This window comes from Streptomyces sp. NPDC048002, assembly GCF_040653275.1.
Taxonomy (GTDB): domain Bacteria; phylum Actinomycetota; class Actinomycetes; order Streptomycetales; family Streptomycetaceae; genus Streptomyces.
This window is the reverse complement of sequence record NZ_JBEZNL010000021.1, coordinates 56,900-140,747: the sequence shown is the minus strand read 5'-3', so window position 1 is coordinate 140,747 and position 83,848 is coordinate 56,900. Positions and strand designations below refer to the sequence as shown.

At 72.5% G+C, this 83,848-nt stretch carries 67 protein-coding genes (1 of these 67 only partly in view); 34 read left to right on the top strand and 33 right to left on the bottom strand.

Annotated features, from left to right (window positions below; genetic code table 11):
* Window positions 1-415: 415 nt before the first annotated feature.
* Window positions 416-3,025: a CHAT domain-containing tetratricopeptide repeat protein gene (locus tag AB0E07_RS24720; protein WP_362256093.1), complete on the bottom strand. Its 2,610-nt coding sequence runs from the start codon at window positions 3,023-3,025 to the stop codon at window positions 416-418.
* 106 nt (window positions 3,026-3,131) lie between these two features.
* Here AB0E07_RS24720 and AB0E07_RS24715 point away from each other — a divergent pair, with 106 nt between their 5' ends.
* From AB0E07_RS24715 to AB0E07_RS24705, 3 genes are read left to right on the top strand one after another with little or no spacing between them, the layout of a single operon-like run.
* Window positions 3,132-4,571, top strand: a complete 1,440-nt coding sequence (locus AB0E07_RS24715; protein ID WP_362256090.1) for a S8/S53 family peptidase — start codon at window positions 3,132-3,134, stop codon at window positions 4,569-4,571.
* The gene (locus tag AB0E07_RS24710) at window positions 4,568-5,206 is read left to right on the top strand and encodes a sigma-70 family RNA polymerase sigma factor (protein ID WP_362256088.1); all 639 of its coding nucleotides are present in this window, start codon (window positions 4,568-4,570) and stop codon (window positions 5,204-5,206) included. The genes AB0E07_RS24715 and AB0E07_RS24710 overlap by 4 nt, the downstream gene beginning before the upstream one ends.
* Entirely contained in the window at window positions 5,203-5,691 is a 489-nt protein-coding gene (locus AB0E07_RS24705) for a hypothetical protein (RefSeq protein ID WP_362256085.1), read from the top strand. The genes AB0E07_RS24710 and AB0E07_RS24705 overlap by 4 nt, the downstream gene beginning before the upstream one ends.
* A 1-nt stretch (window position 5,692) precedes the next feature.
* On the opposite strand, the gene AB0E07_RS24700 is transcribed toward AB0E07_RS24705, so the two are convergent.
* The 5 genes from AB0E07_RS24700 to AB0E07_RS24680 form a co-directional block, all read right to left on the bottom strand.
* The gene (locus tag AB0E07_RS24700; protein WP_362256082.1) at window positions 5,693-6,916 is read right to left on the bottom strand and encodes a cytochrome P450; all 1,224 of its coding nucleotides are present in this window, start codon (window positions 6,914-6,916) and stop codon (window positions 5,693-5,695) included.
* Between the two features lie 56 nt (window positions 6,917-6,972).
* On the bottom strand, window positions 6,973-7,779 hold the full coding sequence (locus AB0E07_RS24695; protein WP_362256079.1) for an N-formylglutamate amidohydrolase: 807 nt from the start codon (window positions 7,777-7,779) through the stop codon (window positions 6,973-6,975).
* Window positions 7,779-8,339: a DinB family protein gene (locus AB0E07_RS24690; RefSeq protein WP_362256078.1), complete on the bottom strand. Its 561-nt coding sequence runs from the start codon at window positions 8,337-8,339 to the stop codon at window positions 7,779-7,781. Before AB0E07_RS24690 ends, AB0E07_RS24695 begins: the two co-directional genes overlap by 1 nt.
* 82 nt (window positions 8,340-8,421) lie before the next feature.
* Window positions 8,422-8,817 carry a twin-arginine translocation signal domain-containing protein gene (locus AB0E07_RS24685; protein ID WP_362256076.1) on the bottom strand — a complete coding sequence of 132 codons (396 nt, stop codon included), beginning with the start codon at window positions 8,815-8,817 and terminating at the stop codon, window positions 8,422-8,424.
* 166 nt (window positions 8,818-8,983) lie between these two features.
* Window positions 8,984-11,203 carry an NADP-dependent isocitrate dehydrogenase gene (locus tag AB0E07_RS24680; protein ID WP_362256073.1) on the bottom strand — a complete coding sequence of 740 codons (2,220 nt, stop codon included), beginning with the start codon at window positions 11,201-11,203 and terminating at the stop codon, window positions 8,984-8,986.
* A 218-nt stretch (window positions 11,204-11,421) separates the two neighbouring features.
* Between AB0E07_RS24680 and AB0E07_RS24675 the strand changes: the two genes are divergently transcribed.
* Window positions 11,422-12,981: a M1 family metallopeptidase gene (locus AB0E07_RS24675; protein ID WP_362256071.1), complete on the top strand. Its 1,560-nt coding sequence runs from the start codon at window positions 11,422-11,424 to the stop codon at window positions 12,979-12,981.
* A 4-nt stretch (window positions 12,982-12,985) separates the two neighbouring features.
* Here the strand turns inward: AB0E07_RS24675 and AB0E07_RS24670 are convergent, their stop codons facing one another.
* The 3 genes from AB0E07_RS24670 to AB0E07_RS24660 form a co-directional block, all read right to left on the bottom strand.
* Window positions 12,986-14,083, bottom strand: coding sequence for a mechanosensitive ion channel family protein (locus AB0E07_RS24670; RefSeq protein ID WP_362256068.1), 1,098 nt, complete (start codon window positions 14,081-14,083; stop codon window positions 12,986-12,988).
* A 220-nt stretch (window positions 14,084-14,303) separates the two neighbouring features.
* Window positions 14,304-15,098, bottom strand: a complete 795-nt coding sequence (locus AB0E07_RS24665) for a crotonase/enoyl-CoA hydratase family protein (protein ID WP_362256065.1) — start codon at window positions 15,096-15,098, stop codon at window positions 14,304-14,306.
* A gap of 45 nt (window positions 15,099-15,143) precedes the next feature.
* Complete coding sequence (locus tag AB0E07_RS24660; protein ID WP_362256062.1) at window positions 15,144-16,076, bottom strand: lysylphosphatidylglycerol synthase domain-containing protein; 933 nt, start codon at window positions 16,074-16,076, stop codon at window positions 15,144-15,146.
* A gap of 114 nt (window positions 16,077-16,190) precedes the next feature.
* On the opposite strand from AB0E07_RS24660, the gene AB0E07_RS24655 reads away from it, so the two are divergent.
* Entirely contained in the window at window positions 16,191-18,083 is a 1,893-nt protein-coding gene (locus AB0E07_RS24655) for an ABC transporter ATP-binding protein (RefSeq protein ID WP_362256059.1), read from the top strand.
* A 73-nt stretch (window positions 18,084-18,156) separates the two neighbouring features.
* Complete coding sequence (locus AB0E07_RS24650) at window positions 18,157-22,002, top strand: glycoside hydrolase family 2 TIM barrel-domain containing protein (protein ID WP_362256057.1); 3,846 nt, start codon at window positions 18,157-18,159, stop codon at window positions 22,000-22,002.
* On the opposite strand, the gene AB0E07_RS24645 is transcribed toward AB0E07_RS24650, so the two are convergent.
* The 4 genes from AB0E07_RS24645 to AB0E07_RS24630 form a co-directional block, all read right to left on the bottom strand.
* Window positions 22,003-23,346 (bottom strand): diacylglycerol kinase family protein, encoded by a 1,344-nt coding sequence (locus AB0E07_RS24645; protein ID WP_362256054.1) that lies wholly within the window; start codon window positions 23,344-23,346, stop codon window positions 22,003-22,005. It abuts the gene before it with no gap.
* Window positions 23,347-23,504: 158 nt separating this feature from the next.
* Entirely contained in the window at window positions 23,505-24,362 is an 858-nt protein-coding gene (locus tag AB0E07_RS24640; protein WP_362256051.1) for a carbohydrate ABC transporter permease, read from the bottom strand.
* On the bottom strand, window positions 24,359-25,333 hold the full coding sequence (locus AB0E07_RS24635; protein WP_362256048.1) for a sugar ABC transporter permease: 975 nt from the start codon (window positions 25,331-25,333) through the stop codon (window positions 24,359-24,361). The genes AB0E07_RS24640 and AB0E07_RS24635 overlap by 4 nt, the downstream gene beginning before the upstream one ends.
* Window positions 25,334-25,432: 99 nt before the next feature.
* A complete protein-coding gene (locus AB0E07_RS24630; RefSeq protein WP_362256045.1) occupies window positions 25,433-26,761 on the bottom strand; it encodes an extracellular solute-binding protein in 1,329 nt (442 codons plus the stop codon).
* Window positions 26,762-27,030: 269 nt separating this feature from the next.
* On the opposite strand from AB0E07_RS24630, the gene AB0E07_RS24625 reads away from it, so the two are divergent.
* Both AB0E07_RS24625 and AB0E07_RS24620 read left to right on the top strand, forming a co-directional pair.
* Window positions 27,031-29,448 carry a glycoside hydrolase family 2 protein gene (locus AB0E07_RS24625; RefSeq protein ID WP_362256043.1) on the top strand — a complete coding sequence of 806 codons (2,418 nt, stop codon included), beginning with the start codon at window positions 27,031-27,033 and terminating at the stop codon, window positions 29,446-29,448.
* Complete coding sequence (locus tag AB0E07_RS24620) at window positions 29,445-30,473, top strand: LacI family DNA-binding transcriptional regulator (protein WP_362256040.1); 1,029 nt, start codon at window positions 29,445-29,447, stop codon at window positions 30,471-30,473. Before AB0E07_RS24625 ends, AB0E07_RS24620 begins: the two co-directional genes overlap by 4 nt.
* A gap of 282 nt (window positions 30,474-30,755) precedes the next feature.
* Here the strand turns inward: AB0E07_RS24620 and AB0E07_RS24615 are convergent, their stop codons facing one another.
* A complete protein-coding gene (locus tag AB0E07_RS24615) occupies window positions 30,756-31,712 on the bottom strand; it encodes an ROK family protein (RefSeq protein ID WP_362256037.1) in 957 nt (318 codons plus the stop codon).
* A gap of 157 nt (window positions 31,713-31,869) precedes the next feature.
* Window positions 31,870-33,075, bottom strand: a complete 1,206-nt coding sequence (gene manA, locus AB0E07_RS24610; protein ID WP_362256034.1) for a mannose-6-phosphate isomerase, class I — start codon at window positions 33,073-33,075, stop codon at window positions 31,870-31,872.
* A gap of 505 nt (window positions 33,076-33,580) precedes the next feature.
* Between manA and AB0E07_RS24605 the strand changes: the two genes are divergently transcribed.
* Entirely contained in the window at window positions 33,581-34,879 is a 1,299-nt protein-coding gene (locus AB0E07_RS24605; RefSeq protein ID WP_362256032.1) for a cellulase family glycosylhydrolase, read from the top strand.
* A 48-nt stretch (window positions 34,880-34,927) separates the two neighbouring features.
* On the opposite strand, the gene fusA is transcribed toward AB0E07_RS24605, so the two are convergent.
* From fusA to AB0E07_RS24590, 3 genes are all read right to left on the bottom strand, one after another.
* Window positions 34,928-37,003: an elongation factor G gene (gene fusA / locus AB0E07_RS24600; protein ID WP_362256029.1), complete on the bottom strand. Its 2,076-nt coding sequence runs from the start codon at window positions 37,001-37,003 to the stop codon at window positions 34,928-34,930.
* A 639-nt stretch (window positions 37,004-37,642) separates the two neighbouring features.
* On the bottom strand, window positions 37,643-38,569 hold the full coding sequence (locus AB0E07_RS24595) for an ornithine cyclodeaminase family protein (protein WP_362256027.1): 927 nt from the start codon (window positions 38,567-38,569) through the stop codon (window positions 37,643-37,645).
* Window positions 38,566-39,327, bottom strand: a complete 762-nt coding sequence (locus AB0E07_RS24590; RefSeq protein ID WP_362256024.1) for an IclR family transcriptional regulator — start codon at window positions 39,325-39,327, stop codon at window positions 38,566-38,568. The genes AB0E07_RS24595 and AB0E07_RS24590 overlap by 4 nt, the downstream gene beginning before the upstream one ends.
* 145 nt (window positions 39,328-39,472) lie before the next feature.
* Here AB0E07_RS24590 and AB0E07_RS24585 point away from each other — a divergent pair, with 145 nt between their 5' ends.
* The 3 genes from AB0E07_RS24585 to AB0E07_RS24575 all read left to right on the top strand — a co-directional run bounded on the left by AB0E07_RS24585 (window position 39,473) and on the right by AB0E07_RS24575 (window position 43,337).
* Window positions 39,473-40,792: an amidohydrolase family protein gene (locus tag AB0E07_RS24585; RefSeq protein WP_362256021.1), complete on the top strand. Its 1,320-nt coding sequence runs from the start codon at window positions 39,473-39,475 to the stop codon at window positions 40,790-40,792.
* Window positions 40,789-41,856 (top strand): membrane dipeptidase, encoded by a 1,068-nt coding sequence (locus tag AB0E07_RS24580; RefSeq protein WP_362256018.1) that lies wholly within the window; start codon window positions 40,789-40,791, stop codon window positions 41,854-41,856. The genes AB0E07_RS24585 and AB0E07_RS24580 overlap by 4 nt, the downstream gene beginning before the upstream one ends.
* Before the next feature lie 269 nt (window positions 41,857-42,125).
* Window positions 42,126-43,337 (top strand): MFS transporter, encoded by a 1,212-nt coding sequence (locus AB0E07_RS24575; RefSeq protein WP_362256016.1) that lies wholly within the window; start codon window positions 42,126-42,128, stop codon window positions 43,335-43,337.
* A 30-nt stretch (window positions 43,338-43,367) separates the two neighbouring features.
* Here AB0E07_RS24575 and AB0E07_RS24570 read toward each other — a convergent pair whose 3' ends face one another.
* The 5 genes from AB0E07_RS24570 to AB0E07_RS24550 all read right to left on the bottom strand — a co-directional run bounded on the left by AB0E07_RS24570 (window position 43,368) and on the right by AB0E07_RS24550 (window position 48,615).
* Window positions 43,368-43,847: a hypothetical protein gene (locus AB0E07_RS24570; RefSeq protein WP_362256013.1), complete on the bottom strand. Its 480-nt coding sequence runs from the start codon at window positions 43,845-43,847 to the stop codon at window positions 43,368-43,370.
* Window positions 43,848-44,095: 248 nt separating this feature from the next.
* Complete coding sequence (locus AB0E07_RS24565) at window positions 44,096-44,875, bottom strand: alpha/beta fold hydrolase (RefSeq protein WP_362256010.1); 780 nt, start codon at window positions 44,873-44,875, stop codon at window positions 44,096-44,098.
* 107 nt (window positions 44,876-44,982) lie between these two features.
* Window positions 44,983-45,729 carry an alpha/beta fold hydrolase gene (locus AB0E07_RS24560; RefSeq protein ID WP_362256007.1) on the bottom strand — a complete coding sequence of 249 codons (747 nt, stop codon included), beginning with the start codon at window positions 45,727-45,729 and terminating at the stop codon, window positions 44,983-44,985.
* Between the two features lie 189 nt (window positions 45,730-45,918).
* Window positions 45,919-47,565, bottom strand: a complete 1,647-nt coding sequence (locus AB0E07_RS24555) for an FAD-dependent oxidoreductase (RefSeq protein ID WP_362256004.1) — start codon at window positions 47,563-47,565, stop codon at window positions 45,919-45,921.
* 135 nt (window positions 47,566-47,700) lie between these two features.
* A complete protein-coding gene (locus tag AB0E07_RS24550; RefSeq protein ID WP_362256002.1) occupies window positions 47,701-48,615 on the bottom strand; it encodes a diiron oxygenase in 915 nt (304 codons plus the stop codon).
* 232 nt (window positions 48,616-48,847) lie between these two features.
* On the opposite strand from AB0E07_RS24550, the gene AB0E07_RS24545 reads away from it, so the two are divergent.
* Window positions 48,848-49,141, top strand: coding sequence for a hypothetical protein (locus tag AB0E07_RS24545; protein WP_362255999.1), 294 nt, complete (start codon window positions 48,848-48,850; stop codon window positions 49,139-49,141).
* 50 nt (window positions 49,142-49,191) lie between these two features.
* Here the strand turns inward: AB0E07_RS24545 and AB0E07_RS24540 are convergent, their stop codons facing one another.
* Entirely contained in the window at window positions 49,192-49,707 is a 516-nt protein-coding gene (locus tag AB0E07_RS24540; protein WP_362255996.1) for an SRPBCC family protein, read from the bottom strand.
* 699 nt (window positions 49,708-50,406) lie between these two features.
* Between AB0E07_RS24540 and AB0E07_RS24535 the strand changes: the two genes are divergently transcribed.
* From AB0E07_RS24535 to AB0E07_RS24520, 4 genes are all read left to right on the top strand, one after another.
* Window positions 50,407-50,769 carry a hypothetical protein gene (locus AB0E07_RS24535; protein WP_362255992.1) on the top strand — a complete coding sequence of 121 codons (363 nt, stop codon included), beginning with the start codon at window positions 50,407-50,409 and terminating at the stop codon, window positions 50,767-50,769.
* Window positions 50,766-51,425 carry a nucleotidyl transferase AbiEii/AbiGii toxin family protein gene (locus AB0E07_RS24530; RefSeq protein ID WP_362255988.1) on the top strand — a complete coding sequence of 220 codons (660 nt, stop codon included), beginning with the start codon at window positions 50,766-50,768 and terminating at the stop codon, window positions 51,423-51,425. Before AB0E07_RS24535 ends, AB0E07_RS24530 begins: the two co-directional genes overlap by 4 nt.
* Window positions 51,426-51,980: 555 nt before the next feature.
* Complete coding sequence (gene panD, locus AB0E07_RS24525) at window positions 51,981-52,400, top strand: aspartate 1-decarboxylase (protein ID WP_362255984.1); 420 nt, start codon at window positions 51,981-51,983, stop codon at window positions 52,398-52,400.
* Window positions 52,401-52,429: 29 nt separating this feature from the next.
* Window positions 52,430-52,774, top strand: a complete 345-nt coding sequence (locus AB0E07_RS24520) for a GNAT family N-acetyltransferase (protein WP_362255981.1) — start codon at window positions 52,430-52,432, stop codon at window positions 52,772-52,774.
* Between the two features lie 461 nt (window positions 52,775-53,235).
* On the opposite strand, the gene gndA is transcribed toward AB0E07_RS24520, so the two are convergent.
* On the bottom strand, window positions 53,236-54,675 hold the full coding sequence (gene gndA, locus AB0E07_RS24515; protein ID WP_362255979.1) for an NADP-dependent phosphogluconate dehydrogenase: 1,440 nt from the start codon (window positions 54,673-54,675) through the stop codon (window positions 53,236-53,238).
* A gap of 277 nt (window positions 54,676-54,952) precedes the next feature.
* Here gndA and AB0E07_RS24510 point away from each other — a divergent pair, with 277 nt between their 5' ends.
* Complete coding sequence (locus AB0E07_RS24510) at window positions 54,953-56,134, top strand: transglycosylase family protein (protein ID WP_362255976.1); 1,182 nt, start codon at window positions 54,953-54,955, stop codon at window positions 56,132-56,134.
* Here the strand turns inward: AB0E07_RS24510 and AB0E07_RS24505 are convergent.
* A complete protein-coding gene (locus AB0E07_RS24505) occupies window positions 56,124-57,191 on the bottom strand; it encodes a DMT family transporter (protein WP_362255973.1) in 1,068 nt (355 codons plus the stop codon). The genes AB0E07_RS24510 and AB0E07_RS24505 overlap by 11 nt on opposite strands.
* Before the next feature lie 198 nt (window positions 57,192-57,389).
* Here AB0E07_RS24505 and AB0E07_RS24500 point away from each other — a divergent pair, with 198 nt between their 5' ends.
* From AB0E07_RS24500 to AB0E07_RS24480, 5 genes are all read left to right on the top strand, one after another.
* On the top strand, window positions 57,390-58,136 hold the full coding sequence (locus AB0E07_RS24500) for a ferric iron reductase (RefSeq protein ID WP_362255970.1): 747 nt from the start codon (window positions 57,390-57,392) through the stop codon (window positions 58,134-58,136).
* A gap of 33 nt (window positions 58,137-58,169) precedes the next feature.
* Window positions 58,170-59,330, top strand: coding sequence for a glycogen synthase (gene glgA / locus AB0E07_RS24495; protein WP_362255967.1), 1,161 nt, complete (start codon window positions 58,170-58,172; stop codon window positions 59,328-59,330).
* A 52-nt stretch (window positions 59,331-59,382) separates the two neighbouring features.
* Window positions 59,383-60,603 (top strand): glucose-1-phosphate adenylyltransferase, encoded by a 1,221-nt coding sequence (gene glgC / locus AB0E07_RS24490; RefSeq protein WP_362255964.1) that lies wholly within the window; start codon window positions 59,383-59,385, stop codon window positions 60,601-60,603.
* A gap of 169 nt (window positions 60,604-60,772) precedes the next feature.
* Window positions 60,773-62,110: a wax ester/triacylglycerol synthase family O-acyltransferase gene (locus tag AB0E07_RS24485; RefSeq protein ID WP_362255961.1), complete on the top strand. Its 1,338-nt coding sequence runs from the start codon at window positions 60,773-60,775 to the stop codon at window positions 62,108-62,110.
* 104 nt (window positions 62,111-62,214) lie between these two features.
* Window positions 62,215-63,708, top strand: coding sequence for an SDR family NAD(P)-dependent oxidoreductase (locus AB0E07_RS24480; RefSeq protein ID WP_362255959.1), 1,494 nt, complete (start codon window positions 62,215-62,217; stop codon window positions 63,706-63,708).
* Between the two features lie 30 nt (window positions 63,709-63,738).
* Here AB0E07_RS24480 and AB0E07_RS24475 read toward each other — a convergent pair whose 3' ends face one another.
* Complete coding sequence (locus AB0E07_RS24475) at window positions 63,739-64,170, bottom strand: hypothetical protein (RefSeq protein WP_362255956.1); 432 nt, start codon at window positions 64,168-64,170, stop codon at window positions 63,739-63,741.
* 390 nt (window positions 64,171-64,560) lie between these two features.
* On the opposite strand from AB0E07_RS24475, the gene AB0E07_RS24470 reads away from it, so the two are divergent.
* Window positions 64,561-64,734, top strand: a complete 174-nt coding sequence (locus tag AB0E07_RS24470; RefSeq protein ID WP_362255953.1) for a hypothetical protein — start codon at window positions 64,561-64,563, stop codon at window positions 64,732-64,734.
* A 58-nt stretch (window positions 64,735-64,792) separates the two neighbouring features.
* Window positions 64,793-65,275, top strand: coding sequence for an N-acetyltransferase (locus tag AB0E07_RS24465; protein ID WP_362255950.1), 483 nt, complete (start codon window positions 64,793-64,795; stop codon window positions 65,273-65,275).
* A gap of 30 nt (window positions 65,276-65,305) precedes the next feature.
* On the opposite strand, the gene AB0E07_RS24460 is transcribed toward AB0E07_RS24465, so the two are convergent.
* On the bottom strand, window positions 65,306-66,655 hold the full coding sequence (locus AB0E07_RS24460; protein WP_362255948.1) for an amidase family protein: 1,350 nt from the start codon (window positions 66,653-66,655) through the stop codon (window positions 65,306-65,308).
* A gap of 74 nt (window positions 66,656-66,729) precedes the next feature.
* Window positions 66,730-67,755 (bottom strand): prolyl oligopeptidase family serine peptidase, encoded by a 1,026-nt coding sequence (locus AB0E07_RS24455; RefSeq protein WP_362255945.1) that lies wholly within the window; start codon window positions 67,753-67,755, stop codon window positions 66,730-66,732.
* Window positions 67,756-67,909: 154 nt separating this feature from the next.
* Between AB0E07_RS24455 and AB0E07_RS24450 the strand changes: the two genes are divergently transcribed.
* The gene (locus tag AB0E07_RS24450; RefSeq protein WP_362255943.1) at window positions 67,910-70,924 is read left to right on the top strand and encodes a glycoside hydrolase family 38 C-terminal domain-containing protein; all 3,015 of its coding nucleotides are present in this window, start codon (window positions 67,910-67,912) and stop codon (window positions 70,922-70,924) included.
* A 14-nt stretch (window positions 70,925-70,938) separates the two neighbouring features.
* Complete coding sequence (locus AB0E07_RS24445; protein WP_362255940.1) at window positions 70,939-72,069, top strand: winged helix DNA-binding domain-containing protein; 1,131 nt, start codon at window positions 70,939-70,941, stop codon at window positions 72,067-72,069.
* A 10-nt stretch (window positions 72,070-72,079) separates the two neighbouring features.
* Here AB0E07_RS24445 and AB0E07_RS24440 read toward each other — a convergent pair whose 3' ends face one another.
* Complete coding sequence (locus AB0E07_RS24440) at window positions 72,080-72,784, bottom strand: FCD domain-containing protein (RefSeq protein ID WP_362255937.1); 705 nt, start codon at window positions 72,782-72,784, stop codon at window positions 72,080-72,082.
* Window positions 72,785-72,995: 211 nt separating this feature from the next.
* On the opposite strand from AB0E07_RS24440, the gene AB0E07_RS24435 reads away from it, so the two are divergent.
* Genes AB0E07_RS24435 through AB0E07_RS24420 form a run of 4 tightly spaced genes read left to right on the top strand, consistent with a single transcriptional unit; the run spans window position 72,996 to window position 76,856 of the window.
* On the top strand, window positions 72,996-74,336 hold the full coding sequence (locus AB0E07_RS24435) for an enolase C-terminal domain-like protein (protein WP_362255934.1): 1,341 nt from the start codon (window positions 72,996-72,998) through the stop codon (window positions 74,334-74,336).
* On the top strand, window positions 74,333-75,088 hold the full coding sequence (locus AB0E07_RS24430; RefSeq protein ID WP_362255931.1) for an SDR family oxidoreductase: 756 nt from the start codon (window positions 74,333-74,335) through the stop codon (window positions 75,086-75,088). The genes AB0E07_RS24435 and AB0E07_RS24430 overlap by 4 nt, the downstream gene beginning before the upstream one ends.
* Window positions 75,085-76,047, top strand: coding sequence for an aldo/keto reductase (locus AB0E07_RS24425; protein ID WP_362255928.1), 963 nt, complete (start codon window positions 75,085-75,087; stop codon window positions 76,045-76,047). The genes AB0E07_RS24430 and AB0E07_RS24425 overlap by 4 nt, the downstream gene beginning before the upstream one ends.
* Window positions 76,044-76,856 carry an amidohydrolase family protein gene (locus AB0E07_RS24420; protein ID WP_362255925.1) on the top strand — a complete coding sequence of 271 codons (813 nt, stop codon included), beginning with the start codon at window positions 76,044-76,046 and terminating at the stop codon, window positions 76,854-76,856. Before AB0E07_RS24425 ends, AB0E07_RS24420 begins: the two co-directional genes overlap by 4 nt.
* On the opposite strand, the gene AB0E07_RS24415 is transcribed toward AB0E07_RS24420, so the two are convergent.
* On the bottom strand, window positions 76,844-78,265 hold the full coding sequence (locus AB0E07_RS24415; protein WP_362255922.1) for a lipase maturation factor family protein: 1,422 nt from the start codon (window positions 78,263-78,265) through the stop codon (window positions 76,844-76,846). The genes AB0E07_RS24420 and AB0E07_RS24415 overlap by 13 nt on opposite strands.
* Window positions 78,266-78,408: 143 nt before the next feature.
* Here AB0E07_RS24415 and AB0E07_RS24410 point away from each other — a divergent pair, with 143 nt between their 5' ends.
* The 3 genes from AB0E07_RS24410 to AB0E07_RS24400 all read left to right on the top strand — a co-directional run bounded on the left by AB0E07_RS24410 (window position 78,409) and on the right by AB0E07_RS24400 (window position 82,732).
* Window positions 78,409-79,686, top strand: coding sequence for a DUF6777 domain-containing protein (locus tag AB0E07_RS24410; RefSeq protein ID WP_362255919.1), 1,278 nt, complete (start codon window positions 78,409-78,411; stop codon window positions 79,684-79,686).
* Between the two features lie 68 nt (window positions 79,687-79,754).
* Window positions 79,755-81,842, top strand: a complete 2,088-nt coding sequence (locus tag AB0E07_RS24405; RefSeq protein WP_362255916.1) for a SpoIIE family protein phosphatase — start codon at window positions 79,755-79,757, stop codon at window positions 81,840-81,842.
* Window positions 81,843-81,868: 26 nt separating this feature from the next.
* A complete protein-coding gene (locus AB0E07_RS24400) occupies window positions 81,869-82,732 on the top strand; it encodes a DNA-formamidopyrimidine glycosylase family protein (RefSeq protein ID WP_362255913.1) in 864 nt (287 codons plus the stop codon).
* An 18-nt stretch (window positions 82,733-82,750) separates the two neighbouring features.
* On the opposite strand, the gene AB0E07_RS24395 is transcribed toward AB0E07_RS24400, so the two are convergent.
* Both AB0E07_RS24395 and AB0E07_RS24390 read right to left on the bottom strand, forming a co-directional pair.
* The gene (locus AB0E07_RS24395) at window positions 82,751-83,404 is read right to left on the bottom strand and encodes a zf-HC2 domain-containing protein (RefSeq protein ID WP_362255910.1); all 654 of its coding nucleotides are present in this window, start codon (window positions 83,402-83,404) and stop codon (window positions 82,751-82,753) included.
* 164 nt (window positions 83,405-83,568) lie between these two features.
* A protein-coding gene (locus tag AB0E07_RS24390; protein ID WP_362255908.1) for a hypothetical protein crosses the window boundary here: on the bottom strand, window positions 83,569-83,848 show its 3' portion. Its footprint extends 236 nt past the window's final position; only the last 280 of its 516 coding nucleotides appear in the window; the start codon falls outside the window, past its right edge; its stop codon occupies window positions 83,569-83,571.

Below are 83,848 nucleotides of genomic sequence, written 5' to 3'. Positions count from 1 at the left end.
GTGACGGGCCCCCGTGCCGTGACGGGCCCCCGTGCCGTGACGGGCCCCCGTGCCGTGACGGGCCCCCGTGCCGTGACGGGCCCCCGTGCCGTGACGGGCCCCCGTGCCGTGACCGGCCCGTGCCGTGACCGGCCCGTCCCGTGACCGGCCCGTCCCGTGACCGGCCCGTCCCGTGACCGGCCCCGGACCCGGGGTGCGTGGCCTCCGTGTCTCCCACTGCGTCGGGGCGTCGCACGAGACGGGCGGCCCCGGCGCGCCTGCGTCAGCACCCTGCGCGCGGGCGTGCCGCGGTGAGGTCGGGCCGGGACGGGTAGCCCCGGGCCCGTCCGCGTCGCCACCCTGGGTGGACCCGCGTCGCCGACAAGACGGCCCACCAGGCGGGCCCGGTGTAGAGATAGCCGGCCCCCGTGGGGGCCTACGCCGCTCCGAAGGCTGAGAAGGCCCAGCCCGTGGCCTGGTGGACCGTGTCGCCGGGCAGGGCCGCGCGGGCGTCGCGCAGGGCCTCCGCCAGGGACAGGCCCGCGCCCAGGCCCTTGTGCAGGGCGAGCATCAGCGGCACCACGGCCGCGTCGTTCACCGGCGCGCTGCACGCCACCACGCCCGCGGTGCCCAGCGGCAGCAACGCGGTGACCAGGCCCAGGAGTTCGTCCGCGCCGACCGAGGCGAAGCGGGCGGTGTCGCAGCAGGAGAGGATGATCCGGTACGGGCTGCGGGCCAGCCGCTCGAAGTCGTGCACGATCAGCGGCCCGTCGGACATCCGCAGCGCCGAGAAGAGCGGGCTGTCCGCCCGGAACGTGCCGTGCGCCGCGATGTGCGCCAGCGCGGCCCCGTCCAGCTCCCGCAGCACCCGCTCCACGCCCGCGGAGTCCTGCTCCAGCAGGGTCGGCGCGCCGTACCGGTCGGCGAGTTCGGGCACCTCCGCGCCCCCGCTGGCCAGACCGGGACCGCGCACCAGCACCTGACGCCCGCCCGGCGGCGCCTTCGTCTCCCGCGCGCGCAGCCAACTGCTGGCCGAGGGGGACACGTTGACCACGCGCTCGCGCAGCGAGGGCAACAGCGCCCACGGCACCCGGTGCAGCCGTCCCGGCGGTACGACCACGAGGGGCCCGCCGCCGAGATGCGCCGCCGCAGGCCCCAGCAGCAGCTCCTCCAGTCGCCGGCCCGCCGCCTCCACCACGGGAAGCCGCGCCTCGGCACCGGGATGCGCCAGCCGCCGCAGACCGGCCTGTACGTGCTCCGCCTCGACCTCCGCGTCCGCCAGCAGCCCCGCCTCGAACCGCCGTACCCGCCCCTGCGCGCACAGCAGCACCTGCACCCGCCCGTCCACCACGGCCAGTTCGACCAGCCGGGTGTCGTCGCCGAGGGCCCGCAGCAGCCGGGCCGGGTCGAAGCGGTCGCCGCCGCCGGGCGACGCCCCCCGCATGTGCAGCGTCCGGGAACGTATCTCCCGCTCCAGGCGCCGCTGTTCGCGCTCCAGGGCCGGCACCGGCCGCCCCTCCATCCGGGCGGCCTCCGCCCGCGCGGCGATCTCCCGGAACGCGGTGAGCCCGGTCTGGAGCGCGGGATCGGCCGGCGGCCGGGTCGGTGGGGCGGCCAGCACCGTGGCCCGCCAGCGCTCGCTCCACACCAGCAACCGCCGCGGCCCCCCGGAGTCCAGACTCACCCGCTGGGCCAGCGCCGCGAGTTCGGCGCCCTGCGCGGTCGCCCGCGCCCGCAGCTCCGAGGCGCCCAGCGTCGTACGGTGGTCGTCGAGGACGTCCAGGCCGCGCCGGCACGCCTCCAGCACACCGCGCCCCGACCCGGCGGCCCGCGCCCGCAGCGCCTGCGCGGCCCAGCCCGTCATCCGCGCCAGCGGCGGTCCCGCGCGCCGGCTGCGGGCCGCGACGCCCAAGTGCCGTTCGGCGTCCGCCCGCCAGCCCAGCGCGAGCGCGATCCGGCCCGCGAGGAGGGACGCCTCGGGCGCCGCCGGGGCACCGAAGGCGGCCAGCCGGTCGGCGACCGAGGCGGCGTCCGCGACCAGCCGCCCCGAGGCGCGCCCCGCCGCCAGCCGCGCCTCGATCAGCACCAGCCGGGCATGCGTCTCCCACCAGGTCCGCCGCTGCCCGGCGAACAGCCGTACCGCCAGCGCGGCACGGGCCACGGCGGTGTGCGGATCGCCCGTCAGCCGGGCCGCCCGCGCGGCGACCAGCAGCAACTCCGCCTTGCGCGTGGACTGCCCGCCGATCCCGTCGAGCACGGCGATCGCGGCGTCCGCCGCGGTCAGCGCCTCAGGGGCGAGCCCGGCGGCCATCAGCACCTCGCAGCGGCGGATGTCGAGCATGAACGTCGGTGTGCCGAGCTTGGCGTACCGCTCCTCCGCCTCGTCCAGCAGACCCAGCGCGGCCGGGATGTCCCCGGACCGGTACGCGGCGAGCCCCCGGCTCTCCACCGCGTCCGCCTTGTCGTGCTCCTGGCCGGTGGTGTCCCACAGCGCCTCGGCCGCCGTGAAGTCCGCGTCCGCCCGGTCCACCGTGCCCAGCGCCAGATGCACCGTGGCCCGCAGGGTCAGCGCCCGCGCCGTCCAGATCACGTCGTCCGCCTGCCGCAGCACCGGGATCGCCCGCCGGACGTCCTCCAACGCCTCCCGGTGATGACCGAGCACCCACCACACGTAGGCCCGCCGGTACAGCACCCGCGCCCGGGTGTGCCCGGTACCGCGCGCGACCCCCCGCTCGAAGGCGGCCAGGCCCTGCCGGGTCCGGCCCGCGTGCACCAGGGCCACACCCAGGGTGCCCAGGACGTCCGCCTCGCGCGCCGCGTCGTCCGCGCGCGCCGCGAGGTCACGGGCCCGCCGCAGATGGTCCAGCGCCACCCGCAGATCGCCGAAGTCCCGTTGCCAGATGCCGATCACCTGGTGGGCGACGGAGGCGTGCAGGGGTGAGGGGTCGCCGCCCAGCACCTGCTCCGCCTCGGCGAGCGCCTCCCCGGGTGCGGCGAACACCTTCGGCAGCAGTTCGAGAACCGAGTCGCTTCCCGCGGTCACCATACGGATGGTAGTGCTCACTCCTGCCTGCCACACAGGTTTGACGCTGTATCAATCGACGGCTCCGAGGCTCTGACTGACGACCGTCGCACCAACGGGAGGACACGCCATGGCACCACAGCGATTCCACGAGCAGTTCGACCAGATCCAGCGCTCCATGCCCGACGTCCCGTTGGCGATGGGTCCCGACGACTCCGCCGAGTTCTTCTACGAGAAGGGCGTCGTGCTGGCCCGGGACGGTGAGGAGGCCCGCGTCGTCGAGGACACCGTGCGCGAGCACTTCACGACGTTCGCCGGCGTCACCTCGGACCAGGTGCGCCGCGCGGGCCCGGAGACCAACCGCTCCGGGATCACCCGGATCCAGGTCGGCGACCCCGGCCAGGGCGACCGCTCCGCCGACCCGGCCGTCGCCGGAGCGCTGCGCGCCCTGCGCTCCGCCGAGGGCCGGGCCGGACGCCGGCTGGTCAGCCGCAACCATGTGGTGTCCATCGCCGTCAACGCCTGCCCGGGTGACGAGCCCGTCCCGGCCCCGCTCACCGAGCAGCCCAACCCGGCCGCGGCGGAAGGCGTCCACAACGCCGACACCGCCGTCGGCGTCCTGGTCGTCGACACCGGTCTGATGGCGGACTACCGCGCCTACCCGCTGCTGGCCCACACCGACGGCGACCTCCAGATCAGGGAGTGCGACGACGACGGGATCCTCCAGCAGTACGTCGGACACGGCACGTTCATCGCCGGCCTCGTCGCCGCCGTCGCCCCCAACACCACGATCACCGTCCGCAACACCCTCAACGACGCCGGTGCGATCCTGGAGTCCGAGTTCGGCGACAAGCTCTTCGAGGCCGTCGAGCAGGGCGGCTGGCCGGACATCCTCAGCCTCTCCGCCGGGACCTCCAACGGCCGCACCGACGGGCTGCTCGGTCTCGACGCCTTCATGCGGGAACTGCGCACCCAGCGCACCCTGTTGATCGCCGCCGCCGGGAACAACGCCAGCGCCACCCCGTTCTGGCCGGCCGCCTACGCCGAACTCCCCGAGTACGCCGGCTCGGTGCTGTCGGTCGGCGCGCTGCGCGGGGACGGCGACTTCGGGGCCTGCTTCAGCAACCACGGCTCCTGGGTGAAGGTGTACGCCCCCGGCGAGCGCCTCACCAGTTCCCTCACCGGCTTCGACCGGCCCGTCCCGTACGTGTACCAGCACTCCACCTACGACGCCTGCCGGTACGGGTTCACCTACCTGTGCACCTGTCAGACCCCGGCGCACACCGGCCTGTTGAGCGAGGCGCAGGCCGCGGCCGACACCGCGCAGCCGGACCAGGTGATGTTCGAGGGGTTCGCGCAGTGGAGCGGCACCTCCTTCGCGACCCCCGTGGTGGCCGGCCTGGTCGCCGCGCACATGACCGCGCACAAGGAGACCGACCCGCGTGCCGCCCGCGGCCAACTGATCTCCTCGAACACCGAGTTCGCCGAGGTGCGCGGGGCGCACGTACCGGCCCTGCTCCCGCCGACCTGGCGCGCGGTTCCCGTCACCGCTCCCGCTCCTCCGGCATGAGGGCCGGAACCGCCCCCTCCACGGCGTACGATGTCTTGCCGTACACGAGGGGTGGGGCAGTGGATCGTGCGGATGTCGGCGCGCTCGTCCAGTCCGCCGTCGACGGTGAGGCGGCGGCCTGGAAAGCGCTCGTGGAAGGACTGAGCCCGCTGGTGTGGTCGGTGGTGCGTGCCCACCGGCTCTCCGACGCCGACGCGCACGAGGTGTACCAGACCGTCTGGTTCCGCTTCGCCCAGCACCTGGGGCGCATCCGTGAACCGGAGAAGGCCGGCTCCTGGCTGGCGAGCACCGCACGGAACGAGTGCCTGAAGGTCCTCAAGAGCCTTCGGCGGCTGACGCCGACGGACGACCCGCTGCTGCTGGACCGCGTCAGCGACGACCGGACGCCCGAGGAGTCCCTGCTGGACTCCGAGGAGGCGGCCGCCCAGAGCGAACGCGTCCGCAGGCTGTGGCAGGAGTTCGACGAACTCGGCGAACGCTGCCGCCAGTTGCTGCGGGTGCTGATGGCCTCGCCGCCACCCAGCTACCAGGAGGTGTCCGGCGCCCTCGGGATCGCCGTGGGCAGCATCGGCCCGCTCCGCCAGCGCTGTCTGCGCCGGCTCAGGGCCCGACTCGACGCACGGGGGGCGCTGTGAACGACGACGACCGCAACGACGACTCCCTCGACGGGTTCGAGGGGCCGGACTTCGACGACGCCCTGCTGGAGGAGGAGCTGCGGCGGGCGGCCGCCATCCTGGACCCGGTACCGGCGGAGCTGAGCCGGATCGCCGTCGACGCCTACGCGCTGTACGAACTCGACGCGCGGATCGCCGAGTTGACCTTCGACTCGGTGGTGGACGCCATCCCGGTGCGGGGCGCCGTGGACGTGCCGCGGATGCTGACGTTCCAGGCCGGCGCGGTCACCGTGGACGTCGAGGTGACCAGTGACGGTCTGATGGGGCAGGTGCTGCCGCCCCAGCCGGCCCGGATCGAGGTGCTCGGCGGTCCTCAGTCGGCGGCGGCGCCGCTCACGGCGGACGCCATGGGCCGCTTCAGCAGCGACGACCCGCCCGCCGGCCCGTTCGCCCTGCGCCTGCGGACCGGTGCGGAGGTGGTCGTCACGGAATGGCTGCGCGCCTGAGTCACCAGGCGCAGGGCAGGGACCGCGGACCGCGGATCATGGTCCGCCGGCGCCAGGGCACCTCGTCGGGCGCCACCGCGAGCCGCAGTCCCGGCAGCCGCTCCAGCAGCGTGGCCATCAGCAGCTCGCTCTGGAGCCGGGCGAGCACCGCGCCCGTGCAGTAGTGCGGTCCGCTGCCGAACGCCAGATGCGGCGGGCCCACCCGGTCGGGGTCGATCCGGTCCGGCTCCGCGTAGACCTCCGGGTCGCGGTTGGCGGCCAGATAGGACACGTACACCGGGTCACCGGCCCTGATCCGCACGCCGTGCAGGTCGACGTCCTCCAGGGCGATCCGGGCCAGCCCCACACTGCTGCGGTGCGGGATGTGCCGCAGCAGTTCGTCCAGGACGGTGCCGCGCTCCTCGGGCCGGTCCCGCATCCGCTCCATCAGCTCGGGCCGGGTCAGCAGCAGGTACAGCATCTGCCCGCAGTTGTGCGTGACGGCCTCGCCGCCGATCTGGAGCGGCCCGGCCAGGCCGACCGCCTCGGTCTCGCTGATCTCGCCGTGGTGCACGGCCGCCCCGAGCAGCGAGTAGACATCGTCGCCGAGGCTGTGGGCGCGGCCCCGGACGGTGTCCGTGATCCACCCGTACAGGCCCTCCTTGGCCCGCTCCGCGGCTTCGGCACCCCCGGAGGTGGAGATGATCTGCCGGGTCCAGGCGTGCACCTGCTCCCGTTCGGGGACCGGCACCCCCATCACCTCGCTGACCACGGCGATGGGGAACGGCTCCAGCACCCGCTCGACGAGGTCGGCGGGCGGCCCGTCCTTGACAACCCCGTCCATCAGCTCGTCCAGCAGCCGCTGGGCGCGCGGACGGAGCCGCTTCATCGCGCCGACCGTGAAGGCACCCGACACCGGGTGCCGCAGCCGGTTGTGGTCGGGCTGGTCGGCGAAGGCCAGGGAGCCGGGACGGGGCTTGAAGTGCGGTGCCATCCGCGTCACTTGACGGGTCGTCACCTCGGCCCGGCTGAACCGGGGGTCGTTGGTCACGGCCTTGACGTCCTCGTACCGGGTCACCAGCCACGCCCAGCCCTCGCCGTGCGGCAGCCGGATGCGGGTGAGGGGTCCCTCGCGCATCAGCTCGGCGAGGACCGGGTCGAAGTCCGTGCCGTTCAGATCGCGCGCGGGCCAGTCCCGGACCGCGGGCCCGTCGCGGCCGGTGAGCGTGGTGGTGTCGTCGGTCATGCCCCCACCCTCACCGCCGCCCGCCCGGCTGTCGCCCGGGAGTGCTCCAGCCGAGGTCAACCGGGCAGCGCGTCGACCAGCCGGGCCAGGGCCGAGGCGAGCGGCGTCAGGCCGGGACCGGCCGGTCCGCCCGGTTCGCTCATGTAGAGGTCCCGCCGGATCTCCACCATCAGCGCGCTCACCCGGGGATCGCTCCCGTAGAACTCCAGTGGCACGTACGTCCCGGCGAACGGACTGTCCAGCCCGACCTCGCCGCACCCGGCGAACGCCTCCCGGGCCGCCGCGAGCAGCGCGGGCGGGGTGTGGAAGGCGTCGGTGCCGAGGCAGACGGCCGGCCGCTGCCCGTCCCCGTGCAGCTCGTAGGGGAGCGCGCGGCTCGGGTAGGAGTGCACGTCGATGATCACGGCTCGCCCGGTGGCCGCGAGCCGTCCCGCGACGGCCTCGGTCATGGCCCGCGCGTACGGCCGGAAGTACCGTTCGAGCAACGGCTCGGTGTCCCCGCCCGCCTCGCGCAGTACCTCCTTGTGCGTGGTCCGCGTGTAGACGGCCCCCATGCCGACGGCGAGCATCTCCTCCCGCTCGTCGGGGAACCGCTCGGGGTCGACGACCAGGCGGGAGAGCCGGTTGGTGAGGACCCACGGCGTCAGCGCGCACGCCTCGGCGGCGGTCTCCGCGATCCGCGCGGTGTGCGCGTCGGTGATGTGGTCGAGTTCCCGCTCCAGCGCCGGGTCGTCCAGCACGATGCCGGCCCGTACGTCCCCGGGGATCTCCCGTGCGGAGTGCGGGACATGGAGCAGCACGGGGGAGTGGTGCGCGCCCGCGTCCAGGGTGAACGACCGGGCCGGTGGCGGTGTGTGCGGCACTACTGGCCCACCCGGCCGTCGACGCGCTCGCGCAGGAGATCGGCGTGGCCGCAGTGGCGGGCGTACTCCTCGATGCGGTGGATCCACAGCTCACGTACGGAGTTGCGGTCCTCGCCCACCCGGGTGCCCAGGTCGGAGAACCCCTCCAGCACCGCGTCCGTGGCCGCCTGTTCGCGGGCGAGGTCGGCGAACGCCCCGTCGACCAGGGCCCGGGAGCCCTCGGCGCCGTCGAAGTCCGCGTCCCGCGCGCCGTACAGCCTGGCTTCCGGCTCCCCGGGCACCACCCAGTTGCGCCAGTCCCGCTCCACCTCGGCGAGATGACGGACCAGGCCGAGCAGGGACATCGTCGACGGCGGCACCGACCGCAGCGCCAGCTGCTCCGGGTCCAGGCCCTGGCACTTCATCTCCAGGGTCAGCCGGAAGTCGCGCAGCACGCTCCGCAGCGTCTCCAGCTCGCCGTCCGGACCGGGCCCCTCGTTGTCCCGGGGGTCCTCACCGGGATCGGCCCACATGTCGGGATACACACTCGCCTGGGTCCACCGCTCGGGTACGTCGTTCATCCGCCCCACCCTGCTGACCCCGGCCCCGGCCCGCAACCGGATTTCCGGCGGGTGCCCGGGGCCGGGCCGGCGGCGCGCCGCCTCAGTTCAGCGCGACCGGAGCCGGGTCGCCGTAGAAGGTGATCGCGGGCCAGCCCCGGGACTGGGCGAACTCGCTGAGCAGCTCGGCGAGTTCGAGAGGGCTGATGCGAAGGGCGGCCGGTGTCTCCGAGTTGGTCACGCGGAACTCGATCTGCACCTCGGCGTTGGTCTCGCCGCCGGTGTTGGTCCAGGTCCGGCCGGTGAAGAACGTGTCGTGCGCGAACTGGGTGGCCGCGGGCGCCCCGGCCTCCGCCGCCGGGGCCGCGTCCGCCGCTTGGGCCGCCTCAGCCGTTTCGGCGGCCTGCGCCGGCTGTGCCGAGGCCGCGGTGCCGAGGACCGCGCCGGCCGCGGTCGTACCGGAGTAGCCGAGCAGGGATCTTCTGGACAGGCTGGACAAGGTTCCCCTCCTTCGGCGGCCGTGCGGGGGTGTCCCGGAGGCCGTGGGCCGATCGTAGGCATGATCGAAGCCCACGCAGGGCTGAACGAGATCGTCCGGTACGTCCGCGGACATGCCGGAGGGCCGGCACCGTGACGGTGCCGGCCCTCCGCGGGGGGTCCGAGCGTCAGCTCAGGGAGGCCAGGGCCTCGTTCCAGGTCGCCGACGGACGCATGACCTCGGCCGCCTTCGCCGGGTCGGGCTGGTAGTAGCCGCCGATCTCGGCCGGGGAACCCTGCGCCGCGATCAGCTCGTCCACGATCTTCTGCTCGTTGGCGGCGAGCGTCTCCGCCAGCGGCGCGAAGGCCTTGGCCAGCTCGGCGTCGTCGGTCTGCGCGGCCAGCTCCTGCGCCCAGTACAGGGACAGGAAGAAGTGGCTGCCGCGGTTGTCGATGCCGCCGACGCGACGGGTCGGGGACTTGTCCTCGTTGAGGAAGGTCGCCGTCGCGCGGTCGAGGGTGTCGGCGAGGACCTGCGCGCGGGCGTTGCCCGTGGTCTTCGCGTACTGCTCCAGGGACGGCACCAGCGCGAAGAACTCACCGAGCGAGTCCCAGCGCAGGTAGTTCTCCTTGACCAGCTGCTGGACGTGCTTCGGCGCGCTGCCGCCGGCGCCCGTCTCGAACAGGCCGCCGCCCGCCATCAGCGGGACCACCGACAGCATCTTGGCGCTGGTGCCCAGCTCCAGGATCGGGAAGAGGTCGGTGAGGTAGTCACGCAGCACGTTGCCGGTCACCGAGATGGTGTTCTCGCCGCGGCGGATGCGCTCCACCGACAGCTTGGTGGCGTCGACCGGGGCCAGGACACGGATGTCCAGGCCCTCGGTGTCGTGCTCCGGCAGGTAGGCGTTGACCTTGGCGATCAGGTTGGCGTCGTGCGCGCGGGTCTCGTCCAGCCAGAACACGGCCGGGTCGCCGGTGGCGCGGGCGCGGGTGACGGCCAGCTTCACCCAGTCCTTGATCGGCGCGTCCTTGGTCTGGCAGGCGCGGAAGATGTCCCCCTCGGCGACCGGCTGCTCGATGACGACGTTGCCGTCCCCGTCGACCAGGCGGACCGTGCCGGCCGCGGCGATCTCGAAGGTCTTGTCGTGGGAGCCGTACTCCTCGGCCTTCTGCGCCATGAGGCCGACGTTCGGGACGGAGCCCATGGTCGACGGGTCGTAGGCGCCGTTGGCGCGGCAGTCCTCGATCACGGCCTGGTAGACACCGGCGTACGACGAGTCCGGCAGCACCGCGAGGGTGTCGGCCTCGGCGCCGTCCGGGCCCCACATGTGGCCGGAGGTGCGGATCATGGCCGGCATCGAGGCGTCGACGATCACGTCGGACGGCACGTGCAGGTTGGTGATGCCCTTGTCGGAGTCGACCATCGCCAGGGCCGGGCCCTCGGCCAGCTCGGCGTCGAAGGACGCCTTGATCTCGGCACCGTTCGCGAGGGCCTCCAGGCCCTTGTAGATGCCGCCCAGGCCGTCGTTCGGGCTGAGACCGGCGGCGGTCAGCGCAGCACCGTGCGCGGCGAACGTCTTCGGGAAGAACGCGCGCACCACGTGACCGAAGATGATCGGGTCGGAGACCTTCATCATCGTGGCCTTGAGGTGCACCGAGAACAGCACGCCCTGCGCCTTGGCCTCGGCGATCTGCGCGGTGAGGAACTCGCGCAGCGCGGCCACGTGCAGCACGGAGGCGTCGACGACCTCGCCCGCGAGGACCGGTACCGACTCGCGCAGCACCGTGGTGGTGCCGTCGGCGGCGACGTGCTCGATCCTGAGCGCGCCGGCCTCGGCGATCACGACGGACTTCTCGGTGGAGCGGAAGTCGTTCTGCCCCATGGTCGCCACGTTGGTCTTGGACTCGCCGGTCCAGGCGCCCATGCGGTGCGGGTGGGTCTTGGCGTAGTTCTTGACCGACGCGGGGGCGCGGCGGTCGGAGTTGCCCTCGCGCAGGACCGGGTTCACGGCGGAGCCCTTGACCTTGTCGTAGCGGGCCTGGATCTCCCGCTCCTCGTCGGTCTTCGGGTCGTCCGGGTAGTTCGGCAGCGCGTAGCCCTGGCCCTGGAGCTCGGCCACGGCGGCCTTGAGCTGCGGGATCGACGCCGAGATGTTCGGCAGCTTGATGATGTTGGCCTCGGGCGTCTTGGCGAGCTCACCGAGCTCGGCGAGCGCGTCCGGGATGCGCTGGTCCTCGGCGAGGTACTCCGGGAACACCGCGATGATGCGGCCGGCCAGCGAGATGTCACGCGTCTTCACGTCGACACCCGCCTGCGAGGCGTACGCCTGGACCACCGGCAGGAAGGAATACGTCGCCAGGGCCGGGGCCTCGTCAGTGTGCGTATAGATGATGGTCGAGTCAGTCACCGGGTGCTCCGCTCCACGTCTGCAACATTGCTCGACATCAAGATATCTCGTGCTCGCCCCCGGCTCGACAGGGGTCGGCCCACAGTCGGGACGGGCGGGGCACGAGTTTCGGCCGGAAGTGCAACCTCCGCGGGCGTTCCGGTGGTCCTGTAGGTCGATCACTTCCTCAGAGGCGACGGCCGGACCTGACCACCCGGCCGCCCGAGCGAAAGCAGACCATGAGATATCGCACCAGAGTGACGGCCCCGGCTGCCCTGATCGGCACGGCGGCGGCCCTGTCCACGGCTCCCGCGGCGCAGGCGGCGCAGGCCGCTCAGGCGGCGACGGCGAAGAACGGCACCCCCGGCCCCGAGACCCTCGGCGACCCCGTCTTCCCGGCCCTGGGCAATGACGGCTACCGCGTGTCGTCGTACCACCTCGACTTCGCCTACGACGCCACGACCCGGCTCGTCGCCGCCACCGCGACCCTGCGCGTGCGCACCACCCAGGCCCTGACCCGGCTCTCCCTGGACTCTCTGGGCCTGGACGTCACCGCCGTCCGCGTCGGCCGACGGGCCGCGGCCTTCGAGCAGACCGGCGAGAAGCTGCGGATCACCCCGGCCGTCACCCTGCCCGCCAAGGCCGCCGTCACGATCTGTGTGACGTACACCGCCGACCCGCGCCGCACGCTCCCGCACACCGGCTGGGTGGCCACCCCGGACGGCTTCGCCGTGGCCTGCCAGCCGGACTCCGCGCACACCGTCTTCCCCTGCAACGACCACCCCGTCGACAAGGCCGACTTCACCTTCCGGCTCACCGTCCCCACCGCACTGCGCGGGGTCGCCACCGGGCAGCTCATACGCACCGAGACCCTCGACGGCGACCGGACCGCGTACACCTACCGCTCCCGTTCGCCGATCGCCACCGAGATGGTGCAGATCACCGTGGGCGACTACGTGATCAAGGACCGGCAGGGCCCGCACGGGCTGCCGCTGCGGGACGTGGTGCCGGTCGCGCGGGCGGCCGCGCTGGAGCCGGCGCTCGCGCTGACCCCGGCCCTGGTCGAGTGGGTCGAGCAGCGGCTCGGCGCCTACCCCTTCGAGACGTACGGCCTGCTGCCGTGCAACTCCGACGCCGCCGAGCCCTTCGGCTTCACCGGCCTGGAGACCCAGACCCTCACCATCTACCGGCCGAACTACCTCCTCCAGGAGGAGAAGAAGATCGGCTCGCACATGATGCACGAGCTGGTCCACTCCTACTTCGGCAACAGCGTCAGCCCCGCCACCTGGGCCGACCTCTGGCTCAACGAGGGTCACGCCGACTTCTACGGGCTGCTCTACCGCTACGAGCGCGGCTGGCCCGACTCCATCGGCCTGACCAGCATCGAAGCCCGGATGAAGGACACGTACGCCAAGGGCGACCTCTGGCGCAACAGCTCCGGGCCGGTGGCCTCCCCGACCGCCGCGAACCTCTTCGACAGCCAGCGCTACCTGGGCGGCGTCCTCGTCCTGTACGCCCTGAGGCAGGCCGTCGGCGAGGACGCCTTCAACGCGCTGGAGCGCGCCTTCCTCCAGCGTTTCCGGGACTCCTCGGCGTCGACGGAGGACTACATCGCCGTCGCCTCGGAGGTGTCCGGGCAGGACCTCTCGGGCTTCCTGCGCGAGTGGCTCTACGGGACGAAGACCCCGCGGATGCCCGGCCACCCGGACTGGACGGTCACCCCGGTGACGCCGTCGGCGTCCGCCGCCCCCCGCAAGCGGCGGGACGCGCGGCCGCACGACAACTCGGCCACCCTCTGACGGATCAGTCGAGCCGGGCGGAGGGAACTTCGTCCGGCTCGCTCTCCGCGCCGCGCTGCTGCGGGATCACCAGCGAGCCCTGCTGGATCGCCACCGTCCGGGTGGGTGCCGGGATGCGGATGCCCTCCTGGCGGTAGCGGCGGTGCAGGCGCTTGATGAACTCGTGCTTGATCCGGTACTGGTCGCTGAACTCGCCGACGCCGAGGATGACGGTGAACCCGATGCGGGAGTCGCCGAAGGTGTGGAAGCGGATGATCGGCTCGTGCTCGGGCACGGCGCCGTCGACCTCGGCCATCACCTCGGCGATCACCTCGTTGGTCACCCGCTCCACCTGGTCGAGGTCGCTGTCGTAGGCGACGCCGACCTGGAGCAGGATCGTCAACTGCTGGTCGGGACGCATGAAGTTGGTCATGTTCGTCTTCGCCAGCTGCCCGTTGGGGATCACGACGAGGTTGTTGGACAGGTTCCGCACCGTCGTCTGGCGCCAGTTGATGTCCTCGACATAGCCCTCCTCGTTGCTGCTCAGCCGGATGTAGTCGCCCGGCTGGACGGTCTTCGAGGCGAGGATGTGGATGCCCGCGAAGAGGTTGGCGAGCGTGTCCTGGAGCGCCAGGGCGACGGCGAGACCGCCGACGCCGAGGGCGGTGAGCATCGGCGCTATGGAGATGCCGAGCGTCTGGAGGACCACCAGGAAGCCGATGGCCAGGACCAGCACCCGGGTGATGTTGACGAAGATCGTGGCGGAGCCCGCGACACCGGGACGGGACTGGGTGACCGTCCGCATCAGACCGGCGATCCCGCGGGCCACGGCGAGCGTCACCACGAAGATCAGCAGGACCGTCAGGACCTGGTTGACATGCCGTTGAACCGTGCCGGTCAGCGGCAGAGCCGCGCCCGCGGAGGCAGCGCCGCCGAGGAACGCCGACCACGGGACCACGGTCCGCAGCACGTCCACGATCAGGTCGTCGCCGCTCCAGCGGGTCCGGTCGGCGTGCTTGCCCAGCCAGCGCATCAGCATCCGGAGCAGGAACGCCGCCAGCAGTCCGGCGGCCAGGGCGATACCCGCCACGACCATGTCGTCCATGGTGAGGTCGCGCTTCACCGGTCACCTCCGGGACACGAATCGGCGGCGCGTCGCAGCGTCGTCGGCCGGATGTGAAGTCTCGTCACGTTGTCCCCTGCTCGATGTCTGAACGGTAAAGGTCGTGCGCCGACCGGGCACGCGGGCTCATCCTCCCGCATTCCGCACAGCAGTTCGCACCAGGTGGCGTGCTGTTGCGGCGGGTGAGGGGCGGGCGCGTGCCGCAACGGGCGGAGCGCACTCAGGGCCGGTCCGGTGCGCCCCCGCCCTGCTCGCCCCGGCCGAAGCTCCCGTGCCGTCCCGCCCCCGCCGAGAACCGGGCCGCCCCCTCCAGGCTCTCCGCCAGAACCCCCGTGCCGTGGCGCAACTCCCCTTGCAGGGCCTCCTGTTCGCCCAGGCCCTCCTGGTCGAGGACGGAGGCGCGGTCGGAGCGCAGGCACGCCTGGGGGAAGGCGGCGATCGTCGCGGCCAGCGCCTCCGCCTCGGCGCGCGCCGTGCCGGTGGGGACGACGCGGTCGGCGAGCCCGATCCCGTGGGCCTCCCGCGCCGGGACCGGGCGGCCGGTGAGGATCAGGTCCAGGGCGCGCCCGGTGCCGATCAGCCGGGGCAGCCGTACCGTGCCGCCGTCGATGAGCGGAACGCCCCAGCGGCGGCAGAAGACCCCGAACACCGCGTCCTCCTCGGCGACCCGCAGATCGCACCAGAGCGCCAGTTCCAGACCGCCGGCCACGGCGTGCCCGGCGACCGCCGCGATCACCGGCTTGGACAGCCGCATCCGGGTCGGGCCCATCGGGCCGTCGCCGTCCTCCGCGACCCGGTTGGCGCGCTCGGTGCCGAGCGCCTTCAGATCGGCGCCCGCGCAGAAGGTGCCGCCCTCACCCCACAGCACCGCCACCCGGGCCTCCTCGTCCGCCTCGAACGCGCGGAAGGCGTCGGCGAGTTCGAGCGCGGTCGGTCCGTCGACCGCGTTGCGGGCCTCCGGGCGGGACAGGACGACCGTGGTGACATGTCCCCGGCGTTCGACACGAACCGGCATGGCAGGGGCCCCTTTCCGTGGGTCGGCCCGCACGTTACCGACCGGTCAGATCACCTTCCAGCGCACCAGCGCCCCCAGCGTCAGCGCCCCCGGCAGGATCGGCAGCCAGACCGTGATGATCCGGTACGCCAGCACCACCGCAGTCGCCACGGCCGCCGTGCCACCCGCCGCGACCAGCGCCACGATCAGCGCCGCCTCGACCGAGCCGAGCCCGCCCGGGGTGGGGACCAGGGCGACCGCGACCGTCGCGGCGAGATAGGCGACCGCCATGTGCAGGGGCGGCACGTCCAGACCCAGCGCCTCGCCCACCGCGACCAGCCCGGTCGCCTGGAGGGCGGGGAACGCGAAGGCGCCGCCCCACAGGGCCAGCGCGCGGGAGGCGCGGGTGTGCACCGAGCGGGCCTCGCCGAGCGCGGTGCGCAGGAAGGAGAGCACGGTCGTGCGCACCCGTCGGACCAGGGCGAGGGCGCCCACCGCCAGCAGCGCGGCGGCGACGACGGCGAGGAGCAGCGGCCCCACCGCCCCCTGCGGCAGCAGGGTGCCCAGCCGCAGCGCGTCGGGGAAGGCCAGCAGCAGCGCGGCCAGCAGGGCCAGCCGGCCCACCGACTCGGCCAGCAGATAGAGGGCTATGGCCGCCGAGGAACGCCCCAGCGGCAGCCCGCACACGGTCATGAACCGCAGGTTGACCGCGCTCGCGCCCAGACCCGTCGGCAGCAGGTGGTTGGCCGCGCCGGCCGCGAACTGGGTGGCGAGCAGCCGCGCGGAGGGCAGCCGTTCGACCACCGCGCCCTGGCGGCAGCAGGCCGCGGCCACCCAGGTCAGACAGGTGGCTCCGGCCGCGGCCAGCAGCCAGGGCCACTCGGCGGTGCCCAGATGCGCGAGGCCCTCGGCGAGCACGTCACGGTGGAGCACGGCCACCACGGCGACCAGCACCAGCGGCAGCAGGCAGAGGATCCGGCGGACCGGGACGCGTGTCACATTCGGAGAGGCTCTCCGCGCCGCCCCAACGGCGGGTTGCGGAAATGGGGCTTCCGGCTTACGTCCCGCCGACTCCTTGACCTCAAGGAAAGTTGAGGTTCTAGCTTCTCCTCCATGAGCATGGAGACCACAGCCTGGACGCAGCTGCAATCCGTCATGACCGCCGAACAGCAGCGCCGCCCCTTCGCCCGTGAAACCCTGCGCCGCATCGGCGCGTTCGCCCGCCCGCACCGCACGCGCATCGCCCGGTTCGTCGGCCTCGGCGTGGTCACCGCGCTGCTCGCCGTGGCGACGCCCGTCCTGGCCGGCGAGGTCGTCGACGCGATCGTGTCGGGCGGCGACGAGGACCGCGTCGTACGCCTGGCCCTGCTGATCGCCCTCATCGCGGTCCTGGAGGCGGCGCTCGGCATCCTCGCCCGCCGGCTCTCGGCGACGCTGGGGGAGGGACTCATCCTCGATCTGCGGACCGCCGTCTTCGACCATGTGCAGCGCATGCCGGTCGCGTTCTTCACCCGCACGCGCACGGGGGCACTCGTCTCCCGGCTCAACAACGACGTCATCGGCGCCCAGCGCGCCTTCAGCAACACGCTCTCCGGAGTGGTCAGCAACCTCGTCACCCTGCTCCTCACCCTCGTCGTGATGCTCACCCTGTCCTGGCAGATCACCCTGCTCGCGCTGGCCCTGCTGCCGGTGTTCGTGATCCCCGCCCGCCGCATGGGCCGCCGGATGGCCCGCATGACCAGGGAGGCGGCCACCCTCAACGCGGCGATGGGCACCCGCATGACCGAGCGCTTCTCCGCCCCCGGCGCCACCCTCGTCAAACTCTTCGGCCGCCCCGAGCAGGAGTCCGAGGAGTTCGCCGCCCGCGCCCGCCGCGTCGCCGACATCGGCGTCCGCACCGCCACCGCCCAGTCGGCGTTCATCACCGCCCTGACCCTGGTCTCCGCCCTCGCCCTCGCGCTGGTCTACGGCCTCGGCGGCTTCTTCGCCCTCAACGGCACCCTCGAACCCGGCGCCGTGGTCGCCCTCGCCCTGCTGCTGACCCGCCTCTACGCCCCGCTCACCTCGCTCGCCGGGGCCCGCGTCGAGGTGATGAGCGCCCTCGTCAGCTTCGAGCGGGTCTTCGAGGTGCTCGACCTGGAGCCCCTCATCCAGGACCGACCCGACGCCCGGGAGGTCCCCGACGGCCCGGTCTCCGTGGAGTTCACCGACGTCCGCTTCGGCTACCCGTCCGCCGACAAGGTCTCCCTCGCCTCCCTGGAGGAGGTCGCCTCGCTCGACACCCGCGGCGGCGCCGAGGTGCTGCGCGGCCTGTCCTTCCGCGCCGAACCCGGACAGACGGTCGCGCTCGTCGGCTCCTCCGGCGCCGGCAAGTCCACCATCGCCGCCCTGCTGCCGCGGCTCTACGACGTCGACGGCGGCACCGTACGCCTCGGCGGGGTCGACGTCCGCGAGGTCAGCGCCCGCTCCCTGCGCGAGACCCTCGGCATGGTCACCCAGGACGGCCACCTCTTCCACGACACCGTCCGCGCCAACCTGCTCCTGGCCCGCCCCGGCGCGAGCGACGACGACCTGTGGGACGCCCTGCGCCGCTCGCGCCTCGACGACCTCGTCCGGGCCCTGCCCGACGGCCTGGACACGGTGGTCGGGGAGCGCGGCTACCGCCTGTCCGGCGGCGAACGCCAGCGGATGACCATCGCCCGGCTGCTGCTGGCCCGGCAGCGCGTGGTCATCCTCGACGAGGCCACCGCCCACCTCGACAACACCTCCGAGGCCGCCGTCCAGGAAGCCCTCGCCGAAGCGCTGGAGGGCAGGACCGCGGTGGTCATCGCCCACCGGCTGTCCACCGTACGGGCGGCCGACCAGATCCTCGTGGTCGAGGACGGCCGGATCGTCGAACGCGGCACCCACGACGCGCTGCTGGCCGCCGAAGGACGGTACGCGGAGCTGCACCGGACCCAGTTCGAGGAGCGACCCGCCGACGCCACGGAGATCGCCGCGGCCTGACCCTCCGCGACCTAGGGTGACCCTCGACCCGGCAGTCACCCGCTGTGACCAGCGGCTGAGGAAGGCCACGCCCATGCCGCACCCGACCGTCAGCCGCCGCCGACTGCTGGAGGGCGGAGCCGCCCTCCTCGGCGCCCTCGCCCTCTCCTCCACGACCGCCGCCGCACGCCCCCGCGCGGCCGACGGCACCCAGGAATGGACCGGCTCCATCGACGTCTTCCGCCTGGGCACCGAGCCACCGCACACCACGCTCATGCCGTATGCCGACACCGCCCAGGCGCTCGCCGCCGACCGCACGACATCGCCGTACCGGCTCGACCTCGACGGCACCTGGAAGTTCGCGTACGCGGACCGCCCCGCCGACCGGGACCCGGACTTCCACCGCACCGACCTCGACGACAGCGGCTGGGACGGCATCCCGGTCCCCTCCGTCTGGCAACTGCACGGCCACGACCGCCCGATCTACCTCAACATCACCTACCCCTACTGGGGCGCCAACGGCCTCGGCGAGGAGCCGCAGCCGCCCGCCGCGCCGACCCGCTACAACCCGGTCGGCCAGTACCGGCGCACCTTCACCGTCCCCCGCGACTGGTCGGGACGCCGGGTGTTCCTGCACTTCGAGGGCGTGAAGTCGGCGCACTACGTGTGGATCAACGGCGAACTCGTGGGCTACGACGAGGACTCCTACACCCCGTCCGAGTACGACATCACCGACCGCCTGACGCCCGGCACCAACCACATCGCCGTCGAGGTCTACCGCTACTCCGACGGGGACTGGCTGGAGGACCAGGACATGATCCGGCTGAGCGGCATCTTCCGCTCGGTGTACCTGTACTCCACCCCCACCGTCCACCTGCGCGACTTCAAACTGGACACCCCGCTCGGCGACGACTTCACCACCGCGGAACTGTCGGTCACCGCGAGCGTGCGCGCCTACGCGGACGGGACACCGGGGCCGTACACCGTCGAGACCCAGCTCCACGACCCCGACGGACACCCCGTCTGGCCGCGGCCCCTGCAACAGAGCGCCGAGGTCGGCGCGCCCGGCACGGACACGACCGTACGCGCGGCCCGGGCGGTGCCCTCGCCCCGGCTGTGGTCCGCCGAACAGCCGGACCTCTACACCGCCGTCCTCACCCTGCGCGATCCCTCCGGCCAGGTGATCGAGACCCTCTCCCACCGGGTCGGCCTGCGCGAGTTCGCCCTGCGGGACGGCCTGATGCGCATCAACGGCCGACCGGTCTCGCTGCGCGGAGTCAACCGCCACGAGATGCACCCCGAGCGCGGCACGGCCCTCACCCGCGCCGACATGGTCCGCGACATCGAGGTCGTCAAGCGGCTGAACATCAACTCGGTGCGCACCGCGCACTACCCCAACAACCCGCTCTGGTACGAACTCGCCGACGCCTACGGCCTGTACCTGGTCGACGAGACCAACCTGGAGACCCACGGCATCCACAAGAACTACCCCGGCGACCACGCCGACTGGGCGAAGGCGTGCGTGGCCCGTGCGCAGAACATGGTCCACCGCGACAAGAACCACGCCTCGGTGGTCATCTGGTCCCTCGGCAACGAGGCGGGCACCGGCTCCACGTTCACCGCCATGCACGACTGGATCAAGTCCTACGACCCCACCCGCGTCGTCCAGTACGAGGGCGACGACCGGCCCGGCATCAGCGACATCCGCTCCGAGATGTACGACACCCCCGCCCGCGTCGAGGCCCGCGCGCGGGACACCGCCGACACCCGGCCGTACGTGATGATCGAGTACTCGCACGCGATGGGGAACTCCAACGGCAACTTCAAGAAGTACTGGGACCTGGTCCGCCGGTACGAGGTTCTCCAGGGCGGCTGGATCTGGGACTTCGCCGACCAGTCCCTCAACTGGCCCACCCCCGCGCGGACTCTGCTCACCGAGTCCGGACCCCTCGGCCTGAAGGGCGAGATCCTCGCGGCCGCCGGCACCCTCGACCGTGCCGAAGGCCTGTACGGCGGTGCCGTGTTCGCCCGCGACCGGCGCCTGGACCTCACCGGCTCGCTCACCCTGGAGGCGTGGATCACCCCGCGCTTCATCGGCTACCAGCAGCCGATCATCGCCAAGGGCGACACCCACTACACCCTGAAGCAGACCACCAAGAACCTGGAGTTCTTCATCCACTCCGAAGGCCAGTGGATCACCGCCACCTGGCCGCTCCCGGCGACGGGCTGGCGCGACACCGAGCACCATGTCGCGGGCGTCTTCGACGCCGACGCCGGCACCCTCACCCTGTACGTCGACGGCCAGGTCCGGGCCACCCGCACCACCGCACTCAGGCCGAGCGTCAACTGCGCACCCCTCGCCCTGGCCACCGACGCCGACCATCCGACCAGGGAGTTCACCGGCACCGTCCGCCGCGCCCGCGTCTACGCCCGCGCCCTGAGCGCAGCCGAACTGGCCTCCGGCGGCCGCGGTCCCGACGACGCCGGAGTGCGGTTCTGGTTCGACGCGGCCACCGTCGTGACCACCGAACTGCGGCCCCCGGAGCGGACCTTCCACGCCTACGGCGGCGACTGGGGCGACAACCCCAACGACGGCAACTTCGTCGCCGACGGCGTCGTCACCGCCGACCGACGGCACACCGGCAAGGCCGCCGAGATCAAGCGCGTCCACCAGGCCGTCGGCGCGGTCCCGCGCGACGACGGCACGTTCACCCTCACCAACGAATACCTCTTCACCGACCTCCGCGCCTTCGACGCGCGGTGGACCCTCCTCGCGGACGGCCTCCCGGCAGGCACCGGCACCCTCGGCCGGCTCGACGTGCCCCCGCTGTCGAGCAAGGACGTCACCGTCCCGGTGGAACTGCCCGCCGACCCGGCGCCCGGCACCGAGTACTTCCTCCAACTGTCCTTCACCACACGTGAGTCCACACCCTGGGCGGGGGCAGGCTTCGAGGTGGCCCGGCACCGGCTCGCCCTCGACGCGCAGGTCCCCGCCGTGACCCCGGTGCCCCTCGCCGGCGTCCCCGCCCTCACCCACCGCGAGGACGCCCGGACCGTCACCGTCACCGGCGAGGACTTCACCGTCACCGTCGACCGGACCAGCGGACTCATCACCACCTACGAGGCCGCCGGGGCCGCACTGCTGCTCTCCGGCGCCGCCCCCAACCACTGGCGGGCCCCCACCGACAACGACAAGGGCAACCGTCAGCACATCCGCAACGAGACCTGGCGCGACGCGGGCGCCCGCCGCACCGTCACCGGGGTCGCGGTACGGGCCGTCGGTGACCGCGCCGTCGAGATCGCGGTCACCGGCACCCTGCCCACCACCGTCCGCTCGACGTACACCACCACCTACACCGTCCTCGGCAACGGCGAGATCAAGGTCGACCAGACCCTCCACCCGGGCGCCGCCTCACTGCCGTACATCCCGGAGATCGGCACCCTCCTCTTCCTCCCCGGACGGCTGGACCGGCTGCACTGGTACGGGCGCGGCCCGGAGGAGAACCACTGGGACCGCAACAACGGCACCGACGTCGGGCTGTACTCCGGCACCGTCGCCGCACAGTGGACCCCCTACATCCGCCCGCAGGAGAACGGCAACAAGACCGACGTCCGCTGGGCCGCCCTCACCGACGCCACCGGCGTCGGACTCCTGATCAGCGGCGAACCCCTGCTGGAGATCAACGCCTCCCGGCACACCCCCGAGGACCTGTCGGTCGGCGTCCGCCACGACTACCAGCTCACCCCCCGGCAGGAGGTCGTCCTGCGGGTCAACCACCGGCAGATGGGCGTGGGCGGCGACAACAGCTGGGGCGCGCACACCCACGACGAGTACAAGCTCTTCGCCGACCGCGACTACGCCTACACCTACCGGCTGCGGCCGATCACCGACGTCTCCGAGGCCACCCGGATCTCCCGCCGTCCCACGGCGACCCGCTGATCAGGGCCGGGAGTACGGCCCGGCGGTGCGGCCGACGGTCGCCGCGAGCTTGCGCAGCCGGCGCCAGTCCAGCTTGGGCTCGCGCCGGATCACACCGGGCCGCTTGCGGGGCACCCGGACCCGCAGCGCGCCCGGCTCGACCCTGATGCGGACCGGAGCGGCCAGCACCAGCGCCTCGCCGTCCAGCCCCGCCTCGATCTCGGGGCGGTCGGCGTCGACGACCACCTCCCGCGCGGTGAGCACCGTCAGGCCGTGCGGATCCGGGCCGAGCAGCAGCCCGGCGGCCTCCGCCGCGTTCTCCACCTTGATCCCGACGACCCCGAGGACACCGCCGTCGAGCCGCTCGCGCCGGCCGAACACGAACGGGTCCGAGGTGAGATAGGGGTTGTTGCTGACCAGCACGGCCTGCGGGGCCTCCAGCGTGGTGCCCGCCGCCCGCGCCGTCAGCCGGGCGCCCTGCTGACCGGTGAGCAGATCAGGGAGCAGCTCCAGACTCGTACCGAGCTTGTCGTCGCGGTACGAGGGGCTCTGCACGATCGTCGCGTACGCCCCGAAGGAGGCGTTGTTGACGAACGGCCGGTCCGCGGCGAACCCCAGGTCGACCCGGAGTTCGACGCCGTCGGTCAGCGCGTCCAGACCCGTGGCGGGGTCGTCGCGGTCCAGGCCCAGGTCGAGCGCGAAGTGGTTGCGGGTCCCGGCGCTGATCACCAGGAACGGCAGCCCGTGCTCGGCGGCCACGGCGGCGACCAGGGCCTGCGTGCCGTCGCCACCGGCGGCCCCGAGCAGATCGGCGCCGTCCGCGACCGCGGCGCGCGCCAGCTCGGTCACGTCCTGCGGCTGCTCCGGGTCGAGCAGGACGACCCGCGCGCCGAGCTGCTCGGCCCGCTCGCGCAGACCGAACCGGCCGACCTTCCCGCCGCCCGAACGCGGGTTCATGATCAGGAAGGGGCGCCTCGGCGGGGGACTGCGGTACTCCTTCACCCGCACCCGGTGCCCGCCCGTCCCGCGCAGCGCGAACCGGCCGCACCAGACCGCCAGGCTCCACAGCGCCAGCGACACCGGCACCGCCCAGAAGAGCGTCACCGCGAACAGGGCGATCGCACAGGCCGGGACGGTCAGCGCCACCAGCGCCGCCAGCCAGCGCAGCGGCCCGCGCAGACTGAGCGTCCACCACACCGCGGCCGCGGTGACGATCAGCCCGACCGCGCCGCCCACGAGCAGCAGCACCCCGCCGAGACCGCCGTAGAAGAGCGGCACCAGAAGCGCGAGCGCCGCCGCCGTCAGCGCGCCCCGCGCCGCCCACCGCTGCGCGTGATAACCCCGCCGACTCGCATCCACGGCCATCGTTCCTCCACCCCTCAGTAGAACACTGACAGATCGATCACGAGTCCGTCGTACCTTTTGATCATCGTCGGCCGGTGTCGTCCGGCGGGCGCACGGACGACGCCGAGGGGGAGGACCGGGTCAGGTCGGTCCTCCCCCTCGGCGTCGTCCCCCGGCCGCTACTTGCTCGCCCCCTGGGCGAACCCGTTGTAGATGTAGCGCTGGAGGAAGAGGAACACCAGCAGGGTGGGGACGATCACCAGGATGGCCCCGGCGGAGATCGTCTCCCAGTGCGCGCCGTACGGTCCCTTGAACCGGAACAGCGCCGTGGACATTGTGCCCAGTTCCTCGGAAGGCATGTACAGGAACGGGATGTAGAAGTCGTTGTACGTGGTGATGCCCTTGATGATGACCACGGTCGCGACGGCCGGCTTCAGCATCGGGAAGATGATCTTGCGGTAGATGGTGAAGGCGTTCGCGCCGTCCAGCCGGGCCGCTTCGTCGACCGAGATCGGAATACCGCGGATGAACTGGAGGAAGATGTAGATGGACACGATGTCGGTGCCCATGTAGAGCAGGATCGGCGCCCACCGGGTGTCGAACAGACCGAAGCTGTTCACCACCTGGAAGGTGGCGACCTGGGTCGTGACGCTCGGGACCAGCGTGGCCACCAGGAACAGGGCCAGGATCAGGTTCTTGAAGCGGAAGCGGAAGCGGTCGATGGCGTACGCGGTCATCGAGCCGATGATCACCGTGCCGGTGATCGAGAACAGCAGGATGAAGGCCGTGTTCCCGAAGGCCGTCAGCATGTTGCCGTCGGAGAACGCGGTCGCGTAGTTGTCGAAGTTCAGCCAGTTGTCCGGCAGCGTCAGCGCGCCGCTGCCGTCGGCGACCTCGTCCGCCGACTTCAGCGAGGTCAGGAAGATCACGCTGAGCGGGATCAGGACCACGAGCGACGCGGCGATCAGGACCACATAGGTCAGCGGGGTGGCGAGGCCCGGACGCCTGCGGGGCCGGGCGGGTGCGTTGGCAGTCATACGATGTCCACCCTCTCGTCGGGCACGAGACGGCGCTGGATCCAGGTGATCAGCAGGATGATCGCCAGCAGAACCACGGCACAGGCCGAGGCGAGGCCCGTCTTGTTGAACTGGAAGGCCAGCTTCACGGTCTGGATCACGAAGGTCGAGGTCCCGCTCGCGCCGCCGGTCATGATGTACGGAATCTCGAAGACCGAGAGTGAGCCGGAGATCGCCAGGATGACGCTCAGACTGATCACCGGCCGGATGCCGGGGGCGATGATGTGCCGGAACTGCTGCCAGCGGCTCGCGCCGTCGAGCTGGGCGGCCTCGTACAGCTCACCGGGGATCGACTGGATCGCGCCGAGGAAGAGCACGAAGTTCAGGCCCGTGAACCGCCAGACGGAGACGCCGGCCAGCGAGGTGTTCGCGGACTCCGGGTCGCCGAGCCAGGCATGGTCGGGGTTCACGCCGAACAGGGACAGGACCGAGTCCAGCGTGCCGCCCTCCTGGAAGAAGTAGAGGAAGACGAACCCGATCGCCACGCCGTTGATCAGGTAGGGGAAGAACAGGATGCCCTTGAACAGGTTCCGGAAGCGCAGGTTGAAGCTGAGGACGGTGGCGAGGTACAGGGCGATCACGATCTGCACGACGGACGCCGCCAGGTAGTACAGGCTCACCGCGAAGACCCGGATCATGTCCGAGCGGGTGAAGACGTCGGTGTAGTTCTCCCCACCGACGTAGTTGCGCTCGGGGCTGACCCCGTCCCAGTCGGTGAAGCTGTAGTAGAGCATGTTGCCCACCGGGACGTAGGTGAACGTCACCAGCAGGATCAGCGGCACCAGCAGGAACAGCCAGGGGGTCAGACCGCGCAGTGGCAGGTCACGCCAGGAGCGTCCGCCCGGTCCGCCGCGGCCTGCGCGGTGCCGGGCCGCCCGGTCCGCTTTCGAGGCCGACGCGGGCGGTGAGGTAGTGAGTACGGTTCGGGGCATGTGAGGGCCAGGGCCTTTCATCATCCGCTGCGCGCCGCCGCGCGGGGTCCCCGGTCAGCGGGGAGGCCGAGGGGCCGGGGACCCCGCGCGGGTGGCAGGTCAGGAGCCGGCGTTCTGCCGGGCCTCGGACCAGCGCTCGTCGAGTTCGTCGAAGTAGTCCTGCAGCGACCCGTCCTGGGCGCCGCGGGCGATGTCGATGAGCTTCTGGCGGTAGTCCGGCGTGTTGAGACCGATCTCGGAGGCCTGGTCGATCTCGTTCACCTCGGCGGTCTTCGCCTCAGAGCGTTCCAGCATCTTGACATCGTTGTCAACGTAGTCCTGGAGTGTGGACGGCATAGCGGCCGACCTCAGCGCCGAGACCGCGCCCTCCTTCTCGGAGTAGCCGGACTCCTCGGTGAACCAGTCGATCCAGGCGCGGGCGGCCTCCTTGTTGTCGGAGTGGACGTTCACCGCCTGCTGGTAGTCGGAGGCGAGCGTCGCGCAGAACTTGCCGCCGGACTGGGCGGGCACCGGCATGAAGCCGATGTCGTCGGGGTCCGTCCCGGCGTCCTCGGCCGCGGCGCGCATCTGGTTGACGGCCCATGAGCCGAGCATCATGCTGCCGACCTCACCCTTGGCCAGCAGGGTCTTGGAGGTCTCCCAGTTGGTGGTGCTGGGGTCCTTCTCGGTCAGCTTCTGGTCGACCATGTCGAACAGCAGGGTGTCCAGCGTGTTCAGGTCGCTGCCCTTGGCCCACGGGTCGTCCGTCTCGGCCAGCACGTCGAGTGCCTGGCTGTCGCAGCTGACGGTGCCGACGGCGTTGGTCCACTGGCCGCTGAGCGGCCAGGCGTCCTTGAAGTTGGTGTAGTACGGAGTGGCGCCGGTCTTCTCCTTCACGGTCTTGAGGTCCGCGAGGAACCGCTCCGTCGTGGTGGGCCACTCGGTGATGCCGGCCTCCTTCCACACGGCCTTGTTGTAGACGAAGCCGCTGGCGGTGCCGAAGGTGGCGACGCCGTAGACCTTGCCGTCGACCTCGGTCTTGTCCGTGAACAGGTACTTCGAGCGCATCGCGGCGGACTCGTCGAGGGGAGCGAAGAAGTTCGGGTAGTCGGCCTTGGCGACCGCGCCGGGGATGAGCAGGACGTCACCGTAGTTCTCGGTGTTCATCCTGATCTTGACCTCACCCTCGTAGTCGGTGATGGCGTCGAACTTCACCTTCACCTTGGGATAGGTCTTGTTGAACTCCGCCGCGTACTTCTTCATCGTGCCGTCCTGCACGAGGTCCGTACGGTTGGTCAGCACGGTGATCGTGCCGGACGCGCTCTTGGGGTTCAGCGGCGCGACCGCGGACTCGTCCCCGCTCGGCGTTCCGCCGCCGCCACTGCACGCCGTGGTGACCGTCAGCACCGCGGTGGCCAGCATCGCGGCACTCAGCGTTCTCTTTCCCATGCGCCCCACTCCTCCATTGGATTACGGCTCGGGCCGGTAGATGTCGGGGACTATGCCAGCCCGTTGATGAACCGGTAAAGCTTTCTGCATGTCCGCGATACTTAATCGTTACATGCGGTGGCGCCTTGCTCGCATGGTGTACCCCTCCGGCCTGGGGATTTGCTTTGACTCTTGTTGGCAGTAGGGACTAGACCGGTTCATATAAGCAGCCTTAGGTTGGACTCTGTCGTCACACGCACGACGCCGCCCGTTCTCCAGAGGAGCCGCACATGAAGGAAGTCGTCCAGCTCACCGAGGGCTGGAACCTCGGTTACGAGGGGAGCGCTCTGCCGGCGCAGGTGCCCGGCTGTGTCCACACGGATCTGCTGGCCGCGGGCGCCATCGAGGACCCCTTTCTCGGCCTGAACGAGCGCGACGCGGCCTGGGTGGGTCGACGTGCCTGGACCTACAGCCGAGGTATCGAATCATCCGAAACCTCCGCAGAGCGGTATGAGCGTACCGACCTTGTCTTTGAAGGTCTCGACACCGCCGCGGTGATCACGCTGGGCGGGCGCGAGCTGGGCCGCACCCGCAACATGCACCGCACCTACCGCTTCGACGTGACCGGTCTCGACGGCGATCTGAACGTGGAGTTCGCCTCCGCCTACGACGAGGCCAACCGCGTCCGCACGATGATCGGCGACCGGCCGAACGTCTACCCGGAGCCCTTCCAGTACATCCGCAAGATGGCGTGCAGCTTCGGCTGGGACTGGGGGCCCACCCTGGTCACGGCGGGCATCTGGCGCCCGGTCCGGCTGGAGCGCTGGTCCACCGCCAGGCTGGCCGAGGTCCGCCCCGTGGTGACCGTCGTGGACGGCACGGGCCGGGTGGAGGTGCGCGTCGACATCGAGCGCAGCGAGCGGGGCGCCGGGCGCCCGCTGGAGATCCACGGCTCGGTCGGCGGCGTGGAAGCCACCGCCGAGGTCGACGGCGACCAGGCCGTGCTGACCCTGGAGGTGCCCGACGCCGCACTGTGGTGGCCGCGCGGATACGGTGAGCAGCCCCTGTACGAGCTGGAGGTGACCCTCGGCGAGGCCGGCGGCGGCCCGCTGGACTCCTGGCACCGCCGGATCGGCTTCCGCACCGTCGAGATCGACCGCTCCGCCGACGAACTGGGCACGGGCTTCACCCTCGTCGTCAACGGCGTCCGGATCTTCGCCCGCGGCGTGAACTGGATCCCCGACGACGTCTTCCCCTCCCGCATCACCCCCGAGCGCTACCGCACCCGCCTGTCCCAGGCGGTCGACGCCAACGTCGATCTCGTACGGATCTGGGGCGGCGGCATCTACGAGGACCGCGCCTTCTACGACATCTGCGACGAACTCGGCCTGATGGTCTGGCAGGACTTCCTCTTCGCCTGCGCCGCCTACCCCGAGGAGCAGCCGCTGCGGGGCGAGGTCGAGGCCGAGGCGAGGGACAACGTTGTCCGGCTCATGCCGCATCCCTCGCTCATCCTCTGGAACGGCAACAACGAGAACCTCTGGGGCTTCCGCGACTGGGACTGGGAGCCGGCCCTCGACGGCGACTCCTGGGGCGAGGGCTACTACTTGGGGGTGCTGCCCCGCGTCGTGGCGGAACTCGACCCGACCCGCCCGTACACCGCGGGCAGCCCCTGGTCCGGCTCCTGGGACCACCACCCCAACGACCCGGCGCACGGCACCTACCACTCGTGGGAGGTGTGGAACCGGCAGGACTACGCCGAGTACCGGGAGAACGTCCCCCGGTTCGTCTCCGAGTTCGGCTGGCAGGGGCCGCCCGCCCTCGCCACCCTCCGGCGCGCGCTCCCGGGCGAGCGGCTCGCGCCCGACTCGCCCGGCATGCTCCACCACCAGAAGGCGGAGGACGGCAACGGCAAGCTCCATCGCGGGGTGGCCCGCCACTTCCCGCTGCCCGAGGACGACTTCGACCGCTGGCACTACCTCACCCAGCTCGTCCAGGCGCGCGCCGTCGCGGCCGGCATCGAGCACTGGCGCTCGCACTGGCCCGTCTGCGCGGGCACGGTGGTGTGGCAGCTGAACGACTGCTGGCCGGTCAGCTCCTGGGCCGCGATCGACGGGGACGGCCGCCTCAAGCCCCTCCACCACGAGCTGCGCCGGGTCTACGCCGACCGTCTGCTCACCCTCCACCCCGGCGCCGACGGACCCACCGTCGCGGTGATCAACCAGGCCGCCGAACCGTGGGAGGCGTCGGTGACCCTGCGCCGGATGCGGGCCGACGGCACCGTGGTCGCGGAGGGCGTCGTGGACGTCGTCGTCGGCGCGCGCTCCGTGCACCGGCACGCGGTACCACGGGAAATGGTGCCGGACGCCACCTCGGGCAAGGAGTTCCTCGTCGCCGACGAGGGCGATCTGCGGGCCCTGCACTTCCCCGTGACCGACAAGGACTTCGCCTACCCGGCTCCCGACTACGACGTCACCGTGGCGTCCGTGACCGGCTCCGATGACGGTAGTCTCGACGTCGTGGTAACTGCTCGCACCCTTGTACGGGACCTTCTGCTCCAGCCCGACCGCCTCGGTCCGGCCGCCACCTGTGACACCGGTCCGCGCACCCTGCTCCCCGGGGAGCGGCTGCGCCTGAAGGTCCGCGGCGCAGAAGAGACGGGCGCCAACGCCGTACGGGCCGCCCTGTTCAGTGTGGGACCGGCGTGAGCGCACCCAGTGAGCGGGTGACCATCAAGGACGTCGCCGCGGCCGCGGGGGTCTCCAAGGGAGCCGTCTCCCTGGCCTTCAACCACAAGCCGGGCGTGTCCGAGGCCACCCGCGAGCGGATCTTCGCCGCGGCCCGGGACCTGGGCTGGGCGCCGAACTCCTCGGCGCGCAGCCTGTCCCGGCAGGCGGTCGACACCATTGGTCTCGCCATTTGCCGGCCCGCCCGGCTGCTGGGCCTTGAGCCCTTCTACATGGAGTTCATCTCCGGCATCGAGAGCGTGCTCGCCGAGCGCGACTGCTCGCTGCTGCTGCGGCTGGTGGGCTCGCTGGAGGAGGAGACCCAGCTCCAGGAGCGCTGGTGGCGCGAGCGCCAGATCGGCGGGTCGATCCTGGTCGACCTGCGCGAGGACGACCCGCGCATCGAGCCGCTGCGCCGGCTCGGTCTGCCCGCGGTCACCGTGGGGCATCCGAGCCTGACGGGCGGCTTCCCCTCGGTATGGACGGACGACGCCACCGCGGTCGGCGAGGCGGTCCGCTATCTCGCGGCACTGGGCCACCGGCGCATCGCCCGGGTGGGCGGGCCGTCCGGCCTCGGGCACAGCGCCATCCGGACCGCGGCGGTCGAGACGGCGATGGCGGACCTCGGTCTGGAGCGCGGGACGCATGTCGAGACCGGCTTCTCCGGCGAGGAGGGCGCACGGGCGACGCGCTCGCTGCTGCTCTCCGCGGAGCGGCCCACGGCGATCGTCTACGACAACGACATCATGGCGGTGGCGGGACTCGGCGTGGCCACGGAGATGGGTGTCTCCGTCCCGGACGAGCTGTCGCTGCTGGCCTGGGACGACTCCCAGCTGTGCCGGCTCACCCACCCGACGCTGTCCGCGATGAGCCACGACGTGCACTCCTTCGGCGCCCAGGTCACCCGGGTGCTGTTCGACGTCATCGCGGGACAGGAGCCCCTGTCCCAGCCGGTGGCCACACCGCAGCTGGTGCCGCGGGGGTCCACCGCGCCCCCTCGTCCCTGAACGGACGACCGGAGGAACGAACGACCCGGCGACCGGGCGACCCGGCGACCGGGCGACCGGGCGACCGGGCTAACCCAGAGAGGGGCCGTGGCTGGAGAGCCGCGGCCCCCCGGTCGTACCCGCCCGTTCGCGTCGTCGCCCGGAGGGCGGTCCCGCGAGGGCAGGGGCCCGCGGGTGGCGTCGCGGGGTGTGGCGGGAGGGGTCGGCCACGGCTCGGGCCGGACGTCCTGGACCCTGGGCGCGCCAGGCCGTCTCTGACCCTGGGCCCACGACGGCCTGCCCTCACCTGGAGGCGTACACCCCGGCTCCCTCCTGCACCTGTCCGCGGGCGGCCGCCGCCGCGCCGACGAGACCCGCGTCCCGGGCCAGCGCGGCGGGCCGCACGGTCAGCCGGCGGGTGAAGTCGAGCACGGCGAAACCGCGCAGATGGCGCCGCAGGGGAGTGAAGAGCACGTCCCCGGCCTGCGCGACACCGCCCCCGATCACCGCGACCTCGATCTCCAGCAGGGTGGCGCTGCCGGCGATCGCGGCGGCCAGGGCCCGCGCGGACCGGTCGAAGGCGGCGAGGGCGCGCGCGTCCCCGGCGCGCGCCGCCTCCGCCACCGCCGCCGCGGTCGGTTCCTGTCCCGGCGGCGGGGTCCAGCCGGCCTGCACCGCGTGGCGGGCGATGGCGGTTCCGCTGGCGTACGCCTCGACGCAGCCGCGTGCGCCGCACGCGCAGGGCGGACCGTCCATGGCGACGGAGATGTGCCCGATGTGGCCCGCGTTGCCGGTGGGGCCGGGGTGCAGTCTGCCGTCCAGTACGTAGCCGCCGCCCACGCCCGTCGAGACCACCATGCACAGGGCGTTGACGGCTCCCCGCGCGGCACCCAGCCAGTGTTCGGCGGCCGCCACCGCCACCGCGTCGCCGATCAGCACCGGATCGATGCCGTCGAACAGCATCGGATGCGCCCGTACGGACTCGACCAGGGGGAACGCCCGCCAGGCCGGTATGTTCACCGGGCTGACCGTGCCCGTCGCCGTGTCCACGGGCCCGGCGCTGGCGATACCCATGCCGCGGACGGTGCCCCAGGCGGGATGGGTCGCCAGCTCGTCGATCACGGCGTCGACGGTGCCCGCCAGGCGGGAGGTCGACTCGCGCGCCGGGGTGGGCAGTTCCGCGCGCTTCAGAAGGGCGCCCGCGTCGTCGATCAGCGCTCCCGCGATCTTCGTGCCGCCGATGTCGAGTGCTGCGTACACCTGTGTGCTCTTTTCTCTGTTCGGCGTCCGGGTGTCGTCGACCGCGGAGGGAGAAGGGCCGGCGACGTCTGCGTCAGACAACGTTGTCATCCTTGATGTATCGGTATCCCGCAGCCCTTCTGGATTCCCTGGGCCGCGACGGCGGACCACGGTGGTGTCAGGGACGGTGGACCGTGAGACCGGTGCCCGCCACGAAGAGGGTCCCGGTGCCTTCCACGGTGATGCCCCGGTCGGAGTCGGGAACGAAGCACGAGGTGCCGGCCCGCAGGGTGAGACGCTCGCCGTCCGGCCCGCGCAGTACCGCCTCCCCGGCCGCGCACAGTGCGACGCGCGGTCCGGCCGACGGCAACAACGGCACGGCCTCGGCGGTCGGTTCCGTCCGGTACAGGGCGAACTCCTCGACCGGACAGTCGAACACCTCGGTGCGTCCGGGGCCGTCGACCGTGCGGGGAGCGGCGACCGGAACCCGCACCGAGGGGTCGGTGATCCGCACCAGCTCGGGAACGTTCACCTCCTTGGTCGTCAGTCCTGATCGCAGCACGTTGTCGGAGGCGGCCATCAGTTCCACGCCGACTCCCTTGACATAGGCGTGCAGTCCGCCCGCCGCCATGAACAACGCCTGTCCCGCGTCGAGGACCTGATGACGCATCAGCAGCGAGGCGACCAGGCCGAGGTCCCCGGGATGATGTACGGCCATGTGCGTCACGGCCCGGTAGGCCCCGGTGTGCGCGCCGGGCTCCTCCGCCTTGCCCGCGCAGGCGTCCACCACCTCGGCGACGAGCGCCACGCGGTCCTCCGCGGGCCATTCCAGCACGGTCCGCAGGGCCAAGGTGAGCGCGGAGTCGTCGGTCCCCGCGGTCAGCAGCGCCGAGACGGGGGCGAGGCGGGCCAGGCCGAGGGCGTCCAGGACGGAGGCGGCCTCCTCGCGGGTGCGGAAGCCCGCGAGTACCTCGAAGGGGGTGAGCGCGCAGAGCAGTTCGGGCTTGGGCCAGTCGTCCGCGTACGGGCCCTGCCCGCCGCCCGCCGCCTGGGCCTTGTACGCGGCCTCCGCCTGCGCCCGATCGGGGTGCACCTGGATGGACAGGGGCTGATCGGCCGCGAGCACCTTGAGCAGGAAGGGCAGCCGGGCGCCGAAGCGGGCCACGGAGTCCATGCCCAGTTCCCGTTCCGGGTCCTGGGCCACCACGTCCTGGAGGGTGAGTGTCAGCCCGTCGCGGGTGAGGCCCGCGGGTCCGGACGGATGCGCGCCCATCCACAGCTCCGCCTCGGGTCCGGGGGACGGGACGTCGCGGTTCTGGAGGCGGGCCAGCTCCTCCCGGGATCCCCAGGCGTACGGCTTGATGATCGGTTGCAGTAGATCCACGTCGTCACGTTATCCGGGGATCAATGGTTTACCCATCCAGTGTTCTCCTTGTTATTAAACCGGTATAGACAAATGGGGCACCGCTGTCCCGAAGGGGCTTCGAGGTGCCCCTGTGGGCTACCCCCTGCTGCCGCCGAAGGGCGGCTGAATAGGGGGTTCTGCCGGGCAATGTAGGGGAGTCGGCGGGGGTGGGCAACGACTGCGACGGAAACAGAACCGGTTTAGTTTTGTTTACCTTCCGATGCGCTATGCATCGCGCGTAGAAATGAAACGAGCCTGACGCGCCTATTGACATGACCGAAACGGTCGGTGCTCTCATATGGGCACGGCGAACTGATGCACGGTCCGTTCCTGACAGCTCGTCAGGGGTGGCCTCGGTCCTGCCTTGTTGAGGCTGGACAACGTTGTCAGATGCGCCGCCCGCGTCCTGAGCCGGACGACCGCAACCGGATACCGGTCTGTGGCTGTCGGACGCCCCACCGTTCGCAACTCTCAGGGGAGTGACATGAGAAACCCACGGAAGAAGACATTCCGTAATGCCCTCGCAGTAGGGCTGACCGCTGTGCTGGGTCTGCTGTTGTCCTTGGTCGGTGCCGCTTCCGACGACGCCGAGGCCGCCGCCACCGGCCTGCGGGTGAACAACGGCAGGCTGTACGAGGCCAACGGCAACGAGTTCGTGATGCGTGGCGTCAACCACGCGCATGTCTGGTACCCGGAGGAGACCGGGTCCATCGCGGACATCGCCGCGAAGGGCGCCAACACCGTCCGCGTCGTGCTGGGCAGCGGCGACCGCTGGACGAAGACGACCAGCTCCGAGGTCTCGTCGCTGATCAGCCAGTGCAAGGCGAGCAAGGTCATCTGCGTGCTGGAGGTGCACGACACCACCGGCTACGGCGAGGACTCGGCCGCGACCTCGCTCGACAAGGCGGCGGACTACTGGGTGGGCATCAAGAGCGCGTTGTCCGGCCAGGAGGACTACGTCATCGTCAACATCGGCAACGAGCCCTACGGCAACACCGGTTACACCGCCTGGACCGACGCCACCAAGAAGGCCATCGTCAAGCTGCGCAACGCCGGCATCAACAACGCCCTGATGGTGGACGGCCCCAACTGGGGCCAGGACTGGTCGAACACCATGCGCGACAACGCCTCTTCGGTGTTCGCCGCCGACCCGGACCGCAACACCATCTTCTCGATCCACATGTACGGGGTGTACGACACCGCCGCCGAGGTGACGAGCTACCTCAACACCTTCCGCACCAACGGACTGCCCATCGTGGTCGGCGAGTTCGGCAACGCGCACAGCGACGGTGACCCGAACGAGGACGCCATCATGTCGACCGCGCAGTCCCTCGGCGTCGGCTACCTCGGCTGGTCGTGGAGCGGGAACGGCAGCGGCGTCGAGTACCTGGACCTGGTCAACGACTTCGACGCGAACTCGCTGACGACCTGGGGCCAGCGTCTGTTCAACGGGTCCAACGGCATCTCCTCCACCTCGGAGACCGCGACGATCTACGGTGACTCGGACGACGGCGGTGACGACGGCTCCGGTGACGACGACACCGCGCCGAACGGCTACCCGTACTGCGACAGCAGCTCCTCCGACCCCGACGGGGACGGCTGGGGCTGGGAGAACAGCGCGTCCTGCGTCGTCCGGGGCGGCGCGGCCGACTCGGGCGGCAGCAGCACCGCGCCGAACGGCTACCCGTACTGCGCCGGCGCCTCCTCCGACCCCGACGGCGACGGCTGGGGCTGGGAGAACAGCAGGTCCTGCGTGGTCCGCGGCAGCGCCGCCGACCACTGAGCGAACCGGCCCCGCACTCCGAGGAGTGCGGGGCCGACCCGTCCTGGGCTACCGTTCGGCGGCCTGCGCCGTCAGGCTCCGCGGAACCTCCGCGTAGCCCGCCGGGCGGGTCGTGAACGTGCCCCGGCCCTGGGTGCGTCCGCGCAGGCGGGAGGCGTAGCCGAAGAGTTCGGCCAGCGGAACCGCCGCGGTCACCACGGCCGTACCGCCGCGCGTCGTCGACGCCGACACCCGTCCGCGGCGCGCCGCCAGATCGCCCAGCACCGTCCCCACGGAGTCCTCGGGCACCGTCACCGTCACCTCGGCGACCGGCTCCAGCAGCAGCATCGCGCCGGACCGCAGCGCCTCCCGCAGCCCGAACCGGCCGGCCGCGCGGAACGCGAGCTCCGAGGAGTCCTTGGAGTGCGTGGCCCCGTCGCTGAGCGTCACCCGCACACCGGTCACCGGATGGCCGCCCAGCGGACCCTCCGCCAGCGCGTCCCGGCAGCCTGCCTCCACCGCGCGGACGAACTCCCGCGGCACCCGGCCGCCGACCACCGTCGAACGGAACACGAAGCCCGCCTCGCTCTCCTCCGCGTCCAACGGCTCGACGTCCAGCACCACATGGGCGAACTGCCCGGCCCCGCCGTCCTGCTTGATGTGCCGGTACACCAGTCCCGTCACCCCACGGGCCACGGTCTCCCGGTACGACACCTGCGGGCGGCCGACCGAGACCTCCAGGCCCCGGTCGCGACGCAGCTTCTCCACCGCCACCTCCAGATGCAGTTCGCCCAGACCCGACAGCAGGGTCTGCCCGGTCTCCGGATCGGTACGCACCACCAGCGACGGATCCTCCTCCGCCAGCCGGGCCAGCGCCGACGCCAGCCGGTCGGTGTCCTGGCCGAGCCGGGCCTCGACGGCGACCGAGACCACCGGGTCGGCCGTGCCGGGAGGCTCCAGCACCAGCGGCGCCGAGGGGGCGCACAGGGTCGTACCGGCACGCGCGGACTTCGGACCGATCACGGCGACGATGTCCCCGGCCACGGCCAGGTCCGTCTCGGTGTGCCGGTCGGCCTGCACCCGCAGGATCCGGCCGACCCGCTCGGTACGCCCGGCACTCATGTCCAGCACCGTGTCCCCCCTCCGCAGGACGCCCGAATAGATCCGCAGGTACGTCAGCCGGCCGGTCGGCGCCGCCTGCACCTTGAACGCCAGCGCGGCCAGCGGCGCCGCCGGATCGGCGGCCCGCTCCTGTTCCGTCCCGTCGAGCGTGCCGCGCACGGCGGGCACGTCCAGCGGGGAGGGCAGATACGCCACCACGGCCTCCAGCAGCGGCTCGACACCGCGGTCGCGGTACGCCGAACCGCACAGCACCACCACGGCCTCCCCCGAGCCGGTCAGCTCGCGCAGCGCCGCGCGGAGCGTCACCTCGGAGACCGACGAGTCCGCGCAGTACTCCTCCAACGCCCGCGGATGCAGCTCGGCGACGGCCTCGTCCAGCGCCCGGCGGCGCCTCGACGCCTCGGCGCGCAGCTCCTCGGGCACCGGACGTTCCTCGTACGCGCCGGTGTCCCGGGGCCACACCAGGGCACGCATCCGTACCAGGTCGACGGCGCCCTCGAATCCGTCCTCGCGGCCGATCGGCAGCTGTGTCACCAGGGTTGTGGTGCCGAGCCGTTCCCGGATCGACGCCACGGCGGCGTCCAGGTCGGCGCCCGCCCGGTCCATCTTGTTGACGAACGCCAGGCGCGGAACACCGTGCCGGTCGGCCTCCCGCCACACCGCCTCGCTCTGCGGTTCGACGCCCGCGACGGCGTCGAACACCGCGACCGCGCCGTCGAGGACGCGCAGCGAACGCGTCACCTCGTCGGCGAAGTCCACGTGGCCCGGGGTGTCGATGAGGTTGATCCGGTGGCCGTCCCAGTCGCAGCTGACGGCCGCCGCGAAGATGGTGATGCCCCGGTCGCGCTCCTGGGAGTCGAAGTCGGTGACGGTGGTGCCCTCGTGCACCTCGCCCCGCTTGTGGACGGCACCGGTGAGGAACAGGATCCGCTCGGTCACGGTCGTCTTCCCGGCGTCGACATGGGCGAGGATGCCGAGGTTGCGGACGGTTTGGAGCGCGCGGGGTGTGAGGTCGGTACGCACGGCCTGAGGCCCTTCTTCGTGTGTCGGTGGTGAAGAGGCGGCGCGATGGGCGGACGAAGGCGACGGTGGGCGCACCCGTGCCGGACCGCGGCGGGCCAGGACGGCCGGGCGGCGGTGGTGGGGCAGGGGTCAGCGACGGTCTTCGACCGGGACATCCAGTGCCGGCCGCGCGGCGGGCACCGGGCTCACGAAGACACGAGGATCACGTCGAACCGGGCCCAGGGGGCGACGACAGCGATGGCGGTGCGCACTGTCGGCCTCCCCTCGATCGGAACTCGGAACACGCGGAACACGTCGGCCACTTGGGGCGCGGACGCGTATCCAGAGTGTAGGGAGGGAGCGGGCGCGGGGCGCGCCATTTTCGGGGGCCGGGTGCGAGGGACGGACGCTGGCGCCCGTAGGCCCCGGCCTCGTACCGCCGACAGTACGAGGCCGGGAGTTCGCCCGGCGGGCGGACGCGGCCGGGCCGCATCCGGCCCCACTGTGGCTCGCGCCAGGTTGCAGCACCGTTGCAACACCCGACCTCGGCGGGCCGTTCTGCGCCGCTGGGCCGTCCCGTGCCGCTGGGCCAGGGCTACCGCTGCCCCGCACCGCCGGGCCGGGGCTACCGCCGTCCCGCCCCGCACTGCTGGGCCAGGGCTACCGCGCCCCGCCCGTCACCGTGCCGTGCACCACGTGGGCCGCTGCCACGTCCAGGGCGGCGTGGCCGGTGGACTTGAAGACGGTCAGGGAGTCGGGGGAGCGGCGGCCCGGCGCGTCCCCGGCCAGGACCGAGCCGAGGAGCGTGACCCGGTGGCCGGCCGGCAGCCCCTGCAACTCGTGGGCGCCGGACGGCGGCGGGGTCGCGGCGGCGCCGGGCCACTCGGCGAAGAGGTCACCGTCCCGGACGGTCTCCGTGTCGATTTCGGGACCATGCGAGCCGCCGACGGAACTGAGATGGGCGCCCGGGGCCAGCCAGGCGCGGCGGACCACGGGACTGGTGGCGCCGGTGCAGCAGTACACCGTCGCGGCCTCGCGCACGGCGCTCTCGATGTCCCCGGCGGCGCGGCCCTCTGGGTGCAGCGCGGCGGTCGCGCGGGCCGCCTCCGGGTCGCGGCCCGCGACGGTGACGGGTACCTCGGGCCGTATCGCGGCCAGCAGCGAGACCTGCGCGCGGGCCTGGGCACCGGTACCGACCACCACGACCGGTCCGGGCCCGGCCAGGGCCAGGGCGCTGTGGGTGGCCGAGGCCGCGGTGCGCCAGGCCGTGATCGGTTCGGCGTCCAGGACCGCCAGCGGGCTGCCGTCCTCGGGGTCGAACAGGACGACCACCCCCCGGTGGCTGCTGCGGCCGGGCCGGTCGGGGTCGCGGAAGACGGACACCAGCTTCGCCGCGAGGCCGAGACCGGGCACGTATCCGGGCATGGCGCCGAGCAGTCCGGCGGGGGCGAGGGCCGCGGTACGCGGCGGCGCCGACGCCCGGTCCCGGGCCACGGCGACGAGGGCGTCGGCGACCGCGTCCATGAGCCGGCCCGGATCGAGGGCGGCCAGCGTGGCGGCCCGGTCGAGGACGAGGACGTCACTCACGCGGGGACCTCCCGGTGCGTGCCGGAGAGCACGGCCGCCAGCGTGTCGGCGGCGGTGGCGAGGTCGGCGCGGAGCCGTGCGAGGCGGTCGTCGTCGATCTCGGCCGACGGCCCGACGACGGTGAGCGCGCACACGGGCACCCCCTCGGCGGGGACGACGGCGCGGCTGACCGAGGCGACGAGCTGGTCGTTGCGCCCGTCCTCGGCGGCGAAGCCGTCCGCCTCGGCGCGCGCGAGATCGGCGAGCAGGCCCGAGTCGCCGTCGAGCGGATGCCCGGCGTCCACGGCCGCCTCCAAATAGGGTCCGCGGGCCTCCCGTGGCAGGGCGGCCACCAGGGCGAGCGGTCCGGCGAAGCGGTGGACGGGGAGGCTCTCGTCGAGCAGCGTGCTGATCATCGCCAGCCGGTCGGGCCGTACGACGTCGACGACGCGGGAACCGGAGCGCTCCAGCACCTGGAGGTTGACCATGAGACCGGTGCGTGCGGCCAGGGACTCCAGGACCGGACGGGCCAGTGTGGTCAGCGAGTTGTGCGCCGTGCGGGCCGACAGGAGCAGCACCGCCGTACCGGGCAGATAGCGGTCGTCGACGCGCAGCACCCAGCCGCGGCGGACGAGGTCCACCAGGATCCGGTAGGCGGTGGCGCGGTGCAGTCCGACCGTGTCGGCGAGATCGGTGAGCCGGGGCGGCCGGGGGGCGCGGGCGACCGCCTCCACCAGGTCCAGCGCTTTGTCCACGGCCGTGCGCTGCGCTTGCGGCATCGAAACCCTTCCGGAACGTCGGGCGAGAGCGGCCCGGTGGGGCGTGTGCACCGCCGGGATCCGGATGTAGGGTACCGGTTGTTTCGGTAAGCGAGAGTGATGTTACCTACAGCGTAACAGGGCAGCCTGACAGGGAGCGGTGTTCATGACGAGCGACAGTGCCGGGGCGGCCGTGCCGTACGCGCCGCCGGAGCGGGGCACGGGTCCGACGGTGGTCTACCGGGGCGTCACCCTCTTCGACGGGACGGGCAGTGAGCCCCGCTCCGGGATGTCGATCGTGGTGGACGGCTGTCTGATCCGTGCGGTGGTGCCCGACCCGGAGGCCGAGGCTCTCGCCGAGGGCGCCGAAGTCGTCGATCTCACCGGCCACTTCGTCACCCCGGGCCTCATCGACGCCCACCAGCACCTCGCCACCCCGCCCGACCGCCCCGCCGCCGAGGCCGTACTGGACCGTCTGGTGCACAGCGGTGTCACCGGCATCCGGGACATGGCCGACGACCTGCGTCAGATCGGCGACCTCGCCCGGGCCACCCGCGTCGGCGAGATCCCCGGCCCCGACATCCACTACGCGGCGCTGATGGCGGGCCCCGGCTTCTTCGACGACCCCCGCACCCACCAGGTCAGCCAGGGCGCGGTGCCCGGTGAGGTCCCCTGGATGCAGGCCGTCACCGACACCACCGACCTGCCCCTCGCGGTCGCCCTCGCCCGCGGGACGTACGCGTCCGCCATCAAGGTGTACGCCGACCTCGACGCCGGGCTGGTCGCCGCGATCACCGCTGAGGCGCGCCGGCAGGGCATCGCGGTGTGGGCGCACGCGGCCGTCTTCCCCGCCGCCCCGGGCGAGGTCGTGGAGGCGGGCGTGGACGCCGTCTCGCACGTGACCCTCCTCGCCCACGAGGCGGCGACGGAGCCGCTGACCTCATACCGGCACAAGCCGCCCGTCGACCACGCGGCCCTGGTCACCGGGGCGGACGAGCGGCTGGAGAAGCTGTTCACCCGGATGCGGGAGCGGGGCGTCGTCCTGGACGCGACCGCCGGTCTGTACGCCTCCCGCGAGTTCGTCAGTGACGACCCCGAAGCCACCGAACGCGCCACCCGCAACAACGAGTTGGCCATCGCCCTGACCGCCCAGGCGCACCGGGCCGGGGTCGAGATCGCCACCGGCACCGACTACGAGACCCCGCCCGAGGAGCCCTTCCCCGCCCTCTACGAGGAACTCGCCTTCCTGGTACGGCAGTGCGGCATCCCGGAGCGCGACGTCCTGAGGTCCGCGACCCTGATCGGCGCCCGCAGCGCCGGAGTCGGCGACCTCACCGGCACCGTCGAACCGGGCAAGCTCGCCGACCTCGCGGTCTTCGCGCGCGACCCGCTGGCCGACATCGACCATCTGCGCACCATCACCCTGACCGTCAAGCGGGGCCGCCGCTTCCCGCGCTCCGCCCACCGCCCCCGGGAGAACCGATGACCGGCCTGCCGATGATCATCAACGCACTGGGTCAGCTCGACAACCCCAACGACCCCCGGTCGCAGGCCGCCGCGAGCGAACTCAACGCGACCAGCGAACAGTTCACCGTCGACACGCGCACCCTCACCGAGGCCCGCGCCTCCGGCCTGACCGCCGTGAACATCACCCTCGGCTACGTCATGGGCGACCTCCCGCCCTACGAGCACACCCTGCACGAGATCGACGTCTGGGACGGCATCGTCGCCCGGCACCCCGAGGACCTGCTCAAGGTGACCTCCGTCGCCGACATCGAGACCGCGGCGCGCGAGGGCCGCGTCGGCGTCATCTACGGCTTCCAGAACGCGGAGGCCGTCGGCGACGACGTCGGCCGGGTCGCCGTCTTCGCCGAACGCGGCGTGCGCGTGGTGCAGTTGACGTACAACCAGGCCAACCACCTCGGCGGCGGCTCGATGGCGCCCGGCGACACCGCGCTGAGCGCCTTCGGCCGTGAGGTGATCGACGCCCTGAACGACCGCAACCTCATGGTCGACCTCTCCCACAGCGGTGAGCGCACCTGCCTGGAGGCCACGCGCCACTCCGCGGTCCCGGTGTCGATCAACCACACCGGATGCCGGGCGCTGACCGACCTGCCTCGCAACAAGACCGACGAGGAACTGCGGCTGGTCGCCTCCCGCGGCGGGTTCGTCGGCATCTACTTCATGCCGTTCCTCAGCCCCACCGGTCACGCGCGCGCCGCCGACGTCGTCGAGCACATCGTGCACGCCGTGAACGTCTGCGGGGAGGACCACGTCGGCATCGGCACCGACGGACCGGTCACCGCCATCGACGACCTCGACGCCTACCGGGCCCACCTCGCCGAGCACGTCGCCCGACGGCAGCAGGCCGGTGTCTCCGCCGCGGGCGAGCGCGCCGACACCTACCCCTTCGTGGTCGACCTGCGCGGCGTGGACCAGTTCCGGGAACTCGTCCGCCTGCTGGAGGGGCGCGGCTTCTCCACCGAGCGGATCGAGAAGATCATGGGCCGGAACTTCCTCGACTACGCGCGACGCGTCTGGGCGGACTGACCGGCGGACCGACCGGGGGACCGACCGGGGGAGGGAACGGGACCGGAGGCGGGACCGGGACCAGGGGCAGGGCTTCGGCGGGGGTGTGACGCAGGTCATGCCAACCTGCGGCGAGATCTTGGAATGCCTGCTTCCGCGCTGCTGCTGCACCCGTTACGGGCTCACCATGCCCTGGGGCGCCGGGCGACGAAGCCAGGCAGGGAGAGTCGCAGCGTCGCGGCCCCGACCCGCCCCTGCCCTGCACCACCTCGGAAAGGTTCCCCCGCGCCATGCCACTGGCTCTCCTGGCTTTGGCTGTCGTCGCCTTCGGCATCGGCACGACCGAGTTCGCCACGATGGGACTGCTGCCCCAGATCGCCGACGGGATCGACGTCTCGGTGCCCCAGGCCGGCAACGTCGTCTCCGCCTACGCGCTCGGTGTCGTCGTCGGCGCCCCCGTGCTCACCGCCATCGGCGCGCGCATCCCGCACAAGCGCCTGCTGCTGCTCCTGTCCGGGCTGTTCGTGATCGGCAACGTCGCGTCCGCCCTCGCCCCGAACTTCGGCCTGCTCTTCGCCGCCCGTTTCCTCGCCGGGCTGCCGCACGGCGCGCTGTTCGGCGTGGGCGCGGTCGTCGCGTCCCGGCTGGTCGCCCCGGACCGGGCGGCGACCGCGGTGTCCCGGATGTTCCTCGGACTGACCGTCGCCAACATCGTCGGCGTCCCCGCCGGCACGGCGCTCGGACAGCAGCTGGGCTGGCGGGCCGCCTACGTGGCGGTGGCCGTGATCGGCGTGATCGCCCTCGCGGCCCTCGCCGCGTTCGTACCCCACCAGCCGCGCGGCGCCGAGGCGGGCGTGCGCCACGAACTGCGCGCGATGGGCAACAAGCAGGTCTTCCTCGGCCTGGCCACGGCGGTCGTCGGCTTCGGCGGCTTCTTCGCCGTCTACAGCTACCTCGTGCCCATGCTGACCAAGCTCACGGGCCTGTCCGACTCCTCCACCACCCTGGTCCTCGCGCTCTACGGCGTCGGCATGACCCTCGGCACCCTGCTCGCGGGCCCCCTCACCGACCGCGCCCTGCGCCCGACGCTCTACGGCGGCCTCGCCCTGCTCTCCGCCGCGCTGGTCGTCTTCTACTTCACCGTCCACAGCACGGTGCCCGCGCTGATCACGATCACCGTCATCGGTGCGATGGGCGCCCTCATCACCACACCCGTGCAGATCCTGCTGATGTCCAAGGCCAAGGACGCGCCGACCATGGCGGCGGCCTCCAACCACTCCGCCTTCAACCTCGCCAACGCCGGCGGTGCCTGGCTCGGCGGTCTCGCCATCTCCGCGGGCTGGGGCTGGTCCTCGCCCGCCCTGGTGGGCGCCGCGCTCGGCGTGGCGGGCCTGGGTCTGGCCTTCGTCGGGGGCCGCACGGACCGGGACGGTCAGCGCTCCGAGGTGGTCACGTCCTCCCAGGACACACCCCGGAGCGAGCAGGTCACGACCGCCCAGTAGTAGCCGGCCGGGCCGGTGCGCGGGGCACGGTCAGTTCCACAGCGGATACGACACCGTGGCCGCGTATCCGGCGGGCCTGCCCTCGGTGTAGGTCAGGGTGATCCGCGTGTAGTGCGAGAGCCGCGGGTTCTTCTTCCAGGGCTCGGGGCGGTCGAGCCGGACCGTGACCGGGTAGGAGTGGAAGCGGCCCGCCGCGCAGTACGGCTTGCAGTCGTTGACGTGGTTCACGCCCGTGGCGCGGGCCGTCCGCTCGCCCCACTGGGACCACTTCAGCGACGCGAGGCGGCTGTTTCCGTCGCCGCAGGCGAGCATGAAGTCGGCGGGCCGGACCTTCGGATGCCACAGACAGTCCACCAGCACCGGGGTGTCACCGGGCGCCTGCACCGCGCGCGTCGGCGGCGCGCTCTGCGCGCTCCCGGCGGCGGACGACGGCGTGCCCGCCGCGGTGGCAAGGGCGGCGACCGCACAGAGCGCGGCCGCGGTCGTGAGTGCGCGTGAGCGAAGGTGCATGGCCGCTCCCGGAGGTCCGCCGGTGGATGTCCCGCACCCGACGCTACGACCGCGTACCGGAACCCACCACTCGAACGGAGTAGTGGCCGCCGCCCCTCCCCGGCTCGCCCCTTCCCGGCCGCCCCTTCCCGGCCGCCCCTCCCCGGCTCGCCCCTTCCCGGCCGCCCCTCCCCGGCCGCTCCTCCTCGGCTCGCCTCTTCCCGGCTCGCCCTTTCACGGCTACCTCTCCTCGGCTCGCCCCCTCCCGGCTACTCCTCCTCGGCGGGCCCGTCGAGGAAGGCCACCAGTGCCTCGGTGAACGCGGGATCCCGCAGTGCCGCGAGATGGTCGCCCTCGACCAGCCGCAGCGTGGCACTGGGCAGGGCTTCCGCGAGGGCCTCGGGGCGGGTGGCGAGCGGGTCGTCGCGCCCCGCCAGGACGAGGGTCTCGGCGTCGATCTTGGTCAGGGCGATGGGCTCGCGGTGCGCTGCCGCCGCCTGCGCGGCGAGGGCCGGCCGGTCGCCGCCGGTGGCGTCCACGAGGGCCCGGAAGGCGGCCGCCATCGGGTCGGTGACCGACGCCGGATCCTCGGTCAGCAGGGCGTGCCGCAGCGCGCCGCCGTCGACCACCCGGGTGTCCACCCCACCGCACTCCACCACCCCGGCCCCGACCCCGCCCACCACGAGGCGGCGTATCCGCTGATCGTCGGTCGCGGTGAGCAGCGCGACGACCGCGCCCATCGAGTAGCCGACGAGATCGATCCGCTCCTCGTCCAGGAGGTCGATCAGGGCCGTCACGTCCCGCGCCATCAGGGCCTCCCCGTAGCGGGAGGGGTCGTGGGGCTTGCCTGACAGGCCGTGTCCGCGGGCGTCCACGGTCGCGACGCGGCGCCCGGCGGCGGTCAGCGCGGCCACCACCCCCGGCAGCTCCCAGTTCGTCAGCCCCGAGGCGATGAAACCGTGGTGCAGCAGCACCAGCGGCTGGTCCGAGTCCTGCTCCCAGACCTTGTACGCGATGGCCGTTCCGTCGGCGGCGTGGAACTGCGGCATGATCCGTTCCGGGTCCTTCCAGAAGTACTGCGGGCTGGTCCGTACGACATGGCCGGTCCGCCGACGGCACCGGTGAGGTGTGCCGTCGGCGGACCGGGGCCCCCGGGTCAGGAGGCGACGAAGTCGGCGATCTCGCCGAGCACCGAGATGTCGGCGAGGAAACCGATGTGGGTCGTGCACGCGACGTAGTTGTTGTCCGCGCCGGTCAGACGGGTGCTGGTGTACGGGATGATGATGCCGTCGCACGGCGAGTACCAGGTGGCGTACTGGGTGCTGCCCGGTGTCTCGTCACCCGCCGTGATCGTGGAGATGAACGACGAACCCGGGTACATCTGCTGACAGGTCGTGTAGATCAGGCAGGCGCCCGCGTACGTCGTCCCGTGGTTCGCCCCGGCGATCGAGGCGAGGTGGCTGACGCTGGTGTTGCCGCCCAGGACCTTCAGGTAGTACTGGCTGACGAGGCCGCCCATGGAGTGGTTGACGATGGCGACCTTGCTCGCGCCGGTCCGCGCCTTCACGTTGTTGACGAAGGTCGCCAGGCCCTGCGCGTTGGTGATGTTGTTGCCGTAGGAGTTGTACTCGTAGGCGAACAGGTTGGAGCTGGACCAGCCGTTGAGGCGGAAGACGCTCATCGCGGTGGTCCAGTTGGACGCGCTGCCGGTGTACCCGTGGACGAAGACGACCGGGGTGCTGGTCGACAGCGCGGCGGCGGCCGAACTGGTGGAGGCGGTCGAGGTGGTGGAGGCGGTCGCGCGGTCGGCCGCGCCGGCCGAGGTCGCCGAGGAGAAGAGGGCGAGTGCGGCGGTCAGGGCCGCGACGGCGCCCGTAAGTCGACGTGCTGAACGGCGGCTCATGGAGCTCTCCCAACGGGGGTGCGGGTGCTGGACCCGACCAGATTCGTGGGAGGGCGTGCGCCGGGAGATCGGCAGAATCACCAGTCATCGCGACCGGTGACTCCGCCGTTCGCCGCGCTCCTCGGGCGCCGGTGCAGGCACTGACGCAGGCACTGACGCAGGCACTGGCGGAGGCGTTGACGCAGGGCGCTAACGCAGGCGCCGCCGCGAGGCCGTGACGAGTTCGCTCACGGTGGCCAGCTTGGTCCGCGGCCTGCCGTCCTCCTCGCCGCGTGCGCGCTCGGCCCGGTCGATGGCCGCCATGCCCCGGGCGTCCACCAGGTGCGGGGCCCGGCGGCGGGCGAGGCGCGCGAACGCCTTCGCCGACGGGACGGGCCGGGGCAGGGCGCCCTCGACGGCGTCGGCGAGCAGCGTGCCGACGGTCTCGGCCGCGCAGGTCCGGTTGGCGCCGATGCCTCCGGACGGGCCGCGCTTGATCCACCCCACGACATAGGTGCCGGGCAGCCCGGCCACCCGCCCCCGCTCGTGCGGAACGGTCCCGCTCGTCTCGTCGAACGGCAGTCCCGGCACCGGAGCGCCCCGGTAGCCGATGGCCCGTATCGCCGTCGTGGCGGGGAGGAGGAGGTCACCGTCCGCCCCGGTGACGCGCACGGCGCGCAGGCCGTCCGTGTCGTCCCCGGCGAACTCCGTCGGCCCGGAGTGGAAGCGCAGCACGATCCGCCGCCCCTCGGCCGGCGGCCGCGACCAGTCGACCCTCTCGCGCTTAGTGAGCCGCAGCACGGCGGCGGTGTCGCGCGGCCCGGCGGCCTCGATGGCCTCGCCCACCCGCGGATCGTGGTCGTCCACGACCAGTTCCACGCCGGGCAGTTGGGTCAGCGCGAGGAGTTCGGGCCGGGTGCAGGCCGCGTGCTCCGGGCCCCGGCGGCCCAGCAGGACGACCTCGCGGACGGCCGAGCGGCGCAGGGCGCTCAGTGCGTGCCCGGCGATGTCCGTACCGGCCAGTTCCGCCGGGTCGCCGAGCAGGATGCGGGCGACGTCGAGGGCGACGTTGCCGTTGCCGACCACGGCGACCCGCTCGGCGGACAGGTCGACGGCGTCGGGCGCCACCTCGGGATGGGCGTTGTACCAGGCGACGAAGTCCGCAGCGGACAGGACGCCGGTACGGTCCTCGCCGGGGACGCCGAGCCGGCGGTCGTCGGACGCGCCCACGGCGTACACCACCGCGTCGTGATGGGCGGCGAGTTCCTCCGCCGACACGTGCTCGCCGACCCGCAGCCCCAGCATCATCCGCACCCGCGGGTGGCTGTGGAAGCGGGCGAAGGTGTCACCCGCCTTCCTGGTACCGGGGTGATCGGGCGCCACCCCGTAACGGACCAGGCCGCCCGCCACCGGAAGCCGGTCCACGAGGGTGACCTCGGCGTTGGTGTGCAGCAGCAGATCCTGGGCCGTGTACATACCGGCCGGCCCCGTGCCGACGACCGCGACCCGCAGCGGGCGGAAGTCCGAGGGCAGGGCACGGTCGAAGGCGGGCCGGTCCCAGGCGTGGAAGTTCGGGCTGCCGTCGGCGGGTTCGGGCAGCGGGGTGTCGGCGAAGTAGGCCGCGTTGATCTCCGCGTAGGCGCGCTGCGGGCCGGTGAGCCGGTCCACCGGGATGATCGCGTCCACGGGGCAGGCGTCCGCGCAGGCGCCGCAGTCGATGCACGCCCTCGGGTCGACATGGAGCATCTCGGTGCTCCCGAACTCCCGTTCCTGCGGGGTGGGGTGGATGCAGTTGACCGGGCAGACGGCGACACAGGTGGCGTCGGCGCAGCAGGTCTGGGTGATCGCGTAGGTCATGGTGTCCGCTCTGCTCGGCAACGCTGCCGGTGGGTCGGTCGGTACGGCGGGGCCGCCGCCCGGTGAAGTGACGCACTGGGCAGCGACATTGACGAAACGTCAGATATTGACGAGGGGTCCGATATTGACGAGACGTCAGATGAGATGGGCCCGCTTGTAGAAGGCCAGAGCGGGCTTCGTCAGCAGTCGGGCCGAGGAGAGGAACTCCATCAGGCCGGCGCAGCTGGAGCGCATCATCGCCTTGTGGTGCTCGTTGTCGCGGGCCTCGGCGAGCGCCCGCCGGGAGTCCAGTCCCGCGTTGCCGTACACCGCCTTGTTCACCATGCTCGTGACGATGACGTACGCGGCGACGGCGATCACGAAGGCGTGGATGTGCCGGCGCACCCGGCCCGCCTTCGCCAGGTGGCGCCGGGTCTCCTCGCGGGCGAACTTCATGTGGCGGGACTCCTCCACCACATGGATGTTGTTGATGGTCCGGACGAACGGCACGACCCGCTTGTCCCGCATCCAGTCGCGCTGCATGACGTCGAGGACCTCCTCGGCGACGAGGATCGCGGCGTAGGCGGCCTCGCCGAACGCCACGGTCTTGAAGGCCCGGCCCAGTTCGAGCGCGGCCCGGCGCGGCCGGTAGGCGGGAGCGCGCAGCTTCTTGGCGCCGCGGGCGAACATGATGGAGTGCCGGCACTCGTCCGCGATCTCGGTGAGCGCCCACTGGACGGTGTCGTCGGTCGGGTCCTTGCCGTAGATGTCCCGCAGGATCAGCTGCTGGAGGATCATCTCGAACCAGATGCCGGTGCTGGCTACCGAGGCGGCCTCCTGCCGGGTCAGCTCCTTGCGCTGCGCCTCGGTGAGTTCGTTCCAGTAGGCGGTCCCGTACAGGGTGCTCCACTCGGGGCTGGCGCCGTGGAAGTCCTCGTCCAGCGGCGTCTCCCAGTCCACCTCGGCCAGCGGGTCGTACGAGAGGGTGGCGGCCGAGTCGAGCAGTCGGCCCGCGACCGTACCGGTCCCGGTGTCGTGCTCCGTCTCGGGTCGGACCGTGCTGCTTGCCATGCTCCAACTCCTCGGTCGAGTGACGGAGCGGCTCCGTCGGTGGGGTGCGGTGCAGTGCAGTGCGTTGCAGGCGGGCAGGGCGCGACGACGGGCGTCCCGAAGCCGCCGCCAGCCTTGTTAGACGGAATGTATAACAAGGGAATCGGCTGAGCCTACCCCCGAGTAAGTAAGAGTCCGGCCCGGACTTCGGCGCACGGGGGCGTTGTCAGTGGCGGGTGCGATGCTGGCCTGCATGGACGGGATGCGCTCGGCGGGATGGGCGGATTGGGTGGAGATCATGAACGGGCGCGTCTACGGCGCCGATCACGAGGACGCCGGGCCCCGACCCGGCCGCCGCTACGGCGAGCTGGTGGGCGGCCCGCTCGACGGGCTGCTCCTGGACGTCACGGACCGCACCGAGCGCGAACTGCGCGCGGGCGTGGAACTCCCCACGGAGATAGGCACCCACGGCGCGGGCGGCCGGTCGCTCTACGTACTCCGGGCGCCGGGCGGACGGTGGCTGGACTGGTCGGTCGACATGCCGTGAGGGGGTATGCGTGCGGGCGTCGCCGTCTCACGCGGCGGCGGCCCCGGGGCTCACGCGACGGCGTCCGCCTCGCGCTCCAGTTCCCGCTTGAGGTTCCGCAGGGTCACCTCGATGTTGCGGGTCTGGAAGTCGGCGAAGGTCCGGCCCGAAGTGACCAGCCGGTCGAAGAGGTTGGCCGCGAACGTGGGCCAGGCGCGCCGGTCGTCGGTCCAGGTCTCGGTGACCAGGGTGCCGTCGCCGGCCGGCTCGAAGCGGTACTCCCACGAGGCGATCGGACCCCGCAGCCGCGGCTTGCCGAGCCCGATCGTGTGGACCCGGAAGGCGAACCGGCGGCCCGGCTCGGCCGCCGTGACGGTGCACCGCGTCACCCACCGGAACGGCCCCCGCTTGTTGCGGCCCACGAAGGTGCCGCCCACGACGGCCGGCCCGCCGTCCGGGGCACCGGCCGTGCCCAGGTTCTCCGGACTCCAGCGCCCCATCTCCTCGGGCCGGCTCACGGCGCGGTACGCGACGTCGGGGGAGACGCCGACGACGATGCTGCCGCTCACGGTGAACTGTCGAGTCACGGTGCCGCTGCCTCTCACCCGGGACGAAAATGCCGTACGCCAAGCTACTGCGCGGTAGCAATCATGGCACCCACCCACCGAAGTGACGGTCCTCACCGGCACGGTTCGAGGGGCGCTGCGTAGGCTGGGTGCTGTCGTCGGGAGGGTCGGCCGGTGACCGGCGCGAAGTCCTCGGCGGGCGAGGGGACCGCCGCCCCGGGCGCACGACTCGAAGGGCGACAAGGAAACCGCCCTTAGTGCACGAAGCCGGACAGGGCGGTGAGGCTGAGCCCTGCCTCCAGGCGCCGCTTCCTCAACTCCTCTCCGAACCCGGTGGACGGCTGTGGCACGGAAACCTCCAAACCCTCCCGCCATCGGCCGAGTCGGCGCTGCACGTAGCGTGCGGCAGTCTGGTCTGGGCGGACAAGACGATCGATGCTGTTTCCCGTTTCCTTCTCCGACATGGGAACGCGACATACGTGGCAGGGAAAACCGGAGAAGCGGACTATCTGGAAGTCGTGCCGACCTGCTGTGCCACGATCACCCGCGCCCGCGAGCGGGGCTGGTCCCAGGTCGGCAGAGCAGCCCGTTGCTACGCCACCCGGGCTGTGTACGGGTAGCCCATGACGAGCGTCCGAGGGAGGGCCGGGCGGCACCCGACCCGTAGGTACGACAGGCGACCCCGCCATGCCGCCGGCTCCTAGCAGCGATACTGGATGCATGGACCCGACGATCACCGCCCCCCGCGCCGAGGTACTGCGCGACCGCTACCGCAGCCGACTGCCCGAGCGCTTGCAAGAGCTGGCGGGCCCCGTCGAGGGCAACGTGGACCTGCCGCTTCACATCGTCTGGTCCGGGCGGACGAGCTACAGCCTGGACCGTCCGAAGTCCCGCATGACGCTCTACCGGACCGTCCTCGCCGAAGGACTGAGTGAGGACGTAGTGACCCTCCTGCACCACCGGCTGCTCACCGAGCAGTGGCCCGTGCTGCGGCGCTTGATCAGTCCCTACATCCGCGAGGTCTGGGAAGACGCCTTCCCCGAGCTGCTCCGCACCGCTCCGGCCGGCACGACCGCCGCGTGAAGCTCACTCCGCTCCACGAGCGTCTCCTCGCCGACATCCTCGACCTCGGCTCCCCCTACCCTCTGGTCCTCACCGGCGGATACGCCGTGCAGGCCCACGGCCTGGTCGAACGCTTCAGCCGCGACCTCGACGTCGCCACCGAGAACCCCGCTCCGATGCAGGAGATCGTCGCCTCACTCACAGCAGGTCTCTGCGGGCGCGGATGGCGGACCACCCACGTCCAGACCGATCCGCTCAGCGGCCGTTTCCTAGTCACCGATCCGGACACCGGCGAGGAGTGCGAGGTCGACGTCCTCAAGGAGGCGTTCTGGGCCCCTCCCGCCCAGACCCCCTACGGCCCCGTTCTTTCCCTCGATGACGTGATCGGCACCAAGGTCCGTGCCCTCGCCGACCGCGGCACCGTCCGCGACCTCATTGACGTCCAAGCTGCCTCCCGCCACCGCTCCACCGCCGATCTCGAATCCCTGGGCCGCCGTCGCGCCCACGACGAGTTCAGCCTCGAAGACCTCCGGGACCGGCTCATCGGTGCGGACTGGTACGAGGATGAGGACTACACCGCGTATGGGCTCACCTCCCGCCAGATCGACGAACTCAAGGCGTGGGCACTGGAGTGGGCGGAGGATCTGGGTGCGCGGATCCATGACGAGAACGCCTGAGGGGCGAACACCGTGCCCATCCCGCCTCTACCGCCGTTGCAACGAGAGGATGCGGAGTAGCCAGTAGTCGCAACCCGGAGCCGTCCACGACGGGTGGCCACCCGGCACGGCGGCTGTACAGAGCAGCCGAGCGATACCCCCACAGTGGAGCGTGGCCTTCTGCGCTCCTTCACACAACCGGATCCGTTGCTCGTCGTGCTCGCTGTGCATGGTCAAACCGGTTGCGCAGGGCCTCCCTCGTCCTCGATGGGCAAAGCCAGGAGTGCGGTGAACGATTTCCAGGTCGGTACCGAAGGCGGCTCCGTGCTTGACCTGACGTAAGTCACAGGTGAGTCAGCATCAGTCCTCGCGCATCCGGGGACCGGCGTTCGAACAGGCGCTTGGTCGGTGATGGAGAAACAGCCTGGTTCGCACGGAAGCGCAGGTGAGAAGCCTTCTTGCCCGAGTGGAGTCGATGTTCCTCCGTATCCTCGAGTCCGACGCGTGCCGGTGTACAGTGAGGACCGCCCTTGACCTGCACAAAGCAGGCAGGGAGCCGTCTTCCAGGAGTTCAACATGCTGCGCACCATGTTCAAGTCCAAGATCCATCGGGCCACCGTCACCCAGGCCGACCTGCACTACGTGGGATCCGTGACCATCGACGCCGAACTGCTGGACGCCGCCGATCTGTTGCCCGGGGAGCTGGTGCACATCGTCGACATCACCAACGGCGCCCGGCTGGAGACCTACGTCATCGAGGGCGAGCGCGGCTCCGGGGTGATCGGGATCAACGGCGCGGCCGCCCATCTCGTCCACCCCGGCGATCTTGTGATCATCATCAGCTACGCTCAGGTGACCGACGCCGAGGCGCGGGCCCTGCGGCCGAGCGTGGTGCACGTGGACCGTGACAACCGCATCGTGGCCCTCGGCGCCGATCCGTCCGAGCCGGTCCCGGGTTCGGACCAGGAGCGCAGCCCGCAGGCCGTGCCGGCCTGAACCGGGTGAGACCGACCAGGAGCGTGCCAGTGAGCGACATCGAGATCCGCGACGACCGGGCGGGCGGCCGCCTGGAGGCCCTTCAGGGCGACGAAGTCGTCGGCCACATCGAGTACTTCGTCCTCGAAAGCCCCGGGCGCGCCCTGGTCCCCGTGCACACCATCGTGGAACCGGCCCACGAGGGCAAGGGCATCGCCGGCTCCCTCGCCCGTGAGCTGTACACCACCGCCGAGCGCGAGGGGATCGTCGTCGCGCCCCTGTGCCCGTACGTCGTGAAGTGGGCCGAGCGTCACCCCGAGGAGGCTCCCGCCGCCGACCCCGAGCTGCTGCGCGCGGCGAAGGAGTGGCTGGTGGCGCACCCCGGACGGTTCTGACCACCCGCTCGTCGCTGATGGCGCGGGCCCGTCCGACGGCGTCGGCCGGTCCGGCCGCCGTCGCCGGGGCCCAGCCGGGTGACGGAGACGGTGAGCCGGGGTACGCGGGGCAGTAGTCCAGAGAGCCGCCGTACCCCTCAGGCTGGAGGACACGATGACCAACCCGTACCCGGACCCGGTCCACCCGGACCCGACCCCGGGGCCGCCGCCCACCCCGCAACCCCCTCCGGCCCCGACCCCCACACCCCCGGCCCCCACACCCCCGAGCCCCACACCTCAGCCGCCGAGCCCCACCCCGCCGGGCCCCCAGCCGGTTCCGGAGCCGGGCCCGTCCCCGATCCCGCCGGGCCCCGAACCGGTACCCAGCCCGGAACCGGGCCCGCCGATCAGCTGACGGTCGGAGACGACGAAAAAAGGGGGGTGCGGGGCCGAGCCAGGCCCCGTACCCCCCTTCGTCATCCCTACGCCTCGACCTCGGAGCGGTCCCCGCCCCACAGCGTGTGGAACGAACCCTCACGGTCCACCCGCCGGTAGGTGTGCGCACCGAAGAAGTCCCGCTGCCCCTGGGTGAGCGCCGCCGGCAGCCGCTCCGAGCGCAGCCCGTCGTAGTAGGCCAGGGCCGCCGAGAAGCCCGGCGTCGGCACGCCCTGACGGGTCGCCGCGACGACGACCTCGCGCCAGTCGTCCTGGGCCTGCGCGATCTCCGCCGCGAAGTCCCCGTCGGACAGCAGGCTCGGCAGGTCGGCGCGCGCGTCGTACGCGGCCCGGATGCGGTCCAGGAACGCGGCCCGGATGATGCAGCCGCCCCGCCAGATGGACGACACCGCGCCGAGGTCGATGTCCCAGCCGTACTCCTCGCTGCCCGCGGCGACCTCGTGGAAGCCCTGCGTGTACGACACGATCTTGGACGCGTACAGCGCCTGCTCCACCCGGTCGGCGAAGGCGGCGGCCTCGGACTCGCTCAGCGCGGCGGCCTTGGGGCCCGCGAGGTCCCGGGAGGCAGCCCGCAGCGCCGCGTGTCCGGACAGCGAGCGCGCGAAGACCGCCTCCGCGATACCGGACACCGGCACCCCGAGGTCCAGCGCGATCTGCACGGTCCAGCGGCCCGTGCCCTTCTGCTCCGCCTGGTCCACGACCATGTCCACGAACGGCTTGCCCGTCGCGGCGTCCACGTGCGCCAGCACCTCGGCGGTGATCTCGATCAGGTAGGAGTCGAGCCGCCCGGTGTTCCAGGTCCGGAAGATCTCCGCGATCCGCGCGGGGGAGTAGCCCGCGACATCGCGCAGCAGCTGGTACGCCTCACCGATCAGCTGCATGTCGGCGTACTCGATGCCGTTGTGCACCATCTTCACGAAGTGCCCGGCGCCGTCCGGTCCGACGTGGGTGACACAGGGCGCCCCGTCCGCGGCCTTCGCCGAGATCTTCTCCAGCATCGGGCCGAGCGAGTCGTAGGACTCCACCGGGCCGCCCGGCATGATGCTCGGGCCTAGGAGCGCGCCCTCCTCGCCGCCGGAGACGCCCATGCCGACGAAGTGGATGCCCTGCTCGCGCAGTTCGCGCTCCCGGCGCCGGGTGTCCGCGAAGTGCGCGTTGCCACCGTCGATGATCATGTCCCCGGGCTCCAGCAGCGGGGCGAACTCCTGGATCACCGCGTCGGTCGGCTCGCCGGCCTTCACCATGACCACCAGCCGGCGGGGCCGCTCCAGGGCCGCCACGAACTCCTTGGCGGTCTCGGCCGCGATGAACTCGCCCTCGTCACCGAACTCCTCGACCAGCGCGTTGGTCCGCGCCGACGTCCGGTTGTGCACCGCGACCGTGTAGCCGTTGCGGGCGAAGTTGCGGGCGAGGTTGCGGCCCATGACCGCGAGGCCCGTCACGCCGATCTGGGCTGAAGTGCTCATTCGGTTGGCTCCTAAGAGATCCGTGTTCGTGGTGCCGGTCGTGCCCTGCCGGTCTGCCGCAGACCATCTTGACGTGCCCGTACGCCGACCGCACTTCCGGGCCGTGCATGTCTCACATGCAGATACGCACGGAAAGCCTGCGCCGCCTCAGTCGAATTCCAACGGAACCGCGCAGCACGCCTCTTGAGCCACAAGCGCGGCCGATTGCCGTCTTGTCATGGCCTGTTACGTGCGCATACTTTTGGCCCTTCTGACGCATGTCGATGGGGGCACCGAAATGGCCGTTCGCGGCAGGCATCGCCGGTATCAGCCGAACAGGATCAACCGTGCCTCGGTGGCCGTCACGGCGGGCGGCGCCGGGATGGCGATCCCGCTCGTCGGCACCGGCACCGCGCAGGCGGCCGATGTGGGGACCTGGGACAAGGTCGCCGCGTGCGAGTCGACGAACGACTGGAACATCAACACGGGCAACGGCTACTACGGCGGCCTCCAGTTCGCCCAGTCCACCTGGGAGCAGTACGGCGGCACCCAGTACGCGCCACGGGCCGATCTGGCCACCAAGGCCGAGCAGATCGCGGTGGCGGAGAAGGTCCTCGACGGACAGGGCCCCGGCGCCTGGCCGGCCTGTTCGGTACGGGCCGGGCTGACCCGCGGCGATGACGCGCCGGAGCCGCGGACCGCCGTCGCCGACGTCCAGCCGCAGACCACACCCCAGTCCCGGGCGGGCCGCGTCGAGATGTACACCGTGGTGCGCGGCGACACCCTCTCCCGGATCGCCGACGACCAGGACGTGCGCGGCGGCTGGCAGCGCCTGTACGACGCCAACCGGAGCACCGTCGGGGCCGACCCGGACCTCATCCTGCCCGGCCAGCGCCTCGCGCTGAGCGGCGGCAGCCCCGCCAGGGCCGAGCCGGAACGCGCCACGTCAGGCAAGTCCAAGAAGGCCGAGAAGAGCGAGAAGAGCGAGAAGGCCGACCAGGCGGGCAGGACCGACAAAGCCGAGAAGGCCGAGAAGAAGGTCTCGAAGGGGACCTCGTCGCAGACGGCCGCCACGAAGTCCATGGTCTCCCCGGTGAGCGCCGCCACCGGGACGCCCTACCGCAAGGCGGGCAGCGGCTGGTCGAAGGGCTATCACACCGGCGTCGACTTCCCCGTCCCCACCGGCACCTCCGTGAAGGCGGTGGCGGAGGGCACGGTGGTCAGCGCCGGCTGGGAGGGTTCCTACGGCTACGAGGTGGTCGTCCGGCACACCGACGGCCGCTACAGCCAGTACGCGCACCTGTCGGCGATCTCCGTCCGCAGCGGCCAGCAGGTGGGCGCGGGCCGGACGATCGGCCGCTCCGGCTCCACGGGCAACAGCACGGGCCCGCATCTGCACTTCGAGGTGCGGACCGGGCCCGGCTTCGGGTCGGACATCGACCCGGTGGCCTACCTGAGGGCGGGCGGCGTCAGGATTTGACCCGCATACGGTGCCGGTCCAGGACCGGCAGCGGGACGTACGGGCTGCCGTAGAACGGTCCGTAGAGCTGGGGCGGCGCGCCGGGGGCCGGGGCGTCGTCCTTCGTCGTGGGCTTCGCGGGGGCCGGGATCACCGCGTCGGGCCGCCGCTCGGGGAGCACGATCAGCAGGTCCTCCGCGGTCACCGCGGGGGCGGGGCGTTCCTGCCGCGGCAGCGGGCGCGCCTCGCTGCGTTGGATACGCTCCGTCGTCAGCAGGATCAGACCGCCCGCCGCGACCACACCGCAGCCCAGCGCGAGGACCGTGCCGGTCGTGCCGTAGCGGAAGGTTTCGCCGAACATCGTGATGCCGACGGCGGCCGCGATGACGGGGTTCACCACGGTCAGGACGGCCAGCGGGGCCGCGAGTCCGGCGCCCCGGTAGGCCGCCTGCGACAGCAGCAGACCGGCCGTCGCGAAGACACCGATGGTGGCCAGGGACGGCAGGTCGCCCGCCGTCACCCCGCCGTTCCAGTCGACCGCGACGATCTTCGTGAAGACCGAGGACATGCCGAAGGCGATACCGGACGCGGTCGCCAGCAGCACGCTGCGCACGACCGGGTGCCGGTGGGCCGCCCGGCCCGCGACCATCAGGGCCGCCACCGCGGCCGCGGTGACCACGGCCACCCCGGTGCGCTCGGCGGTGCTCAGGGACTGCGCCTCGGAGGCGCCGACCAGGGAGAGCAGACCGGCCAGGCCGACGGTCGCCATGATGGCGCCCCGCCAGGCCGTCGCACCGGCCTTGCGGCCGACGAAGAGCGCCGCCATCGGCAGCGCGAACACGATGGTGAGCGCGCCCAGCGGCTGCACCAGGCTCAGCGGCCCCAGGGCGAGCGCCGCGACGTGCAGCAGGCCGCCCAGGCCGTTGAGTGCCACCGCGGCCCACCAGGTGGGGCGGCGCAGCGACGCGTACTGCTTTCCGGGCGTGGAGACCGCGACGTGCTCCTGCACGATCGCCCCGCCCGCGTACGCGACGGCGGAGACGAGCGACAGCAGCACGGACAACGCGAGGGCGCTCATGAGCAGCTCCTCTGCGTGAGGCGAGGACTCTTCGTCCCGCGCGGCGAACGGTCGGCTTCCATAGCCAACACGATGCCTTCAAAAAGCCTTCCCGTCGTCGTACCTGAGCACGCATTGCGTCCTACTACCGATGGAGTACGGAGCGTGACTCGTCCTCCCCAGGGTGGGTGTCGCCCCCTGAGGCGGGTACGACCGGCTTTGGTACTACTGCTCCTCGTGGACCTCGACCCCGATCTCACCGCGCTCCGGCCGCTCGGCGGCTTCTTCGTACTACGCACCTCCAGGGCGCCCGCACGGTCCCTGCCGACCCTGGCCGAGACCTACGGCCGCGGAACATCGGATGTTTACGTCGATTCTATGACTTTCCGTGTCCGGAAGGTGGGGGCGTCCCTGGGCGCTCCCGAGGTGCGGATCGCCGCCTCCGTGGCCCAGCAGGGGCTCGCGGCCCGGCTCTGGTCGGTGGCGCTCGGCTGCGCGGTCCGCTACGGGGTTCTCCCCGACCTCGACCCCGAGAGGCTGCGCTGGGACCCCGACGCCGGCGCCCCCGACGACCTGTGGCTGACCGAGGTGCGCCCGTCCGGCCGGGACCTGGCGGATGCCGTGCTGCTCGGCCACCTCCGGCCGCTGACGGACCTGGTGCACACCCGCTTCCGGGTCGCCGAGGGCCTGCTGTGGGGCAACGCCGCCTCCGCCCTGGCCGGCTCGGCCCGGCTGCTGGAGCAGTGGGCGCGGGCCCGGGGCCGCACCGAGGAGGCCGGGCGCACCCGAGCCCTGACCGCCGAGCTGTTCGCCCACCCCCTTCTCGCCGGCACCGGCACCTGGACGGGGACCGCCTTCCGGCGGCGCAGCTGCTGTCTGTACTACCGGGTTCCGGGCGGGGGTGTGTGCGGCGACTGCTGCTTCGAGCGGCCCCCGCGCTCTTCCCCGCGCGCCCCATCCGGGTGACCATGGGGCATTGGCCGAGACAGGGGGTTGCGGGTGCGAGTGGGACTGCTGACCCGGGAGTACCCGCCGGACGTGTACGGCGGCGCGGGCGTCCATGTGGAGTTCCTCGCGAGGGAGTTGCGGGGCCTCGTCGACCTGGACGTGCACTGCTGGGGCGAGGGCCGGGCCGAGGGCGTCCGGCGCCACCGCTCCTGGTCCGCGCTGGACACCGCCAACGACGCGCTGCGCACCTTCTCCGTGGACCTCGCGATGGCCGCCGCCCTGGAGGGCAGCGACCTCGTCCACTCCCACACCTGGTACGCCAATCTCGGCGGCCACCTGGGCAAGCTGCTGTACGGCATCCCGCACGTCATGACCGCGCACTCCCTGGAGCCGCTGCGCCCCTGGAAGGCCGAGCAACTGGGCGGCGGGTACGCCCTGTCGAGCTGGGCGGAGCGCACCGCGATCGAGACCGCGGACGCGGTCGTCGCCGTGTCCTCCGCGATGCGCGAGGACATCCTCGCCTGCTATCCGGCGCTGGATGCGGCACGCGTGCGCGTGGTGCACAACGGCATCGACACCGGCCTGTACCGCCCCGACCACGGCACGGACGTGCTGGACCGGGTCGGCCTGGACCGCTCCCGCCCGTACGTCCTGTTCGTCGGCCGGATCACCCGTCAGAAGGGCGTGCCCCATCTGCTGCGCGCGGTACGGGACATCGACCCCGGCGCGCAGGTCGTGCTCTGCGCCGGCGCCCCCGACACCCCGGAGATCGACCGGGAGTTCCGCGACCTGTTCGAGGAGCTGAGCCGGGTCCGCGCGGGCGTGCACTGGATCCCGCAGATGCTGCCGCGCCCCGAGGTCATCCAACTCCTCACGCACGCCGCCGCGTTCGTCTGCCCCTCGGTGTACGAACCGCTCGGCATCGTCAACCTGGAGGCGATGGCCTGCGGAACTCCCGTGGTGGCCTCCCGGGTCGGCGGGATCCCCGAGGTCGTCGAGGACGGCAAGACGGGGTATCTGGTGGACGTGGACGAGGACCCCGAGGTCTTCGAGGGCGCGCTCGCGCGGGCCCTGGACTCCGTGCTCGGCGATCCCGAGGGTGCCCGCGCCATGGGCGAGGCCGGACGGCAGCGCGCGGTGGGGGAGTTCGGCTGGGACGCGGTGGCCCGGCGCACGGTCCGGCTCTACGAGGAGATCCTCGAACAGGCGTAGCGGGCGGCCCGCCGGGGCAGGGATGGATCAACCACGGTGAGGGGAGCGGGGCATGCGTCGTGGCGGACCTTCGGTGCTCGGGATCGTGCTGGCGGGCGGAGAAGGCAAACGCCTGATGCCCCTGACCGCGGACCGGGCCAAACCCGCCGTCACCTTCGGCGGCACCTACCGGCTCGTCGACTTCGTGCTGTCCAACCTCGTCAACGGCGACATCCTGCGCATCTGCGTCCTGACGCAGTACAAGTCGCACTCGCTGGACCGGCACATCACCACCACCTGGCGGATGTCGAGCCTGCTCGGCAACTACGTCACCCCGGTCCCGGCCCAGCAGCGCCTGGGCCCGCGCTGGTACCTGGGCAGCGCGGACGCGATCCTCCAGTCGCTGAACCTGGTCCACGACGAACGCCCCGAGTACGTGGCGGTGTTCGGCGCCGACCACGTGTACCGCATGGACCCGCGCCAGATGATCGCCCAGCACATCGAGTCCGGTGCGGGCGTCACCGTGGCCGGGATCCGCGTCCCGCGCGCGGAGTCCTCGTCCTTCGGTGTGATCAGCCCCGGCTCCGACGGCCGGACGGTGGAGCGTTTCCTGGAGAAGCCCGCCGACCCGCCCGGTCTGCCGGACGACCCGGAGTGCGTCTTCGCCTCCATGGGCAACTACGTCTTCACCACCAAGGCCCTCGTCGAGGCGCTCCAGCGGGACGCCGAGGACGAGTCCTCCGTGCACGACATGGGCGGCTCGATCCTGCCCCAGCTCACCGACCGCGGCGAGGCGCAGCTGTACGACTTCAGCGACAACCACGTGCCCGGCGAGACGGCCCGAGACCAGGGGTACTGGCGGGACGTCGGCACCCTGGACGCGTACTACGACGCCCATATGGACCTGATCGCCGAGCGGCCCGCCTTCAACCTCTACAACCGTCAGTGGCCCATCTACACGACCTCGGGCCAGCTCTCCCCGGCGCGCTTCAACGCGGGCGGCATCGCCGGGGAGTCGATCATCAGCGCCGGCTGCCTGATCCGCGGCCAGGTCACCCGGTCCGTGCTCTCGCCGGGCGTGGTCGTCGATCCCGGGGCGGTCGTGCAGGGCTCGGTGCTCCACGACAACGTGCACATAGGGCGGGGCGCGGTGGTGCGCGGGGCGGTCCTGGACAAGAACGTGGAGGTGCCGCCGGGTGCGACGATCGGCGTCAACCCGGAGCGGGACGCGGAGCTGTACACGGTCTCCGCGGGCGGGGTCATCGCGCTCGGCAAGGGACAGCGGGTGCCCTGACCCCGTCACACCGGGATCCCGGTCGCCGACCGTGACGGCGGAGGCCGGTGTTACCGCCAAGGGGTGGACTTAATCTGCTGTTAACTGTGCGTAGCCTGATCGTACTTGACCGTAATCGCCGCAGGGGGATTGACTGCTTGCCCACCCGTCGTCGACGTGAGGCAAGCCCTTGAACTCGGATCTGCTGGCCCCTCTCGACCTGGCGTTCTGGAACATCGAGTCCGAACGGCACCCCATGCACCTCGGTGCCCTCGGTGTCTTCTCCGCGCACTCGCCCGCGGCCGGAGCCCACGCCACCGACCTGCTCGCGGCCCGCGCCGCCGCGGTGCCCGGTCTGCGGATGCGCATCCGGGACGTCTGGCAGCCGCTCGGCCCGCGGCCGCTCGCCTTCGGAGGCGCGGCCCGGGAGACCGCGCCCCACTTCGATCCCCTCGACCACGTACGGCTGCACGCCCCGACCGCCGACTTCCAGGCGGCCGCCGGACGCCTCATGGAGCGCCCGCTCCAGCGGGGCCGCCCGCCGTGGGAGGCCCATGTGCTGCCCGGCGAGGACGGCACCTCCTTCGCCGTGCTCTTCAAGTTCCACCACGCCCTGGCCGACGGGCTGCGCGCGCTCACCCTCGCCGCGGCGGTACTCGACCCGATGGACCTGCCCCAGCCGCGGCCCCGCCCCGCCGAGCCCGCCCGCGGGCTGCTGCCGGACGTGCGCAAGCTCCCCGGCCTGGTCCGCGGCGCCCTGTCCGATGTGGGCCGGGCCCTCGACATCGGCGCCTCCGTCGCCGTGTCCACCCTCGCCGCGCGCCCCGTGCCCGCGCTCAGCTCCCGGGCGACCGGCGGCACCCGGCGCACCGCCGGAGTGGTCGTCGACCTCGACGACGTGCACCGGGTGCGCAAGAGTGTCGGCGGCACCGTCAACGACGTGCTGATCGCGGTCGTCGCCGGCGCCCTGCGCCGCTGGCTGGACGAGCGCGGCGACGGCAGCGAGGGCGTCACGCCCCGTGCCCTGATCCCCGTCTCCAAGCGCCGCCCGCGCACCGCGCACCCCCAGGGCAACCGCCTCTCCGGCTATCTGATGCGGCTGCCCGTCGACGACCCCGACCCGCTGCGCCGCCTGGAGACGGTCCGCAACGCCATGGACCGCAACAAGGACGCCGGCCCGAACCGCGGCGCGGGAGCCGTGGCCCTGCTCGCCGACCACGTCCCGGCGCTCGGACACCGCATCGGCGGCCCCCTGGTCGGCCAGGCCGCCCGGCTCTGGTTCGACATCCTCGTCACCAGCGTCCCGCTGCCCAGCCTCGGCCTGAAGCTCGGCGGCAACCCGGTCACCGCCGTCTTCCCCTACGCCCCCCTCGCCCGCGGCCAGTCCCTCGCGGTGGCCGTCTCCACCTACCGCGGCCAGGTCCACTACGGCCTGGTCGCCGACGGCGAGGCGGTACCCGACCTGGACCGGCTCGCCGCCGCCCTCACCGCGGAGGTGGAGACGCTCATCACCGCCTGCGGCCCTTGACCCGTCCGGATTTTGGCGGTGGCGCCCGACGCTCCGTAGAATTCCCCGTTCGAAAGCGGACGCGGTCGGAGCGCCGCACGGGTGAGCAGGGAACGGCAGCGGCGATGACGGTGACAGAGGAAGGCGCGGCGACCGCGGAAGAGGTCGTGTACGGGCCGGGCATCGACCCCGAGCGGCTGGCCGTCTGCCTCGGCGTGCTGGAGGAACTCGACGAGCTGGAGGTCGACCACCCCGACGCCATCGCCGTCCGGCGGGCCACCGCGGGCATCTACCGCACGGTCAAGCAGCGCCGCCGCCAGGAGCGCCGGGCCGCCAAGACCGCCCACGACAAGGCGGTCACGGAGGCCACGGCGACCGGCTCCGCGCAGCGCATCGACGACGAGACCGAGGGCATCCTGCCCTCGTCCGTCACCGAGGCCGGCAAGATCGCCGGAATACTCCAGCGCCCCCGCTCCTGCTACACCTGCAAGGCGCGGTACGTCGAGGTCGACTTCTTCTACCACCAGCTCTGTCCCGAGTGCGCGGCGCTGAACCGCGGCAAGCGGGAGATCCGCGCCGACCTGTCCGGCAAGCGCGCCCTGCTCACCGGCGGCCGCGCCAAGATCGGCATGTACATCGCGCTGCGGCTGCTGCGCGACGGCGCCCACACCACGATCACCACGCGGTTCCCCAAGGACGCCATCCGCCGCTTCAAGGCCATGGACGACTCCGCGGACTGGATCCACCGCCTGGAGGTCGTCGGCCTCGACCTGCGCGACCCGGCCCAGGCCGTCGCCCTGGCCGACCAGCTCACCGAGCAGGGCCCGCTGGACATCCTGATCAACAACGCCACCCAGACCGTACGGCGGCTGCCCTCGGCCTACGCCGCGCTGGTGGACGGCGAGTCGGCCCCGCTGCCCGCCGGTGAACTCCCCGCCCACCACGTCATCGGCGCCTTCAACTCCGGTGCCGTGGACGGCCTGACCGCGCTGCCGGTCGGTGTCTCCGGGCTCGACGCCCAGAAGGTCGCCGACCTGGCCCTGGTCGCCGGGAACGCCAGCGTGGAGCGGCACCGCGACGGCACCGCCATCGACGCGGGCGGCCTCGTCCCGGACGTCGTCGACACCAACACCTGGGTGCAGACCATCGAGCAGATCTCCCCGGTGGAGCTGCTGGAGACCCAGCTGTGCAACTACACGGCGCCGTTCATCCTGATCAGCAAGCTCCGCCCGGTGATGGCGGAGGCGGCGGCCAAGGCCGCCTCGGGCCGCGCCTACGTCGTCAACGTCTCCGCCATGGAGGGCGTGTTCGGCCGCGGCTACAAGGGCGCCGGCCACCCCAACACCAACGCCGCCAAGGCCGCGATGAACATGGTGACCCGGACCAGCGCCCAGGAGATGTTCCAGTCCGACGGCATCCTGATGACCTCGGTGGACACCGGCTGGATCACCGACGAACGCCCGCACTACGACAAGCTCCGCCTCGCCGAGGAGGGCTTCCACGCCCCGCTCGACCTGGTCGACGGCGCGGCCCGCGTCTACGACCCGATCGTCCGCGGCGAGACGGGCGAGGACCTGTACGGCGTCTTCATGAAGGACTACGCCCCGGGCAAGTGGTAGGCCGGCGGCCCTGAGGGGACCCGCCGGGCGTCAATCGACCGCGCCCAGGCGGGAGTTCCGGGCGGCCAGGAGCTCCAGCACCGTGCGCCAGTCCTCCAGGACGCCCGCGTCGAAGGGGGTGCCGTGGCCCTCCTCGGCCGCCTGGCGCAGCCGGAGCAGGTCGTCGTCGGCCGGGCCGCCGCCCGCGCCCCGCGCGCGGACCAGACCGGCCACCCGCTCGCCGAGCAGGGGGCGCACCGCGTCGGCCACGAGGCCGGCCCGGTCGCCGGGGCCGAGCAGCGGCCCGATCGCCTGGACCAGTCCGGCCACCTGGAGTTCCTTGTCCGCGGGCCGGCGCCGCCGCAGCAGCGCGGCGGTGCGCAGGGCGTGCTGGTGCAGATCGGTCCCGCGGCCCGGCCCGGACCGGGTGCCGCGGCAGGCGTACAGCAGATCCATCAGCTCTTCGACACTGCGCAGCTCCACGCGTCAGTCCTCCCGCCGGACGGGCCGTTGCCGCCCCCGAGCAGACCATGGGCGCCTTGCGAACCGGCCAACGGCGACTGAACTCGGAAGAGTGAAGTAGCGTGGGGAGAAAACAGGACGTCTTCAGACAGTAACCCCGAGTTTTCAGCCCCATCGAGCAGGGGTCCGCTCATTTGGTTACTCTGTAGCCGACGGACAGCACCAATGGGTCCCACCCACACCCACGGTCCGTCCCGGGACGGCCGGTTCACATCGGCCGGCTCCGCACGAGAAACCGGCGCCACCGCGTCCGAACTGCATTCGACTCACACCCAGGTGGGCCGCGGACACCGGGCGCAAAGGTCCCGGCGCGGTCGTCCCGAGGGTGACCCGACACATAAGGAGTGCGCGGTGACACCAGAGAAGACCAAGCGCGAATCCCGCCCCAAGGAGCGTACGGAACGCGCGGGCCGTCGGCCCGGAGAGCTCGGCAGCCTGGACGTCTGGGCCAGGTCCGCCCCGATCCGCCTCGCGGGTTACGAGGACGACCTCGCCGAGCCCCACATCCTGCCCAGCGTGGACTGAGCGGGCCGACAGCATTTTTTGAGACTGACGATCGCATGGGCGTGCCAGACTGGCGCCCATGCTGATCAGAGAAGCCGCGGCGGAGGACTGGCCGCGGATCTGGCCCTTCTGGCACCGCGTCGTCTCCACCGGGGAGACCTACGCCTGGGCGCGGGACACCTCCGAGGAGGCGGCCCGAGCGCTCTGGACGAGTCCCCCGAAGCGGGTCTACGTCGTCGAGGACGAGACCGGCGCGATCGTGGCCTCGGCCTACCTCACCCCGAACTACGGCGGACCCGCCGCGCATGTCGCCAACGCCGGCTTCATGGTCGACCCCGACCACGCGGGCCGGGGCGTCGGCCGCGCCCTCGCCGGACACGTCCTCGACGAGGCCAAGGCGCACGGCTTCGACGCGATGGTCTTCAACGCCGTCGTGGAGACCAACCCGGCGGTCGGCCTGTGGACATCACTCGGCTTCACCGTCCTCGGCACGGTCCCGGAGGGCTTCGACCATCCCCGGTACGGCCGCGTGGGGCTGCACATCATGCACAAGGCCCTCTGACCGGCGGCCCCTGACGGTCTCCGCCGACTGTCACTCCCCGTCGAGCGGTGCCGTCCGCGGCCACGGGCGTACCCGCTCCAACTGGGCCGCCAGGTCCAGCAGGACGGACTCGGAACCGGGCCGCCCCACGAGCTGCACGGCGCAGGGCGCGCCGGAGGGCAGCGTGCCCGCGGGCACCGCCATGGCGGGCCACCCGGTGAGGTTCCAGGGCGGGGTGAACGGCGAGTACGTGGTGTTCGCGAGCAGGTTGCGCAGCCAGCCGCGCTCGTGCCAGGGCGCCGCCTCGGGGGACCGGCGGGCCAGCGCGGGCGTGACCAGGACGTCGTACTCCTCGAAGAACGGGGCTAGCCGGCGCCGCAGTTGCTCGCGGGCCGTGCCCCGGCCGACCCGGCCCTCGAAGCGCCGGCCCAGCGCGGCGTGCACCCGGGTACGGCGGTGCAGCCGGTTCCGGTCCAGCTCCCGCGCGTCGACCGCGGTGCCCGCGGTCCAGTGCGCGAGCGAAGTCAGGCTCAGGGACAGCGGATACGGCGGATCGGCGCGCCGCACCCGGTGACCGGCCTTGATCAGCAGCCCCGCGGTCTCCCGCGCCGCCGCCCGGTACGGGCCGCTCACCGGGGTCCCCGCGATCGGGCTGCGCAGCGACACCGCGACCCGCAGACCGCCCGGCGGCGCGCCCTCGGGCAGCTCCGCGTCCGCCAGCACCGACAGCAGCAGCCGCACGTCCTCGACCGTCGTGGCCAGCGGCCCGTTCTCCGACATGCCGAACCAGTCGCCCTCGCCGATGCCCGCCGGGACCACGCCGTGCCCCGGCTTGAGCGTCACCAGGCCGCAGTTGGCCGCCGGGATGCGCAGCGAGCCCATGCCGTCGTTGCCGAGCGCGACCGGCACCAGCCCCGCGGCGACGGCCGCCGCGCTGCCGCCCGACGAGCCGCCCGCCGAACGCGAGAGGTCCCACGGATTGCGGGCGGTGCCGTGCACCCCGTCCGTGGTCCCGAACACGCACAGCTCCGGCACGTTCGTCAGCCCCACCACGACCGCGCCCGCCGCGCGCAGCCGGGCCACCGTGACATGGTCCTCCGGGACGGGCGCCTCCGAGGTCGCGGCCGACCCCACCCGGAGCGACTCACCGGCCACCGCGAGGTTGTCCTTGACCGCCACCGGCACCCCGGCGAGCGGCAGTTCGGTCAGGTCGCCACGGGCACCCACGGCCTCGGCCTCGGCGAGCGCCGCCTCGGCCCGCACCGCGCGGAAGGCGCCGACGCGGCCGTCCAGCCGCTCGATCCGGGTGAGGTGCTCGGCCACCACCTCGCGGGGCGTGGCCCGCTTCTCCCGTACGGCGGCGGATATCTCGGCGGCGGTCCGGCCGGCCCAGCTGGTCACGGGGGCTCCTCATTACTCGCGCGTACGTCGAGGAGAACTCTGCCCTCCCGCGCGCCCCGCGTCGAGAGTGCGGATCAGCGCAGATGCCGTTCGAAGAACGCCGTCGTCGCCTCCATCGAGTCCGGCCAGCGGGGTCCGAAGGTGTGGCCCTCGCCCTGGTAGAGGCGCAGCTCCACGTCCTTCCCGGCGCCCTCGAACGCGGCGACCGTCCGCCTGGTCCAGGCGAGCGGACAGGTGTCGTCGGCGGTGCCGTGGTGGATCAGCAGCGGCTCGGTCACCCGGTCCACGAAGGTCAGCGGCGAGACGTCGCGCCAGAACTCCGGGTCCTCCTCGGGCGTACCGTGCGCGGCGTCGATCTCGGCGGCGAGCGGATCGCCCTCGGAACGCTGGAACCGGTCGATATTGTCCTGCGGCCTGCCGCTGACCGGTGCGAAGACCACCGCCGCGTCGACCAGACCCGGCGCCACCACCAGCGTGTTGTACACCACCCCGCCGCCCATGGAACGCCCGAGCAGCCCGATCCGGTCGCCGTCGATCTCCGGCCGGCCGGAGCCGCGCAGCGCCAGCACGGCGCCGATCACGTCGGAGGTGTAACCCAGGCGCAGCCCCACGTCGTTGTCCGGGTCGTCGTCGGAGCGGGCGTGGTTGCGGTAGTCGGTGTGCAGCACGACGTATCCCTCGCGGGCCAGCCGGTCCTGCTCCCGGGCCAGGCCGCGGCCGGTGGTGTACACGGCCGGGTCGATGTACCCGTGCGCGAGCACCAGCGCCGGGAACGGACCCTTGCCCGAGGGGACGTTCATCAGCCCGGAGATCGTCAGCCCGTCGCTCTCGTACGTCACCGCGTACGAGGTGTACGCGTCGGTGCGGGCCAGGACCGTACCGAGGCGCAGGCCGGAACCGCGGTGCTCGCGCTGGATCAGGGCCTGGATCGACACCGGGTCCACCGGCTCCGGGGTGGGCGTGGGGGAGGGCGTGCTCGTACGGGGGCTCGGGCTCGCCGACGGGGTGTCCCGGGCGCTCTCGTCCCCGCCGCCGGTGCATCCGGCCCCCAGAAGCAGCGCCAGCCCGGCGGCGGCACAGGCCAACGCGCGCAGCCGCATGAGCCCATTGTCCCCCGCCGGGCGGCACTCCGCGCCGACCTCGCCGTGCGGTTCGGAGCAGGTGCCCCTGGGGAGGTGTAGACCACACCGGAAACAGCGACCGTGACCCCTCCCGGTATCCACCCCCCGCCCGGACGACCTACGGAGCGCCCTCATGCATGACGACCGCAACCTGGTCGAAGCCCGCCTCAAGCGTGTCCTCGACGAACGCATCCGCCCCGCCGTGTACCCCGAGTCCGTTCCCCTCGACGTGGCGGTGTGGCACGCGCCCGGGGAGCCCGTCCCGGTCGCCGAGGGGCTGGCGGCCGAACCCGGTCCGATCGCGGTGGGCGCCCGCTGGGGAGCGCCCTGGGGCACCAGCTGGTTCCGGGTGACCGGCACCGTCCCCGAGGTATGGGCGGGGCGGACCGTGGAGGCCGTCCTCGACCTCGGCTTCGACGAGAGCATGCCCGGCTTCCAGTGCGAGGGCCTGGTCTACCGGCCCGACGGCACCCCGGTGAAGGGCCTCAACCCGCGCAACCAGTGGGTGCGGATCGGCGCCCCCGTCGAGGGCGGCGAGGAGGTCCGGCTGCACATCGAGGCCGCGTCGAACCCGGTCATCCTCGACCACCACCCCTTCCGGCCCACGCAGTTGGGCGACAAGGACACCGCGGGCAGCGCACCGCAGTACACCCTCACCCGCATGGACCTCGCCGTCCTCGACGAGACGGTGTGGGAGCTGGTGATCGACCTGGAGGTGCTCGGCGAGCTGATGGCCGAACTGCCCGTGGACTCCGCGCGCCGCTGGGAGATCCTCCGCTCGGTGGAGAAGGCGCTGGACGCCGTCGACCTTCAGGACGTGGGCGGCACCGCCGCCCAGGCGCGGGCCCGGCTGGAGACCGTGCTGTCCGAGCCCGCCGCGCCCTCCGCCCACCGTGTCAGCGCCGTCGGCCACGCCCACATCGACTCGGCGTGGCTGTGGCCGCTGCGCGAGACGGTCCGCAAGGTGGCCCGGACCACCGCCAGCATGACCGCGCTCCTCGACGAGGAGCCGGAGTTCGTCTTCGCCATGTCCCAGGCCCAGCAGTGGGCGTGGGTCAAGGAGCACCGGCCCGAGGTGTGGGCGCGGGTGCGCAAGGCGGTCGCGGACGGACGGTTCGTGCCGACCGGCGGGATGTGGGTGGAGTCCGACACCAACATGCCGGGCTCGGAGGCGATGGCCCGGCAGTTCGTGCACGGCAAGCGCTTCTTCCTCGACGAGTTCGGCATCGAGAACGAGGAGGTGTGGCTTCCCGACACCTTCGGCTTCGCCGCCGGACTCCCGCAGATCATCCGGGCGGCCGGCGCCAAATGGCTGCTGACCCAGAAGATCTCCTGGTCCCGCACGAACCGGTTCCCCCACCACACCTTCACCTGGGAAGGCATCGACGGCAGCCGGATCTTCACCCACTTCCCGCCCGTCGACACCTACAACTGCGCCATGACGGGAGCCGAACTCGCCCACGCGGCCAGCAACTTCAGGGACAAGGGCGCGGCCCGGCACTCCCTCGCGCCCACCGGCTGGGGCGACGGAGGTGGCGGCACCACCCGGGAGACCATCGCCAAGGCGGCCCGCCTGCGCGATCTCGAAGGCTCCGCCACCGTGGTGTGGGAGACCCCGGCGGAGTTCTTCGCCAAGGCCGAGACCGAGTACCCGAACCCGCCGGTCTGGGTCGGCGAGCTGTACCTCGAACTGCACCGCGCCACCCTCACCAGCCAGGCCCGCACCAAGCAGGGCAACCGGCGCTGCGAACACCTCCTGCGCGAGGCCGAACTGTGGGCGGCGACCGCCGCCGTACGGACCGGATTCCCCTACCCGTACGAGGAGTTGGACCGCATCTGGAAGACGGTGCTGCTCCACCAGTTCCACGACATCCTGCCCGGCTCGTCCATCGCCTGGGTGCACCGGGAGGCACGGGCGACCTACGAGCGGCTGACCGGCGAACTGGAGGGCATCGTCGACGCGGCGCAGCGCGCCCTGGCCGGTGAGGGCTCCACCCCGCTCGTGTTCAACTCGGCACCGCACACCCGCGACGGCGTCCCGGCGGGCGGCGCGCGCACCCCCGTCTCCGGCGGCCGGACCTCCGTCACCGCCCGGCACGGGGGAGGGCACGTGCTGGACAACGGGCTGCTCCGGGTCGAGATCGACGGGCGGGGCCTGGTCGTCTCCGTCCACGACGCCGCCGCCGACCGGGAGACCGTCGCCCCCGGTCTCGCCGCGAACCTGCTCCAGCTCCACCCCGACTTCCCCAACATGTGGGACGCCTGGGACGTCGACGCGTTCTACCGCAACACCGTCACCGATCTGACCGACGTCGACGAGATCGCCCCGGACGGCGACGACGGGGTGCGGATCACGCGGTCCTTCGGCGCCTCCCGGGTCACCCAGGTGCTGTCCCTCCCGCCGGGTGAGCGACGGCTGGTGGTGGACACGGAGGTGGACTGGCACGAGACGGAGAAGTTCCTCAAACTCGCCTTCCCGCTCGACGCGCACGCCGAACGGTACGCCTCCGAGACCCAGTTCGGGCACGTGCACCGGCCCACGCACACCAACACCTCGTGGGAGGCGGCCAAGTTCGAGGCGTGCAACCACCGGTTCGTGCACCTGGAGGAGCCGGGCTGGGGCGTGGCGGTCGTCAACGACTCCACCTACGGCCACGACGTCACCCGCACGGTCCGCACCGACGGCGACCACGGCACCACCACCACGGTCCGGGTGTCCCTGCTGCGCGCGCCGCGCTTCCCCGACCCCGAGACCGACCAGGGCGTGCACCGCTTCCGGCATGCCCTGGTGCCGGGCGCGGGCATCGGCGACGCGGTCCGCGAGGGCTGGCGGATCAACCTGCCCGAGCGGGCCCGTATGGGGGCGGCGGAGGTCGCCCCGCTGGTCGGCGTCGACAGCGACGCGGTCGTCGTCACCGCGGTCAAGCTCGCCGACGACGGCAGCGGCGATGTCGTCGTCCGCTGCCACGAGGCGCACGGCGGCCGGGTCCGCACGACCCTCACCGCCGGGTTCGCGGTGGCGGGCGCCGTCGCCACCGACCTGCTGGAGCGCCCGCTGCCGGACGGCACGGTGGAGTGCGAGGGAGACACGATCGCCGTACGGCTGCGTCCCTTCCAGCTGATGACGCTGCGGCTGCGCAGGGAGTGACGCACAATCCCCGCATGAAGATCAGCGTGCGGGAACTGAACCGGGCCACCCTCGGCCGCCAACTGCTGCTGCGCCGGGAGCCGCTGGAGGCAGCCGAGGCGGTACGGCGGCTGCCGGCGCTCCAGGCGCAGCAGCCCGCGTCGCCGTATCTCGCCCTGTGGAACCGGATCGCCGGGTTCGCGCCCGCCGATCTGGACGCGGCCTTCGCCGACGGCACCCTGCTGAAGGCGACGCTGCTGCGGATCACCCTGCACGCCGTGCACCGCGACGACTATCCGCTGCTCCGGGAGGCGATGCGGCCCACGCTGCACGCCTCCCGGCTCGGCTCGCGGTTCGCCGCCGCCGGACTCACTCCCGCGGACGCCGGCGAACTGGAGCCTGGGCTGCTGGAGTTCGCCGAACAGCCGCGGTCCAACGGCGAGCTGACGGCGTGGCTCGGCGCACGCGTCGGCGCGGAGCGGCAGGACGGCGCCTGGTGGGGGATGCGCTCCTACGCGCCGCTGGTGCACGCGGTGACCGGACCGCCGTGGTCCTTCGGCACGTCACCGGCGTACCGCGCCGGACCCGGGGACCGGTACCCCGGCGGGCCCGAGGAGGCGCTGCGGGCCCTGGTGCCGCGGTACCTGGCGGCATTCGGGCCGGCCTCGGTGGCCGACATGGCCCAGTTCGCCACCGTGCAGCGCGGCCGGGTCCGCACGGCGGTGCGCGCGCTCGCGGACTCCCTGGAGGAGCTGACCGGCCCCGACGGCACGGTCCTGTACGACCTGCCGGGCGCCCCGCGCCCGAGCGAGGACACCCCGGCGCCGCCACGGCTGATGGCCATGTGGGACAGCGTGCTGCTGGCCCACGCCGACCGCGGCCGGGTGATCCCGCCCGAGTACCGTGCCCCGGTGACCCGGGTCAACGGTGACGTGCTGCCGACGCTGCTGGTGGACGGCCGGGTGGCCGGGGTGTGGCGCCCGGTCGAGGGCGGCATCGAGGCGACGGCGTTCCACCCGCTCTCCGCGGCGGACTGGGAGGGGCTGGCGGCGGAGGCGGAGTCCCTGACGGCACTCCTGGCGGACCGCGAGCCGGGCGTCTACGGCCGGTACGGCCACTGGTGGAAGAAGCTGACCGGCGCCGAGGTCCGCGTCCTGCCGGCCTGACCCGCTGGGGTCAGGCCCCCTGCCGGGTCCGTAGCCAGTGCTCCACCTCGCCCACGTGCGCGGCCGCCGCGGCGCGGGCCGCTTCCGGGTCGCGGGCGGCCAGGGCACGGTGGATGGCGGCGTGCTCACGGCGGGTGCGGGCGAACGCGTCCTCCTCCTCGTGGCCGCGCCGGACCCGCGCCCGGAAGGTGCGCGAGGACAGGCCCTCCAGCAGGGCCGCCATTGTCCCGTTGCCGGCGGCGGTCGCGACCACGCGGTGGAAGGCGAGGTCGTGGGCGAGGATCTCGTCCGGGTCGTCGGTGGCGCCCATCGCCTCCAAGTGCCGCTCCACCTCGCTCAGTTGTACCGGGGTGATCCGGGCCGCGGCCAGCGCGGCCGCCGTCGACTCCAGCACCCGCCGCACCTCCAGCAGCTCCACCAGCCGCTCCCCCCGGGCGAGTTCGGCGACCACGCCGAAGCTCTCCAGGAGGTCGCCCGCCTCCAGCCGGGTGACGTAGACGCCCGAGCCGTGCCGGGCCTCCAGCACCCCCAGCACCGTCAGCGCCCGGATCGCCTCGCGCATCGAACTGCGGGAGATGCCGAGCCGCGCCGCGAGATCCCGTTCGGTCGGCAGCCGCTGGCCCGGCTCCAGCGTCCCCTCGGCGATCATCGCCTTGATCTCCTCGACGGCGCGCTGCGTCACGGTGCCCCGCTGCGGGGCCGGTCCCTCGTCCACGCGCTTCCTCCGCTCGCCCGGTGAGCCGCAGTGTAGCCATCGCGACCGGCGGACGGTCACCGATGTGGTCCGACCACTTCACGCTCAGAACCCAACAAAAGCGCACCGCAAGGGTGTTGTACCGCCTGAGTGGTCTGATAAGTATGCCGACATCGTGCCGCAGCCGGGGCCGGCCCCCGGACCGGCCCCGCGACCGAGCGAGAGGCACTCCGTGTCCCCGACCACCGCCCGAGTCACCGCCGTCGACACCTACGACATCCGCTTCCCCACCTCGCGCGAGCTGGACGGCTCCGACGCGATGAACCCGGACCCCGACTACTCGGCGGCCTACGTCGTCCTGCGCACCGACGCCGCCGACGGCCACGAGGGGCACGGCTTCACCTTCACCATCGGCCGGGGCAACGAGGTCCAGGTGACCGCGATCCGCGCGCTGCGGGAACACGTGATCGGCCGCTCCGTCGACGAACTCGGCGCCGACCCCGGCACCCTGTACCGGGCCCTCACCGGAGACAGCCAACTGCGCTGGCTGGGACCGGAGAAGGGCGTGATGCACATGGCGATCGGCGCCGTCGTCAACGCCGCCTGGGACCTGGCCGCGAAACGCGCCGGCCTGCCCCTGTGGCGGTTCCTCGCCGAAGCGGACCCCGAGTGGCTCGTCTCCCAGATCGACTTCCGCCACCTCACCGACGCGCTCACCCCGGCCGAGGCACTGGAGATCCTCCGCCGAGGCCGCGCGGGCGCCGATGAGCGGCGCGGCCTGCTGGAACGACGCGGCTACCCCGCCTACACCACCTCCCCCGGCTGGCTCGGCTACGACGACGACAAACTCACCCGGCTCGCCACCCAGGCCGTGGCCGACGGCTTCCGCCAGATCAAGCTCAAGGTCGGCACCGACCTCGACGACGACATCCGGCGCTGCCGCGCCGCCCGCGCCGCCGTCGGTCCCGACATCCGCTTGGCCGTCGACGCCAACCAGCGCTGGGACGTCGTCGAGGCGATCCGCTGGACCGGCGCACTCGCCGAGTTCGACCCGTACTGGATCGAGGAACCCACCAGCCCCGACGACATCCTCGGCCACGCGGCGATCCGCGCCGCTGTCGCCCCGGTACGGGTCGCCACCGGCGAACACGCCCACAACCGGGTCGTGTTCAAGCAACTCCTCCAGGCCGGAGCCGTCGACGTCGTACAGCTCGACGCCGCCCGCGTCGGCGGCGTCAACGAGAACCTCGCCGTCCTGCTGCTCGCGGCCAGGTTCGGTGTCCCGGTCTGCCCGCACGCCGGCGGGGTCGGCCTGTGCGAACTCGTCCAGCACCTGTCGATGTTCGACTACGTGGCCGTCACCGGAACCACCGAGGACCGGGTCATCGAATACGTCGACCATCTGCACGACCACTTCCTCGACCCCGTGGAGATCCACGATGGTCACTACACGGCACCCACCGCGCCGGGCTTCTCCGCGGCCATGCGGCCCGAGTCGATCGCGCGCTACACGTTCCCGGACGGCGCCTTCTGGGCCGCCTACCTCGACGACCGGAAGGGGCACACGGCATGAGCGACTTCGAGGGACTCAGGGCGCTGGTCACGGGCGGTGCCTCCGGGATCGGCCTGGCCACCGCCGAACTCCTCGCCGCGGCCGGCGCCCGGGTCGCCGTCCTCGACCTCGACCCGTCGCCGGTACGGCCACCCCTGCTCGCGTTCCGCGCGGACGTCACCGACGACAGCGCCGTGCGCGCGGCCGTGGACACCGCCGCCGACACGCTCGGCGGACTCGACGTACTGATCAACAACGCCGGCGTCGGCGCCCAGGGCACCGTCGAGGACAACGACGACACCGAATGGCACCGCGTCCTCGACGTCAACGTCCTCGGCATGGTCCGCGCGTCCCGCGCCGCGCTCCCGCACCTGCGCCGCTCGTCCCACGCGGCGATCGTCAACACCTGCTCGATCGCCGCCACCGCCGGACTCCCGCAGCGCGCCCTGTACAGCGCGACCAAGGGCGCCGTGCAGGCACTGACCCTGGCCATGGCCGCCGACCACCTCCGGGAGGGCGTGCGGGTCAACTGCGTCAACCCCGGTACGGCGGACACCCCGTGGATCGGCCGCCTGCTCGCCCGGGCCCCCGACCCGGCCGCCGAACGCGCCGCCCTGGAAGCCCGCCAGCCCGCCGGGAGGCTGGTCTCCGCCGCCGAAGTAGCGGGCGCCATCGCCTACTTGGCCAGCCCGTCGTCCGGCGCCACCACCGGTACCGCCCTCGCCGTGGACGGCGGTATGCAGGGCCTGCGCCTGCGGCCGGTGACGGGGTGACCCCGCTCGGCCCGGGTGCGAAGACCCGGCTCGGCCTGGGCGCCGCCGCCCTCGGCAACCTCTACACCGAGGTCACCGACGAACAGGCCCGTGCGACGGTCGACGCCGCCTGGGAGCGCGGCATCCGCTACTTCGACACCGCCCCGCACTACGGCCTGGGACTCTCCGAGCGCCGCCTCGGCGCGGCCCTGCGCGGGCGGCCGCGCGAGGAGTACCTGATCTCGACGAAGGTCGGCCGCCGCCTGGAACCGTCCCGGGCGGGCGGCGACGACCTGGCCAACGGATTCGCCGTCCCCGCCACCCACCGCCGGGTGTGGGACTTCACCGCCGACGGCATCCGGCGCACCCTGGAGGAGAGCCTGGCGCGGCTCGGCCTGGACCGGGTCGACCTCGTCTACCTCCACGACCCCGACGACCACGCCGAACAGGCCTTCCGCGAGGGCTATCCGGCGCTGGAGCGGCTCCGCTCGGAAGGCGTGGTCGCCGCGATCGGCGCCGGGATGAACCAGGCGGACATGCTGGCCCGCTTCGTCCACGACACCGACGTCGACGTGGTGCTCTGCGCGGGCCGGTACACCCTCCTCGACCGGAGCGCGCGCACCCGACTCCTGCCCGCGGCCCTGGCACACGGCACCCGGGTGGTCCTCGGCGGCCCCTTCAACTCCGGGCTGCTCGCCGACCCCGGCCCGGAGGCGAGGTACGACTACACGCGGGCGCCCGCCGAACTGGTCCAGCGGGCGCTGGTGTTGAAGGAGACCGCCGAGCGCCACGGCACCACACTGCGCGCCGCCGCGCTGACCTTCTGCGCCGCCCATCCGGCCGTCACCGGCGTGCTGGTCGGCGCGCGCCACCCGGCGGAGGTCCACGACTGCGCCGAGCAGTTCGCCGCCCCGGTGCCGGACGCGTTCTGGCAGGAACTGCTCGACCGCGGCCTGCTCCTCGAAGGAGAGCGGCCGTGACCGTCGACGCCCATGTGCACGTCTGGGACCTCGCCGTCCGGGACCAGGACTGGATCGGCCGGGACAGTCCCATCCGCCGCGACTTCTCCGTCGCCGACCTCGCCCCCGAGGCCCACGCGGCCGGAGTCGGGGGAGTGGTCCTCGTGCAGACCGTCACCGTCCGCGAGGAGACCCCCGAGCTGCTGGCCCTCGCCGAGGCCCACGACCTCGTCGTCGGCGTGGTCGGCTGGACCGACCTGACGGCCGAGGGCGTCGGGGAGGAACTCGCCCGTCTGCGCGAACTCCCCGGCGGACGGCACCTCAAGGGCGTCCGCCATCAGGTGCAGGGCGAGCCGGACCCCCGATGGCTGCTGCGCCCCGAGGTGCTCCGGGGGCTGTCGGCGGTCGCGGACGCCGGTCTCGTCTACGACCTCGTGGTCCTGCCGCACCAGCTCCCCGCCTGTGCCGAGGCCGCCGCCCGACTGCCCGAACTGACCTTTGTACTGGACCACTTGGGTAAGCCGCCGGTCGCCCGGGGCGCTCCGGAGCCGTGGGCGGCCGGGCTGCGTGCGCTGGCCGCGCTGCCCAACACCGTCGCCAAGCTGTCCGGCCTGCTCACCGAGGCCGGCCCCGCCTGGACCGTCCGGAGCCTGCGCCCCTACGCGGACACCGCCCTGGACGCCTTCGGCCCGGACCGGCTGATGTTCGGCTCGGACTGGCCGGTGTCCACCCAGGCCGCCCGCTACGGCGAAGTCCTGGACGCCACCAGGGAACTGGCCGACTCCGAGCCGGTCCTCCACGGGACCGCGGTACGCGTCTACGGTCTGTGAGGCTGCCTCGCCAGCCGCGTCGGCGGCAGGTACTCGCGCACCGGCGTCCGCTCCCAGCAGGCGCCCGTCTCCCGCAACTCCCGCCAGGTCGTGTACCGGTAGCGGAACAGGCGGGCGCGGATGTACCGGGGCGGCGCGCCGGGCGGGAAGGGGGAGCGGCGCAGCAGCCTCAGGGTCGCCCGGTCCTCCTCCAGCAGGCGCTCCACCAGGGTGCCGAACCAGGGCCCGGCGTAGCCGGGTGACAGCGCGGCGAACCACATCAGCCAGTCCAGCCGCAGGTGGTACGGAGCGAACTGCCGCGGCCAGCGCCGCGGATCGCCCGGCTTGCCCTTGAACTCGTACTCACGCCAGTCGGAGTCGGCGCGCGGCACCTCGTCGGCGGTGCCCTCGATCACCACCTCGTGGCGGACCCGGCTGACGCTGCCGAACGCGCCGTAGGTGTTGACCAGATGGAGCGGGTCGAAGGAGCGGTTCATCACCTGCCGCCGGGACACCATGTTGCGGACCGGGCGGTGCCCGAGGAAGAGCAGCAGCGCGCCGACCGCGAGGACGACGACCACGTACCACGTGGGCGCCGAGGGCACCGAGGGCGCCGTGCCAGGGAGCCGCAGCGCGGAGAGCGCCAGCACGATGGTGATCCAGTTCAGCCAGGAGAAGTTCCCCGACAGCACCAGCCACAGCTGGGTCACGATCATCAGCGCCGCTGCCGCCGTGGCCAAGGGCTGCGGGGTGAACAGCAGGAACGGCACCACGAGTTGGGTGAAGTGGTTCGCGGCCGCCTCGGCGCGGTGCAGGGGCCGGGGCAGATGGTGGAAGAACCAGCTGAGCGGGCCGGGCATGGGCTGCGTCTCGTGATGGTGGTAGAGGCAGGTGAGGTTCCGCCAGCACGCGTCGCCCCGCATCTTGATCAGGCCCGCGCCGAACTCGACCCGGAACAGCACCCAGCGCAGCAGGAACAGCACCACGACGGGCGGCGCCACCTCGTCGTTGCCGAGCCACACCGCCAGGAAACCCACCTCCAGCAGCAGGGACTCCCAGCCGAACGCGTACCACGTCCGGCCCACGTTCACGATCGACAGGTACAGCGCCCAGGGCACCAGCCACAGCAACATGGCCCCCCACAGCGGCAGCAGCCCGTCCAGCCCCGCCAGCAGTGCCGCGGACACCGCGCAGCCGAACCAGGCGCACCCCGCGAAGAAGCGGTCGGAGTAGTGCAGGTGGAACACGCTGGGCGCCGCCCTGAACGGCACCCGCTCCAGCAGGCGCGGCACCGGCAGCAGGCCCCGGGTGCCGATCAGCGGGCGGAACTGGAGCGCCGCCGTCAGGAAGGCCACGAGGTACACCGCGGCCAGCGCCCGCTGGAACACCAGCCGGCTCAGCCAGTACTCGGGTGCGGTGAACCAGTCCACGCTCTGCGCTCCTTCGTCCCATTGTCCCGCGGTGGCCCCCGCCGCCCCGGTCACCGTCCGTGCCCGGCCGCTCCGGTTGCGTGACCCGTGCGGGTGACGAAGACAATAGGGGCGATCTGCCCGAGAAGAGGCGGGAGTACGTGGTGCGAACACCCACCGCAATACTGATCACGGTCTGCGCCTTCGCTCTGGCGCTGCTCGGAGTCGGCTTCGGCCGCGACGGGCGGGACGCCAGGGGCGCGCGGGGCGCGACCGTGAGCACGGACCTGTTCCTCCAGCCGGTCGCGGCGCGGGGGCCCGACGCGTTCACGGCCTCCACGGCCGTCCCGGCGCCCGCTCCACCGCCCGTCACCCGTACGCAGTACACCGCGGGGACCGGGGAGCCGCGCTCCGTCTCCGGTTCCACACCGGGCCTGTACGGCGGCACGGCACACGTCGGCGCCTGTGACGTGCACCGGCAGATCGCCCACCTCACCGCCGACCCGGAGCGGGCGCGCGCCTTCGCCGAGGCCGCGGGCATCACCCGGGAGGCCGTCCCGGACCACGTCCGAGGGCTCACCCCCGTCGTACTGCGCGCGGACACCCGGGTCTCCGGCCACGGCTACCGCGAGGGCCGGGCCACCTCCCACCAGTCCGTCCTCCAGGCCGGTACCGCCGTCCTGGTCGACGACCGGGGCGTGCCGCGACTGCGCTGCGCAGACGGCAGCCCCCTGAAGCCCCCGGTGGCGGCGCAGGGCAGCCCCGCCGTCCGGGGGAGCGCGTGGTCCGGGTTCCGGCCCGCCGTCGTCGTCGTGGTGACGGCGGCTCCGCGGCCGGTCACCGGCATCACGCTCCTGGACACCTCCGACCACAGCTGGATCGAGCGCCGGATCGGACACGACGTCCGTCACGACCGGACGCTGCCCGTGCCGACGGTTCCGGAACCGCCGCGCTCACCGGCCCCGCCCGCGGAGGCGCCCGGCACGGACCTGTGGACGGTGAGCCCGGCCGACTGCCCGCCCGCCGAACCCGGGGTGCCGTCCTCCACGGCCCCGTCCACCGGCACCGAGGAAGACGCGCCGTCACCCGCCGACACCGCGGATATCACGGACACCGTGGACACCCCGGACTGCGCTGCCGCCGACCCGGCCACTCCGCCGACGGCCGAAGCGCGCCGTCCCTCCACGCCCGACGACGCGGACCCCGGCACCGTCCCCGCCGTACCGGACCCCGGCGCCAACGCCGCCGTACCGGACCCCGGCGCCAACACCGCCGTACCGGACCCGGGCGCGACCGTGCCCGACCTCCCCGACGCCTCCCTCGACCTCGACACCCCGGACGCCATCGGCCCCGAGTCCGTACCGGAGGTCCCCGACGTACCCGACGGGGGCGGGCTGATCCCGGACGATCCGGAGGCGCCGGCCGCCAGGGTCGGCGGCTGAGGGGCGCGGGCATGAGCGGTCAGCCCGCCCCAGTCGAAGAATCGGACAAATCCTGGCAAGGTGGGCCCATGGTTGATCGGGGAGCGAGCGCCCTGTCACTCCCGGACGACTGGCCCGCCCACCCGGACCCGATTCTGGCGCTCAACCGCATGGGCAGCTTCGACTGGGACCTGGACTCCGGCCTGTTCCACATGGACGCCCAGGCCCACGAGGTCTTCGACCTGCGCCCCGAGGAGTTCGACGGCCACCCCGAGAGCCTCGGCATCCGGGTGCCCACGGCCGAGGGCATCCGCCTGGACGCCGCCGTCTCCCAGGCGATGAAGGACGGCAGCGAGAACTACGGCGCCTACTTCCGGCTCCGCCGCCGAGACGGCTCCCTGCGCTGGACCCACACCCAGGGCTACATCCGGCGCGACGAGACCGGCCGCCCGCGCCGCATCATCGGCATCGTCCGGGACGCCACCCAGGAACTCGGCGACAGCGAGGCGCGCCGCGAACAGGCCGCGCAGGACGAGGCCCGGCGCCAGCAGACGAACGTCGTGGAGCTGACCACCGCCGCCCTCGCCCACGCCCGTACCGTCCAGGACGTGATCGACGTCCTCAAGGACACCCACGGGATGATCCATCTCGGCGCCACCAGCCTCGTCATGGGACTCGTCGAGGCGGGCCGCATCCGGCTGATCGCGGAGGGCCCGGCCGGCAGCTTCGTCCCCGGCACCCGGGTCACCGGCATCGAGGAGCCGTACCCGATGAGCGAGGTGGTACGGACCCTCACCCCCCGGTTCATCGAGTCGCCGGAGGAGTTCGCGAACGGCTACCCCATCCTGTGGCCCCACATCACGAACCTGGACATCACCTCCGCCGCCTACCTCCCGCTCATCGCGCAGGCGCGCCCGATCGGCGCCATGGGACTCCTCTACAGCGACCGGCGGGGCTTCTCCGCCGAGGACCGCAACGTCCTCGTCGCCCTCGGCAGCAGCATCGCCCAGAGCCTGCAACGGGCGATGCTCTACGAACAGGAGAAGGACCTGGCGACCGGGTTGCAGCAGGCCATGCTGCCGCGCACCATCCCCAGCGTCCCCGGCGCCGACGTCGCCGTCCGCTACCGCGCCGGAACCGCCGCCGGCACCCTCGGCCGGGACATCGGCGGCGACTGGTACGACTTGATCCCGCTGCCGGGCGGCCGGGTCGGCGCGGTCATCGGCGACGTCCAGGGCCACGACACCCATGCCGCCGCCGTGATGGGCCAGCTCCGCATCGTGCTGCGCGCCTACGCGGCCGAGGGGCACACCCCGGCCACCGTGATGGCCCGCGCCTCGGTCTTCCTGCACGAACTGGACACCGACCGGTTCGCGACCTGCCTGTACGCCGAGGCCGACCTGTCGACCGGAGTGGTGCAGGTGGTGCGCGCCGGGCACATCGACCCGCTCGTGAGGCACCCGGACGGCACCTGCCGGCGGGTGGCCGTCCAGGGCGGGCTCCCGCTCGGCCTGTCCGCCGAGTTCGGACGGCTGGAGTACCCGGTGCGGACCGTGGAACTGGACCCCGGGCACACCCTGCTGCTGTGCACCGACGGTCTGGTCGAACAGCCCGGCTTCGACCTCGACGAGGGCATGCGGTCCCTCGTGGCCCTGGTCGGCGAGGGACCGGACGACGTACGGGGGCTCGCCGACCGGCTGATCGACATGGCCGAGGAGCGCGGCGGGGACGACGACGTGGCCCTGCTCCTGCTGCGCCGCCGCAGCCTGGACGCCCCGCGCACCGGCGGCCGGCTCCAGCAGCATGTGCCGCCGGGCGATCCGGAGGCACTCTCCCAGGCCCGGCACATGATCCGGGCCGCCGTGCGCGCCTGGAGCACGGGGGACAGCGCCGACGAGATCGAGCTGGTCGCCGACGAACTGATCACCAACGCCCTGATGCACACCGAGGGCTCCGCGATCGTCACCCTGCGGGTGCTGACCGGCGCCGCGCCGAGACTGCGGGTGGAGGTGGAGGACTCCTCCAGCGCGCTGCCCCGGCGCCGGGAGGCGGGCGACGACGGCGTCTCCGGCCGGGGCCTGCTGCTGGTGGAACTGCTCGCCGACGTGTGGGGCGTGGAGGCGCGCGGCGGCGGCAAGTGCGTGTGGTGCGAGTTCGACGTCCCGTCCCGGAACTGAGCCGCCGGGGGTGGCACTCTGGACGTATGCCCGAACTCCCCGAGGTGGAAGCGCTCAAGGACTTCCTCACCGAGCACCTGGTCGGCCACGAGATCGTCCGGGTGCTGCCGGTCGCGATCAGCGTCCTGAAGACCTACGACCCGCCCCTCACCGCGGTCGAGGGGCACGAGGTCACGGCGGTACGGCGGTACGGCAAGTTCCTGGACCTGGAGACGGACCGGGGCCCCCATCTGATCACCCACCTGGCCCGCGCGGGCTGGCTCCAGTGGCGGGACCGGCTGCCCGACGGTCCGCCGAAACCCGGCAAGGGGCCACTGGCCCTCAGGGTGGCGCTGGAGACGGGCGAGGGCTTCGACCTGACCGAGGCCGGCACGCAGAAGCGCCTGGCGGTGTACCTGGTGCCGGACCCCGGACTCGTCCCCGGTATCGCCCGGCTGGGCCCCGACCCGCTGGCGGAGGACTTCGACGAGGACCGCCTGGCGGAGCTGCTGGGGGGCGAGCGCCGGCAGCTCAAGGGCGCGCTGCGCGACCAGTCGCTGATCGCGGGCGTCGGCAACGCCTACAGCGACGAGATCCTGCACGCGGCGCGGATGTCCCCCTTCAAACCGGCGGGCCGGCTGACCCCGGAGGAGACGAGCGCCCTGTACCGGGCGCTGCGCACCACCCTCACCGAGGCGGTGGCCCGCTCCCGGGGTCTGGCCGCGGGCCGGCTGAAGGCGGAGAAGAAGAGCGGCCTGCGCGTCCACGGGCGCACCGGGGAACCCTGCCCGGTCTGCGGCGACACGATCCGGGAGGTGTCCTTCAGCGACTCCTCCCTCCAGTACTGCCCCACCTGCCAGACGGGCGGCAAACTCCTGGCCGACCGGAGGATGTCCCGCCTGCTGAAGTGACGGGGCCGCGGGCCGGGGTCAGCCGGCGTCGACCGTGACCAGGTGTTCCCCGTCGGAGGTGCGGACCTCGTAGCGGGCGATCTCGTCGGCGTGGAAGGCCGAGGCACCCATCATGGTGTTCTCGCGGGCGTCGTGGTGGGCGACCGTCCAGTTGGTCACCATCTGCTCCGAGCCGTCGTGGCCGATCGCGATCAGCCGGCAGGCCCGGGGGCCGGCGGCGTCCTTGACCTTCAGTTCGACCTGGGTCCCCCAAGGCTCGTTCTCGGCCGTGACCTGGGCCCACACGCCCGAACGCTCGTCGGTGGCGGCCACCCGGCGGGCCGCCGTGTCACCGTCGGCCACCAGCATGGCGACACCGGGGGAGGCGAGCGCGACCGCCGCCGAGGCGGCGAGTCCGTACAGCAGGCTCCTGCGGCGCGTCCGGTTGCGGCCCGCCACCTCGTTGAGCAGGCGGTCCAGCAGGCGGGGGCCGGGCTTGGCCATCGGGTGCACCGCGCGCGGGGTGGCCCGCCGGTACAGCATCAACTGCCGTGCGGCGGGGCCGAACTCGGTGACGTGCGCCGAGCAGCTGGGGCACTCCATGAGGTGATCCTCGAAGCGGAAGGCCTCCGCCTCGTCCAGCACGCCGAGTGCGTATGCGGCGACATCGCGATGCCTTTCCAGGGACCTCATGCGCAATCCTCGTGCCGTTGGGTGTGGGGTGGGTTACTCCTTGCTCCCATCCGTACGCAGCGGACCGCCGAATCACTCAAGCCACACACAGAATCGCAACCAAGGGATTCGGAGCGGCCGGCGCGGCGGATTGGTCCCCTCCCGGAAAAAGTTTCCGCCCGGCGTCAGAAGAGGTGGATCGCCAAGTGCCCCAGCGGCAGACCGAGTTGCCAGGCAGGCGTCCAGACCTTGGGGCCCTCGTCCTCGCCGTTCGGCACGGCGCCGATCTGGACCGCGTTCAGGTCCGGCGCGAGGAGTTCGGTCTCCTCCAGCCAGCGCCAGGCCGCCTCCGCGAGATCGAGGTCCGGGGTGGGTCCCGCGGTCTCGATCGCGGCGGCGGCGAGCCGTGCCATGTGCTCGCACACCCAGTCCTGCCACGGCTGGTCGTAGGCCGTCAGTGACAGC

What these genes read in the sequence shown, in the direction of transcription:
- AB0E07_RS24550 (WP_362256002.1), bottom strand. Translation starts at nt 48,615, where the DNA reads ATGGCAAGCAGCACGGTCCGACCCGAGACGGAGCACGACACCGGGACC.
- AB0E07_RS24645 (WP_362256054.1), bottom strand. Translation starts at nt 23,346, where the DNA reads ATGGCCGTGGATGCGAGTCGGCGGGGTTATCACGCGCAGCGGTGGGCG.
- AB0E07_RS24690 (WP_362256078.1), bottom strand. Translation starts at nt 8,339, where the DNA reads ATGAACGACGTACCCGAGCGGTGGACCCAGGCGAGTGTGTATCCCGAC.
- AB0E07_RS24630 (WP_362256045.1), bottom strand. Translation starts at nt 26,761, where the DNA reads ATGGGAAAGAGAACGCTGAGTGCCGCGATGCTGGCCACCGCGGTGCTG.
- AB0E07_RS24590 (WP_362256024.1), bottom strand. Translation starts at nt 39,327, where the DNA reads ATGCCGCAAGCGCAGCGCACGGCCGTGGACAAAGCGCTGGACCTGGTG.
- AB0E07_RS24580 (WP_362256018.1), top strand. Translation starts at nt 40,789, where the DNA reads ATGACCGGCCTGCCGATGATCATCAACGCACTGGGTCAGCTCGACAAC.
- AB0E07_RS24555 (WP_362256004.1), bottom strand. Translation starts at nt 47,565, where the DNA reads ATGACCTACGCGATCACCCAGACCTGCTGCGCCGACGCCACCTGTGTC.
- AB0E07_RS24625 (WP_362256043.1), top strand. Translation starts at nt 27,031, where the DNA reads ATGAAGGAAGTCGTCCAGCTCACCGAGGGCTGGAACCTCGGTTACGAG.
- glgC (WP_362255964.1), top strand. Translation starts at nt 59,383, where the DNA reads ATGCGTCGTGGCGGACCTTCGGTGCTCGGGATCGTGCTGGCGGGCGGA.
- AB0E07_RS24635 (WP_362256048.1), bottom strand. Translation starts at nt 25,333, where the DNA reads ATGCCCCGAACCGTACTCACTACCTCACCGCCCGCGTCGGCCTCGAAA.
- panD (WP_362255984.1), top strand. Translation starts at nt 51,981, where the DNA reads ATGCTGCGCACCATGTTCAAGTCCAAGATCCATCGGGCCACCGTCACC.
- AB0E07_RS24545 (WP_362255999.1), top strand. Translation starts at nt 48,848, where the DNA reads ATGGACGGGATGCGCTCGGCGGGATGGGCGGATTGGGTGGAGATCATG.
- AB0E07_RS24715 (WP_362256090.1), top strand. Translation starts at nt 3,132, where the DNA reads ATGGCACCACAGCGATTCCACGAGCAGTTCGACCAGATCCAGCGCTCC.
- AB0E07_RS24700 (WP_362256082.1), bottom strand. Translation starts at nt 6,916, where the DNA reads ATGACCGACGACACCACCACGCTCACCGGCCGCGACGGGCCCGCGGTC.
- AB0E07_RS24575 (WP_362256016.1), top strand. Translation starts at nt 42,126, where the DNA reads ATGCCACTGGCTCTCCTGGCTTTGGCTGTCGTCGCCTTCGGCATCGGC.
- AB0E07_RS24565 (WP_362256010.1), bottom strand. Translation starts at nt 44,875, where the DNA reads ATGCCGCAGTTCCACGCCGCCGACGGAACGGCCATCGCGTACAAGGTC.
- AB0E07_RS24605 (WP_362256032.1), top strand. Translation starts at nt 33,581, where the DNA reads ATGAGAAACCCACGGAAGAAGACATTCCGTAATGCCCTCGCAGTAGGG.
- AB0E07_RS24455 (WP_362255945.1), bottom strand. Translation starts at nt 67,755, where the DNA reads ATGCGGCTGCGCGCGTTGGCCTGTGCCGCCGCCGGGCTGGCGCTGCTT.
- AB0E07_RS24405 (WP_362255916.1), top strand. Translation starts at nt 79,755, where the DNA reads ATGGTTGATCGGGGAGCGAGCGCCCTGTCACTCCCGGACGACTGGCCC.
- AB0E07_RS24640 (WP_362256051.1), bottom strand. Translation starts at nt 24,362, where the DNA reads ATGACTGCCAACGCACCCGCCCGGCCCCGCAGGCGTCCGGGCCTCGCC.
- gndA (WP_362255979.1), bottom strand. Translation starts at nt 54,675, where the DNA reads ATGAGCACTTCAGCCCAGATCGGCGTGACGGGCCTCGCGGTCATGGGC.
- AB0E07_RS24430 (WP_362255931.1), top strand. Translation starts at nt 74,333, where the DNA reads ATGAGCGACTTCGAGGGACTCAGGGCGCTGGTCACGGGCGGTGCCTCC.
- AB0E07_RS24465 (WP_362255950.1), top strand. Translation starts at nt 64,793, where the DNA reads ATGCTGATCAGAGAAGCCGCGGCGGAGGACTGGCCGCGGATCTGGCCC.
- AB0E07_RS24480 (WP_362255959.1), top strand. Translation starts at nt 62,215, where the DNA reads ATGACGGTGACAGAGGAAGGCGCGGCGACCGCGGAAGAGGTCGTGTAC.
- AB0E07_RS24560 (WP_362256007.1), bottom strand. Translation starts at nt 45,729, where the DNA reads ATGAGCCGCCGTTCAGCACGTCGACTTACGGGCGCCGTCGCGGCCCTG.
- AB0E07_RS24570 (WP_362256013.1), bottom strand. Translation starts at nt 43,847, where the DNA reads ATGCACCTTCGCTCACGCGCACTCACGACCGCGGCCGCGCTCTGTGCG.
- AB0E07_RS24400 (WP_362255913.1), top strand. Translation starts at nt 81,869, where the DNA reads ATGCCCGAACTCCCCGAGGTGGAAGCGCTCAAGGACTTCCTCACCGAG.
- AB0E07_RS24505 (WP_362255973.1), bottom strand. Translation starts at nt 57,191, where the DNA reads ATGAGCGCCCTCGCGTTGTCCGTGCTGCTGTCGCTCGTCTCCGCCGTC.
- AB0E07_RS24675 (WP_362256071.1), top strand. Translation starts at nt 11,422, where the DNA reads ATGAGATATCGCACCAGAGTGACGGCCCCGGCTGCCCTGATCGGCACG.
- AB0E07_RS24445 (WP_362255940.1), top strand. Translation starts at nt 70,939, where the DNA reads ATGAAGATCAGCGTGCGGGAACTGAACCGGGCCACCCTCGGCCGCCAA.
- AB0E07_RS24585 (WP_362256021.1), top strand. Translation starts at nt 39,473, where the DNA reads ATGACGAGCGACAGTGCCGGGGCGGCCGTGCCGTACGCGCCGCCGGAG.
- AB0E07_RS24665 (WP_362256065.1), bottom strand. Translation starts at nt 15,098, where the DNA reads ATGCCGGTTCGTGTCGAACGCCGGGGACATGTCACCACGGTCGTCCTG.
- AB0E07_RS24650 (WP_362256057.1), top strand. Translation starts at nt 18,157, where the DNA reads ATGCCGCACCCGACCGTCAGCCGCCGCCGACTGCTGGAGGGCGGAGCC.
- AB0E07_RS24720 (WP_362256093.1), bottom strand. Translation starts at nt 3,025, where the DNA reads ATGGTGACCGCGGGAAGCGACTCGGTTCTCGAACTGCTGCCGAAGGTG.
- AB0E07_RS24710 (WP_362256088.1), top strand. Translation starts at nt 4,568, where the DNA reads ATGAGGGCCGGAACCGCCCCCTCCACGGCGTACGATGTCTTGCCGTAC.
- AB0E07_RS24535 (WP_362255992.1), top strand. Translation starts at nt 50,407, where the DNA reads ATGGACCCGACGATCACCGCCCCCCGCGCCGAGGTACTGCGCGACCGC.
- AB0E07_RS24450 (WP_362255943.1), top strand. Translation starts at nt 67,910, where the DNA reads ATGCATGACGACCGCAACCTGGTCGAAGCCCGCCTCAAGCGTGTCCTC.
- AB0E07_RS24655 (WP_362256059.1), top strand. Translation starts at nt 16,191, where the DNA reads ATGAGCATGGAGACCACAGCCTGGACGCAGCTGCAATCCGTCATGACC.
- AB0E07_RS24510 (WP_362255976.1), top strand. Translation starts at nt 54,953, where the DNA reads ATGGCCGTTCGCGGCAGGCATCGCCGGTATCAGCCGAACAGGATCAAC.
- AB0E07_RS24395 (WP_362255910.1), bottom strand. Translation starts at nt 83,404, where the DNA reads ATGAGGTCCCTGGAAAGGCATCGCGATGTCGCCGCATACGCACTCGGC.